The sequence below is a fragment of the Pseudomonas sp. MPFS genome, from assembly GCF_022537035.1.
GTDB lineage: Bacteria > Pseudomonadota > Gammaproteobacteria > Pseudomonadales > Pseudomonadaceae > Aquipseudomonas > Aquipseudomonas sessilinigenes.
Map to the genome: position 1 here is coordinate 2,599,724 of NZ_CP066123.1, position 114,590 is coordinate 2,714,313.

The window sequence follows — 114,590 nt, forward strand, 5'->3', positions numbered from 1 at the left end:
CTGGCCCATACCGCGCGTTTGGTGACCCTGGGCGAGCTGGCCTCGGGCATCGCCCACGAGATCAACCAGCCGCTGGCGGCGGTGGTCAACTACGCCAACGCCAGCCAGCGCTATTTACAGGCGCTGGACACCCAGCCCCAGGCTGCGCAGAAGGTGGCCCAGGGCCTGGAGCGCATCGCCGAGCAGGCGACCCACGCCGCCGAGGTGATCAAGCGCCTGCGGGCGTTCCTGCGCAAGGGCGGGCGGCGGCTCCAGGCCCTGGACAGCGCCGAGGTGGCCCGCGAAACCGTGCGCCTGTGCGCCTGGGAAGCCCAGGCGTGCCAGGTGGTGATCGAGCTGCGCCTGGCGGATAATCTGCCGCCGGTCTACGCCGACCGGGTGCTGCTGGAACAGGTGCTGCTCAACCTCTTGCGCAACGCCATCGAGGCCAATCGCGAGGTCCATGCGCAACAGGCCTCGCAGATCGTGCTCCAGGCCATGGCCGGCGCCGAGGGTGGGGTCTGCATCAGCGTCAGCGACCAGGGCCCCGGGGTTTCTACCCAGCAGCTGGCGCAGTTGTTCACCCCGTTCTACACCAGCAAGGCCAATGGCCTGGGGCTGGGGCTGTCCATGAGCCGCAGCATCGTCGAGGGTTTCGGTGGCGACTTGCAGGCCCGGCCCCAGGCCCGGGGCCTGCGCATGGACTGCCATCTGCCGGCCACGGCCCCGCTTGAGACCGATCCATCCATTTCCCCGAATACAGGAGCAACGCCATGACGAGTGCGACGCAGCAGTTGGTGTACGTGGTCGACGATGACCCGGCCATGCTCGACTCCACGGTCTGGCTGCTGGAGTCGGTGGGCCTGGCGGCCGTGCCCTTCACCAGTGGCCGCGAGTTCCTCGAGCATTGCGACCCGAGCCGCAACGCCTGTGTGCTGCTGGATGTGCGCATGCCCGGCATGGGCGGGTTGAATGTCCAGGAAGAGCTACGCCAGCGGGAAATCGACCTGCCGCTGATCTTCGTCAGTGGCCATGCCGATGTGCCCATCGTGGTCCGCGCGTTCAAGGCCGGGGCGGCGGACTTCATCGAGAAGCCCTACAACGAGCAACTGCTGCTCGATAGCGTGCAGCAGGCGTTGAACCGTGCCGGCAGCCGCCAGCGCCAGGGCGCCGGGCAGGCCCGGGTGCTGGAGCGCCTGGAGAGCCTGACGCCACGGGAAAAGGATGTGCTGCTGCCGCTGGTGCAGGGCTACACCAATCGCGAGATCGCCGAGCAGTTGGGGGTCAGCATCAAGACCATCGACCTGTACCGCTCGCGGGTGATGAAGCGCATGCAGGCCGAGCATCTGCCGGAACTGGTGGGCATGGCCATCGCCGCCGGCCTGGTGGACCCGCTGCAATTGCGCTGAGGCCTGGCCTCAGGCTACGGCGCTGTGGCTTGGGCCTGTGCCCACCAGGCGTTCGATGGCGCCGCTGAGCAGGTTCTCCAGCAAGGCTTCGCGCTCGCGCTCGCCCAGGGGTTGTTCCTGGAACCAGCTGGGGGCGGTATTGAGCAGGTTGGCCACCGCATGGGCGGTGGCCCGGCGCGCGGCTTCCCCTTGCCCGACCGGCGTGCCCAGCAATTGCAGCAATTGCTGTTCGTAGCCTGCGCGCAATTGCTCGACGCGCAACTGCTGGTCGGGGTTCAGGCAGCCGCTGTCGCGCTCCACCAGGCGAAAGTGCCGGGGCAGTTCCCGGTGCAGTTTCAGGTGGGCGCGGATCAGCGCCACCAGGCAGCCGTCCTGGAGCTTGCGCCGCTGCAGGCGCTTGAGGGTGCCTTGCAGCTCATCGAAGAACTCCTCGATCAGGTCCAGCAACAGGTGCTGCTTGCTCGGGTAATGGTGATACAGCGAACCCGGCGTCAGCCCCAGGTGGCTGGCCAGCTCGCGCATGCCGACCTGGCCGAAGCCCTTGCTGGCGAACAGCTCCAGGGCCTTGTCGCGGCTTTGCGCGAAGCGCGAGCAGCGTTCAGCCATAGGCATGGAAGCCACGCCCGGTCTTGCGGCCCAGGTAGCCGGCGGCAACCATTTCCTTGAGCAGCGGGGCGGGGCGGTACTTGCTGTCGTTGAAGCCGTCGTAGAAGGCTTCGAGGATCGCCAGCAGTGTATCCAGGCCGATCAGGTCGGCCAGGGCCAGCGGGCCGATCGGCTGGTTGCAGCCCAGGCGCATGCCGGCGTCGATGTCCTCGGCGCTGGCCAGGCCTTCCTGGAACACCAGGATCGCCTCGTTGATCATCGGCACCAGGATGCGGTTGACCACGAAGCCCGGGCGGTTGCCGGCGGTGATCGCGGTCTTGCCCAGGCGCTGGGCCATGTCGAGGGCCAGGGCGTGGGTCGCATCGCTGGTCTGCAGGCCGCGGATCACCTCGATCAGGCCCATCACCGGCACCGGGTTGAAGAAGTGCAGGCCGATGAAGCGCTCCGGGGCGCTGACGCTGGCCGCCAGCTGGGTGATGGACAGCGACGAGGTGTTGGAGGCGATCACGCACTCGGGGCCGACCTGGGCGGCGATCTGCTGCAGTACCTTGAGCTTGAGTTCGAGGTTCTCGGTGGCGGCCTCGATCACCAGCTGGACATCCTTGAGCGTGGCGTAGTCGGTGCTGATGCGGATGCGTTCCAGGGTCGCGAGCTTCTGCCCATCGCTCAACTCGCCCTTGGTCACCTGCCGGTCGAGGTTCTTGCCGATGGTGGCCAGGGCCTTTTCCAGGGCGGGCTGGGCGATGTCCAGCAGGGTCACGGCAAAGCCCGCCTGGGCGCAGACCTGGGCGATACCGTTGCCCATGGTGCCGGCGCCGATCACACCGATGTTCGCAAGATTCATCTTCAGCTCTTCCTTTGTTCGTTGCCTTCGCGGAGCATGGCGGCCATGCCTTGCACGGCCCATTGTCGAGCGCGAGTCTAGGGCCCCGCACAGGGGCGGACTATGCCGAAAGCGGTCAACCGTGCTGGCGTTTTTTGCCACAGCGTCCGTTCCGGGGGGACAGCCTTCACATGCGCGAAACCGATTCGGTCGCCGCCTATTACCTGCAGGTCATGACCCATGCCCTGCACCAGCGTCCGGCGCGCCTGGCGGCGGTGCTGGCCGAGGCCGGGATCGACCCTGCGCTGTTGCAGCAGCCTCGGGCGCGGGTCTCCGGCAGCGCCTTTGCGGCGCTGTGGCTGATCCAGATCCGCGAGCTGCAGGACGAATTTTTCCAGCTCGATTCCCATGGCCTGCCGCCCGGGGCCTTCGCCCTGATCTGCCGGGGGTTGATCCAGGAGCCGAACCTGGAGAAGGCCCTGCGCCAGTGCCTGAACAACTTCAGCCTGTTTTTGCGGGACGTTGGCGGCACTCTCAGTGTGCGTGGCAAGCGCGCGGTGATCAGCCTCGACAGCCGCTGCCAGGAGCCGGGGCGCGGCCACTATGGCGAGGAAACCCTGCTGGTGCTGATCATCAGCCTGTTGTGCTGGTTGGGCGGACGGCGGATTCCCATCGATCGCGCGGAGTTTCGCCATGCCCGCCTCAGCCTCGACGACGACGCGCTGCTGTGGGGCAGCAACCTGACCTGGAACGCCGGGCGCACCGAGATCGAATTCGCCAGCCGCTTGCTGCGCCTGCCGGTGGTCCAGGACCTGGCCTCGCTCAAGGTATTCCTGCGCAGCGCCCCGCAATGGCTGGTGATTCGTTTTCGCAACCAGCACGGCCTGACCACCCAGGTGCACCAGCGCCTGCGAAGCAGCCACTACAGCCAGTGGCCGACCCTGGAAGCCTTCGCCCAGGAGGTGCAGATGAGCCCCAGCACCCTGCGTCGGCGCCTGGAGCGCGAGGGGGGCTCCTACCAGGAGATCAAGGACGAGGTCCGCCGGAACGTCGCGGTGGACCTGTTGCGCCGCTCGGCGGCCAGCATCGGCGAGATCGCCGAATTGACCGGCTTCCAGGAGCCCAGCGCCTTCCACCGCGCTTTCAAGAAATGGACCGGCGAAAGCCCCGGGCGCTACCGCGCCCGTTTCAACCCAACCCTGTAGCCGCTGCCGCAGGCTGCGAAGGGCTGCGTAGCAGACGCGCGATCTTGAAGCCCAAGCAGGTCCGACGGGAGATCGCCAAGCAAGGCCCTGCGGGCCTTTGCGCAGCTTCGCGGGCTCAGCAGCGGCTACAGGGGTTATCCATTTGGGGCAGGGGAGCTTCTGCCGGGCATCTGGATGCCGTGTTGCTGCACCCGGCGATACAGGGTCGCGCGGGAGATGCCCAGGGCCTTGGCCGCCGCCAGGGGTTTCCAGCGGTGGCGCACCAGAGCGTCGAGCAGGGCCTGGCGCTCGGGGCTGGTATTGGTTTGTGGGGCGGGCAGGGGACCAGGGGTGGTGGCGTCGCGCAGTGGCTCGGGCAGGTCCTGTAGCTGGATCACCGGCCCTTCGCATACCGCGCAGGCATAGCGCAGTACGTGGCGCAGCTGGCGCACGTTGCCCGGCCAGCGATAGCCCAGCAGGCACTCCAGGGCGGCGTCGCCCAGTTGCAGGGGCGTGCCGCAACGCTGGGACTCTTCTTCAACGATCTTGGTGATCAACGCCAGGCGGTCGCTGCGCTCGCGCAAGGGCGGTAGCTGGAAGCGCGCGCCGCCCAGGCGGAAATACAGGTCCTCGCGAAAGCTGCCATCGGCCACCAGCGCTTCCAGGTCGCGGTGGGTGGCGCAGATCACCTGGATGTCCACCGCCTGGCGCCGCGCGGCGCCCAGCGGCGCCACCTCGCCCTCGGCCAGTACCCGCAGCAGGCGGGTCTGCAAGGCCAGGGGCATGTCGCCGATCTCATCCAGGAACAGGGTGCCGCCGTCGGCCTGTTGCAGCAGGCCCTGCATGCCCTTGCTGGAGGCTCCGGTGAAGGCCCCGGCGACATAACCGAACAGTTCGCTCTCGATCAGGTTTTCCGGAATCGCCGCGCAGTTCAGCGCCACGAACGGCCGCTCGCGACGCTGGCTGGCCTGGTGCAACTGGCGGGCGAAGACTTCCTTGCCACTGCCGGTCTCGCCCTGGACCAGCACCGGCAGGTGGCGATCCTTGACCCGCACCGCCAGGCGCAGGCTCTGCTCCACCCTGGGGTCCAGCGCCTGCCCGGCCAGTTGCAGCCGTGGCCGGCTGGCCGGCCTGCGCGGCGCTTGCAGGCGACCGTGCAGCTCGCCATCCAGGGGCCACAGCGCCTGGTCCCTGGCGCGCTGCAGCAACTGGGTGTCGAACACCTGGGCGATGTGCCGGGGCAGCTGGCCGTGGCGGCGCAGCAGGTAGGCCCGGGCGGCGGGGTTCAGCGCTTGCAGGCAACCGTCGTCGTCCCAGGCCAGCAGGAAGTCCGGCTGGCTGTCGACATAACCCGGGCTGGCGTGGGCCCGCAGGACCCAGTAGCCCTGGGCGCTGCTCATGAAGAACGCCTGCTCGATCGCCCGCGCGCTCTGTACCACCAACTGGCGGATCAGGTGCTGGGAACGGCGATCGTCCGGCGAGCGCACCGCCGAGACGTCCAGCACCCCCAGCAGCCCCCCCTGGGGGTCGAATACCGGGGCCGCGGAGCAGGTCAGGCCGATGAAGGCAGCGCGAAAGTGATCGCGCTTGTGCACCGTCACCGCGGCGCCGCTGGTGAGCACCGCGGCCACGCCGCAGGTGCCTTCCTCGCCCTCCGACCAGCAGGTGCCCAGGTACAGGCCGGCCTTGCGGCAATCGTTGCGGATGGCGGACTCGACCCGGTAGTCGATGGTGCGGCCCTGGGCGTCGGTGAGCAGCACGCAGTAGTCGGCATCGCGCACCTGGCCATGCAGGCGCGCCACTTCTTCGCTGGCGATGCGCAGGAACAGCTCCGAGCGCTCGCGGCACTGCTTGAGCAGGTCTTCGGAGAGGATGCGTGGCCCCTGCAGCGAGGCGGGGTCCAGGTGGTGCTGCTCCATGGAGCGGCGCCAGGAGTCGAGGATCAGGTTCGGCACCGGCGCCTGGGGCAGGTGCGCGGCGCTCTTCAAGACCCGGCTGACGCAGTCGACATGGGCGCGGGAATGGGCGGAAAGCATGACAGGCCTCCGGTTGCAGCTTCTTATCGTTGTGGGCGCATTAAGCGCCGATCCGCTTCTTCGGACAAGCACCGGCTGGCCCGGCGGCGAGGTTGAGACGCAACGTCTCAAGGTCTCGCCTCTGCCCCGTGCAACCTGACATGCAACGTCTCACCGGCACCGCCGGGCAAGGCGCCGAGGCCTGCGTGCCAGGCGCTCTGCGGCGGGCTTTTGCGCAAGGTTTTCGACAACTGGCACCGGCCTTGCTCTGGCTCTTGGCAACCCGCCGCAGGTTTCCCGCGGCGGCGGGCCCATCCAAGAACAAGAACGAGGTATGCCATGCACTGTCCTGGCCGTGAACTGCCTGTGGTGACCTTATGAGCCGCCGCCCGTTGAGTGTCGGCATCATCGCCAACCCGGCCTCGGGCCGCGATGTGCGCCGCCTGACCGCCAATGCCGGGCTGTTTTCCAGTACCGACAAGGTCTGGGTGATCCAGCGCCTGCTGGCGGCCTTCGGCGCCACGGGTATCGAGCGGGTGCTGATGCCCACCGACATGACCGGCATGGCCGCCGCGGTGCAGAAGAACAGCCGCAGCCGCCAGGCCCGCGAGCAGCACTGGCCGGAGCTGGAGTTCCTCGACCTGACCCTGCGCCAGAGCGTCGAGGACACCCGCCAGGCTGCACGGTGGATGGCCGAGCGCGAGGTGGCGCTGATCGCCGTGCTCGGTGGCGACGGCACCCACAAGGCGGTAGCCGCCGAGGTCGGCGATATCCCGCTGCTGACCCTGTCCACCGGCACCAACAACGCTTTTCCGGAACTGCGCGAAGCCACCAGCGCCGGCCTGGCCGGCGGGCTCTACGCCAGTGGCCGGGTGAGTGGCGAGATCGCCCTGCGGCGCAACAAGCGGCTGCTGGTGCGCGAGCCGGCCCGCGGCCTGTGCGAAGTGGCCCTGGTGGACGTGGCGGTGTCGCCCCTGGCCTTCATCGGGGCCCGGGCCATCAGCCGCGCCAGCGACCTGGCCGAGGTTTTCGTGACCTTCGCCGAGCCGCAGTCCATCGGTATTTCCGCGCTCTGCGGGTTGTGGCTGCCGGTGACCCGGCAACAGCCCCACGGCGCCTGGATGCGCCTGGCACCAGGCTCGCCCGAGGCGCTGCTGGTGCCCCTGGCCCCGGGGCTGTTGCAAGGCTGCGGGGTACTGGAGGCCGGCTACCTGCAACCCGGCCAGCCCCAGCCCCTGTGCCTGGGCGCCGGCACCCTGGCCCTGGATGGCGAGCGCGAGATCGAGTTCAACCCCGGTGACCGGCCCACGGTCACCCTGGATGCCGGCGGCCCGCTGAGCATCGACGTCAACGCGGTCCTGGAACACGCAGCGCGCCAGCGCCTGCTGGCCATCGACCGCAGTCACCGGCAACACCCCATGAACCTTCAGCCTGAAGACACCCCTGGAGAATAAAAATGTCGACACCCCTGAACGCTGACCAGCTGCTGCACGCCTACCGGGTGATGCGCACCATCCGCGCTTTCGAAGAGCGCCTGCATGTGGAGTTCGCCACGGGCGAGATCCCCGGTTTCGTCCACCTCTACGCCGGCGAGGAAGCCTCGGCCGCCGGGGTCATGGCCCACCTGCGCGATGACGATTGCATCGCCTCCAACCACCGCGGCCACGGTCATTGCATCGCCAAGGGCGTGGACGTCTACGGGATGATGGCCGAGATCTACGGCAAGAAGACCGGGGTCTGCCAGGGCAAGGGCGGCTCCATGCACATCGCCGATTTCGAGAAGGGCATGCTCGGTGCCAACGGCATCGTCGGTGCCGGGGCGCCGCTGGTGGTGGGCGCGGCCCTGGCGGCCCGGCTGCAAGGCAGCGACGGCGTGTCGGTGGTGTTCTTCGGCGACGGCGGCTCCAACGAGGGCGCGGTGTTCGAGGCCATGAACATGGCCTCGGTGTGGAACCTGCCGTGCCTGTTCATCGCCGAGAACAACGGCTATGCCGAGGCCACCGCTTCGAACTGGTCGGTGGCTTGCGACCATATCGCCGACCGCGCCGCGGGTTTCGGCATGCCCGGGGTGACGGTGGACGGCTTCGACTTCTTCGCCGTGCATGAAGCCGCCGGCGCCGCCGTGGAACGGGCCCGGGCCGGGGAGGGACCGTCGCTGATCGAGGTCAAGCTGACCCGCTACTACGGCCACTTCGAGGGCGATGCCCAGACCTACCGCGCCCCGGACGAGGTCAAGCATTACCGGGAGCACAACGACTGCCTGATGCAGTTTCGCCAGCGCACCACTCGCTCGGGCCTGGTACAGGCCAGCCAGCTGGACGGCATCGATGCCCAGGTGCAAGCGCTGATCGAAGACGCGGTGCGCAAGGCCAAGAGCGATCCCAAGCCGAGCCCGGCGGACCTGCTCAGCGACGTGTACGTCGCCTATCCCTAAGAACCTGCTCACGATCTGCTGCGCTTAGCTCATGCGGCGTTAAAAATGGCTGAGCGTCGCTCGCTAGATCGTGAACAGGTTCTAAAGCCATCTCCAAGAACAACAAGAGACCATCATCATGGCGAGAAAAATCAGTTACCAGCAAGCCATCAACGAAGCCCTGGCCCAGGAAATGCGCCGCGACCCCAGCGTGTTCATCATGGGCGAAGATGTGGCCGGCGGTGCCGGCGCCCCCGGTGACAACGATGCCTGGGGCGGCGTGCTGGGCGTCACCAAGGGCCTCTACCACCAGTTCCCTGGGCGGGTGCTGGATACCCCGTTGTCGGAAATCGGTTACGTCGGCGCCGCCGTGGGCGCGGCCACCCGGGGCGTGCGCCCGGTGTGCGAGCTGATGTTCGTCGACTTCGCCGGCTGCTGCCTGGACCAGATCCTCAACCAGGCGGCCAAGTTTCGCTACATGTTCGGCGGCAAGGCCCAGACCCCGCTGGTGATCCGCACCATGGTCGGCGCCGGCCTGCGCGCCGCGGCCCAGCATTCGCAGATGCTCACCTCGCTATGGACCCATATCCCCGGGTTGAAGGTGGTCTGCCCCTCGTCGCCCTACGACGCCAAGGGCTTGCTGATCCAGGCCATCCGCGACAACGACCCGGTGATCTTCTGCGAGCACAAGCTGCTCTACAGCCTGCAAGGCGAGGTGCCGGAGGAGTCCTATGCGATTCCCTTCGGCGAGGCCAACTTCCTGCGCGACGGCAAGGACGTGACCCTGGTGTCCTACGGGCGCACGGTGAACACCGCGCTGGACGCGGCCCGCAACCTGGCCGGGCGTGGCATCGATTGCGAGGTCATCGACCTGCGCACCACCAGCCCGCTGGACGAGGACAGCATCCTGGAAAGCGTGGAGAAGACCGGGCGCCTGGTGGTGATCGACGAAGCCAACCCGCGTTGCTCCATGGCCACCGACATCTCGGCGCTGGTGGCGCAAAAAGCCTTCGCCGCCCTCAAGGCGCCGATCGAGATGGTCACCGCGCCCCATACCCCGGTGCCGTTCTCCGACGCCCTGGAAGATCTGTACATCCCCGACGCGGCGAAGATCGAGCAGGCCGTGCTGAACCTGATCGAGTGGAGCCGCCGATGAGCCAGATCCATACCCTGACCATGCCCAAGTGGGGCCTGTCGATGACCGAGGGCCGGGTCGATGCCTGGCTCAAGGAAGAAGGCCAGAGCATCAGCAAGGGCGATGAAGTGCTGGACGTGGAGACCGACAAGATCTCCAGCAGTGTCGAGGCGCCGTTCTCCGGCATCCTGCGCCGCCAGGTGGCGCGCCAGGACCAGACCCTGGCGGTGGGCGCGCTGCTGGGCATCGTGGTGGAGGGCGAGGCCAGCGACACCGAGATCGACGCGGTGATCGAGCGTTTCCAGGCTAGCTTCGTGCCGGGTGACAGCGCCGCCGAAGACAGCGGCCCGGCGCCGCAGAAGATCGAGCTCGATGGCCGCCTGCTGCGCTATTTCGAGCGCGGGGAAGGCGGTACGCCGCTGGTGCTGGTGCACGGTTTCGGCGGCGACCTCAACAACTGGCTGTTCAACCATGAAGCCCTGGCCGCCGGGCGCCGGGTGATCGCCCTGGACCTGCCGGGCCACGGTGAGTCGGCCAAGGCCTTGCAGCGGGGTGACCTGGGCGAGCTGAGCGAAGTGCTGCTGGCGCTGCTGGATCACCTGGACATTGCCCAGGCGCACCTGGTGGGGCATTCCATGGGCGGTGCGGTGTGCCTCGACACCGCGCGCCTGGCGCCGCACCGAGTGCGCTCCCTGACGTTGATCGGCAGTGCCGGCCTGGGCCATGAGATCAATGGCGACTACCTGCAAGGCTTCGTCGAGGCGGGCAATCGCAATGCGCTCAAACCGCAGTTGGTGCAGCTGTTCTCCAACCCCGAGCTGGTGAACCGGCAGATGCTCGACGACATGCTCAAGTACAAGCGCCTGGAAGGGGTGCAGCAGGCCCTCGGGCAGCTGGCCGGCACGCTGTTTACCGACGGTCGCCAGCAGGCCGACCTGCGTTCGGTGGTGCAGGGCGGTGAGCAGCCGGTGCTGGTGATCTGGGGCAGCGACGACCGGATCATCCCGGTGAGCCACAGCGCCGATCTCAAGGCGCAGGTCGAGGTGCTGCCGGGGCAGGGGCACATGGCGCAGATGGAAAGCGCGGAACAGGTCAATCGCCTGATCCTCGACTTCATCCAGCAGCACTGAGGTTCGCTGCGCCGGCCAGGGGGCCGTCGCAGCTCTACGACAATCAGGAGAAGCCACGATGAGCGTTTCCCTCAAGCCTGTTGCCAGCATGCGCGCCGCGGTCTGGCACGGCCGCCACGATATCCGTGTCGAAGACGTGCCCCTGCCCGAGGCGCCGCCTGCCGGCTGGGTGCAGATCCGCGTCGACTGGTGCGGCATTTGCGGTTCCGACCTGCATGAATATGTGGCAGGTCCGGTGTTCATTCCGGTGCAGGCACCGCACCCGCTGACCGGGATCAAGGGCCAGTGCATCCTCGGCCACGAGTTCTGTGGCGAGATCGTCGCCCTCGGCGCCGGGGTCCAGGGCTTCAGTGTTGGCCAGCCCGTGGCGGCGGACGCCTGCCAGCACTGCGGTACCTGTTATTACTGCACCCACGGGCTGTACAACATCTGCGAGAACCTGGCCTTCACCGGGCTGATGAACAACGGCGCCTTCGCCGAACTGGTGAACGTGCCGGCCAACCTGTTGTACGCCTTGCCGGCCAACTTTCCCGCCGAGGCCGGGGCGTTGATCGAGCCGCTGGCGGTGGGTATGCACGCGGTGAAGAAGGCCGGCAGCCTGCTGGGGCAGAACGTGGTGGTGGTCGGCGCCGGCACCATCGGCCTGTGCACCATCATGTGCGCCAAGGCCGCCGGCGCGGCCCAGGTGATTGCCCTGGAAATGTCCGGGGCGCGCAAGGCCAAGGCCCTGGAGGTGGGCGCCAGCCTGGTGCTCGATCCCAAGGAGTGCGATGCCCTGGCCGAGGTCAAGCGCCTGACCGGTGGCCTGGGGGCCGATGTCAGCTTCGAGTGCATCGGCAACAAGCACACCGCCAAGCTGGCCATCGACCTGGTGCGCAAGGCTGGCAAGTGCGTGCTGGTGGGCATTTTCGAGGAGCCCAGCGAGTTCAACTTCTTCGAACTGGTGGCCACCGAGAAGCAGGTGCTCGGAGCCCTGGCCTACAACGGTGAGTTCGCCGATGTGATCGCCTTCATCGCCGATGGCCGCCTGGATATCACGCCGCTGGTGACCGGGCGCATCCAGCTGGAGGACATCGTCGGCCAGGGCTTCGAGGAACTGGTCAACAACAAGGAGCACAACGTCAAGATCATCGTTTCACCCAGTCGGCTCTAGCGCCCGACAGCGGGCGATTTGGCGATGGCCGGCCACGGCCATCGCACTTTTTTACAGTTTTGCGTTCTATGAGCAGGCCTGGCTGCGCCGATCCCCGCTGCAGCCCGTGAATTTTGACCCGGTGCCGATGGCCTACGCTCCCTCTTCTTGCATGATGCAAACCCCGTTTCCCACCTTGCTATTGGCAGGCCTGCTGATGTTGGGCGCCACTGGCTGCACCCAGCAGCAGGGGCGTGATATCGCCAACCAGTTTCGCAATGGCAAGGCCGACGAGTTCTTCCAGACCAGCGTCGATCGCATGGCCACCATCGGCATGCGCGACAACCTCCAGAGCCTGTACCTGCTGATGGGCAAGCTCTACCTGCGCAACCCCAGCCAGTGGCGCAAGTCCGGGTACCCCGATGGCACCACGGCGCAGCGGGCGATCCGCGATGCCATCGAACAGCGCCAGCCGCTGCCGGCCCTGGGCGATCGCCGGGACCTGGCAGCCTTGAGCTACTCCCTGAGCCCGGAGTTCCAGGGCGACCGGGTCGGCGCCTTCATCTACGCCATCGGCAGCATGCTGGTGACCGCCCATGGCGGGCGCACCGAGTTCTACATGACCGACACCCTGGACCCGCAATTCATCAGCAACGCCGCGCGCAATATCGAAAAAGCCACCTGGATGCTGGGCCAGCGCCAGGATGCCAGCGGGGTATTGCTGCTGTTCTCCAACGAGATCTCGGAGGAGGGCAGCAACCTGAGTTTCGCCGTGGAGTTCGGCAAGATCGTCGCGCGCCTGGACCTGCTGACGCAGATCCTCGACGAGCGCTATCGGCGGGTGGGGCTCAACTATGCGCAGAGCCTGTTGCTGATGAACTTCCTGCCGGTGCAGTAGCGCCGTGGATATCGCCCTGGCGGCCCGTGCCGGGACGTGCGCAGCCTGCGGCAGTGGCTCCACGAGGCGGGTTGATTGGCGGTGTGTAGCCGCTGCCAAGCGCAGCGCGCCTGCGTACGGGCGCGTAGCGGCCGCAAAATCAGAGGGCGCGGTGCGCCAGGGACTGCGCGGAGGCAGGTTTTGTGGGCCGTGCGCAGCCTCGCCAGCTCGACAGCGGCTACACGGCGGCTTTTACCACCGCCAGCTCGATCCGCCATCCCAGCATTCGCAATGCTTGTTCCACCTTCTCGATCTTCGAGCGGTGCAGCAGGTTCACCAGCCGGTCCACCTGGGGCCGGTTCACTCCCAGGCGCCTGGCCAGTTCCGCCTTGCTCACCCGCTGGTGGAGCATGGCGTTCCACAGCGCCACCTTGGCCACGCTCAGTGCGGGCAGGCGCACCAGCAGTTGTCCCGGTGTAGTGGGCGAGGGCAGGGGAATGGTCATGCGCTGCATGACATACAACGACAACGCCATTTCCAGGGTCACAACCGCATCGGCCAGCGCTTGTTCCAGCGTCTCGCCGACGCAGGCCATTCCTGGCACATCGATACAACTGACCCGAGTACTGCCATCTTCCAGGTGCAAGGTCACAGGATATGCGTACATGGCTGCTCATCCTTCTATAGGGCCGGACTTCATTCCTTAAAGAAGCAATTGCAAGGGCAGGTTTACCCACCCCATCGCACTATAAAAACGATGCCAAGCGCCGTACAACGAACCCTGGCCGGGCAATGTTTAAACATTTATGTCCAAGGCTCTAGGTCGAAGGCTCCGAGGCTGTGGCATGCAAACAACAGCCTAAAAAACTCAGCTGTCGACAGGGGCGTGCACGGTCGCCGCCCCGGGTTGGGCGAGTGTCAGGACATAGGCGCTGAACATGTCCGCCAGGCCGTCGGCGCGCTCGGTCATGGCGTTCTTCGTGTGGGGCTTGCCGGAGAAATCCTTGCCCACCGAACTCAGCGTGGAAAGGATCAGCTCGCAGGCCGCGGCGCGGGTCGCCTCGCTGGCATCGGGCAGCAGCTGGAGCATGAAGCCGGTGAAAATCTGTCGTCCCGCCGCACGGGCGGCGCCCGCTTCGGGGGCGTCGCGATACAGCGGCGCGGCCTCGTTCAAGGTACTGCGCAACGGCGCCTCCTCGCACTCCGAGCGGATGAAGGCATGCACCAGGCTGCGCAGGCGCGCCAGGGGCGGTTGTGCCGGGTCGTCGAGGATCCGGCTCAGCATCTGCCGGGTTTGCAGCCACTCATCGCTTTGCAGGCGGAACAGGATCGCCGCCTTGTTGGGAAAATACTGGTACAGCGAACCAATGCTCACCCCGGCCTTTTCCGCGACCCGCGCGGTGGTGAAGCGCTTGGCGCCCTGTTGGGTCAAAACCTGAATGGCGGCCTGCAGAATCGCTGCTACCAGCTCGGTGGAGCGCGCCTGTTGCGGCTGTTTGCGTGAGGAAATACGGGGGTTCTGGCGCTTGTTCATGGACAGTTCGGACGTGCCTGGAAATGCGAATAGCGGATGGGCCGAATCGCTCCCATCATGGTCGTGACTCAACATCTTAGCCCCATCCGATGGAAGACCAGCATGACGACCCTCACCAGCGAGCCCTTGGCGGGCTTGATCGAACGCCTCTACACCCTGGCCGATGCCGCCACCAGCCCGGCCCTCGATGACGTGCCCCGGGAAGAACGCGAACGGCTGATGCACAGCAAGACCGACTACCTGAAGCTCTACGGGCTGCTCAAGGACCTGTGGCTGCCGGTCTCGCGGGATACCGGCAAGTTGCTGTACCTGCTGGCGCGCAATGCCAAGGTCAGGCACATCGTCGAATTCGGCACCTCGTTCGGCCTGTCCACCCTGCACCTGGCGGCTGCCCTGCGCGACAACGGCGGCGGCCTATTGATCGGCAGCGAATTCGAAGCCTCGAAGGTCGCCATGGCCCGCGAGCACATGCTCGAGGCCGGCGTCGGCGACCTGGTGCAGATTCGCCAGGGCGACGCGCTGGTGACCTTGGCCGGCGACCTTCCGGAGGGCATCGACCTGCTCCTGCTCGATGGCGCCAAGGCGCTGTATGGGGAGGTCCTGGGGCTGGTGGAACCGCACCTGAAACCTGGCGCGCTGGTGGTGGCGGACAACACCGACTATTGCCCCGAGTACCTGGCGCACGTCCGGGCGCCGCAGAACGGCTACTTGTCGGTGCCGTTCGCCGATGATATCGAGTTGAGCATGCGCCTGGGTTGATTCACCGCGTTCCAGGGGCCACCGGTGGGCGGTGGCCCCTGCCAGGTATGCGGCCAGCGCCAACAATCATCGGCCTTCATGGACGCCGGGCGCTCGCCCACTGCACAATTGCGCCGCTTTGTGCATCAACCATCATCCTCTCGTCGTAGGTTGCCCAGCGACGAGTCCGCCAGGGAAGCCCCGATTCATGACCGTCTCCGAACTGCTTGTCGCCATTCGCAAGCCCTATGTTGAAACGCTGGCCCGCCAGATTGCACAAGGGGCCGCCTACGTCGAGCCCGCCTACCGCAACAGCGACGGCTCACTGGGCACCGAAGGGGTCATTGCCATGCCGTGCCGGGTCGACATGATCGCGCAGGAGGGTGCTGCGGCCGGGGAACCTGTCCAGGTCGATGCCGAGTCCGAATTGGCCTTCGAGCCCGTAGGTTTTGCGATCGGGCAGATGGCGGTGCGCATCTCGCCCTTTGGCTGGGACTGGCTGGCGCTGGAGGTCCGTGGCCTGGACCAGGAAGCGCTTGTGCAGGTCATGGGCCCCTGGTTTCTCGAGTGGTTCGATGTGGAAGATGAAAACCCGCCGACCGAAGACGGGCTGCAAGGGGTGGTGCACTTTATCTCCGATCCTGAGCCGACGGCCGAAGGCTTCCAGTTGAAGATCGACCTGGGGTCTACTCCGGCGCCGGCAGTGGAGGATCTTCTTTTTGCGTTGGCCGATGGCGGGGCCAGTGGGGTTGTGCTGGGGTAGCAGCCGGTTTGGGTGGTGACGCCAATCGAATCGCCGACGGGCGCTGCCAGCCGTCGTGGACAAGCGCCTCGGCTGGGCGATAGTGTCGCTGTTTTCGACTCGAGGACGGCTTGATGGATGACATTGTCGACTACTCCGACCCGCACCATCGCCTGGGCGTCATTGCGTTATGGGAGACGGTTTTCGGTTACGAAACCGCGCACAACACCCCGAGTCTGGCCATCGACAGGAAACGCGCCGTGGCCGACGGGCTGTTCTTTGTCGCGGTGCAGGGGGCGGCGGTGATAGGTACGGTGTTGGCGGGGTATGACGGTCATCGAGGCTGGTTGTACTCGGTGGCGGTGCATCCTGCGCATCGCCGGAAAGGCCTGGGCGTGAAGCTGGTGCAGCATGCCGAGCGTGCCTTGACCGCGCGTGGCTGTATGAAGATCAATCTGCAAATCGTCAGCAGCAATGAAAGCGTCAAGGCCTTCTACGAAGCCCTGGGTTATTCGACCGAGCCGCGCATCAGCATGGGCAAGAAGATTGATGTGAATATCGTGACGCCTGGCGAGCGGTCTTGAAGGGTGTTTTTGTGGCCGTTATCTAGCCCGCAAGGGGCTGCGCGCTTGAGTGGGGCATGTAGCCGCTGTCGAGCGCAGCAAGGCTGCGCACGAGGGCGTAGTCCTCGCTAAACCTGCTTACGCGATTTTGCGTACATATCCGTTGCTGCGGGTGTGGCCACTGGCGGTTCCGCTCTTACAGCGGGTCACTTTTGAAAATCCGGAATGCCGGCCCAGCCCAAAGTAACCAAAACGCTTCTGCCCCCTCACTCGGTGCCTCGCATAGCGAGGCATGCCCTCTCCCCGGTATTGCTCCGTGGGCCGCCGCCACCGGCCATCCATGGCCGGGGGCGGCTAACCCGGCGTCCTGCCGGGTTGCCCACGGCTCAATACCTGCGTTCGGCCATCGTGTTTAAAGGGGCGGGTGGATCAAGATCAAAAGCCAAAGCCAAAGCCAAAGCCGAATCGGGAGTTGGTTGGTCACAAGGAGGTAATCGGCGGTAGTTACTGTTGTGAACGGTGGCTTCTCTAAAAGAGTTGCACAGTTATCGACGGGAGCCGCGCTGAGCGTTCCTGGCGTTTAAAGGGCCAGTGTCAAGGAGGAGTTATGTCGCCGTCCTGGTGGTGGTGGGCATTTTGGCTGTTTACGCCATTGATACAGGCGGATGCCGCTTCTGGTATCTCATTCACTCCCCAGCAATGCTCTACGTTTCAATGGTCGAATTTGCCTGGCGTAAGTGAACGCGCCGCTGTGATAGTGCCTGTCACTATGGAAGGCAGGACGTACTATTTTCAACTGGATACAGGCTCGTATTTGACCTATTTGAAGGGAGATCTTGCTCAGCAAAATGGCTGGCTAAACGACTCTGATCATTCAGTATCGCTACCGCAGATGACATTTGCTGGAGCGGTGCTGCCACCAGGCAAAGCCGCCAACTTACCTAGTCAAAAATCGCGTAGGGGAACCTTGGGGTTGAGCAGCCTGATGGGTAGACGGCTGGTAATAGACTATCCCTTGCAGCGTGTCTGCCTGATTGAACCTGGACAATGGAACCCTGAAAACGATCAGTATTTTGAGTGGATCCCAGCAGCATTGGTAAAAGGCGGCCTGTCGATACCGGTGACATTGGGAGATGAAACGCTGTCGAGTGTGTTGGTTGATAGTGGTTCCAGCATGTTCTCGCTTCTGATCAGGTCGCCGGAGTGGAAGAAATACACAGGTATCGAAGATGAAGCGGGCGCGCCATTGAAGGTTGTTGGCGGTGCCTGGGGACACAAGATCGAGGTGCTTGGTGCCGCAGCTGAGGTCTCGCTCAAGTTTGGAAGCATTACGATTCAAAAGCCTGATGTTTACACCGTTCGCCCGCTTGCTGAAGAAGCACGAACATTTGGTGCCGGTGTTTTTCAAGGCGTACTGGGTAATGCGTTGTTCTGGGATAGGGTTGTTGTGATGAAGTTGGACGGTCCGGACTTTGCTCTGGGCGTTAGTAAGCTTGGTAAGTAATGAGGCTCCAGGGTGAGCCTTCAGAGTCCTTGGCCGATATATCGTCATCTGCTGTTTCAGGCTTTTCACCTGACCTCATGCGGTTTTGTGCACCTGTCCATGGTTGGGGTTCCGATCTTGGGCAGGCTGAGAAGCCTGTAGCCGCTGTCGAGCGCAGCGAGGCTGCCTACGAGGACGCAGTCCTCGCCAAACCTGCTCATGCTTTTCTCCTGGCTTTATGCGGTTCTGTGTACATATCCGTTGCAGCGGGTGCGGCCACTATCGGTTCCGCTCTTACAGCGGGTCACTTTGGAAAGAGCCCAAAGTAACCAAAGGCTCTTTGCCCCCTCACTCGGTGCCTCGCCTAGGCTCGGCATGCCCTCTCTCCGGTATTGCTCCGTGGGCCGCCGCAATGGGCCATCCATGGCCCAGCGCGGCTAACCCGGCGTCCTGCCGGGTTACCCACGGCTCAATACCTGCGTTCGGCCATCGTGTCTAAAGGGGCGGGTGGATCAAGATCAAAAGCCAAAGCCAAAGCCAAAGCCAAAGCCAAAGCCAAAGCCAAGGCCAAGGCCAAGGCCGGTGGAGCGGCTCCTGTCGTGCCTTGAACGCCCCACGCCTCAGACCATAAAAATTCACGCCAGCAAAATGGTTTTGTGACGAGGCTGGAACTATCGTGATGACAACGTGCAATTGCCTGTAGCCATCACCGTTTTGCCCAACCTTGCATCGGTGCCATGTCCCATTCCCTGGCGTCGATAGCGTGCAACCGCGAACCATCGAGCTTTCCATAAGAGAGATAACCAATGAACGTCAGGACAATGAATCTCGCGCCCAGGTCTGCCGTGTTTTTCTCACTCATTATCCTGGTGGTCTTCGCCCTGGGAGTGGTCGCGGTGTTGCAGATGGGCAAGCTGCGCGAGTCCGAGCAGGATGTGGAAAACAACTGGATGGCCAGCATCCGGGAAATCGGCAAGATGAAGGCCGGCACTCTGCGGCTGCGCCTGGAAAGCCTGCGCATTACCGTGACCACCGACGAGCAGCAGCGCCAGACCCGGATCGCCGCGTTGGGTGGTTATCGCAGTACCTTGCAGGGCACCCTGACCCAGTACGTGCCGCTGATCAGCGGCCCAGCAGAGCGTGAGTTGTACCAGGCGGTGGCTGGGGACGTGCAGGCCTACTTCAAGTTGCTGGACGAGTTGGAGCCGCTGCTGCGCAGTGGCGATAACGCCGCGGCCATCACCCTGATCAATACCCGCATCAGCCCCATGACCAATTCCCTGCAGGACAAGATGGACAAGCTCTCGGACTTCAATGAGGAGGGGGCCAAGGGCGCCGGGGTACGGGCGACCTCGATCTACAGCGGCGGCGTCAGCCTGGTGGTCGGCCTGCTGGCGGTCACCGTGCTGCTGACCGTTGCCCTGGCGGCGGTGCTGACTCGCAGCATCACCGCGCCGATTGGCGATGCCCTGGCGGTGGCCGAGCGCATCGCCGGCAGCGATCTGTCCCGGGACATCGGCGTAAGCGGCGGCGACGAAGCCGGCCGGCTGTTGGCCGCACTGGCGAAGATGCAGGCCAACCTGCGGGAGACCATCGCCCATATCGCCGACTCCTCGACCCAGCTGGCTTCGGCCTCGGAGGAAATGACCGCGGTGACCGAAGACGCCAGTCGTGGGCTGGTGCGGCAGAACGACGAGGTCAGCCTGGCCGCCACCGCCGTGACGCAGATGAGCGCTGCGGTGGATGAAGTGGCGCGCAACGCCGAGGCCGCCGCGCAGTCTTCCCGCGAGTCGTTGGAGTTCACCCGCTCCGGCATCGAGAACGTGGCCCAGACCCTCAAAGCCATCGAAGGCCTGGCCGGCAACGTCGCCAGCACTGGCGAGCAGGTCAAGGCCTTGTCCAGCAGGGCCCAGGACATCAGCAAGGTGGTGGAGGTGATTCGCGCCATCGCCGAGCAGACCAACCTGCTGGCCCTCAACGCCGCCATCGAGGCGGCGCGGGCTGGCGAGCAGGGCCGTGGCTTTGCGGTGGTGGCCGACGAGGTGCGGGCGCTGGCCCACCGGACCCAGCAGTCGACCCAGGAGATCGAACAGATGATCAGCGCGATCCAGGCCGACTCGACCCAGGCGGTGAGTGCCATGAACGTCAGCGCGGAAATGGCCAACAACTCGATCTCGGTGGCGCAGAACGCCGACCAGTCGCTCAAGCTGATCGCCCAGGCCATCACCCAGATCAACGAACGCAACCTGTTGATCGCCACTGCCTCGGAGGAGCAGGCGCAGGTGGCCCGCGAGGCCGACCAGAACCTGACCAGCATCCGTGAGCTGTCGGTCCAGAGTTCGGCGGGAGCCAGTCAGACGGCCAGTGCCTGTGGGGAGATGGCCAATCTGGCGACGGAGTTGAATCGGTTGGTGGCGCGGTTCAAGGTCTGAGTGTGGTGCTGCCTATGGGGAGCCGCCCCATTAGCCTGTAGTTGCTGTCGAGTGCAGCGAGGCTGCGTACGGGGACGCAGTCCTTGCTAAACCTGGCGATGCTTTTTGCCTGACTCCACGCGGTTCTGTGTGCATATCCGTTGCTGCGGGTGCGGCCACTATCGGTTCCGCTCTTACAGCGGGTCACTTTGGAAAAGCCCCAAAGTAACCAAAGGGCTTCTGCCCCCTCACTCGGTGCCTCGCATAGCTCGGCATGCCCTCTCTCCGGTATTGATCCGTGGGCCGCCGCCACCGGCCATCCATGGCCGGGGGCGGCTAACCCGGCATCCTTGCCGGGTTGCCCACGGCTCAATACCTGCATTCGGCCATCGTGTTTAAAGGGGCGGGTGGATCAAGATCAAAAGCCAGATCAAACGCCAAAACAACGCCAAGCGCGTTTTACGCGCTTGTTGAATGGGGTGGCGCTCAGCTCTCCAGCGCTGTGTGCCACTGAATCACCTCCAGCACCGCGCATCCCTCTCGGGTGAGCAGATGCACCTTTGGGGTGACCCGCCGGCGTAGTTCTTGCCGTTGCACAGTCGATGGCGATCCCGCCCTTAGAGCTTCATCCCCACCGCTAGCCGGTTGAAGGCGTTCATCAAGGACACGGCCAGGGTCAGGTCGGAGATTTCGACGTCGTTCAGGTGTGCTTTCAGTGGTTCGTACAGTTCGTCCGGTGCGCCTTTGTCGTGGACGTAGGTGAGGGTTTCGGCCCAGGCCAGGGCGGCGCGTTCGCGGTCGTTGAACAGTTCGCTGACGCGCCAGCCGGCGAGGCAGTCCAGTTTGTCTTGCGCCACTCCACTCTCGCGCAGGGTCTGCGAGTGTTTGCCCAGGCAGAACGAGCAGCCGTTGATCTGCGATACGCGTAAATACACCAGTTCCAGCAAGGGCAAGCCGAGCGGGCTGGCGGCGAGCGCGTTGTTGGTGGCGAGCAGGCCTTGATAGGCGGCAGGCGACAGGGTGGCAAAGGGCAGTCTGAGTTGGCTCATGCTGAAACTCCGGTAGGGAAAAAGTGATCAAGCATCCACAAGGGGGGTGAATAGGGGCTTGGAAAACAGTGCAGTGCGGGCTTCTTCGATGGTCTGCCGCACGGCGTCGTCCCCGAACACCAAGCCTTGGAGGTAGGTGAACTGCAGGTCGAACAGGCCGAGGGTGTTGAGCACGTGGCGCAGGTAGGGCGTCAGGAAGTCCGGTTGGCGTGCCCGCTTGCCCTGGTGAAAACCGCCGGAGCTCACCAGCACATGCACTGGGCGGTCCTTGAGCAGGCCGACCTTGCCCTCCGGGAGGGCGCTGAAGGTGCGGTGAATGCGCAGGACATAATCGACCCAGAGCTTGAGCGCGGCCGGCAGGGTGAAGTTGTGCATCGGCGTGGCAATGATCAGGGCGTCGCTACGCTCCAACTCACGAATCACCCCTTCGGACACCTCGAACAGCGGCGCGTCGAAGGGCGTGGGGGTGGTCAGGGCGTGGGCGTAGTCCGGGCCTAGCGGTGGCAGCGGTTGCGCCGCCAGGTCGCGTTCGACGAGTTCGAGGTGTGGATAGCGTTGGCCCAGGGTGCTCGCCAGTTCCAGGGCCAGCTGGTGCCCGTGGGAGCCCTGGCCGTGGGGGCTGGCGTTGATCAACAGCAGGTTGTTCATGCCCGCTCCTCACCACGCAGGCGCTGGGTGAAGTGCATGCCACGGGCCAGCAACCCCTGGCGAAAATAGAAGCGCTGGGCCAGGGGCATGTGCAGGCCGGTATCCAGCACAAAGTGCTCGCATTGACGTTGCACGGCCTCATCCCGCACGGCGCTCAACAGCCGGGCGCCCACGCCGCTGCGCTGGAGCTGTGGGCACACCACCAGGTCATCGACGTAGATGAAGTGCCCGTAGAGCAGGTTTTCCATTTCGCGGTAACCCGCCAGGCCGACGATGCGCTCAGCGTCCCACGCGGCGAGCAAGCGGTAGCCCTGCGCGGCCTGCCGAGCCAGTTGCGCGGTATAGGCCGCGGGGCTGGTGAGGTGTGGGCGCAGGACGCGCATCAAGTCGAAACTGGCGGCAAAGGCCTCTTCGCTGTCGAGGTGTTGAAGGGTGTAGGGCATGTCCGTCATCCGCTGAAAAGAGATGACCCACCTTAGAAGACCGATGGCTTAAGCTGTAGAGCCAAAAAGTGCATAAATGACTAGGCCATGATGCTTGCATTCGAACTGGATCGCAGCCAGACGGCGCCGATCTATCGCCAGCTTTATCAACGGTTTCGCGAGTCCATCGCCGATGGCCGCCTGCGTCCGGGAGACCGCGTACCGGCGGTGCGCGCCCTGGCGGCGGAACTGAACCTGGCGCGTGGCACCGTTGAAGCGGCCTACCAACTGCTGATGGGCGAGGGCTACCTGACGGCTCGCGGGGCCGCCGGGACCATTGTCACGCCGCAGCTGGCGCCGGTTGCCGCGCCCATGCCGCACACCCCGGTGGCGGCCACGGCCTACCAGGCCACCCACGCCGGCACGCCGCCGCTGGCGCTGCAAATGGGCCTGCCGGCGCTGGATGCCTTTCCGCGCAAGCTCTGGACCCGCCTCGCGGGCCGGCAACTGCGCCAGGCGGGCACCGAAGGCTTCATCTATCCGGACTCGCGAGGCTATGCGCCGTTGCGGGCGGCCATTGCGTCCTACCTGGGGATTTCCCGGGGCATCAGCTGCCAGCCGGAGCAGATTTTCGTCTGCGCCGGCTACCGCGCCTGCCTCGACCTGATCAGCCACACGCTGATGCATAAAGGGGCCACCTGCTGGCTGGAGGAGCCCGGCTACTTCATGGCCAGGAGCGCGCTGCTGGCGGCCGGCGCCCAGCTGGTGCCGGTGCCCGTGGACGATCAGGGCCTGGAGGTCGCCCAAGGCATCGCCCGCGCGCCAGAGGCCGATTTTGCCGTGGTCACCCCGACCCACCAGAGCCCGCTGGGGGTGTCGCTGTCTCTGCCGCGGCGCCTGGCCCTGCTGGACTGGGCCAACCGCCAGGGCAGCTGGATCATCGAGGACGACTACGACAGCGAATACCGCTACCAGGGCAAGCCCCTGCCGGCCCTCAAGAGCCTCGACCAGCAGGGCCGCGTGCTCTACACCGGCACCTTCAGCAAAGTGTTGTTTCCAGGGTTACGCCTGGCCTACCTGGTGGTGCCCGCCGAACAAGCCCAGGCGTTCGCCCGGCAGGCGGATCGCTTGCACAATCACTGCCCGCAGCTGCTGCAGGCGACGGTGGCGGCCTTTCTCAATGAGGGGCACTTTGCCCGGCACCTGAAGAAGATGCGTGGCCTGTATGCGCGTCGGCGGCAATGGCTGGTTGAGGCGTTGCACCAGCAATTGGCGGGGCGGTTGCAGATAGACCCGCAGGCCGGGGGCATGCATGTGGTGGCCGGCTTGGCGGAGGGGGACGATGTGCAGATTGCCCAGCGGGCCTGGGCGCAGGGCATTGCTGTGGAGCCGCTGTCGCAGTGGTACCTGGGGGAGGGGGTTAGGCAGGGGTTGGTGATGGGGTTTACCAATGTGGGCAGTGCGGAGCAGGCGGCGGGCGTGGCGGGGCGGTTGGGGCGGGTTGTTGGGTAAAAGGGCGGGCTGAGGTTGGAGCCTTTCCTGTGGTAGCCCCTCACTATTTGGCAGGCCCCCCTGTGGCGAGGGAGCTTGCTCCCGCTTGGTTGCGTAGCAACCACAACCGCTACGTCATCGCGGCGAGGATCAAGAGGTGCTGGCCATGTTGCAGCAAGTCCTCAATCAACCTGCGCATCGCTGGTCAGGTGCGACGCGCAGTTGGCAGCCCATCGGCGCCGTCACACTCAATTCAGAACGAAAGTAGCAGGCCCTGAAAACAGTGACATAACAATACGACTAACCTAATAACAAACTTGCAGCGCGCTGGTGGCGGGCGTAGAAGGTGGAAAAATTTCAGGAAGTGCGGAAGTATATTTAAAAAATAAATAGTAGATGGAGATGATGATGGCTGAAGGGAATCAGGCTATTGGGAGAGTGTGGGCGTTAGTTGTTGGTGGTAGTGGCGGGCGCGGAACTAATGATCGCCTTTTTTGCTCCAGTTTACTTGCCGATCAGCACGGCATGAGTGCTCTGTGTTACGCCCGTGTGTACAGGGTGGCGTATGCGTGAGTTCATCATATTCGATGCGGCGGAACCTGCTTTAGTTGCCCGTAGGCGCACCGCCCGTGCTTTGTGTTCCTCCATCAGCAATAACCCTGATGGTCGCGAGCCGCTTTATAAACTCCTGTTCGGATCAGTGGGTGAGGGGTTTGAACAGTGGGGCAATTTCTTTTGTGAGTTTGGTTCGAACATAAATATTGGTGACGGTGTCTTTATTAATGCCAATGGGGTGTTCCTCGATGCCTTTGAAATAAATATCGGGAACCGTGTGTTTATTGGGCCGCATGTCGGTATTTATACCTCTAACCATGCCAAGGATCTTGAGCAGCGACGTCGTTATATAGAATCGGGTGCACCTGTAGTCATTGAAGATGATGTATGGATTGGCGGCGGCGCAACAATCTTGCCGGGCGTCACAGTGGGTAAGGGGTCAATTATCGGTGCAGGTGCTGTCGTGGCAAAGTCGGTTCCGCCACACAGTAAAGTGCTGGGCGCTGGTTCTCAGGTTTATCCGATCTAATCAATAGAGGGCATAAAGGGATGTTTGTCTATCAGTCACGCGTGAAAGACCAAATTGTTGGCTCTGTTAAAGATGTCAGTGTTCATGCAGAGGGTGGCATCTACACGGATGCGATTTCGGGCATGTTTAACGTACCGTTCGGGTATTCGTGCGAGCCCATCAAGCAGCATATTTCCAAGACGTTGACGGATCTGCCTTTCCATCCCAAGGATCATTTCTATTCGTCCGAGCTGTTTGAAACTTCAGAGCTGCTGCTCAAACGCGCCAAGATGGAAGATGGCGGCTTGCTGTATGTCAACAGCGGCTCGGAAGCCATCGAGTCGTCGATTGCCATGGCCTTGGAATATCACCAGCGCAAAGGCAATACGTTCAAGAGGAAAGTGATCTGCCGCAAGCACTCCTATCACGGCGCCACCTTGGGGGCCCACAGTATTACCGGCAGGAACGATTTCAAGGACCTGCGTTGCAGCGGTTACGACACGATTCGGATCAACCCGCCATTCCCTGTCGTTCACGAAGGTCAGGCGTTGGAAATGCACAGCGTGGCAGATGTGGAGAATATTATTCTTCATTATGGTGCGGAGCAGATCGCTTGCATTATTTTCGAGCCGGTCAACCATTTGAAAGGGATGCGGCAAACTCCCCGCGAGTACCTGATCGGTATTCGTGAACTGTGTGACCGTTACGATATTGTGATGATTACCGATGAAATCGTGACCGGTGCCTCTCGAACCGGAGAGTTCTTGAATACCCATCAGTTTGGGGTTTCTGCCGATATCGTCGCGCTCGGGAAAGGCATCAGCGGTGGTTATTACCCAGCATCCGCTATGGCGACATCCCATAAAATCGCCTCGGTGTTTGACAAGCCAGAGCCGTGGATCCCGTTTTCCTATTCGCATACCTATGCAAGCAACCCGGTTTCGATCGCGGCCATCAATGCGTCGATGCGCGTGCTGGAACAGATAGAGGCCGCAGGGCAGCTACAAAAACTCATTACAAAGACTCAGGCGCTGTGTCAGGAAATCGCCGGGAATGAGCGGATCGCCCGAATTGAATCCCACGGCTTGCTGATCGGCATCACCCTGGACTCAAGCCTTGGGGAGCAGGCAGGCAAGAAATTGGGTGGGCTGTGCTTTGAAAGGAAGTTGATTATCCGAGGTGAGGAAGATTGGGCTTGCCTGGCGCCCGCCTACATCATGTCAGAAGAAACGCTAAGTGACGTGTTCGAGGTGTTGAATGAATCAATTAGTCAGTTATGACCTCGAGCCAGTTGCCAGCCTGTTGACGCCGTTATATGGCATTCGTCAAAGCGTGCATAAACGGAAGGCGTACCTGACGGCCGATGAGTATGTGCGTGCCAATGAGGAAGTTGAAGTCGGGATTGCCGAGTCGTCGAAGTGCCAGACGATCAACGAACTGTCGGTAGCCATCGCCAGACAATTTACGCCGTTCTATTCAGACGTAAGGGTCTGCCTGGAGCGGATTCATGAAATTGCCGGTTACGGAACCCTGGCATCTTGCCTGTCGTCACTGAACATTGCCGAAGCACTGTTTGCATTGGAATTCTGCAATGCGGCAGGGGTGGCCAATCAGGATCTGGTGATTGGCAGGGGGCATATTGCGCCATTGTTTTATGCTTATCGTCATGTGCTCAACGGTATGCCTTTGGCTTTTTTGGCTGCGGTTCACGACAAGATTCCGGCTGTTGTCAATAAACACTACGGTTTTGCCTACAGCATGCGACATAGCCTGGGCGAGGGAGTGGGCATTGCGTTGGGGCGGGCGAATACCAATCGTGATGCACGTGTTATCTGTGTGGCGGGTGACGGTGAGTTGAACGAAGGGGTGTCTTTCGAGGCGATTCGCCTGATTGGCGAACTTGAGGTCAAGAACCTGACGTTGATAGTGGACAACAATGGCAGAGGGATTGACCCACTTCCCGGGAAGTTGAGGCCGGAGTATTTGGCCGCCTACTTCTCTGATGTTTATGAAGTGGATGGACACGACACCCAGGCGATCAGTGAACACATTCGCCAGGCAGAGAAGGACCATCGGTCGGCCGCGATCATCTGTCATACCGAAAAAGGCGTTCACTCCTTCAAACGTGCCAGCCATCAGAGTTTGATGACCTCAACGGACGATCAGCAGAAGAATGATCTGAGGAAAGCTTCCAGTTGCAGTCGAACGGCCGACATTATCGAAGAAGTTCGGTCAGGGGCACCTGTCCATGTATTCACCGCGGATCTGGCCGCTCGGTTTGGCCTTAAGTCGTTGTCCGGTTATTGCAACACCGGCCTAGCCGAGTCAGCGTTGCTGACCTGCGCGATGGGGTGCCCGGATGATGAACTGAAGTTTGTCCTGACCGATGACAAGTATTACCTCAACGCGATAGATGTACTGCACTCTGCTTTGATTGCCTGTCGTAATTTGCATGTCATTGGCGCTCGGAAAAACGGTGTGTGGGGCGGCGCTACGTACGCCTCGACCGTATTCAGCTTGCTGACGGAAGAAACCGTATACGAACTGACAGACCCTCTCGATCTGTTGGTCTGTATTCATCGACAGAAAGCGCTGGGTGGAAACGGCCTGTACTTGATGTACGACCAGCCCATGGAAAGAGTGTGTGCGCTGAGGGAGAAGTACCGGAAACTGTCTGAAGATATCTATATTTTTCAGCCCGAGTTTGCCGCCGGTTCATTGATAGTGTCATCGGAGTCGATGGCGTACGAAGCCTTTCAGGTCGCCACGACAAAAAGATGCACGCATATCCGGTTCCTGTCCGTTCGGCCGGATCTTGAGCTGGTTAAAGAGATGCTGAGCCAATGTGCCGAAATTATTGTCGTAGAACATAACAGTGGTCGCTTCAACCTGGCTGAATACATTGAGTCCAGGTTGCTGGTTCGAGTTCGCAAGGTTTCCGGTGATGCCTATGAGTGGCCAACAATCGAGAGTTTCCAGGCCAATGTTGCACCTCAAGCATTGAGTGCATTGTTGGCTGATCCGCCGTGCGCATTAGTTAATTAGACTTCGCACGTTTAAATGCAGTTTCAACTACTTATTGGTTTTCTGAGCCCTGTATAGGGTTCGGCGAGCTTTCTATGGATTCAGGAGCAGTGGTTTATGACGCAGGGAAATAAAGCGCAAGGCAAGTTGTCCGGTAAAACCATGATCGTCGTGGGCGGTGCCAGAGGCATCGGCTCCGCGATTGTTCAAGTACTGGCCAAAGAAGGTGTTCATGTCTACATCTTTGATACCGACCGGACACCCACTGCAATCAACCATTATCAAACTCAGGATGTCAGTGGTTATCAGGCGGCTCGCACGCTGGCGGCGGATCTTGTGGAGCAAGGGCTTTCGGTAAAGGCCATTGCGGTCGACGCAACGTCTGAAGCCCAGGTCATAGAAGCCGTAGCGGGCGTTGTTCATGAGTCAGAGCACTTTTACGGCCTGGTCAACGCCATTGGCAGCAGCCATCTGATCAACACGGTTGAATCAGCGCTGAGCGAGTTTGAAGCGATCGTGCAAACCAACCTGACAGCTCCTTACCTGACCTCGCGCGAAGCTGCCCGCGCACTGATCCAGAGAGGCAAGGGCGGCGCGATCCTGAACATCAGCTCCATTGCCGCAAAAGTCGCCTTTCCCGGAATATCTTCCTACTGCGCCGCGAAAGCCGGGCTGCAGGGCTTCTCTGGCGCCTTGGCGCTGGAGTTGGCCACTCACAATATCCGGGTCAACTGCGTTTGCCCCGGCATCGTCAAAACCAATATGTGGAAGTACCTGGAGAACCGCCTCATCGAGCCCAACGAGTCGCTGGATGACTTGTGGGCTCGCATGGAGGGCCTGATCCCGTTGGGTCGCACGCAGATCCCGGAAAACATTGCCCGGTTCTGCCTGGCGGTGCTTGAGAACGAAGACATCACGGCTCAATCCCTGTCGGTCGATGGCGGAATGAACCTGTATGGATGACACCGTTGGCACTACGCCTCTTTTGTGCAAAGACCCGAACACCGTACTGAGGATCAGTGATCGTGTGTTCGGTGCCGAGCATTGCGCGCAGCTGCGTTATGTAGCGCCGGTTCTGAACATGCGAAGCGAACCCGGTAGCGATTCGTTCAATATTCCAGGGCTTCATACGGTGGACAGCTTGGGCACTTTGCTCACGTCCGTGACGGGAGAGTTTGCCCTTGGCGCTGACATCAAGTTATTCAGCCTGGCCAAGTTTGATGCTGCTGGGCTCTTTCTTCATGTCGGGCTGCACCAGCTGAAGTTCGGTGTTGAAGAGTACGGCAGTAGCAAGAAGATCGTATCGGTGCATTCATCGCCCTATAGCGATGAAGTCAATGGCATCGAGGTAAACGATGAGCCTGTGCGGCTGTTCATTTCGCGAAGTGGGGATGTGTTCTCGTGTTATCTGAGTAGCTCTGAGGGGGCCGTGGTGTTTCATCGGGCGTTCTATGTGAGCAACTGCCCGGATGAAGTGCGCGTCGGGTTTAGTGTGCAGTCGCCCTTTTCCGAGGGAGCGGTCGGGGAGTTTTCCCGGATTGAAATATCCTCACAGTCCATGGGACTCATCAGAGAGTGAGCAGGTATGACGAGCAAAGACACCTGGTTGATAGTTTCTGATTTTGACGAGACGTTCATGCCGGTCTTGTCGTCTCGAGAGGCGGATGCCGGGATAGACAAACTGGAAAGCTGTTTGAATCAACTGAAACGCAAGCACCACCTGTTATTTGGCTGGGCCACGGGAAACAGTCAAGCGGTGGTCCTGGACAAGATGAAGAGATACCCCGAATTTCCCTGGGACTTTGCACTGACCAGTCTGGGAACCGAGTTGTACTGGAATCACCCGGACAGTGTTCTGGAGGATGAGGGTTGGCCGTTACAAGGCGCTGGAACCTTTCCAGAGCGGGTCATCAGGCTGAGCACCCTGTTCGAGCAAGAGGGTATTGAGTTGACGTTGCAGTCGGAGGCGTTCCAGCAAAAACGCATTCGGGGTTATTACTTGAATGCCGATGGCAATGAAGCGACCGCCATCGAGCAGATCCATAGACTCTGTTTGCAGGTGGGTCTTGAGGCCTCGATTACCTACGCCAGTGCCGCCGCCGGCGATCCTGAGAATGTCTACGATGTAGCCATCATGCACCCGGGGTGCGGAAAGAAGCAGGGGGTCGATTTCATCGTCAAGAAACATGAGATTTCCCCCGCCAGGGTCATCTCGTTCGGGGACAGTTGTAATGACATCGAGATGTTGAAGGCCTGTTCACATGGTTACCTGGTGGGCAACGCTTCGCAGGAGGCCAGGCAGGCGTTTGATCGTGTTGTCGAGGGTTTTTATTGTCATGGCATCGTTGATGGTCTTCAACGGCATTTTTGAAATGGAATATGCATCTACATGGACAGTACAGTGCACACGGAACATCACAGTGATAAACAGATATTTGATATCTACTTCGGGTTTATCAATACCTACACCTTGTTTTTTGCCGATGAAGTAAAACTGTTTGATCTGCTTGAGGATAACGCGCTGAGGCTGGGTGAAATCGGCTCGGCATTGGAACTGGCACCTCGGGCCGCACAGGCGCTTGTGGCTATGTGCACCAGTCAGGGGCTGCTTGAGAAGAGTGGGGAGTGCTATGGGCTGACGTCTTTGGCGCAAGCGTTTCTGACCCGAAAGTCGCAGACCTCGTTCAGTGGGGTTCTGCAATCTGCACGCCACAAAGAAGATGCGTTCTCTTATGCATTCTTCAAAGAGTCGATGCTCAGCGGAGAGTCCGGGTTGTTCGGTGAGACGGATCTGTTTGAGAACAATGCGCAGGACCAGTTACACAGCGAAATTTTCACCAAGGCGATGCACAGTAAAAGCAAAGGACCGGCTCGGGCCTGGTCGGGTCGGATTGATCTGTCAGGGTATAGCTGTCTTCTGGATGTGGGCGGTGGTTCGGGGGTTCACTCTATTTGTGCGCTGGAGAAATGGCCTGAACTCAATGCCGTGATCTTTGATCTTCCCTATGTCTGCGATATTGCCGATACCTACGTCGAGCAATACCGGATGGCGGGGCGCATCACAACCCATAAAGGAGATATCTGGGCGTCTGAGTATCCAGCCGCCGATGTGCATCTTTACAGTGATATCTTTCATGATTGGCCGCTGGACAAGTGTCTGTTCCTGGCCAAAAAGAGTTTTGATGCACTGCCCAGCGGCGGCCGTATCATTGTTCATGAGATGTTTTTTAATCAAGACAAGACCGGCCCACATAATGTCGCGGCTTATAACGCGAACATGTTGCTGTGGACCCAGGGTCAGCAATTGTCAGAGACCGAGATAAGGGAGCTGCTGACGACCGCCGGTTTTCGCGACATTACAGTTTCCCGCACGCAATACGGTGACTGGAGCCTGGCAACCGGAATCAAGTACTAAGGTTGCTGACAACCAATGCCCTATGAGGGCCTTCTGATTGCACAGGGTGAACTCAAGGTCCGGCGCATTCGTCCCGGACTTCACTTGTGTCTTCTTGCGGGAGATTAAAGTGATCCCAGTACGTTACCGTATTCTTTGTATTTACTCCGGCATGCTGGCGTTGACCCAGTATGAGTGGATGCGCTTTGCACCTATCACGGATCAGGTGTCCACCCAGTACGGTATTACTTATGGGGAAGTCGGTTCACTGTCTTTGGCGGTGACGGCACTGGCATTACCGTTGGCACTTCCCAGCGGTGGCCTGATTGACCGGATATCGGTGCAAACAGCCTTGCGTATCACCGCCATTGCCATGTTGTTGGCGGCATTGATCCGGGTGTTACAACCCCATTATGAATACCTGCTTGCCGGCCAACTGTTGTTCGGGTTTGTTCAACCCTTGACCATGTCGCTGCTCGTCAAGTTGATGATCACCTGGTTTTCTGAAGATGAACATGTGCGGGTCACGACGCTGTTCAGTACGGTGATTTTCCTGGGTATAGGCTCCGCGTTCATGATTGTCCCGTTGACGGAGGAGGGGAACGTCAGCCGTTCGTTGTTGATTGACGTCGCGATCCTGGGGCTGATTGCGCTTTTGACCTTCATTTATGTCCCGCGAGATGGCCCTGTTGTGCAAACAACGTCCGCCCCGACCACGTCCGGCGGGCGTTTACTGGCGGAGGGTGTCGATTTATTGCGCACGGCGCCGTTCACGGCTGTTTTGCTGATGATTTTTTTAACCAATGGCTATTTCTCCGCCATTACGACATGGCTGGAGCCGATCCTGTTGCGTCAGGGGATCGATGCCCAGGTTTCAGGATTTATCGTTGTTCTGATGTTGGCCGGTGGTATCGCGGGTATGACGTTCATGCCTTTACTGGTGCGTAGCGGTGCAAGCGTGGGGGGCATTCTGTCCGGGGTTTCATTGTTGGCAGGGGGAGGCACGGTACTGCTTTTCACCTCGGGTTCCCCTTGGATATTGAGCCTGGCAGGGATCGTGATCGGTGCCGCGCTGTTATCTCCGCTGCCTCTTCTGCTGCAACTGATAGCCGACACTGCCGGACTCTCCAGGTCTGGGACGGCGACCTCAATTTTCTGGTTAGTCGGCAATATTGGCGCCACGATAATGATCGCGACGTTGGGGGTTATCGCCGACCACGGTGACTGGGGAATGGCAGCGGTATTGCTGTGCCTGGTTCTGGTCGTCCAGATAACGATTTCTCTCATGGGCTTTCGAATGGTCGGCGCTAGCACTACCTGACTAAGTATGGTCTGAAGTAGTCCGATGTTTTGGGCGCGACTTGCGCACCTGCCGTTTTTGAAAGCAGGGAGTCGATCTAAAACGACCAATTCACCCGCTCACTTCTGTGTTTTTAGCCGCCGCGAGCACCTCGCGGCGGCTACTACCTGCATCACAGGCACACATCTCCCGTATTCGTCAGCAAGTGCCGACGCCTCATCCGCAGGTTTGAAAGAGCGAATAGCAGTGACCAACTGACTTGGCTTCCTTCGTGCTCGGGCCGCTTCTCCACCTCCGTGTAGCCAGCATCGGCATGCACCGCCTTCTCTTTGCCATGCAGCAGTCGGTCGACTTGAGTGACGTCCGCCACGTTGGCCGCCGTGCCTACCACGCTAGGCGTTCTCGAAACAGTTGCCCGCGGTGACAGCACCGGGAATGTCGGGAATCTGAATGCCGGTGACGGTGTGTTCGTCGCCCCATTCGATGCAGAGGGGATAGTGCATGGGGATCTCCTCAATAGATGAAGGCTGAAGGGCTAGACCAGTCCAGCCAGTTTCCTGACGGCCCTGACCGTCGAAACCTGTAGCCGCTGTCGAGCGCAGCGAGGCTGCGTACGAGGACGCAGTCCTCGCCAAACCTGCCGATGCTTTTCAGATGACTGCATACGGTTCTGTGTACATATCCGTTGCTGCGGTCACGGCCACTATCGGTTCCGCTCTTACAGCGGGTCACTTTGGATGGAGCCCAAAGTAACCAAAGGCTCTTTGCCCCCGCATCCGGCGCCTCGCTAAGGCTCGGTGTTCCCTCTCTCCGGCATTGCTCCGGGGGCCCGCCGCCACAGGCCATCCATGGCCTGACGGCGGCTAGCTCGGCATCCATGCCGAGCTGCCCCCTACGCAACGCCTGCGTTCGGCCTCCTGAAGGGGCAGGTGGATCAAGATCAAAAGCCAAAGCCAGATCAAAGGCTGAAGCAAAACCGAGCACGTCTACGCGCTTTGTTTATTGAATTTAGTAATGCTTAGACCCACCCACCTTCGCGACCAAACGAGTGCCGCGCGATCCTCTCACGTGATAACTATCTTGAGTATTCCCGAGCACCGGCTTGTGTTTCATCCATTTGATTACTATTCAAAAATCTAAGCAGGCTCTCAGGGAATCGATTTGGAAGAGCGCCGTTTTGCTAGATGTTGTGATGGCGGGCTGTGGCCCCGTTTTTCTGGACATTATCACAAACTGGAAAGTGCTCTCTTTAATGGGGCGGTATAATCATTTCGTAAACGAATTAGTCCAGATTCAAGTGAGCGAGCTATCAATATGCAGCCAAGAGCAGTTTTTGAGTGTGCGTTCATGTAAGGGTTTCGATTTAAAGTATTTAAATAATTGTTCAGAAGCCTGCGGTAGTGTGTGGTGGTTCTACGAAAGCCTTAAATGTGGTAGGCGTAAATCTACCGTTCTATATGTTCTTGTGAGGGGTAATAAATATGAAGGCTCCAAAGTTTGTATTCTTTCTAATTGCATTTTTTTGGTTGGTTAATGGGGGTGTTGCGGTCGCAGACCCTGAAGGCTGTCCGTCAGGTAGTTACTCGGGCGTGCATTTGCGATATGTAGGGTATCGTGAAAGTGATGGTTATATTACATTTGCCGTTAAAGAAGACAATGGTCAGCTTAAGTCCAGTAAAGAGTACTGGTTGTCCAACTATAAAATGGATAATTCCTGGGCGAAAGCCGCATATTCTGGAGCTTTGACTGCACTCATGGCCGGTTCTTCGCTTTGGATTAATTGCTCTGGGAAAGCCTTGGATCAGCTTTATATATATGCATACTAGAATGTCTCGCGCCTAAGTGCAGGAGCTGGTCGACGTGGCACCAAGACGGTCCTGTAAAGACTTCTGGTTGTAAAGTAATTGGTGTATTGCTGTTGCGTTGGAAAGTGTATCACTACCGCGGTAGGGCTTAAGTATTCTCCATTAATGTGTGAGTGTCTTTATGTGAGTGAGTAGGTATGTGTAAAGTCCGATTTTTTGTCTTCCATTTACTGGTGTTTGTTTCATTTTTTTCGATGGCAGATAATCTCCCTAATGTCTATCGTGCGGTAGGCTTATTGGATACTCCTGCTGCTACAAAAAAAGCCGGGGGGTTTTTCCCAAAAGGGATGGATGGTTCTCGACCAAATCAGCCGCCGCCAAATATAAATTTGTGGAATCACACCAATGGCGCTGAAACAGGATTGGCCAGATATGATTCTGGATATGTGGCTACAACGACTTTAAGAGGTACTGCGCTGGATTGGCTAGGTACTCATTTGGGGAATAATGGGTATATATATCATATAAGGCCAACTCCTAATTTTATCGATGTTAACAATACGTTAAGAAGATATTCGCCACATCCTGCAGAGCATGAAGCTGCCTCATTGGGGATGATTCACTGGGATCAGATTGTAGGTTGGGAGCGGGTTGAATACGGTAGAGTTCATCCTTTTGAAAATAATCGAGACTACAACGCTCAGCGATACGGCGGAATAGTGCAGGGGATACCAAACGTTCAACCACAGCTTGCTGGATTTCCCGCTGGTCACATTGCATGGCAACAAGAACCCTGGGTTGCTTTTGCTAATTGCACATCGACGTCTAGCTCTGCCTATGCGTTAAGTGCTAGCTCTTCCTGCTCCCCTAAAGAGAGTGCCGAGAGTTATGGGGAAGAATTTTTTTACAAGCAAAATATTGGTCGATGGCTTCCTGCAGCTATTTCGCCCTTGCTTCTGGACGACTGATTGGTATGCCTTGGGGCTCAGCATCATGAATAGGTGGTCTGGAATTCATCGACCTGTAGCCGCTCTCAGCGCCCGAGCTTTTCCAGCGCGGCATCGGCCAGGAAAGACGACCGGCTCTTGATGTTGTGCTCACGGACAAAGCGGTCGATCTGCTGAATCACATAACCGGGCAGCGTCACGTTGACCTTCTCGGTCTTGCCCAGGTAGGGCGTGATGTCGATATCCAGCATGCCCCAGCCCATGCCCGCGAAATCAGGGTTGGCGCGGTGCTTGTGGGTGGGCGAGGGCAGGGGAATGGCTTGCCCGGCGCGGGCCAGTTCTTCGAGCATGACGTGGGCAATCTCGATGGCGGCGCTGTAGGCGCTCTCGAAGGTGTCGCCGGCGGTGACTGCACCGGGGATGTCGGGAATCTGGATGCCGGTGGCGGTGTGTTCGTCGCCCCATTCGATGCAGATGGGATATTGCATGGGGATCTCCTCAATAGGTGTGAAGGTGGCAGGCGCTATATCAGTCCGGCCAGTTTTCGGATGGCCCTGACCGTGCCCCGTGGCAGATCCTTCTTCGGGTGAGGCACCGGAACGGTGTTGGGTCTGTAAGGATGCTTGAACAGATGGTGGCTTCCGGTTATCCGATCCAGTATCCATCCTGCGGCTTCAAGCTCCTTGATTAGCTGTCTGCTTTGCACCTCCATCTCCTTGTCGGGGTGAGAGGTGCTTTATAACTCCAGGTGCATAGTAAATCGGCTGATTTTGTGTGTCTGGAGTTATGTATCATGCTTTGTCTAGTGTTCCAAGATGTACTCGAAACCTGTAGCCGCTGTCGAGCGCAGCGAGGCTGCGTACGAGGACGCAGTTCTCGCCAAACCTCACCTGGCCCATACGGTTCTGCGTACATATCCGTTGCTGCGGTCACGGCCACTATCGGTTCCGCTCTTACAGCGGGTCACTTTGGAAAGCCCGGAATGCCGGCCAACCCAAAGTAACCAAAGGCTCTTTGCCCCCTCACTCGGTGCCTCGCCTAGGCTCGGCATGCCCTCTCTCCGGTATTGCTCCGTGGGCCGCCGCAATGGGCCATCCATGGCCCAGCGCGGCTAACCCGGCGTCCTGCCGGGTTAACCACGGCTCAATACCTGCGTTCGGCCATCGTGTCTAAAGGGGCAGGTGGATCAAGATCAAAAGCCAGATCAAACGCTAAAGCAAAATCAAGCGCGTTGTACGCGCTTGTTGAATGGGATGGTGCTCAGCTCTCCAGCGCCGTGCGCCACTGAATCACCTCCAGTACCGCGCAACCCTCCCGGGTGAGCAGATGCACCCCTCGGGTGACCCGCGCCAGATCGCAGTCGGCAATGTCTTTCAGGTTAAGCGTGGACAGCGTGTCCATCAGATCCCGCACCACGGTGAAACGATGGGCCGCACTGCTGGCCAGATCGCTCAGGGAGGCTTGGGTGTCGAGGTAGAAAACGGCTTGGTTGGCGTCGTGGGTGTCGACGGCGGTAAAGCGCGAGAGTGGCTGGTCAATCATCGGTGCAGCTCCTGTGCAGGGAGCAATCACCTGAGTTGCCGACGACGAAGAAAATGACCGCTGTGCGCGCCAATGACGACCGGAGAACCAACGCGTACAGCCATCATCACATCCTGTCGCGGGCACCGGAAAGGCGACTGCAAAGGTGTTGTGAACGCTGATGCTGCGTTGTAATTCGACCGGCCAAGGTCGTCGCGGATGTTGCCGCGAGGGGCGAACTATAAGGGTAGAGTTTGCGCAGTACAACCATGTGCCGATGAGGATGTTTGAGGCGGTGTGTCATGACGATAGCAATGGTCACGGCAGGTATGTGATGAGGTTTTAATCACCCTCATCTTTTAAACCGCTACATGCCAGAAGTCAGTAGCCACCGGAGGAAATCGGTCAGAAGTAGACATTCATGCGTAGCTACTTCCGCCCCATAGCACCCCTCTTGTAGTGCCCCAACGGCGGCTATACTTGCGGGATTTTTATGACAGCGTTTTCGATCATGTCTTTTCCTGAGACTCGAGAGTGAAGGCTGAGATAAATGGCGACTGACGGCAGTAGAGCGGGTAGCTCGCTTCAGTTTATGTGCGCCGGCCATTGCTGGGGCGTTAAGCAAGAGCTGCAATAAGTCATCCTTAGAGGGCTACTCCCCAGGAGCCCTTTGATCATTCAGCCGCACAGTGAAGGTTGCCAAGTTGCGCCGGTTCAAAGGCAACTGGTCTCGACCGAAGCAAATCGATACTTAGCAGTTGAGCAGGGTGATCCGGGTCCGGACTTCGCTTGAGACGCTGTCATTGGTCTCACGTACAGTGCTCGATTCAGAGCTTCTGGTTGTGAATCCTCAATTGACCATCGCCGGCTGGGGCGGGAGTGCCGATGGACGACACTCGAAGGACTTGTAGGGCGTGCCCGCTCCGGGGCGGCTCTCGCAAGCCAAGCCTGGCCATGAATGGCCTGTCTTGGCTCTGCGGGCTTCGATCCTCACGCCTGCGCGCTCCGCTTCCCAGGCCCCAAGTGCCGATGAGCCACCTTCGCTTATCCAAGGACTACAGTTGAGAGTGCCGTTGCCCGAAGTTCAAGGTTGTTGATTCCCGTCCTGTCTGGCATGTCTGATGCCCCAGAGCTGAAGGGTCTAAAGACATCACATGTAAAAGCTATAGCTGACCTGTGGCTTCTCCGAGGTGGCCACGTATTTCATGATGTCCCCGACCTTGTTGGCGCACTCCAAAGTGATGGGTAGGCGTCCATCAAGCTGAGTGTTGTTCCAGTTCATCTTGGTCAGACCAAGGATCTCCTTGCACAGGTCTTCCAGGGATGAGTCGCTTTCGAACGTTTCCACGCGCAGCGGGCTTGGGATGTACATGCCTGGGTACGTCTTGTAGAAGTCGACAATCCCCTTCGTATAGAGCACGCCCTGAGTTTCCGACAGGCTCAGCAGTGTCCCCCGAGTTGGTGGGTAGTTCTTGTCGCTGAACAGCCGGATATCGGTGGATGTGATCGACACCAGGTCTTTTGTCCTGATCCCCTTGGCATCCAGCACCCTAGAAAACCCTGATACTTCGGTAGGCCTGAACCGGCTGGACTTGTGGATAACGACGCGAGCGGGCTTCTGCATCAGCGCTTTTTCATATTCCGCCAATGCGCTGTCGAGCAGCTCATAGGCCTGAGATTCGTCCATGTAAGGGCGCCTGTCCCGTTTGTCCAGGGACACTGGTGCACCGCGCAGAATGACCCCATGGCCGAACTCGTCGAACACTTGAGCCAGGCTGGTCGAGACGGTTTCGCCATCCCGGCTCTTGTAGAACCCAATCCCGATGTAGCAGGTCTTGGGCTTGAACTTGTCCTCGACCAACCGCCACGGCACAGTGCGGTTGCCCTTGTAGTAGAGGGCGGTGCAGAAATTCCAGGCCTTGGTGGCGAGATCTTGCTGATCGATCGAGGGTTTGACGGACAGGATGGTCTTCTCGCGAACGAGCTGCAGGGGAATGCCCAGGTGCATGCAGCGCGCTTTCAGAAGTCGGCGGAAGTTGTGTTCCAGGTAGGCTTCGAGCGACTCGGTGTCTTTCTCCCCAGTCGCCTTGGTCAGAGAGTCGAAGATGTCATTTGGGACAACACAGACGATTACGTCGATGGAGCGGTTCTCGGACAGAAATCGGATCTGCTCGTAGTAGAGCTCAACGCACTTCACAACACGGTCTTCACGGGCCGTGATCTGCGATATGTTGTTGATTTCTGATTTCTGCAGGGTACGTGTGTACTGGGGAGAGGACAGGATTTTGGTGTAGAACCCATGGTATTCATCCACGCCACCAAACCCCCTGAACAGATTAGGAAACTTGGTTTCTTCTTTTCCGACGATTCCGCGTTTGCATTTGTCCAGCCATTCATCCAGGAGATCAACACCTTCACCACGCCCGACGATGCCAATGCGTAACTCGCTACGTCGCAGCTCATCGCGTTTGTCATAAACTCCCAGGGTTTCAATTCCCGTCCTAGGGCATATGTGCGCGCCGTTTCCAAACTCCAGCATTGGCTCTTTGAGGATTTTAATCTTCAAGGGCTAACTCCTCATCAAATTCAGCGCCGACTTGTTCGCCGTCTACCAGCTTTTCTTCGCAAGTGATCTCTAATAACTCGCCGAAGAATTCTATTTCATCCGCTGATCTGTCTAGGGCAGGAGTCGAGGCGGAATTATTAGGCGAAGCGTTAGTAGTGGGATTATTGATTGAGCGTAAGTAGTAGGCCAAGAATCGAACGATGTTTCGTACGCTTTGGTTGAACTCAAGTCTTTTTTGTTTTGATAGCAAATCTTCATGGAAGCGAGACTTGCGATTTCCGTCATAGGTATAAAGCCAGCTTGGCACAACGAGTGCATACCACTGCTGCGCAATGCTAGTAAAGCTCAGTTCGAATGATAAATGAACATGATGAGCGAGCCGCGTGGGTTCTCGCTTGGACATCACCTTCTCATACACTCGACGGGTTGATTTCTTTTTTCCTATCCAGTCTTCTTTGCGGCCTTCATCGTCTGGGTTGTGGGGCTTGAAGAAATAGAACTTGTCTCGGCGGTCGTACACAATGTTGTGAGGCTTGACGATCTCACGTACATGATTATTCAAAAGTAGCTTGAAAATATTGACGTTGTCATCGATCTCAGACTCGGAGAGGTCTCGGGACTCAAGTGTTTCAATGGTGCCTACATCAACAATATGTCGGATGCTGGAGTTGTTGATTTCCTCGAAGGTGAAGATTCGATTCTCGAAAACCACCCAGTCATCCGTGCCAGATCCATTGAGTAGTAGAGCCATCTTTACAAGGCTTTGCCTGGAGCAGCTATTTTTTCGGAAGTTCAGGTGTTCGCGGGCTTGCTCAAGGATTGAGGCTTCATTCAGCAAGAGTTCGGCGACGTATATTGTTTCAGGCGGTGTTACCGCAATGAGGTTGGAAGTCAGTGTGTGAGATTGAAGGCCTTCCTCAGCATTGAAGTCCAGGTAGGCCCTGATGTCTCCCAAGATGATCTTGAAGTCATTCAACACCCGCTCCTGAGCGGGAATGCGAAGCCCGGACACCTTGGCCAGGATGTCGCCAAGATCAATGATGTGGTTCTTCGTCGAAAACTCGAATGCTCCATTTGTGATGGCGTCAATCGCGGACTGGCTGTAGGAAGCCTGCTTATTGGTCAGCATCAAAACATACAGTTCATCAAACGTGTTGTAGAACTGCTTGTCGACGAAGTGGGTCAAGGTCTTTTTGACCTTTTCCAGGGAAGTGGTGGCGGTAACCTGGAAGGCGACACGGTCATGGTCATCACCCAGATCGATGCCGGGGAAGTTTTTCTGCCGCCTATTGAGGTTGATCAGGTTGGGTAGGTTGTAGGCCGCTTTCAGGATCGGAATCAGCGCATCTTCCAGCGACAGGTTGATGTCAAGCCTGCCTTGTTTGGTTGATAGGTCAACCTGGTTAATGATTCTGCTGACGACATCCCTTAATTCATTCTCAATCTCTAACTGTCTCAATGCTAGACACTTCCCTATTGACCGAATCGATAGTGGTGCTGATACGAGAGCTGAGGCCGCTGGGCCTATTCCAGGCCGCAGGAAGTGGCATTGTACCACCATGGAATGAGCGTCTGTTCTGGGGGGATTGCCAACCCCTTTCTGCACGGCTGCACTTGGCAGGCAATTCAATGTTGGTCAGATGAGGTGATTACGCTGGTATCGGGTGCACAAGAGCTGAAAAACTAAATCAAGGCTCTCCATCGATTGTGCACAACCAGTGGCTCCTCAGCTGCCTTCAGCAGTGGGGCTCTCGGCGGACTCGGCCAAACTCAAGAGCTGCTTCCTCACATCGGGCTCACATTTGTGGCAGGCAAAGTATTTGATTCTTTCCATGTTACCTGTGACAAATTCATCGCACCTCTCACACGCGACCGCTCCCCAGCCACGGTCGAAGCACGATACGCAGCTCCACATGCCCTCGATGAAAAATACCGAGGGTTGAGGGTGCTGACACTTGTGGCAGGATGCGATGTGTACGTGGCCTTCCTCGCACCAGCCGTCTCCCTCGGGAAATTGTTTGGTGCAGAGGTCGATCAGGATCTCGGTGGTGATTTGATGGCCGCAGGCTAGGCAGGCATGCAGACCCTTTTGAAAAAATTTAAACGGAGCATTGCAGCTGGGGCAGGGTAATTCTGCCTTGCACTCTTCCACCGCAGTGTCATCAACCCCGCAAACCATGCAGGTGTAGTCGGTACCCCATGAATGGGTTTCGCCGACAATTGCGGCAGGTATATGGCAATGACCGCAGGGAACGATCTTGTTGCCTTTCTTTTCCTGGATTTCAATCTGAGGTTTGAGGATCTCGAATCGGGCTTTGATGAAGTCGCCCTGACGCATCATGCGTTGGTTGAGCACCTTGAGTTCCACTGAGTAGGGTTGGAATACCGCCTCCCAGGGGCCGGTCAATAGTGCATGGAGGTAGTGCCAGGATGCCCACGCTTCCACAATCACGCCGGCTTGCGTCTTACTCGGATTATCCATGCCTGAGTGGGCAAAATGGACGATCTGATTGCGGTGCTCGCCAAGGGCCTTGAAGTTGTCGGAAGCACCCTGGTCGATTTTCTCGCCAAGAATCGATTGGATTCGCTTCAGCGCGTCATCCAAGTAGACCGATAGAAAGTCTCCCACAGCCAGGCTTTGTAGGTCGCCGGTTTCGGGCTTCGCGAGCATGAGCGTCCAATGCTCTTTCATCAGTCGGGCTTTCAGGAACAGCTCGATCGCCGTGTACAGATCGACAATGGCACTCTTGGGTTTTTGCTGTAGGTGGTCGATGGAGGTATTGATGAAGCCTAAGGCGTTTCGCACTAAAGCATCGAAAAGCTCTTCCTTTGTTCGCCGTTCCTGCTTCAACCACTTGCGTGCCATAGCCCCTCACTGTGTCCGTTCTCCTGTGTAGCGCTATTGTAGAGTCGGCTGCATGCTGATGGTAGCGCCCTGATGGCCATGGCGGGTCTACACTCATGGGCTGACCCGTTGCAGCAAGTCGACGCGGCGAGGTGAGGCCATCGAACATGTCGGGTGCGAGGAGAAGCTCCAAGAGCTTGGCTACTTCCAGGGAGCACCTGTACCGATCAGCTGAGAATTTCCAGAGGGTTCTACCCCATCTCTACGGTCCGGCCAGATCCTATACGTCCAGGCCGTTAAATGTCCTGATGCTCATTCCCATAGCGAAGTTCAAGGACGGCGTGAGCGCTATGGAGCCTTCAAGGTAGACATTACCAAACCTATGCCATGTAATGGCCACTACATGTGGTCGTCGTGATCGAGAAGGAGCTTGTTTTGGTTGATGCTGTCTTAGTTAAGCGCGTCCTCTGCGTGGTTGATAGATGTCTGAAAGGGCAATTTCCTGACGATTACTACAAGCGATGCCTATACGCATCTTTCGGGGTGCACAGTCTCCTTCAGGCCATGGGGCATAAGCCCACAGTCGTGGGAGGGAATTTTCTGGCCTTTGTCGTTTCTCGGGATCAGCGTCAAGCGACCATGCAAGGGTATGGATCCGATTCGGGTGAGCACTCTCATTATTGGATCGAGCTAGATGGCGCGATCATTGATCCGGGGACGTACTACCTGCCCATAGGCTCAAGCTTCCAGGCATGTGAGATGCCGGCATTGTTTTGGGATATGGGTTATCGCATGCCCAAAGGGCTTAGATACGCTCCTGAAGCTCGTTATGCCTCGCCAGAGGTTGCTCAACTTCAGCCATATATCATCGAAAAGATGGTGCCATTCCTGGCAGCCTGCAACGCCCGAATGGCCCAACCTCTGGTTAAGCCCAGAATCAGTAAGTGGCTGGCAACATCGCCTTCTTCGATCAAGCAAGCGGCGATCAAAGGCGATTTGTGGGCGCGCGCTGTTATGAAATATGAATCGATGCCGGCTGAACCGCTGCCTTTCTAACGCGATACCGTCTCAATGAGGTTGCCTGAAGGGTGCCAGGTTAGCATCTCTGGCCAATCATTAACCTCCAACCAAAGCCCGTCTGGCCGCTGAGCCGCAAACAGGTCCCCACCACGATGCATTCCTATTTTGTCGGCCATGTCAACGCATCTGCTTTTCTCAACCCAGTTGCCAATCAATATGTGTTAGAGGTCTTGCCACGATGACTGAACTGTTCTCGCTTTCTCTTCTTCAGGCCATCAGCGACTGGCAGATTGGCGGTGCCCCAAAGGTTGCACGGCAACGTGGGCAGACTCTGGAGCGGGAATGCGCCAATCTGCCGATCGAGTTCAGATCCGTACCGTCAGCGTGCTTCCGGCGAATGGTTCTTGAAAAAGGCAGTATCTGGAGTCTTTTGAGTGAGCAGGCCCTTTCAGAGAAAACTTCGTCGTGGACGTTCGACCTCGCTGTTGCCAAGACTTTCAAGGAAGGCGTTCCTCCACTCGGCCAAGGCTTACAGGGCATTATCTTCGAACGGCTGCCCCGGCAGGACGAGATCATCGTCAACCTGTGGGCGCTGTTCCGTGATGCGGATTTCCAGGAAGCCATTGAGAAGCACAAGAATTCGATTAAGCATTTCGAGAAAGGGATGGGCAAATACCGAGATACCCAGTGCGAAATCGTCCTGAAGGTCGAAGCCCTTGCTCAGGAGCACATTTACTCTCTTGGGGGCCACAGCAGTTCTGCTGAAGAGATTCTCAATCAGGCCACTGAAAAAATTTATGGGAACCACGCCACGCCGGCGCAAAAAGACTTCCTAAGAAGGGCCATGGAGGTAGGCCCTGATGTCACCGGGCCGAGGTGGCTCACCCACGAGGCAACCCGAACCGTGTTGAGCCGAGTAGAACCCCAGATTCCACCACTGCGAGCCAGGAAGGTCGATCAGGCCGTTGGAGGCAGCGCCGGGGCTGGGAACTCATGACGTCTTAAGCTCTTGGCGCATAGCACAACACAGGAGTTGGTGTGTGTACGAATGAGCGTGACATGATCAATGCGCATACCCGCGTGATCCCGGTAGCTGGAAGCTAGAGCAGCACGATGATCAGCTATGGGTTGTGGGCCTTCAGCGCTTTGGGTTGGTTTTGTGGTTTAGGTTGTCGAGGAAGGTCGTATTAAGTGGCCCCAGCCAATCAATTGGCAAAAGTTGACCCCAGCTCAGTGCCTGGAGAATTATCACCATGCCCAAACCATACGCGTTGCCGGGGGCTGACTCTACGCACAGTGGCGCCCCGAACCTACAGTCGTAAAAGAGCGACGACTGTATACCGCCCGGGCCCATATACGCGGTTGGCGTCGCGATCTGATTACTCCCCAGGATCAGCAGATCTGGGGTGTGTGCTCCCCAAGCGTGATGAACCGAAACGTCAGGTGTGTATTTGTGAGCAAAAACTGCGCAGAGGGTTGATTCTTGAGGGGAGGGTAAGTCCGTGGCCAGTCTCTGACTCGCCCCTTGTAGATGGGCCTAACCGCCCAAGGCCGAGAAATGGTGGGCGCATGTAAAAGCCATTTCGGGTGTCCTCAGCGTGTGGGCCGCAATTCTGAAATTAATCTATCTCATCACGCATTGGTGAGATTGATCTCTCCATTACCTGTGCCCGTTGCAGGTGCCTATTCTGCGGCGGGTGCAGCGTCCGAAGGGAACTGCACTAGGCCATTGGAGTGCGACTAAGGTCTAGTGTGTGAGTGGTGGCACTTGGCTTGCTCATCTTGTTTGACCTCGCCATCATCTCTAGCTCGAGGTTCTCTGCGAGGTAGGGCTGGATGGAAATGACGTCTCTGCGGCTGCTTCATCGAAGCATGATTTCAATCGGTAGTGACATGCAGCAGTTCTTGGTGACAACGGGCGCCGCGAGCTTTGATTGCCTCTTCTCTACCCGCGACACTCCGTTTGTCCTGACACTCACCGCCCGTGGTGAAACACGGGGCTTCTTCCGCTTCGAAGTGCTCAACGGCTACAGAATCCGGGACTACCTGGGTGACATGTATGGCGACTTGGTCGCGGTGCTTCGGTCGGACGGAACGAGAGGTGAGCCGTTGAAGCCCAAAGATTTCTTGGCGCAACTGAACCAAGCCATTCCGACGCAAGCTACTGTGCGGGCCAACCCCAAGCCTTCCGAAATTGTACGTCTGCGTCCTGACATCATCGAGGAGCGCGAGAAGCCCTATTTCAACGCCTGGATTTACTGGAAGGAGGACAGCGGTCGACGTCCCAGCGAGGAAAACCAGCACAAGACGCTATTGCTGCTCGGGTCGGAGGCCGCGCGCCACAGCCGCGAGCGAAATGCCTCGTCGCGGTGGAGTGCTACCGATACAGGTGGGGTTTGGAACGTCTAGGCCCACCGTCGCGCGATTTAACGGTCAATTTGGGGGGCCATGAGTTTGTCTTAGTCGCAGTGGCAGGCAATGAGGGGCCGAACTGAACGGGCTCCTACAAAAACGCGGTTGATGGTCAGATCACCGATCTCTGGTTTTAGACGTTGCTCCAGGTGTTGCAGTGGTTGATCTTCTTTTTGCCCTGGCAGATTCCGGTGTTACTGCTGGGCTTGGGCAGAGGTCGAATTCGGTTGTTGACTGAATCAGATAAATAAACGCCACCTTTGAGATCCGTGCGCCCGCTTCGCAGTCGTTCGCAGCCTTCGGCAGCTCCTACAAGGAACGCGAACGGCGATTAAACAGGCCGGCCGGTAGGCCGCCGTCTGCTTTTGCTCTTGCCTTGACTTTTGATCTGCCTGCCCCCTTAAACACGATGGCCGAACGCAGGCATTGAGCCGTGGGTAACCCGGCAGGGATGCCGGGTTAGCCGCCCCAGGCCATGGATGGCCTGTGGCGGCGGCCCACGGATCAATGCCGGAGTGAGGGCATGCCGAGCCTAGGCGAGGCACCGAGTGGAGGGGCAGAGAGCCTTTGGTTACTTTGGGCTCTTTCCAAAGTGACCCGCTGTAAGAGCGGAACCCTAAGCCGCCGTGACCGCAGCAATGGATATGTACACTAAAAAGACCGCAACCTCAGGTTTTACGACCGCTGCGCGACCGAGCGGGAGCAAGCTCCCTCGCCACAGTAAGTTCGCGGAGCCCCTAGCTCAGTCTGGAACTCCAACCTGACTCGTTGCAGGACGCCGCCACACCCGCAGCAACGAACCTGCCCCCACCTCAATGCACAATCTGCGCAAGAAACGCCTTCGCCCGCTCACTCTTGGGCGCCGCAAAAAACGCCTCCGGCGGCGCATCTTCCACAATCCGCCCACCATCCAGAAACAACACCCGCTCCGCCACCTGCCGGGCAAACCCCATCTCATGGGTCACGCACAGCATGGTCATGCCGCTGTCGGCCAGTTTCACCATCACATCCAGCACTTCACTGACCATCTCCGGGTCCAGCGCCGAGGTGGGTTCGTCGAACAGCATGATCTTCGGTTCCATGCACAACGCCCGGGCGATGGCCACGCGTTGTTGCTGCCCCCCGGACAGTTGGCTGGGGTATTTGCCGGCCTGGCTTTCGATGCCGACCTTGGCCAGGAAGCTGCGGGCCAGTTCTTCGGCCTTTTTACGCGATAGGCCGCGCACGGTCATGGGGGCCAGGGTGCAGTTGTCCAGCACGCTCATGTGCGGGAACAGGTTGAAGTGCTGGAACACCATGCCCACCTGGCTGCGCACCTTGGCCGCTTCGCGGGTGTTTTGCGCAAGGTCGGTGCGGTCCACCAGGATCTGGCCCTTTTGGGCGATTTCCAGGCGGTTGATGCAGCGGATCAAGGTCGATTTGCCGGAGCCGGAAGGCCCGCAGAGGACGATGCGTTCGCCCTGGCGGACCTTGAGGTCGATGTCGTGCAGCACGTGGAAGGCGCCGTAGAACTTGTTCAGCCCGGCGATATCGATTACCACCTCGCGGCGGTCGATGGTGGTGCGGGCGGCGGGTTCGGGCACGGCGGACAGCGGGGCGGTCTGGGTCAGCATGGCAGGTCTCCGACGGTCAGTTGAAGCGCTCGGCGCGATAGGGGGCAGGGTCGGTGAAGGGTGTCTGGCCGGTCATCAGTTGCGCCAGCAGGCGACCGCTGACCGGGCCCAGGGTCAGGCCGTGGTGGGCGTGGCCGAAGTTGAACCACAGCCCCGGGTGGCGCGGCGCCGGGCCGATCACCGGGCACATGTCCGGCAGGCAGGGGCGGCGGCCCAGCCAGGGTTCGGCGTCGACGCGCTCGCCCAGGGGGTAGAACTGCCGGGCCAGGGTTTCGCAGCGGCGCAGTTGGATTTCGTTGATCGGCGCGTCCGGGTCGGCGAACTCGATGCCGGTGGTCAGGCGAATGCCGCCCACCATCGGCGCCAGCACGTAGCCACCCACCGGGTCGAGGATCGGGTGGCGCAGTTCGTTGCCGGGCAGGGCGGCGTAGTGCATGTGGTAGCCACGCTTGATCGCCAGCGGGATGCGGTAGCCCAGGGGCTCGAAGAGGCCTGCGGCTTGCGGGCCGAGGGCGACCACCACTTCCTGGGCGCTGATCGGGCCGTGTTCGCTGTGCACCTGCCAGCCGCCTTCGACCTGGGCCAGGCTCAGGGCATCGCCGATGACGAAGCGGCCGCCGCGCTGCTTGAACAGTTCGGCGTAGCCGCGGGTCAGGCCGCCGGGGTCGCTGACGGTCTTGGGATCGAGCCAGTGCAGGCCGCCCACCACGTCGCCGTGCAGGCCGGGTTCCAGGGCGTGGATCTGCTCGCGGTCCAGCACCCGGTAGTTGAGCTGGTACTGGGCCAGGTCCGCGGCGGCGGCCTGGGCGCTGTCGAAGGCTTGCTGGTCGTTGAAGGCTTCGAGCCAGCCGCCGTCGTGGATCAGCCCGAGCATGCCCGCCGGCTCTGCCAGGGCCAGGTGGTCGCTGACGCATTGTTCGATCAGCGGCAGCATGGCGCGGGTGGCGGCGGCCAGGCCCAGGGGCGAGGAGTGCCGCCAGTATTGCAGCAGCCAGGGGCCGGCCTTGGGCAGGTGGCGCAGGCTGTAGCGCACGTCCGATTGCTGGTTGAGACCGTAGCGCAAAAGCTTGGTCACTTCCCGGGGGAAGGCGTAGGGGATCACGCTGGCGCGTTCGATCAGCCCGGCGTTGCCGTGGCTGGTGCCGTTGCCCGGCGGCTGGCGGTCCAGCAGCACGACTTCGCGGCCACGGGCCTGCAAGTGCAGGGCGGTGCTGACGCCGACGATCCCGGCGCCCAAGACGATGGTCTGGCAATGCATGGTTCTATCCTTACTGCGGGGGGCCGTGCGCGGGCTCCCAAGGGTTCAGTTCAAGTGCCGGCCGAGACGGCCTTCCAGGTATTTCAGGCTGCGCCGCACCACTTCGACGATCACCAGGTACAGCACCGCGGCCCAGAGGTAGATCTGGAAGTCGAAGCTGCGGGAGAAGGCCAGCTTGGTCACGCCCATCAGGTCGTAGAGGGTCACCAGGGAGGCGATGGCGCTGGCCTTGATCATCAGGATCAGCTCGTTGCCCAAAGGCCCGACGGCCACCAGCAGCGACTGCGGCAAAATCACCTTGCGAAACGCCGTCCAGCGCGACAGGCCCAGGGCCTGGCAGGCTTCACGCTGCCCCTGGGCCACCGCCAGCAGGCTGCCGCGCAGGATCTCCGCCTGGTAGGCGGCGGTGTTCAGGGTGAAGGCCAGCAGGGTGCACAGCCACGCCTCGCGAAAGAACCACCACAGCCCCATGTCCTGCCAGAAGCCTTTGAACGAGCCCAGGCCGTAATACAGCATGAACAGCTGGGCCAGCAGCGGCGAGCCGCGGAAGAAGTACACATAGGCCCCGGTAAAGCGCCGCAGCAGCGGGTTGCCGGACAGCCGCCCAAGGGCGATCAGCAGGCCCAGCAGGGCGCCGAGGCTGAAGGAGATCGCCACCAGCTTGGCGGTCACCAGCAGGCCGTCGATAAAGCGCGGGCCGTAGCGCTCCAGCAGTTCCTGGTTGAGCACCAGGTTCAGCCATTGATCCAGGTTCATGGTTGCAGGCTCCGTTGATGGCGGCTGAAGCGCCGTTCGAGAAAGCCGAACAACTGCCCGGACAACGCCGAGAACAACAGGTAGCCCAGGCAGGCCACGGTGTAGAACAGCATCGGTTCCTTGGTCACGCTGACCGCCAGGTTGGTCTGGCGCATCAGGTCCACCAGGGAGATGGTCGATACCAGCGAGGTGTCCTTGAGCAGCGACAGCCAGTTGTTGGACAGGCCCGGCAGGGCGATGCGGGTCAGTTGCGGCAGCAGCACCTGGTTGAAGGTGGTGCGCCGCGACAGGCCCAGGGCGCTGGCGGCTTCGTACTGGCCCTTGGGCAGGGTCTTGAACGCCGCCAGCCAGATCTCGCTGGAGAAGGCGGCGAACACCAGGCTGAAGGCGATCATCGCGGCGACGAAGGTATTGATCGCCACCTCGCCGGGGTAGCCCAGGGCACCGAGGATCTTCTGCGCGGCGATCTGGCAGCCGTAGTAGATGATCAGCAGGGTCAACAGCTCCGGCAGGCCGCGAAACACCGTGGAGAAGCTGGTGGCCCAGGCCCGCGCCCAGCGGTTTTTCGAGCGGGCGGCCAGGGCCACGGCGAGCCCCAGGGGCAGGCCGATGGGCACGCAGGCCAGTGCCAGGGCGATGGTCACCAGGGCTCCGGCCAACAAGGCCGAGCCCCAGCCGCCGCTGGCCAGGGAAAGAAGAGACAGCTGTTCGAACATGCTCGGACCCTCTTGCGCAAAGCTTCGTGCAGCCAGGCGCCGCGCCAGGGCGGCGCGGCACCGTGGCGACGGATCAGTAGATGTCGAAGGCGAAGTAGCGGCTGGAGATCTTCTTGTAGGTGCCGTCGGCGACGATCTCGTCCAGGGCCTGGTTCAGGCGCTCGCGCAGGGCGTTGTCTTCCTTGCGCACGGCGATCGAGGCGTCGGCGGTGGTGCCGTTGACGTCACCGATGATCTTGCAGCAATCCTTGCCGGCGCTTTCAGCCCAGGCCAGCAGCGGGAACTTGTCGGCGATCACCCCGTCGATGCGCCCGGCGGCCAGGTCGCTGTTGGCTTCGTCCAGGGTCGGGTAGAACTTCACGTCGGCCCCGGCCGGGCCGTAGTGGTCCTCGGCGTAGATGGCCTGGGTCGAGGACGATTGCGCGCCCACGGTACGGCCCTTGAAGTCGGTCTGGGCATCGGTGATGTCCGAGTCCCTGGGCACCGCCACCGACAGCGGGGTGCGGTAGTAGTGGTTGGTGAAGGCTATCTTTTTCTTGCGTTCGTCGGTGGCGATCATCGAGGCCACCACGGCGTCGTACTTCTTGGCCATCAGCGCCGGGATGATGCCTTCCCAGTCCTGGGCGACGATCTGGCACTGCACCTTGAGCCGCTCGCACAGGGCGTTGGCGATGTCCACGTCGAAGCCGTGCAGCTGGTTGCTGGAGTCCACGTAGTTGAAGGGCGGGTAGGCGCCTTCGGTGGCGATCTTCAAGACCTCGGCCTGGGCCGCGGTAGCGGCGACGGCCATGACGCAGGCACTGGCGAAGCGAACGACGTTTTTCATGGAGCACCTCGATTATTTATTGTTTTGCTCGGGTGGAGGATGTGTAGCCAACGAACTCGTTATGCAGGGCGGCAGTGGCTTCCAGGCGCTTTTCCACCTCGGGCCCCAGGTGCTTGCACACCTGGTTGACCAGCAGGTGCACCAGCGACAGCATCGCCGCGGTGGACTCCCAGAACAGGTTGAACTCGGTGGGCACGCGAAACACCTCGTCGGCGTTCTGCTCGGCCCAGTCGCAGAAGGTATCGGTGACCAGGGTCACCGGAATCCCCGCCTCGCGGGCCTTGTGGCACAGGGCCAGGGCGTGGCGCGAGTAGCGCCGGGCTTCGAACACCACCAGCGCGCAGTCGGCGGGCGGGGCCAGCAGCACCTCGGCGAAGTGCCCGGCGGAACCGTCCACCAGCTGCACGCCGTCGCGCAGGTATTGCAGCAGATGGACCATGGAGGCGGCGATGCCGCGCTCGGTCTGGAAGCCGGCGACGAACACCCGCGGCCGGCTGGCCAGGCGTTGCACCACCTGGTCCCAGCCCGGGGTCAGGCTGTATTCATAGACCTTCATCAACGCCCCGACTTCCAGCTCGAAGCTGCGTGGCAGGCCCTGGCCGGTGGGGCTGGGCTGCTGGCGGAACTCCTGCAAGCGATCGCCCACCAGCCACGGCCCCTCGCCGAGGTCGTTCTTCAGGTCGTTCTTCAGATCCTTGAAATGGCTGTAGCCGATGGCGCGGCAGAAGCGCCCGACGCTGGACTCGCTGACGCCGAGTTTCTCGGCAATGTCGGCGGCAGTCTGGAACGGCAGCTCGTAGAGGTTGGCCAGCATGTAGCTGGCGATTGCCCGGCCTGAAGCGGTGGCGCTGGGCAGGCTGCTTTCAAGGCGTTGTTTGATGGATTGGCTCATGGTTTTTCATTGTTATTGGCCGTTGACAACGGAAAATGAATGTTTTCTGTCATTAAGTCAACATTTGACAGTTAACTGTCGTGACGCGATAGTCAGGCGCCTTCCAATAACAATTCCAATGGAGCCACCCATGTCCGACGCCCCCCTGGCGCAGGCCGCTAGCGAGTACCTCGACCTGCCGGCCTTGACCCATCTTCTGCAACGTATCTTCCTGCGCCACGGCACCAGCGCCGAGGTGGCCCGGGTCCTGGCGGACAACTGCGCCCGGGCCCAGCGCGATGGCTCCCACAGCCACGGGGTGTTCCGCATTCCCGGCTACCTGTCGTCCCTGGCCAGCGGCTGGGTCGATGGCCAGGCCGTGCCGCAAGTGGAGGATGTAGCCCCTGGCGTGGTGGCGGTGGATGCCGCAGGCGGTTTTGCCCAGCCGGCCCTGGCGGCGGCCCGCGAGGCGCTGGTGAGCAAGACCCGCAGCGCCGGGATCGCGGTGCTGGCGATCCGTAATTCCCATCACTTCGCCGCGCTCTGGCCGGATGTCGAGCCCTTCGCCGAAGAGGGCCTGGTGGCCCTGAGCCTGGTCAACAGCATGACCTGCGTGGTGCCCCACGGTGCCCAGCGGCCGTTGTTCGGCACCAATCCGATTGCCTTCGCCGCGCCCCGCGAAGGCGCCGAGCCCATCGTCTTCGACCTGGCCACCAGCGCCATTGCCCATGGCGACGTGCAGATCGCCAAGCGCCAGGGTGAGCAGCTGCCCGAGGGCATGGGGGTGGATCGTGACGGCCAGCCCACCTGCGATCCGGCGGCGATCCTCGACGGCGGCGCCTTGCTGCCCTTCGGCGGGCACAAGGGCTCGGCGCTGTCGATGATGGTGGAGCTGTTGGCGGCGGCGCTGACCGGAGGCAACTTCTCCTTCGAGTTCGACTGGTCCCGGCATCCCGGGGCACAGACGCCCTGGACCGGCCAGTTGCTGATCGTCATCGACCCCAGCCACTGCGGCGGTGGCCGCTTCGCCCAGCGCAGCCAGGAGCTGGTACAGCAGATGCAGGCCGTGGGCCTGGAGCGCCTGCCCGGTGACCGGCGCTACCGCACCCGGGCCAGATCCCTGCAAGAGGGCATTCCACTTACCACCGCCGAACTGGCGCGGCTGCGGGGCCTGGCGGGCGACGACTAAGGGCTTCATCCCTTCGCATCCGGGTCCATGAGCCCTTGGTGTTACTCCAGGTAGGGGGCCGGTAGCGGGGCTGGTCGTGGATCGAAACGGCCGCTCCCCTGCTGCCCCACCAAAGCACCGGCCACTTGCCTCCAAGGCAGCCTATGGGCGCTTGCGGCGCCTTTTGATAATCGCCTCCGACATCTCGTCCCCCGAATGCGGAGCGCGCCATGCACAACAATAAGAATCGCCAGCACCCTCTGTTCCCGGCCCTGATCGCCGGCCTGTCGACCCTCGGCCTGGGCAATGCCGCCCAGGCCCAGATCATGCTCTACGACAAGGACCAGACCACCTTTTCCACCGACGGCTACGTCAACGCCTTCTACGTCAACAGCAAGGTCGACCGTGCCGGCGAGCAGTACGACCGGCGCCAGGCGCGGGTGAAGATGGGCTTTTTGCCCAACTACCTGGGCTTCAACATGGGCAAGCAGGTGGACGACCTCAAGCTCGGCGCCCGGGCCTCGTTCTGGGTAACCATCAACGACAGCCAGGACAACGGCACCGACACCGCCATCGACGTGCGCCAGTTCTACGGCACCGTGGCCAACCCGGAGTGGGGCGAAGTGCTGATCGGCAAGGACTTCGGCCTGTTCGCCCGCTCCAACATCCTGCTCGACGAGATGCTCGCAGGCTATGGCCAGGTCAGCGACAGCCTGGGGCTGGTGGATGGCGGCGGGGTGTCGTTCGGCAATATCGGCAGCGGTTATCCCTATCCCTTTCCCACCTCGCAGATCACCTACCGCAGCCCGTTGATGGACGGCCTGCGGGTGGCGGTGGGCATCCTCGACCCGGTGGACACCAACGACAGCAGCACCCTGGGCAAGGCCTACCAGAAGAACCCGCGTACCGAGAGCGAGATCACCTACCAGTTCGACCTGGGCGGGGCCAAGTTCTACAGCTGGCTCAACGGCAGCTACCAGACCTCCGACAACACCGACCCCGAGGTGCGCTCGGTGACCTCCAAGGGCCTGGGCTACGGCCTGCAAGCCAAGCTGGGCGGGTTGTCCCTGACCGGCTCGGGGTTCCAGGCCAGGGGCATCAACCCGTTCTTCACCAACAACGCCGGCAAGGCCACCCTGCGCAATGTCGACAGCCGCGGCTACCTGCTGCAGGGCTCGTACAAGCTGGGCAAGAACCGCCTGGCGCTGTCCTACGGCAAGACCCGTGACGACGGCAACGGCGTGGTGGGCAGCGGCGCCGACTACCAGACGCGCGGCGTCGCGCTGTTCCATGACATCAACGACAACCTCAAGCTGGTGGCCGAGTACAACCAGTTCCAGATCGACGGCCATCGCGGCAGCGCCCAGAACGAAGACACCAACACCTTCGCCGTAGGCGCAGTGCTGACCTGGTAACGGCAGCGGCAAGCCGCAAGTTGCCAGCTGCAAGCCGTAAGTGGGTAGCCGCAAGCGGTGTGCGTCTGTTCTTGCGGCCGATTGTGAGAATCCTGTGGTGCGCAAGTGCGCTCGCGCTGGAAGGCGCAGCCTACGCCCATGGAACCGGCCACCCGCTACCCAAGTAGCATTCGTGCCCCGGGGCCGGCTTCGTACACTCATCCCTCAGACAATCCCGCGCCGGAGGCGACGATGCAGCAAGCCCAGAGCGAGGGCGTGGTCAGCGCCATGTCCCAGGCCGGCGATCCGCAGCAGGTGGCCCAGGACCTGGCCCGCCAGCTGCTGCATCCGCACCTGGGCTTCGTGCTGTTCTTCTGCTCCGCCGAGTACCCGCTGCAAGCCCTCGGCCAGGCCCTGCAGCAGGGCTTTGGCGGTATCCCCCTGGTGGGCTGCACCAGCGCCGGGGAAATCACGCCCCAGGGCTACGGGCGCAACTGCGTGACCGCCATCGGTTTCGACTATCGGCACTTTTCCATCGCCGCCGAGCTGATCGACCAGATGGAGCATTTCAGCCTGATCGACGCCCAGCGCATGGTCGAGCGCCTGGTGGGCGGCTGTCGCAGCAACACCCTGGCGCCGATCAAGGGCAACACTTTCGCCCTGACCCTGCTGGACGGCCTGTCGAGTCGTGAGGAAATGGTCCTGGCCGCCCTCAGCGCGGCCCTGGGCGATATCCCGCATTTCGGCGGTTCGGCCGGCGACGACAACTACCTGACCCACACCCACGTGTACTTCGGCGGTGAATTCCACAGCGGTGCAGCGGTGGTGGTGCTGGTCAATACCTGGCTGGATTTCGAGGTGTTCACCACCCACCACATCCAGCCCCGGACGGAAAAACTGGTGGTCACCGGCGTCGACAGCACCTTGCGCCGAGTCTACGAGCTGAACGCCGAGCCGGCCGCCGAGGAATACGCACGGCTGATCGGCGTGCCGCTGGCGCACCTCGATCACCGGGTGTTCGCCGCCCATCCGCTGGCGGTGCGGATCAACCAGCACTACTACGTGCGTGCGGTGCAGCAGGTGCACCCGGACCTGAGCCTGAGTTTCTACTGCGCGGTGGAGAACGGCATCGTCCTCACCGCCATGACCCCGGGGCCGTTGCTGCCCAACTTGCAAGCCTTGTTCGACGGCCTGCAACAGCGCCTGGGCAGTTTGCTGCTGACCATCGGCTGCGACTGCTTCCTGCGCCGCCTGGAACTGGAAGACCAGGGCGGCCTGGAGCGTATCGGCGCCTTCCTGCGCGAGCAGCGGGTGATGGGGTTCAACACCTACGGAGAACAGTTCAATGGCATGCACATCAACCAGACCTTCACCGGGGTCGCCATTGCTCGCAGCCGGGCTGCGGCCCGTCGCTGAACTGCAAGCCCGTATCGACTGCCTGCAACGGGAGAACCGCAAGCTGCGGCGGATCAACGACGCGCTGATCGAGCGGGTCGAGTCCGGCATCACCCGGGGCAACGATCCTTATGCGGCGTTCCAGCACTCGGTGGTGCTGGCCGAACAGGTGCGCGAACGCACCGACGCACTGAACCAGGCCATGGCCGAGCTCAAGGCCGGCAACCATTTGCTCAGCGAGGCGCGGATGCGGGCCGAGACCGCCCACCAGCACCTGATCGATGCCATCGAGAGCATTTCCGACGCCTTCGTGCTGTTCGACCAGGAGCAGCGCATCGTCCTGTTCAACAGTCGCTTTCGCGCCTTCTGGGCCCACAGCCGGGTGCGGATCATGGCCGGCATGCGCCTGGCCGAGGTCCGGCGGTTGCTGACCAGCACCGGGCTGTTCAGCGAAGAGCCGCGCAGCGGCGCTGACGAACACCTGTTGTATCGCCAGCACAACGGCCGCTGGCTGCAGGTCAGCGAACGGCCGACCCGCGAGGGTGGGCGGGTGATCCTGTTCACCGACATTACCGAGGTCAAGCACAGCGAGACCCAGCGCCGCGAGCAGGCGGTGGCGCAAAAATCCCACCTGTTGCAACGGGCGGTGGACAACCTGTCCCAGGGCGTGGCCATGGTCAACGCCCTGGGCGTGCTGGAGTTGTGGAACCGGCGCTTCCTGGAGCTCAGCGGGTTGGCACCGGTGGCCGCGCACCGCTTGTTTGCCGAGGTCATCGGTGACAGCGAACTGAGCCTGCTCAGCCCTGACAGCCGTGATGCCAATGGTCGGCCGATCCATGAGTGCGAGCAGCGCCTGAGCGATGGCCGGGTCCTGGAGATCCGCACTCATCCGCTGCCCACCGGTGGTTTCGTCAACACCTTCACCGACATCACCGAGCGCTACCAGCATGCCGAGGCCCTGAGCGAGAGCGAACGCTGGATCCGCCTGATCACCGACCAGGTGCCGGCGCTGATCGCCTACCTCAATGCCGACCTGGTGTACGAGTTCACCAACAAGGTCTACGAGCAGTGGTACTGCTGGCCCCGGGGCGTGATGCTCGGCCAGAGCCTGCGCGAGGTGCACAGCGAGCAGCACTACCAGCGCCTGGAGTCCTACATCGCCCGGGCGCTGGCGGGGGAGAGCGTGACCTTCGAGTTCCCCGAGACCAACATCAACCATCAAGAGCGCTACATGCTGCGCTCCTACGTGCCCAACCGCCTGGCCAACGGCGAGGTGGTGGGGATCTTCGTGCTGATCCGCGACATCACCGAGCGCCGGCGCACCGCCGAGGCCCTGCACCAGGCCTACCAGAACCTGGAGCTGCGGGTGCGCGAGCGCACCGCCGAATTGACCACCCTCAACCAGCAACTGCTGCGCGAGATCGAGGAGCGCAGCCGGGTCGAATCGCGCCTGCGCGAGGCCAAGGGCGAGGCCGAGCGGGCCAACCTGTCGAAGACCAAGTTCCTCGCCGCGGTCAGCCACGACCTGTTGCAACCCTTGAACGCCGCGCGCCTGTTCACCAGCGCCTTGCTCGAACGCCGCGATCCCGAGGCGAGCCAGGCGTTGGTGCGCAATGTCAGCAATTCCCTGGAGGACGTGGAAAACCTGCTGGGCACCCTGGTGGACATCTCCAAGCTGGACGCCGGGGTGATCAAGGCCGACGTCGCACCTTTCGCCCTGGGCGAGCTGCTGGACAACCTGGCCGCCGAATATGCCCAGGTGGCCCGCAGCGAGGGCCTGGAGCTGCACTTCGTGGCCTGCTCGGCGCTGGTGCGCAGCGACATCCAGCTGCTGGCGCGGGTCCTGCGCAACCTGTTGAGCAATGCCATCCGCTACACCCGCCAGGGCCGCGTGGTGCTGGGCTGCCGGCGCCAGGGCCGCTGGCTGTCGATCCAGGTCTGGGACAGTGGCCTGGGCATCGCCGCCGAGCGGCTGGAGGAGATCTTCCTGGAGTTCAAGCGCGGTGATGAACAGCGTCCCGACCAGGACCGGGGCTTGGGCCTGGGGCTGGCCATCGTCGAGAAAATCGCCGGGATCCTCGGCCACCGCATCGACGTGCGTTCCTGGCCGGGACGCGGTTCGGTGTTCAGCGTGCAAGTGCCGATCAGCGCCAGCGCGCCGCCACCGGCTCCGTACCTGGAAGGGCGGGCGGCGCCGCTGGAGCGTTTGCAGGGTGCGCGGATCTGGGTGCTGGATAACGATGCGGCGATCTGCGCCGGCATGCGCACCCTGCTCGAAGGCTGGGGCTGCCAGGTGGTCACGGCGTTGTCTGAGGAAGACCTGGCGCGCCAGGTGGACGACTACCCGGCCGAGGCCGACCTGCTGATCGCCGACTACCATCTGGACCAGCAGCGCAACGGCATCGACGCCGTGGCGCGGATCAACGCCCGGCGCGCCCTGGCGATCCCGGCGATGATGATCACCGCCAACTACAGCAACGACCTCAAGCAGCAACTGCGCGAACTGGGCCACACCCTGATGCACAAGCCGGTGCGCCCGATGAAACTCAAGACCGCTATCAGCCACCTCATGAAGCAGCGGCAAGCTTCAAGCTGTAAGCCCCGAGCTTGAGGCTTGCCGCTTGCCGCTTGCCGCTTGCCGCTAGCGGCGCAGGTAGGCGCCGAAATCGATGTCGCCGGCGCTGAGGATTGCTTGTACCCGGTTGTGTACGTTGAGCTTGCGCAGGATCGCCGAGACGTGGGCCTTCACCGTGGTCTCGGCGATGTCCAGGGTGTAGGCGATCTGCTTGTTGGATTCGCCCTTGGTCATGCGCTCCAGCACCAGCAGTTGCTTGCGGGTCAGGGCCTGCAACAGCTCCGGCGGGAAGCTCGGGGCTTCGCTGCTGCGCCGTCCTGGCGAGCTCTTCTGGGTGCGGATGATGTCCGGCGGCAGGTACACGTTGCCATTGAGGATCTGCTCGATGGCTTCGGTCATCTGCGAGCGCGGCGAGGACTTGGTGATGAACCCCACGGCACCATAAGTGATGGCCTGCAGCACGATCTGCTTGTCCTGCTCGGCGGAGACGATCACCACCGGGATGGTCGGTGCTTCGTTGCGCAGGGTGATCAGGCCATTGAGGCCGTGCATGCCGGGCATGTTCAGGTCCAGCAGGATCAAGTCCAGGTCGTCGTGGTCCTGGGTCAGGGCCAGGGCGCTGTCCAGGTCGGCGGTCTCCATCACCTCGCTGCCGGGGAAACCGTCGCTGATGACGTTGTGGATGGCTTCGCGAAACAGTGGGTGATCATCGGCTATCAGGATTCTGTACACGGCCTTTCACCTCGTTATTGTGGTTATGGGGACACTTGAGCCAGGCATCGTCAGGGCAGGGGCTCGGGCTGGGCCGCCACCACGGGCAGCCCGGCGGCTTCCCAGGCATCCAGCCCGTCGCGGTACCAGTAGATATTTTTATAGCCCAGGGCTGCGGCGCGTTTTACCGCGTTCCAGCTCAGCCAGCAATCGGCGCGGCAATAGAACACCAGCGCTCGCTGGCGGTCGCCCTGGCTCAGGCGCTGCAAATGCTGGCTGAAGTAGTCCTGCCACTGGGGCGTCAGCTCGCCGTCGCCGGTATTGGCCAGCCAGTGGCTGCCGGGCAGGTTGGCGTGGGGTTCGCTGTCGATGAAGCGGCCTTGCAGCCATTGCCGGCGATAGACATCGATCAGCAGCGGTGCCGGGTGCTCTTGCAGCAGGCCTTGCAAGGCCTGGGTGTCGACGATCTGCGCCGCCTCGATGTGCAGCGGGGTCGGGCTGCGATACAGGCCGGTGCGATAACCCTCGGCGGAAAACAGCGGGTCGGCGGCCTGGACGCTGCCCAGCGCCAGGCTCAGGCACAGCGTGGCCAGGGTTTGCAAGGCACGTGGCATATGGCTTTTATCCTTGTCGTTATGGGCCCATTACATGCCAGGGCCGGGTACTTGGGAATGCGACCATCGACAGCAAAAGCAGTACCAAAGTCGTAGGTCCTGGCTGGGCGACGTTCTTGCGCTTGTCGGTAGTCGCTGCTGCGGCTGTTCAGGTGACGCCAAGCCTGCTGGCACGCTCCGTCAGGGCCATCCACGGGGTTTCATGCGCGGCCAGGTGCCGGTTCTCGGAACCCTGGAAAGTCCTTCGGCCCTTTGCGCCGCCTCGCCCAGGGCTCGACAGCGGCTGCGGAGGTTTTTCATCAGCAGAACCTAGGCGGTGTTCTTGCGCAGGGCGGCGTGCTGCGGGTTGAAGGTGGCGACCGCGAGCAGCGCGAATACCAGGGTCAGGCCCAGGCACACCGCCAGGGCCAGGGGGTTGAACCGCAGGTACAGGGCAAAACGCACCAGTTCCACCGCGTGGGTGAAGGGATTGATGGCGCACAGCCAATACAGCCACTGGCTGGCCTCGAGCATCTTCCACAGCGGGTACAGCGCCGAAGACAGGAAGAACAGCGGGAAGATCACGAAATTCATCACCCCGGCGAAGTTCTCCAACTGGCGGATGGCGTTGGACAGCAGCAACCCGAGGGCGCTGAGCATCAGCGCCACCAGCAACAGTGCCGGTAGCGCCGCCAGCAGGCCCAGGGCCGGCGGCTGCACCCCGTAGAGCCAGGCGATGGCGAGAAAGGCATACACCTGCAACAGCGACACCAGGGCCGTGGCCAGCAGCTTGCTGGCCAAGAGGAACGGCCGGGGCAGGGGGCTGGTGAGCAGGAGGCGCATGCTGCCCATCTCGCGGTCGTAGACCATCGACAGCGATCCTTGCATGCCGTTGAACAGCAGGATCATGCAGGCCAGCCCGGGGATGATGTAGACCTCGTAGGGAATGTAGGTGTCGTAGGGCTCGATGATGGCGATGCCCAGGGCCGCGCGAAAGCCGGCGGCGAACACCAGCAGCCACAGCAACGGGCGCACCAGGGCGCTGAGAAAGCGCGTGCGCTGCAGGACGAAGCGCAGCCATTCGCGCAGCACGATGCCGCGCAGGCACTGCCAGTAGGCGCTTATGCCAGGTGTGTTCATGACCGGTGTGCTCATGCCGCGTGTCCTCCGGTTGCCAGCGAGTGGGTGGGCGTCGCCGAGGTCAGGCGGGCGAAGGCGCTGCCCAGGTCACCGCCGTGGGCCTGGCTCACCGCGCCAGCTTCGCCGCTGGCCACCAGGCGCCCCTGGTGCAGGACCAGCAACTGGTCGTCGGCCTGTACTTCATCCAGCAGGTGGGTGGTCCACAGCACGCTCAGCTGTTGCTCCTCACACAGCTGGCGGATATGCCGGCCCAGGGCCACGCGGCTGGCCGGGTCGAGGCCGCTGCTGGCTTCGTCGAGCAACAGCAGGCGCGGCTGGTGCAGCAGTGCGCGGGCGATCTCCACCCGGCGCCGGTGCCCGCCGTTGAGCTGGCGCACCGGCTCGCGGCGGCGTTCGTCCAGGCCCTGGCGTTGCAGCTCGGCCTCCACCCGCGCCTGGGCCTGGCGCCGGGACAGGCCATGCAGGGCGGCGTGGTAGCGCAGGTTCTGCTCGACGCTCAGGTCCAGGTCCAGGGTGCTTTGCTGGAACACCACCCCCAGCTGGCGCAGGGCCGCTCGTGCGGCGTTGCGCAGCGAGCAGCCGCCGACGCGGATGTCGCCCTGTTGCAGGTCGTAGAGCCGGGTGAGCAGGGCGATCAGTGTCGACTTGCCGGCGCCGTTGGGCCCCAGCAGCGCGGCGAAGCGCCCGGGAGCCAGGCTCAGGCTGACCTGGTCCAGGGCCCGGCGCGGGCCGTAGGCGAAGCTCAGCTGGCACACCTCCAGGGCCTTCATGGGGTCACCACCACGCCCCAGGGGTAACGCCCGACCTTCACCGACTTGAGCACCTTGCGCTGCTCCACGTCGATCACCGAGACGTCGCCGCTGACCCCATTGGTGGCCAGCAATTGGCGCTGGTCCGGGGTGAATGCCAATTGCCAGACCCGCCGTCCCACCAGCAGGTAGTCGAGGACCTCGAAGGTCTTGGCGTCGATCACCGCCACATGGTTGGCCGGGCCCAGGGCGACGAAGGCGTACCGGCCGTCGGCGCTGAGCTTGATCCCCACCGGCTGGACCTTGTCCGGGTGCACGCCCTTGATCTTGAACCCCAAGGTCTTGAGCACCTGGCGCGTGGCCACGTCGAGGATGGTCACCGTGCCGCCGATTTCCGCCGAGGCCCACAGGCGCGAACCGTCCGGGGAAAATTCGACGAAACGCGGGCGCTGGTCCACCAGGGTGTTGTCGGCCAGGGTCTGGGTGCTGGTGTCGATCCAGTGCAGCATGTTGGTGGTTTCGCTGGTGTTGACCGCCCACTTGCCGTCGGGGCTGACCGCCATGCCTTCGGGTTCGACACCGACGTCGATCTGCCCCAGGACCTTGGCGGTCTGGGTGTCGATCACCGTCACCAGCGCATCGTCTTCGTTGGATACGTACAGCCAGCGGTTGTTGGGGTGCAGGGCGAACTGCTCGGGGTCCTTGCCCGACGGCAGCTCCTTGACGATCTTGCGGGTGGCCACGTCCATCACCTGGACCCGGTCCGAATCGCTGGCGCAGATGTACAGCAGCCGGTTGTCGTGGGACAGCAACAAGCCCCGGGGCCGCTGGCCGACGGGCAGGGTGTCGGTGACCTCCAGGGTCTGCAGGTCGATCAGGCTCAGGCTGTTGTCCTTCTCGTTGGAGACCCAGGCCGTGGCGGCCAGGGCGTGCCCGGTGGCGAGCAGCAGGGCCGCGCAGAGCGTGGAGCGGCGAAGAAGAGGGCGGCGCATGGCGGATTCCTTATTGTTGTAGGGGGCGGCTCAGGGATAGCGGCAGGTCACTTCGGGACGGTCGTAGCCCAGGCTGTCCATTTCATTGAACGGATGCAGGAAACCCTCCTGGGGCGAGGTGCTGACCAGGGCCCGGGGCTGCACCAGGGCAATGGGTTGGCGCAGCTCGCCGTTCCATGGGCGGTAGCTGAGCTTGCGGCCCTTGAAGCCATCCAGCGGCAACTGGTCGCCCAGCAGCCGTTGTTGCAGGTCCCGGGGCTCGGCCTGGCGCAACGTGCGCACCGCGCTGGCGATGCTGCGCACGGCCATCCAGGCGGCGAAGTCACGGTCGTTCATCCAGCGCCCGGCCTGGGCTTCGAAGCGCTTTTGCAATTGCGCGGCGCCGAAGGTCTCCACGCTCTTGTGCCAGGCGGTAGGGGTCAGGCCCTGGGTGCCGGCCACCGGGCGCGGGTACCAGGTCTGGTAGGGCAGGTATTCGCCGAAGTCGCCGCGCTCGTCGGCCACCAGCACCACGTCGTACTCGGTGGTTTGGGTGAACAGCGGCATGTCGGCCTGGGCACTGCGGCGCTGGTCGTTGTCGAAGCTCCAGGCTTTTTCCGCGACGATCTGCAGGCCGAAGCGCTTCATGGCCCGGCGCAGGGCCTGGGCGTAGGCTCGGTCATCCTCGGTCTGGCCGACCACCAGCAAGGCCCGCTGCCATTTGCGCAGGGCCAGGAACTGCACCAGGGCGTCGGCCAGCATGGCCCGGCTCGGCAGGCTGTGCAGCACGTTGCCCAGGCACTGGTCGCTGCGCAGGCGGTCGTCGGGACTGCCGGCGTTGAACAGCAGGCTGTCGGGCAGGGCGGCGGACAAGGCGCGCAAGCTGGCCGCCGGGGCGTTCACCACGAACAGCCGCAGGCCCTGCTCGTGCTGGGCCCGGGCGGCTTGCAGCAGCGCCTCGGGGCTGTCGACGCTGGCGCTGACCAGCTCGAACCGCTGCTTGAGGAAGCGCCCGGTGCTGTTGTTGTCGACGATCGCCAGCTCGGCGCCTTGCAGGCCGGCATCGACGGGTTCGGGAATGATGTTCGAGAGCAGCGGACCAGCGTCGGGCCGATAGCCCAGGTAGCCGATGCGCACCTGCAGGCTGGGCTCGGCCACTTGCGTGGCCCGCGCGCATTGGACGCCGCCCAGGGCCATGGCAAGGGCCAGCAGGCAGGTCAGGGCAAGGGGGGCGGGCTGGCGCATCGGCGGCTCTCCACGGCAGGTGGCGCCAGCATAGAAAGAGCATCGCAGCGCAGGAATATGCAGAAAGTAGCGCCCGGCCTGTACCAAGGTAGTAGTCCGGCGCGGCGGTGGCGGTCTTAGCATGGCCAGCAGAGCCCCTGGCCACTGTGGAGCCAACGCCCATGCGCCTGATCAAACTGCTGCTATTGCCCCTGCTGCTGATCCTCAGCCTGATCGGCGTCGATCGCCCGCATGGCTCGCGCCCGCTGCCGGTGCCAGTGGTGCCGCTGGCGCCGGGGCACTAGGCATGTCAGCGCTGTGGCGGATCAACCTGTGGGTCAGCGGTTTTTTCGCCCTGGTGACCCTGGCTTGTGCCGGGTTGCTGTGGCACCAGGCCTTGGCCGATGTCGAGCGCGAGTTGCAGTCCGCCGAGGCCGTGGTGGCGTACCTGGGCGAGACCGCCGAGCGCGACCCGGCCAGCCTGCAAGCGCGCCTGACCCGCAGCCTGCGCCATGTGCGGGTGCATTGGCTGGAACCGGGCGCCAGTGCCCGCCTGCCCGAACAATCGGGCTGGGAAGCCTGGCTCGGCCGCCGCTTGTTCAGCGAGCGCCAGCATGCCAGCCGGCTGCTGGACTTGAGCGACGGACGCCGGGTGCTGATCGCCGTCGATGCCCGGGACGAGATCGACGAAGCCTGGGATTCCCTGCAACAACTCTTGGGCCTGTGCGCCCTGGCCCTGGCCCTGAGCCTGTTGGCCATTCGCTGGGCGGTGCGCCGTGGCATTGGCCTGCTCGATGACCTGCTGCGGGCCTTGGGCCAAGTGTCGGCCGGGCAACTGGCGGTGCGCCTGCCGGAAAGCGGCCTGCCCGAAGCGCTGCAACTGGCCGGGCACTTCAACCGCATGACCTCGGCCCTGGAGCAGACCCGGGCCGACAACGCGCAGCTGACCCGGGCGTTGCTGGCGGTGCAGGAGCGCGAACGGACCCAGCTGGCGCAGACCCTGCACGACGATCTCGGCCAGTACCTGGCCGGTATCCGCGCCCAGGCCTGCCTGCTGCGCCTGGTGGCTGGCGAGCCGGCCACGGTGGCGCAGACGGCCGAGCGGCTGGAGCACAACTGCCAGCATCTGCAACAAGGTTTTCGCAGCCTGGTGCAGGACCTGTATCCGGTCGTCCTGCAGCACGTGTCGCTGCCTGCCGCGGTGCAGATGCTGGTGAGCCAGTGGCAGGACACCCAGCGCATCGCCTGCCAGCTGAGGTTGAGCGAGGACCTGCCAACGCTGTCCATGGCGAGCAAGACCCACCTGTACCGATTGTTGCAGGAGGCCCTGACCAATATTGCCCGGCATGCCGACGCCAGCCAGGTGCGGGTACGCCTGCAACGCAGTGGTCGCGGCTTGCGCTTGTGGGTGCGGGACAACGGCCGCGGCGCCTGCCAGCCCCAGCGTCCCGGGGTCGGCCTGCATTCGATGGCCGAGCGCGCCCGCAGCCTGGGGGGCGAACTGCGCATCCTCAGTCGTCCCGGCGCCGGTTGGGCGCTGGCCCTGGACATTCCCCTGGAGGCCCGATGAACATCTTGTTGGTCGACGACCATGCCGTGGTCCGCCAGGGCTACGCCAGCCTGCTGCGGGCGGCGTTGCCGGCGATGCAGGTCCGCGAAGCGGCCAATGGCGAGGAGGCCCTGGCCCGGGTCCTGGAAGAGGTGCCGAACCTGGTGATCATGGACTTCGGCCTGCCCGGCATCAGTGGCCTGGAGACCACTCGGCGCCTGCGCCAGCGCTTGCCACAGCTGCGGGTGCTGTTCTTCAGCATGCACGACGAACTGCCCCTGGTGCGCCAGGCCCTGGAGGCGGGGGCCTCGGGCTACCTGACCAAGAGCTCGGCGCCCCAGGTGCTGATCGAAGCGGTACAGCGGGTGCTGGCGGGCCACGCCTACATCGAGCAAGCCCTGGCCACCCAGCTGGCCTGCACGCCCCAGGCCGGCGCCAGCGACCCGCGCTTGCAGAGCATGACCCAGCGTGAGCTGGAGATCTTCGTGATGCTGGCCCGCGGCACCCCGGCGCGGGAGATTGCCGAGCAGCTGTGCATCAGCACCAAGACCGTGTCCAACCACCTGACCCTGCTCAAGAGCAAGTTGCAGGTCAGTTCCCATGCGCAGCTGGTGCATCTGGGGATTGATATGGGGGTGGTGCGGGTGGCGGGATAGGCCTGTGGTGGTCTGGCTACATCTGCGGTTTGAACAGGTTCTTGGGCGATGAGTCCAGGCCGGTAACGTGCCGCCACCCCATGGAAGGTGGTTCGTGGCCGTGCATGGAGATATAAATTCAGTATTTTGGGGATTATCTGCTATTTTTATGTATAAGCTATGAATTTATAGAGTTATATGGCCTTTATAGGTGTATGGGGAACTCTATAATGACCAAGGTTAAGTGGGATTCCTGGCTATAAGGCTCGATATGATGGATTTAGCGTTTGTCAGGCCTGATGAAGTGGTCAAGCAGCTTTGCGCTCGCCTGCGCCAGGAACGCCTGTCCCAGCAAATGACTCAGGCCGAAGTCGCGGCGCGTGCAGGCGTTGGAGTCGGAACCTTGTCCAACCTGGAGGCTGGGCGCAGCGTGGCGTTCGACAGCGTGGTTCGGGTGGCCATGGTGCTGGGGCGCCTGCCTGAGCTGGAGCAGCTGTTCCTACCGCAACTGGACAGTCTCGACGACATCCTGCGTTATGAGCAGGGCGCCCAACGGCGGCGCGTGAAGAGGAAGGCTGGCGATGCTTGAACAGGTCGACATCTACTACGACGGTTGGGCGGAGCACTGGCGCTGGGGGTCTTTGGTGTCCACGACCGCGCTCACCGGCCGTCCGTTGATTGCCTTCGAGTACAGCGAGCAGGCCCTGGACCGGGGTCTGGAACTATCGGCCTTGCGCTTGCCGTTGAAGGGGCCGCGGCTGCGCAGGGACTTTCCCGTGCATCAGATGGGATTGCCCGGGCCAGTCTATGACTCGCTGCCTGATGGTTGGGGCATGCTGCTGATGGACCGTTTGTTCAAGCGTCGTGGCCTCAACCCCGCGCGGATCGGTCCTCTGGAGCGCTTGGCCTATATTGGCGACCATGCCATGGGCGCGATGTCATTCGAACCTGTGGCGCCAGACCTGCTCATGGCGCCTGAGGACATTTCCCTGGAGCGTTTGGCGGCAGAGGTCGAGCACGTGCTGCATGGCGAGGGTGGGGAGTTCTTGCAGCAACTGCTGTTGATGGGCGGTTCCCCCCATGGCGCACGCCCCAAGGCGTTGCTCTATCGCGATCCTGTGGATGGCCGCTTCAGTACAGTGGCCGGGCCTGGCCTGGATGCTTGGCTGATCAAGTTTCCGGGGACGGGTGAGCACCCTGAGGTCTGCGCCGTTGAGGCGGTCTACGCGCAGTGCTTGCGCGAATGTGCCATCGATACCTCGGACACCGAGCATTTCGCATTGCCCAATGGCCAGGCGGCTTTCGCCACCCGACGTTTTGATCGGCACAACGGAATGCGCGTGCCCATGCAAAGCCTCGCTGCCTTGACCGGTGCGGATTTCCGGGCGGCCGGCGCACTGGACTACACCGCTTTCCTGCGGGCCAGCCAATACTGTTGCAACGATGTGCGGGCAAAGGCGCTGGCCTTTGCACGGGTCGTGTTCAACGTGGCGTTCAACAACCGCGATGACCATCCCAAGAACTTCGCCTACCTCATGTCTCCAAGCGGCCACTGGCAGTTGGCGCCGGCTTATGACGTGACCTTCTGCGAAGGGCCGGGAGGCTATCACCAGATGGATGTACTGGGCGAGGCGCTAGACATCAGCCGCAAGCATCTGCTCAGGCTTGCGATGGAAGAAGCGGAGCTATCGAACGGTGTTGCCATCGACATCATCGAGCGCATCTGCCAGGTGGCCAGCGGTTTTACCCTCAGGGCCAGGGCTCTGTTTCCAGGGGACATCACCTCGGATACCCTGCGCACCATCCAGGCCCGCATCGACGCTAACCTCGCTCGGATCGGTTGACACCTGCAGCCGTAGAGCAGCGAGGCTGCGTCCGGGTGCGCAGTGCCCGTGAGGCCCGGCGACGCGGTCCATCAGGCTCGTCGCGTCTGGCGGTTTGGCGAGTGCTCAGGCCTGGCGAGGACTGCGTCCTCGTGCGCAGCCTCGCTGCGCTCGACAGCGGCTACAAGGCGGTGTCAGTTGCTCCAGCTGCCTGGGCAGCCTTGGCAGCCCTCCATATTGGCATCCTGGAAATTCCCATAATGCTGCCGCGCCCCGCGCAAATCGGCGCCTTCCAGATTGCTTTCGCCGAACTTGGCCTCCTGCAGGTTGGCATCGCGCAGGTCGGCGCCTTGCAGGTCGGCCTTGCTCAGCCAGGTCATCTCCAGGTCCGCCGCTTGCAGGTTGGCCCGCTGCAGCTTGGCTCCGGAGAGCCGGGCGAATTGCAGGTAGGCGGCGCTGAGGTTGGCGTTGGCGAGCTGTGCACCCTGGGCAAACAGGCCCCAGCCCTGGATCGCCATCAGCTTGGCGTCGGTAAAGTCCGCCAGCCGCAGGTTGCTCTGCTGCAGGCTGGCGCGGGTCAGGTTGGCGCCTTGCAGGCGGGCTTTTTCCAGGTTGGCCAGGTCCAGTTGGGCGTGGCGCAGGTCTGCATCGCGCAGATCGGCGCCGGCCAGGTTCATCTTGCGCAGGTCCTGGTTGGCCAGGTTGGCGCCCCGCAGGTTGGCCCCGGGGCACTGGCTGGATGCGGCGATCAGGCAGCCGTTGATGCTCAGCGGCACGTCGTTGCCGTCGTCGTCGACGTTCATTGCGAAGGCGGGGGAGAGGGTCAGCAGCAGGGCAAGGGGCAGGTAGTTCATGGGGCGGTTCTCCGGAAGCAGTGAAGGCGGGTGTGGCGAGGGAACAAGCGCCCTCGCCACAGGTCGATCAGCGCTGGGCGGTCTTGCTGTCCCAGCTGGGGATCTTGAACACCCAGAACGAGCCGCCCTGGGCCACCGGCTTGGTCAGCTCGGCCATGTCACCGCCCCACAGTGGCACGGCGCCGCCGTAGCCTACGGTCACGCCGATGTACTGCTCGCCATCCTGCTCCCAGGTGATGGGCGGGGAGACGATGCCGCTGCCGGTCTGGAATTTCCACAGTTCCTTGCCGGTCTTGGCGTCGAAGGCCTTGAAGAAGCCGTCGCCGGTGCCGGTGAACACCAGGTTGCCCTTGGTCGCCAGGACGCCGGCCCACAACGGCAGCGGCTCCTTGTGTTCCCAGACCAGCTTGCCGGTGGTGGGGTCCATGGCGCGCAGGGTGCCGACGTGGTCGTCGTACATGCGCTTGATGCGGAAACCCATCCCCAGGTAGGCCGAGCCCTTCTTGTAGTTCACCTCTTCGGTCCAGTACTCCTCCTTCCACTGGTTGCCGGGGATGTAGAACAGCCCGGTGTCCTGGCTGTAGGCCATGGGGTTCCAGTTCTTGCCCCCCAGGAATGGCGGCGAGACTTCCACCGGCTTGCCCTTGGTTTCACCGGGCAGCGGCTTGGCCGGACGCTGGCCTTCGTTCTCCACCGGACGCCCGGTCTTGAGGTCGATATGGCTGGCCCAGGTGATGTTGTCGACGAAGGGGAAGGCGTTCTGCAATTTGCCGTTGTTGCGGTCGACCACGTAGAAGAAACCGTTGCGGTCGGCGTGGCCGGTGGCCTTGACCAGCTTGCCGTCCTTGCCCTTGTAGTCGAACAGCACCAGCTCGTTGTTGCCGGAGAAGTCCCAGGCATCGTTGGGGGTGTGCTGGTAGAACCACTTGACCTCGCCGGTGCTCGGATCGACGCCGACCTGGCCCGAGGTATAGAGGCTGTCGAAGTCGTGGGGGTTGCCGTCCTTGGCGGTGCGCGCCCAGGTGTTCCAGGGGCCGGGGTTGCCGGCGCCGACGATGATGGTGTTGGTCTCAGGGTCAAAGCTGGCGCTCTGCCAAGGGGCGCCGCCGCCATGGCTCCAGGCTTCGACCTTGCCGGTCTCGGTGGTCTTGTCATCAGGCCAGGACGGCGCCTTGACGTCGCCGGTGGGGGTGCTGTCCTTGCCGTTCAGGCGGCCCATGTGGCCTTCGACAAAGGGCCGCATCCACACCTCTTCACCGGTGTCCGGGTCGCGGGCGAACAGCTGGCCGACCACACCGAACTCATCGCCGGAGCTGCCGTGGACCAGCAGTACCTTGCCGCTCTTCTGGTCCTTCACGATGGTGGGCGCGCCGGTCATGGTGTAGCCGGCGCTGTGGTCGCCGAACTTCTTGTTCCACACCACCTTGCCGCTGTTCTTGTCCAGGGCGATGACCCGGGCGTCGAGGGTGCCGAAATAGATCTTGTCGCCGTAGATCGCCGCGCCGCGGTTGACCACGTCGCAGCACGGGCGAATGTTGTCCGGCAGGCGGTGGTTGTAGGTCCACAGGCGCTTGCCGGTCTTGGCGTCGAGGGCGAACACCCGGGAGTAGGAACCGGTGACGTAGACCACGCCGTTGCTGACGATGGCCTGGGATTCCTGGCCGCGCTGCTTCTCGTCGCCGAAGGAGTAGGACCAGGCCGGGGTCAGCTTGAACACGTTCTGGTCGTTGACCTGGGCCAGCGGGCTCCAGCGCTGGGCGTTGGTGCCCATGCCGTACTGCAGCACGTCCTGGGTGGTCAGGTGGTCGTTGGCGATGTCTTCCCAGGTCACGTTCTTGCTGGCAGGTGCCGCCGGGGCGGTGGCCGCTGTGGCCGCCGCGCCCAGGGACAGGCTGCCGGCCAGCAGCAGGGCCTGGACGGCAAGGCTCAGGGGGGAGAGGGCGGGTAGCGATCTTATTGTCATGGTGGCAGTTCCCAATAAAGGTTTTTGGCCTGGTCAGAGTCCGCCGCGCACGGGTTTTCGGATACGGAAAAAGTCCCGCCCTTGCCGGGAATAGTTCCCGGGCGGCACCTGATTTAGGCCCGCGCCACAAGCCCTACTACCAAGGGAGGAGGACGCGGCCACCAAAGCAGCATACGGTCGCGTCCGGGCTGTTCCTAAGATGACGCCATGGCCTCTGTAGCGAGGTCTTGCGTGCAATCTTGAGGGCCTGACAATGACAACAAAACACAACGCCTTGCTCGTGGCAGGGCTGCTGGCCGGTGCCTTGGCCACCGGCGCTGCATGGGCCCATGGCAACGTGGTGCCCCAGGCGGTGGAAACCAAGGGCCTGACCCCGATCAAGGACGCCGGGGTGACGCTGGATGGCGATGGCTGGGCGACGGTCAATCCGTACCGCACCTCGCCCGAACACGACAAGGCGGTGGAGATCGGCGCCTCGGCCTACAACCAGAACTGCGCCGCCTGCCATGGCCTGGAAGCCAAGTCCGGAGGCATTGCGCCGGATCTGCGCATGCTGGATGCCGGCGAAGCCGGGGATGAATGGTTCGTCGAGCGGGTGCGCCACGGCGCGGTGCGCGATGGCCGGGTATACATGCCGAAGATGGCCGACTACCTGAGCCAGGAAGCCTTGTGGGCGGTGCGCACCTACCTGGACAGCGTGCGCATCGAGGAGTGATCGCCATGGGCCGCTTCGCCCTGTTCCTGGCTGGCCTGCTGCTGTGTGGCGCCACGGCCCAGGCCGGGGTGCGCAACTACGACACCATGATCGCCTCCGGTGAACTTAAGGTGGCGGTGTACCAGGATTTTGCCCCCTACAGCTTCCAGGACCAGGGCCAGCCCCGGGGCGTCGACGTCGAGCTGGCGCAAGCCCTGGCCCAGGCCCTGGGGGTGCGCTTGCAACTGATCTGGGCGCCGCCCGGGGAGAAGCTCGACGACGACTTGCGCGACTACATCTGGCGCGGCAGCCCGCTGCGCCACCAGCAGTTGGCCGACCTGATGATGCGCGTGCCCTACGACCACGACTACGCGCAAAAGCGCAACGAACTGGGCGAGCTGGCCAACGATCACGTAGTGATGTTCGGTCCCTATCAGGAGGAGCGCTGGCAGGTGGCATTCGACCGCCGCCGGCTGGATTCGGTGGCCAGTGTCGCGGTGTTCCAGCAACACCCCATTGGCGTCGAGGTAGACAGCGTGCCGTCGTTCTACCTGACCTCGGTGTTCAACGGCCTGCTCAGTGCCAAGACCCATCATTACCCCAGCGTGCAACAGGCGTTCGGGGCCTTGCGGGCCGGGCAGGTGGATGCGGTGATGGCCATGCGCGGCGAGATCGACTGGCAGTTGCACCAGGCCGCTGATCCGCAGTGGGCGCTCGCGCAAAACGCCTACCCGAACATGGGCAAGCAGGTGTGGGAGATCGGCATGGCGGTGCATGAAAGCAACCGCCAGCTGGCCTATGCCGTGGAAGAGGCCCTGGAGGGGCTGATCCGCGATGGTCGGCTCAAGGCGCTCTACGCCCGTTATGGCCTGCGTTACGAGGTCCCACAGATGTATCAATAGGAGCAAGGTTGATGAACTGGCGAGCGACCTGCCTGCTGGCGTGCTGGTTGCCCTGGGCGACCCCGGCGCTGGCTGCCGAGCCTGGTATGCACCGGCCACCGGGCGCGGACCCGGTGCCCTCGGTGATGTGGGCCTTCTACCACAAGCAATTGCTGGGCGATGCCGCGTTCGTCTTCGATGAGCGGGTCAAGCTGCTGGCGCCGCCCTTTGCCGAGGATGCGCGCCAGGTGCCGCTGGAGATCGATGCCCGGGCCTTCACCGGCGAGGTGGTGCGCATCCTGGCCTGGGCCGAGCTCAACCCCTTGCCGCGCATCGTCGATTTCGTGCCGGGGGAGCGGGTGCTGCCGTGGCTGTCGATCCGCATTCGCATCGAGCAGGCCACACCCCTGCGCGCCGCGGTGCAGACCCGCGATGGCCTGTGGCACGTGGGTTCGACCCTGATCGATGCCGCGGGCGGTGGTTGCACCGCGCCCAGCGTGGTGCGCACCCAGCCCGGCTGGGAAGAGCACATCGGCGAGGTGCTGGGCGGGCGCTATCCCCGGGGCGATGCCAGCCGCCTGCGCCTGCAAGTGTCCCATCCGATGGATAACGGCCTGGTCAGCGGCATCCCCGAGTTCTTCCTCAACCACGCCGAATTGCGCGACCAGAACGATCAGCGCCAGGCCCGCCTCGAGCTGTTCCCGGCGGTCAGCGAGAACCCCAACCTGGGTTTCGATATCCAGGGCCCGGGGCCGACCCGCCTGCTGATGCGGGACAACAGCGGCAACCAGTTCGAGGCCGCGTTGCCCTGAATCACCTGTGCTCACCGGAGGCCCCACCATGCGTTGGATCCTGTTGTTGCTGCTGTGCCTGAGCCTGCCGGCCCGGGCCGACCTGGACTATCGACTCACCCCCCGGCAGATCGCCGCGGACACCTGGCTGCTCGAAGGCAGCACCGACAATTTCGCCAAGGCCAACGGCGGCAACATCGTCAACACCGGGTTCATCGTCACCGACAGCGGGGTGCTGGTGATCGACAGCGGGCCGTCGAAACGCTACGGCGAGGCCCTGCGCCGGGCCATTGCCGCCGTTACCGACAAGCCGGTGATCGAGCTGTGGTTGACCCATCACCACCCGGACCATGTGCTGGGCAACCAGGCTTTCGCCGATGTGCCCATCGGTGCCCTGGCCGGCACCACGGACCTGCTGCGCCAGCAGGGCGAGGCCCTGGCGGAAAACATGTATCGCCTGGTGGGCGACTGGATGCGCGGCACCGAGGTGGTGCTGCCCACCCAGGTGCTGGAGCCCGGGGTGCGCGACATTGGCGGTCACCGCCTGCGCTTGCTGGGGCTGGGCGGACACACCGGCGCCGACCTGGCGATCCTCGATGAGACCACCGGGGTGCTGTTCGCCGGTGACCTGGTGTTCTACGAGCGCGCGCTGACCACCCCCAACAGCCCGGGGCTCGGGGTCTGGCTCAAGGACCTGGACACCTTGCAGGCGCTGCCGTGGAAGCTGATCGTTCCCGGCCATGGCCCGCTGGCCGCCGATGCCCGGCCCTTTGCCCAGATGCGCGACTACCTGGGCTGGCTCGATGGCCTGATGCGCGACGGCGCGGCACAAGGCGACGACATGGCGGAGATGATCCGCCGCCCGATCCCCGAGCGTTTTGCCGGCATCAGCCTGACCCGCTACGAGCTGATCCGCAGCGTCAGCCACCTCTATCCGCGCTACGAGCGCCAGCGCCTGCAACGCCTCGACGGCCACTGATCCCGTGGCGAGGGCGCTTGCTCCCGCTCGACCGCATAGCGGTCGCAAAACCTGAATTCGTGATCCGGGCAGGAACGGGGTGGCAGCCATGGGGGGCGGCTGCGCCACCCGGCGGGAGCACGCTCCCTTGCCACCTTCGCGGGAGGGCTGCTTGCTGCTTGTAGCTTGCTGCTGGCCGCTGCTCTTCTTCTACCAAGGAACTAGAAAACTCAGCACTGCGAGCAATTGTTGGCGGGCAGGCCGCGACCAAGAATTCCCGGCAGGCCGGGAAAATTTCCCGGGGACAACAATAACCGCAGAGGTAGCCGTCATGACCCAACCCCCACGCCGTCCCTTCTTCGCCGTGAGCCTGGTGCTCAGTGCCATGCTGCTGTCCGGCGCGGCGCTGGCCGCCGTCGACGACCAGGAGATCCTCCAGGACCCGAAGAATCCGCAGCAGATCGTCACCAACGGCCTGGGGGTACAGGGCCAGCGCTACAGCCCGCTGGACAGGCTCAACGTCGACAACGTCAAGGACCTGCGGCCGGTGTGGGCGTTCTCCTTCGGCGGCGAGAAGCAGCGTGGCCAGCAGGCCCAGCCGCTGATCAAGGATGGGGTGATGTACCTCACCGGTTCCTACTCGCGGGTGTTCGCCGTGGACGCCCGCACCGGCAAGAAACTCTGGCAGTACGATGCGCGCCTGCCCGATGACATCCGCCCCTGCTGCGATGTGATCAACCGGGGGGTGGCGCTGTACGGCGACCTGGTGTTCTTCGGCACCCTGGACGCCAAGCTCGTGGCGTTGAACAAGGACACCGGCAAGGTGGTGTGGAGCAAGAAGGTCGCCGACCACAAGGAAGGCTATTCCATCAGCGCCGCGCCCATGGTGGTCAACGGCAAGCTGATCACCGGGGTCGCCGGTGGCGAGTTCGGCGTGGTCGGCAAGATCCAGGCCTACGACCCGAAGAACGGCGAGCTGCTGTGGATGCGCCCCACCGTGGAAGGCCACATGGGCTATGTGTACAAGGACGGCAAGGCCATCGAGAACGGCATCTCCGGGGGGGAGGCGGGCAAGACCTGGCCGGGCGATTTGTGGAAGACCGGCGGTGCCGCGCCCTGGCTGGGCGGCTACTACGATCCGGAAACCAACCTGATCCTGTTCGGCACCGGCAACCCGGCGCCGTGGAACTCCCACCTGCGCCCCGGCGACAACCTGTATTCCTCCTCGCGCCTGGCCCTCAACCCGGACGACGGCAGCATCAAGTGGCACTTCCAGAGCACCCCCCACGACGGCTGGGACTTCGACGGGGTCAACGAGCTGATTTCCTTCAACTACAAGGAGGGCGGCAAGGAGATCAAGGCGGCTGCCACCGCCGACCGCAACGGCTTCTTCTACGTGCTGGACCGCACCAACGGCAAGTTCATCCGCGGCTTCCCCTTCGTCGACAAGATCACCTGGGCCACCGGCCTGGATAAGAACGGCCGGCCGATCTACAACGAGGCCAGCCGCCCTGGCGCGCCGGGCAGCGAGAGCAAGGGCAGCTCGGTGTTCGTCGCCCCGGCCTTCCTGGGGGCCAAGAACTGGATGCCTATGGCCTACAACCGCGACACCGGGCTGTTCTACGTGCCGTCCAACGAGTGGGGCATGGATATCTGGAACGAGGGCATCGCCTACAAGAAAGGCGCGGCGTTCCTTGGCGCGGGCTTCACCATCAAGCCGCTCAACGAGGACTACATCGGCGTGCTGCGGGCCATCGACCCCATCAGCGGCAAGGAAGTGTGGCGCCACAAGAACTTCGCGCCGCTGTGGGGCGGGGTGCTGACCACCAAGGGCAATCTGGTGTTCACCGGCACGCCGGAAGGCTTCCTCCAGGCGTTCAACGCCAAGACCGGCGAGAAGGTCTGGGAATTCCAGACCGGCTCCGGCGTCCTGGGGTCGCCGGTGACCTGGGAGATGGATGGCGAGCAGTATGTCTCGGTGGTCTCCGGCTGGGGCGGCGCGGTGCCGCTGTGGGGCGGCGAAGTGGCCAAGCGGGTCAAGGACTTCAACCAGGGCGGCATGCTCTGGACCTTCAAGCTGCCCAAGACCTAAAAGCAGCGGCGAGCTTTTAGCTGCAAGCGGCAAGCTTTCGATCTTGCCGCTTGAGGCTTAAGGCTTGCCGCTGCTGTTCTACGACCAAATGACGAGAGCCCTTGCTGCCAACGATGCATTCGTCTGGCACCAGGGGCTCTCTACCATCGAGCCATCGCCTGTCGTGGACAGGCATCGACCCGCAGAGGCCCAGCATGATCTACGCACAACCCGGAACCCCAGGCGCCATCGTGTCCTTCAAGCCGCGCTACGGCAATTTCATCGGTGGCCAGTTCGTGCCGCCGGTGGCCGGCCAGTACTTCACCAACACTTCGCCGGTCAATGGCCAGGTGATCGCCGAGTTCCCCCGTTCCACGGCCGAAGACATCGACAAGGCTTTGGACGCCGCCCATGCCGTGGCTGAGGCCTGGGGCAAGACCAGCGTCCAGGAACGCTCGCTGATCCTGCTGAAGATCGCCGATCGCATCGAGCAGAACCTGGAGCTGCTGGCGGTCAGCGAGACCTGGGACAACGGCAAGGCGGTGCGCGAGACTCTCAATGCCGACGTGCCCCTGGCCGCCGACCATTTCCGTTATTTCGCCGGCTGCATCCGTGCCCAGGAGGGCGGCGCCGCGGAAATCAACGAACTGACCACCGCCTACCACTTCCATGAACCGTTGGGCGTGGTCGGCCAGATCATCCCGTGGAACTTCCCGCTGCTGATGGCCGCCTGGAAGCTGGCCCCGGCCCTGGCCGCCGGCAACTGCGTGGTGCTCAAGCCCGCCGAGCAGACGCCGCTGTCGATCATGATCTTCGCCGAGCTGGTGGCCGACCTGCTGCCGGCCGGCGTGCTGAACATCGTCCAGGGTTTTGGTCGCGAGGCCGGCGAGGCCCTGGCCACCAGCCAGCGCATCGCCAAGATCGCCTTCACCGGCTCGACCCCGGTGGGCTCGCACATCATGAAATGCGCTGCCGAGAACATCATCCCGTCCACCGTGGAGCTGGGCGGCAAGTCGCCGAACATCTTCTTCGAAGACATCATGCAGGCCGAGCCCAAATTCATCGAGAAGGCCGCCGAGGGCCTGGTGCTGGCGTTCTTCAACCAGGGCGAGGTCTGCACCTGCCCATCCCGGGCCCTGGTGCAGGAGTCGATCTACGAGCCGTTCATGGCCGAGGTGTTGAAGAAGATCAAGCAGATCAAGCGCGGCAACCCGCTGGACACCGAAACCATGGTCGGCGCCCAGGCGTCCCGGCAGCAGTACGAGAAGATCCTCTCCTACCTGCAGATCGCCCAGGAGGAGGGCGCCCAGCTGTTGACCGGCGGCGCCATCGAACCCCTGGCGGGCGACCTGGCCAGCGGCTACTACATCCAGCCGACCCTGCTCAGGGGGCATAACCAGATGCGCGTGTTCCAGGAAGAGATCTTCGGCCCGGTGGTGGGGGTGACCACCTTCAAGGACGAAGCCGAGGCCCTGGCGATCGCCAACGACAGCGAGTTCGGCCTCGGGGCCGGGGTCTGGACCCGCGACATCAACCGCGCCTACCGCATGGGCCGGGCGATCAAGGCCGGTCGCGTGTGGACCAACTGCTATCACCTGTACCCGGCCCATGCGGCATTCGGTGGCTACAAAAAGTCCGGCGTGGGCCGCGAGACCCACAAGATGATGCTCGACCACTACCAGCAGACCAAGAACCTGCTGGTGAGCTACGACATCAATCCGCTGGGCTTCTTCTAGGCAGCGGCAAGCGGCAAGCTTCAAGCGACCCATGCGTGCCTTTGTCGCTCCTATCTTGCCGCCTGTAGCTTGTAACTCGTAGCTGCCCCTACCCCTACCAAGGCATCCGCCAACCGGTGCCAAAGTAGCATTCGGACCTGCCGAACACCGTGCATTAATGCGGTTACCGGAATCCCCCGGCACGACAAGAGGATCGACCCCATGTGGCATAAACCCGCCTACACCGACCTGCGTATCGGTTTCGAAGTGACCCTGTACTTCGCCAATCGCTGAGCCGTTCCGCTCCGGTCGCTACGGGTGGCGACCGGAGTCTTCTGTCTTCGGAGCACTCCATGCATATCCGCATCCTCGGTTCCGCAGCGGGCGGCGGTTTCCCGCAGTGGAACTGCAACTGCCGCAACTGCGCCGGTGTGCGCAATGCCAGCTTGCGGGCCCGGCCGCGCACGCAATCGTCCATCGCCCTGAGCGACAACGGCGTGGACTGGATCCTGTGCAACGCCTCGCCGGACATTCGCGTGCAACTGGCGTCTTTTCCTCCCTTGCAACCGGCGCGGCAACTGCGGGACTCGGCGCTGGCCGGGGTGATCCTGCTGGACAGCCAGATCGACCATTGCACTGGCCTGCTCAGCTTGCGCGAGGGCTGCCCGCATCAGGTCTGGTGTACCGAGATGGTGCACCAGGACCTGTGCAGCGGCTTCCCCCTGTTCAACATGCTCAGCCACTGGAACGGCGGCCTGGCCTGGCAGCCGATCCACCTCGATGGCCGCACCTTCAGCGTACCGGCCTGCCCGGACCTGCTGCTGCGGGCCATTGTCCTGCGCAGCAGTGCGCCGCCGTATTCGCCCCATCGCGGCAACCCCCATCCGGGGGACAACATCGGCCTGTTCGTCGAGGACCGGCGCAGCGGCGCCAGCCTGTTCTACGCCCCGGGCCTGGGCCAGGTGGACCAGGCCCTGCTGGAGTGGATGGGCCGCGCCGACTGCCTGCTGGTGGACGGCACCTTGTGGCGCGATGACGAGATGCGCCAGTGCGGGGTCGGCGACAAGCTCGGCAGCGAGATGGGCCACCTGGCGCAAAGCGGTCCGGGCGGGATGCTGCAGGTGCTGGAGGCGTTCCCAAGGGCGCGCAAGGTGCTGATCCACATCAACAACACCAACCCGATCCTCGACGAGGACTCGGCCGAACGCGCGGAACTGACCCGCCGTGGCATCGAGGTGGCCCACGACGGCATGGACCTGCACCTGTAGCCGCTGTCGAGCCTGCGAGGCTGCGACCGGGTGCGCAGCCCTGCGGCGGCCACACGAGGCGAGGGGCACCATGGTCGGATTGCATTCGCCCGGCGATGCTTTAGGCTGGCGTTCTTTCCAGAACAATAAGAAAACAGGCTTTTGCCATGGGCCAGAATCTCAGTCTGCTGCGCAAGTTCGTCTCCCCGGAAATCATCTTTGGCGCCGGTTGCCGGCATAACGTCGGCAACTATGCGAAGACCTTCGGGGCGCGCAAGGTCCTGGTGGTCAGCGACCCCGGGGTGATCGCCGCCGGCTGGGTCGCCGATGTCCTGGCCAGCCTCCAGGCCCAGGGCGTGGAGCACTGCCTGTACAGCGCGGTGTCGCCCAACCCGCGGGTGGAGGAGGTGATGCAGGGCGCCGAGGTCTACCGGGAGAATGCCTGCGACGTGATCGTCGCCGTCGGCGGCGGCAGCCCCATGGATTGCGGCAAGGGCATCGGCATCGTGGTGGCCCATGGGCGCAGCATCCTGGAGTTCGAGGGGGTGGACATGCTCCGCATGCCCAGCCCGCCATTGATCATGATTCCCACCACCGCCGGGACCTCGGCGGATGTCTCGCAGTTCGTCATCATCTCCAACCAGCAGGAACGGATGAAGTTCTCCATCGTCAGCAAGGCGGTGGTCCCCGATGTATCGCTGATCGATCCGCAAACCACCCAGGGCATGGACCCGTTCCTGTCCGCCTGCACCGGCATCGACGCCCTGGTGCATGCCATCGAGGCATTCGTCTCCACCGGCCACGGCCCGCTCACCGACCCCCATGCCCTGGAGGCCATGCGCCTGATCAACGGCAACCTGGTGCAGATGATCGCCAACCCGCAGGACATCGCCCTGCGCGAGAAGATCATGCTCGGCAGCATGCAGGCCGGGCTGGCGTTCTCCAATGCGATCCTCGGCGCGGTGCATGCCATGTCCCACAGCCTGGGCGGCTTCCTCGACCTGCCCCATGGGCTGTGCAATGCAGTGCTGGTGGAGCACGTGGTGGCGTTCAACTACAGCTCGGCACCGGAGCGTTTCAAGGTGATCGCCGAGACCTTCGGCATCGACTGTCGCGGCCTCAACCAGCAGCAGATCTGCCGGCGCCTGGTGGACCACCTGATCGCGCTCAAGCAGGCCATCGGCTTCCACGAGACCCTGGGCCTGCATGGGGTCAGCAGCAGCGATATCCCGTTCCTGTCGCGCCATGCGATGGACGACCCGTGCATCCTCACCAATCCCCGGGAGTCGAGCCAGCGCGATGTCGAGGTGGTCTATGGCGAGGCCCTCTGAGGAACAGCAACGGGCCCTGGCCGGGCTGCTGGGCCTGGGCAATCACTCGGCGCGCAAGAGTCACTACCCGGAGCTGGCCGCGCGCCTGGAAGACCTGGAAACCGAGCGCAACCGCTACAAGTGGCTGTTCGAGCACGCCGTGCACGGGATCTTCCAGGCCAGCCTGCAGGCCGGCATGCGCGCCGCCAACCCGGCCCTGGCGCGCATGCTGGGTTACCAGGACCCCCAGGAAGTGCTGTTTTCCCTGGCCGACCTGGCCGGCAACTTGTTCGTCGGCGGCGCCCAGGAGCTGGAGGCCATCGGCGAGCAGTTGCAACGCGAGCGCAGCTTGCTGGGCTACGAGACCCAACTGCGGCGCAAGGACGGCAGCAGTATCGACGTGCTGATGAACCTGCTGCTCAAGCCCGATGAAGCCGGGCTGGTGGAGGGTTTCGTCGCCGATATCACCGAGCGCAAGCTGGCCCAGCAACGCCTGGAGCAACTCAATGACCAGCTGGAACAACGGGTGACCGCGCGCACCGATGAACTGCTGGACGCCAACCGCGAGCTGCAACAGCAGATCCTGCGGCGCGAGCGTAGCGAACGGGAAGCGCGGGAGGCGCGGGATGCCGCCGAGGCTGCCAACCGCAGCAAGGACAAGTACCTGGCCGCCGCCAGCCACGACCTGCTGCAACCCTTGAATGCCGCGCGCTTGCTGATCTCCACCCTGCGCGAGCGCCAGTTGCCCAGTGCCGAGCAACTGCTGGTGGAGCGCACCCACCAGGCCCTGGAAGGCGCCGAGGACCTGCTCACCGATCTGCTGGATATTTCCCGCCTGGACCAGGCCGCGGTCAAGCCCGATCCGGCGACTTATCGCCTGGATGAAATCCTCGCGCCACTGGTGTCCGAGTTCCAATCGGTCGCCGAGGCCGCTGGCCTGGAGCTGCGGGGGCGCCTGGGGGACCATGCGCTGTTCACCGACCTGCGGTTGCTGACGCGGATCCTGCGCAATTTGTTGAGCAATGCCTGCCGCTACACCGAGCGCGGCAGCATCCTGCTGGCGGCGCGGCGCCGGGGCGAGCACCTGCGGCTGGAGATCTGGGACACCGGGCGCGGGATTGCCGCCGACCGCCTGGAGTCGATCTTCCTCGAGTTCAACCAGCTGGACGTGGGCCGTGCCGCCGACCGCAAGGGGGTCGGCCTGGGGCTGGCGATCGTCGAGCGCATCGCCCGCATCCTCGGTTACCCGGTGCAGGTGCATTCGCGCCCGGGCCGTGGTTCGCGGTTCAGCATCGAGGTGCCCCTGGCCGCCCGGGTGCCGCTGCCCATCGGCCAGCAAGCGCCGCAACCGAGCACCGGCAACCCGCTGCCCGGGCGCCGGCTACTGGTGCTGGACAATGAGCTGAGCATCCTGGACAGCATGGCCGCGTTGCTGGGGCAGTGGGGCTGTCAGGTCGTCACCGCCACTGACCAGGCGGCGGCCCTGGAGGCGTTGCAGGGCCAGGCGCCGGAGCTGATCCTGGCGGACTTCCACCTGGATCACGGCATCACCGGGTGCGAGGTGGTGCGCCAGTTGCGCGAGCACTTCGGCCAGCCGTTGCCGGCGGTGATCATCACCGCCGACCGCAGCGATCAATGCCGGCGGGCCTTGCAGCAACTGGGCGCGCCGCTGCTCAACAAACCGGTGAAGCCAGGCAAGCTGCGTGCTGCCTTGAGCCAATTGCTGGGGCAGGGCAGCGCCTAGGGGCCGGACTCCCGGCTAGTGGGGCGGCGGACTTGCAGCTAAGATGCCGCTCTTTTTTTCAAGGACGAAGCCGGCCCTGGGCTGGCCCTTACCCATCGATGAAGCCGTTGTCTTCGTACCACCCGTTGTTGTACTGGCTGCGCGTGCGCCAGAAGCGCCTGGCGCGCAGCCTGGCCTGGCGTTTTTCCGGCCGGCGATATGCGCGACCCGTAGCCGACAGCCCGCGCTTGCCCCATCGCTACATCAAGCACACCTCCAAGCTGATCCGCACCCTGGGCGACAGCGACCTGGCCCTGCAGCACAACAAGGTGATCAATCTCAGGCTGGCGGTGGCTTGCATCGATGGGGTGCGCATCGGCCCGGGGGAGTATTTTTCCTTCTGCCAGCTGGTGGGCCGGCCCAGTCGCGCGCGGGGGTTCGTCGAGGGCATGGAGCTGTCGTTCGGCGAGGCGCGCAGCGGTATCGGCGGGGGCATCTGCCAGCTGAGCAACCTGATCCACTGGATGGCGATCCACTCGCCGTTGCAGGTGGTGGAGCGGGCCAACCACAGCTTCGACCCGTTTCCCGACGAGGGCCGGGTGCTGCCTTTCGGCTCCGGCGCGGCGATCTTCTACAACTACATCGACCTGGTGCTGCACAACCCCGGGCCGCACGCCTTCCAGCTCAAGCTGCACGTCGGCGCGCACCAGCTCGAGGGCGAGCTGTTGTGCGAGCAACCACGCGGCTACCGCTACCACGTCTATCAGCGGGAGCACCGTTTCGTCCGCGAGGGTGGTCGGGTGTTTCGCGAGAACCAGATCTGGCGCGACATCCGCACCAAGGGCCAGGATTCCGAGCTGGTGCAGCAGGAGTGCCTGTATCGCAATCGAGTCGTGGTCAAGTATCCGGTGGCCGATGAGTGCCTGGAGCATTAAGGGCGAACGGTTAGGCAGTGGCCCGCGCCAGTGGCTAAACCAGCGCCAGGAGTGGCCTGTGTGTGTGAAATTTCCTACTTGAAATACAGATAATTCATCAATCCAGTTTTATTCAGAATCAGTCCTCGGACTTTCCCTGGCAGTTGCACTAGAATGCGAACCGTTCGCCCGGTGCAAGGGCTCTTTACCGGTGCAAGGATTGCCAAGGCCAGAGCACTGGGCGAACACCTCCTCCTGATCCGCGCCCTGCGCACATCGCTCCACCCCCTCTTATTCATCAGCGCTCCCCCCTCATCGAGGGTCGCCTTCTTGCGCGCCCCAGTCAGAGAATCACCGGGTACAACGCCACCTTGCGGGCCTGCAACTCGACCCATTGCGGGCCGTCTTGCGATGCGCCCTGCAACGACAGCAGGACGATGGACCCGCCGATAGCCAGTGCTGCGCCGCCATCGCTGTCCACCTGCAACAACTGCGCGTTGATCCGCAAGCCATCGGCGCTCCAGTCCATGCGGGGGGCGCTGCTGGGACTTGCGTGCAGGTTGTGGTCCCACTGGAAGCCATCCTCCAGGGCGAGCTCCACCTCGTGCTCGCTGGCCAGGGGCGGAAGCGGCCCCGACCACTGGCCGCGTCCGTTGCCCACGGCGCAACTGAAACCGACCCACGGGCCATCGGGCATTTCAGGGTGCAGGGCGGTCAGGGTGATACGCATGGGCAGGGTTTCCACGGGCCGGGAGATGAGTGGCGCCAAGGCTGCCGCAGCCGGGGCCGGCTGGCAAGCCGAGCGGTGGTTTTGCTTGCGTGGGCCGGGCCCGTTCAACAGAATGCGCCCCTTGCCCGAGCCCACGAGGGCCATGGACGCTATTGGAGATCCGGGATTGATCTGGTTGCAACGTTTGTTGATGTCGATCGGTGTGCTGGCGCTGGTGCTGCTTGGCCTGGTGCTGGCCAAGATGGAGTTCGCCCGGACGCCGCCCCTGCCCCTGGCCAACCACCCCGGGGCCCAATGGCAGGGCGCCGCCGATGGCGGTTACTTCGTCGAGATCACCCGCGCCGAGCCGCCGCTGTTCTTCGTCCAGGTGCGTCATGCCAGCGGCGATCTGTGGGATGAAGGCTGGGTGCGCTACGAAGACGGCGACGGCGGCCCGCTGACCGCCGACAAGGTGCTGGCTTTTGATGGCGATGCGGTGATCTACCTGCAACAGCGCAAGGTCCTGGCCTCGCAGAAGTCCATCGCCCGCTAGCGCGCCGAGGGTTTTGGGCCCGGGCGCTGCGGGGCGTAGGCATCCCACAGCTTGTTGCGGAACTTGTTGTGCGGATCGACCCGGGCCTTGAGGGCGAAGAACTCGTTGGCCCGGGGATAGGCCGCGTGGAACTGCTCAGGCGTGGCCAGGATCTGGTAGGGCAGGTAGTAGCTGCCGTCGTGGCGGATGGCGCTGTCCACCAGGGACCGGGTCCACTGGCGCACCTCATCGCGGGCGGCCGGGCGGGTGTCTTGCTGGTAGTACAACACCAGGGCGAACACGTCGGTCCGGGCCCAGGCCAGCAGCGTACCGGGATCGGCCTTGGCGTGGCGGATGGACAGGTTGATCACATTGACCTTGTGCCTGCGCAGGGTCTCGCCCATGTCCTCGACGAAGCCTTGCAACTGCCCAGGGGGCACGAAGTACTCCTGCAACACGTAGGTGCGCCTGGCCCGGGATGCTGGCTCCAGCTCACGCACGTCGAGGCTGGCCTCGTAGTTGCGCCAGACCACCTGCTGGCGCTTGAACACCAGCGGGTCGATGACCTCCTCGCGGATCGACTTGCCCATGGGCCATTGGCTCACCACCTTCATGGCCCGGCGTTCCTTCCAGTAGTTGCGGTCCAGGGGCGTGAGGCGTTCCTCGACCGTCACCGGCAGCTCGGTCTGGCTGTAGGACACCGCGCGCAGGTGCTGGTACTGGTTGGGGTAGAGCACGGCGTTGTGCAGGATCACCTTGGGATCATTGGCGATGTGCTGGAAGAAGTAGTCGTTGTAGCGCTCCAGGGGCATTTCTTCGAAGGTCCGCAGCAGACGCACGTTGTCGCTCAACTGCAAGGTGGCTTCGGCTATCACTCCCAGGCCGCCGTAGCCGCCGATGGCGCCGTAGAACAGCTCGGCATTATTTTGCGGGCTGGCCTCGATCACCTGGCCGTCGGCCAGCACCAGCTTGATCGACTTCACCGAGCCCACCAGTGGCCCGTAGCCGATGTAGCGGCCATGGGCGTTGACGCTCAGGGCGCCGCCGACGGTGAAGTTGGCGTAGCTCTGCATGATGCTCACGGACAGATCGTAAGGGTCGATGAAGGTTTGCAGGGCGCGCCAGGTGATACCGGCCTGGACCGTGATTTCCTTGCGCTCGCGGGAGAACGCCAGGACCTGGTCGAAGCGCCGCATGTCGATCTGCAGCGCGTGCTCGGTGGCGGTCTGCCCGCCCATGCTGTAGCGGCCGCCGCCGATGGCGATGGGCCCGGGGTGGCCGGCCACCAGCTGGACGATCTGCTCCAGGCGAGTGGGCTGCGCCACCTGGTCGACCACGATGGGATTGAGCTGGGTGATGTCGTTGACGATTTGTTCGCCGTGGCTGGCCGAGGCCAGGCCCAGTGCGGCGCAGAACAGAAGGCCGGTGCTGAATTTCATGGAACCATCCCTGGAAGACGCCACCGGCAGGTGGCGCAAATGGCGGCAGGATAGCCTTGCCGCCGTTTCCCGGCCATGGATTCTTGCGCTTACAGGGCGGGCAGGCCCAAAGCTTCGGCGCACTGCTCCAGGGAGCGCCGCTGGGTCTGGGCGTACAGCTGCAACTCATCGAGGGTCGACCGGCCCAGGGCCGTTTCGAATACCTGGCGGTTGGAGTGCCCGGCGTAATGGCTCTGGCTGTCGTCGCCAAGGTTGGACTGGAAGATCCCGGCGGCGCTGACCGGCAAAAAGTCTTCGTACACCAGGGGCTCGCAGCCCAGGTGCCCGGCGGCCAGCAGCGCTTGCACCGTGGTCGGGCGACCGGGCTCGGTGCGGGCGGCGAGCCCGGCTTCGCGGGTGAAATAGCGGAAATAGGCCAGGCCCTGTTGGCGCATGGCGTCGTGGCTGTCGGGAAACTCGGCGAAGTGTTGCTGCATCAACTGGTTGTAGCGCTGGGCATTGGCTTCGCTGGGGAAGTCACCGAGCTCGTCGCGGGCGGCATTCAACAGGCGGTCGTAGAGTGCCCGGCCTTTGGGCGTGAGGGCCGCGCCACGCTGTTCGATCTCGCCGAAGCGGGCGCTGTGGCTGCCCTGGTTGTGCGCCTGGTCGGTGAAGGCGACGCTTTCCTCCAGGGCCTTGAAGCTGGTCTGGCGCAACAGGATCGGGCAATCCCGGCGCGGCGGGCCCTCGATCACCGCCTTGGGGGTGATGCCATGCGCGGGCATCAACCGTTGCACTTCGTCGATGTCCAGGGTGCGTGGGGTCAGGTGGTTGATATGCGGGCCCTTGAACGCCACCACGTCGGCGATTAACCGGTGCTGGGCACTGAGGTTGGCGTACTGGGCGGCGCTGACCGTGGCGTGGTGGTGCCAGCGGAAGGTCTCCAGGGCTTGCTGGATGAACGCTTCGGCGGCGTCGGCGGTGAGGCCGCCCTGGTCCTCGGCCTGATGGATCAGCTCCAGCACCCGGGGGGTGAAGATCGAGCGCCGCGCCAGCACCTGCTCGGCGAATGCGCGCAGGTCGGGGTTGTCGATCAGCTCCAGGCGCAGCAGCGAGGTGAAGACCCGGAACGGGCTGACCTGCAGGGCCTGTTCATGCACCGCGCGAAACGCCGTGGAATGCACCGGCACCCCGGCGGGGGTGAGGTCGTAGTAGCCCACCGGTTGCATGCCCATTACGGCGAACAGGCGCGCCAGGGTCGCCAGCTCGGCGGCGGTGCCGACGCGGATCGCACCATGGCGCTCCAGGTCCAGGCGTTGCAATTCGCCGGTGTGTCGCAGGTGCTGGGCAATGGCCGGTTGTTGCTCCAGTACCTGGGCGTTGACCTGGGCCACCAGTTGCATCAGGTCGCCATACAGTGGCACCTCCTCGCGGTACATATCCGACATCGCCCGGGAAAATCCCTGGCGGATCAGGTCAGGACTGACGAAGCGCTGGTGGCTCATGGACAAGGTTCCCGTGGCAATGGATCGAGGCGTGAGAGGAGCGGGTCGGCCTCGATTCTGCGCAGCGCCGCCAGGGCTGACAAACGAAAGTTCCTCTGAACTTCATTCTGCAAACGACTGCATGGCCCCCGGCGACAGCCAGGGCCGGCAGCCACTTTGGCCATGGAGCTGGAGGCTACGGCCAGGGCTCCTGGAAAATTGGTTATCGAGGGCCTTGCGGTTATAGCCAAATATTCCCGAACAACCGCGCCGAGGCTGGTAAAACAGGCCTGTATGGATGATGGCGTTTTGAGTTCGCATCGATCGGCATGCACCGGTTGATTCCTATCCGCTCGTTGCATCTTTCCCAACGCTGGACGGAGGCGATTTGGCCCCTGAGCAGTACACCAGAGGGAAGGGATTGTCGTTGGCCAGGAGGCTCTACCGCTCGCGCACCCTGGGGCTGGCCCTGGGGTTCTTCTGCGTTGTCGAGGGCATGGCGCCCTTGCAGCCAGCGCCCTGGGTCTGGGGCTTCATGTTGTTCAACGCCTTCGCCTGGCCACACCTGGCCTACCAGTGGGCGCGCCTGGCCCGACAGCCGTTTCGCGCCGAATACCGCAACCTGCTGGTGGATTCGCTGCTGGGGGGCTTCTGGGTCGCGGCCATGCAGTTCAATCCGCTGCCGCTGGCCACCACCCTGGGCATGATGGCCATGAACAATATCGCCATGGGCGGGGTGCGGTTCTTTCTCGCTGGCTGCGTGGCCCAACTGTTGGGCATTGGCCTGGGCCTGGGGATCTTTGGTTTCGCCTTCGCTGCCCGCACCTCGCCCGAGCAGCTGTATGCCTGCCTGCCGATGTTGACCTTGTACCCGCTGGTCCTGGGATACATCTGCTACCAGCAGGCGGTGACCCTGGCCCGGCACAAGCGCGAGCTGTTGGCGTTGAGCCGTACCGACAGCCTGACCGGGTTGCTCAACCACGGCGCCTGGAAGGACCAGCTGGAGATCGAGTTCCAGCGCTGCAAGCGCCAGGACCATGGCGGCGCCATCGCCCTGATCGATATCGATCATTTCAAGGCCATCAACGACACCTACGGCCATGTGGCCGGCGATGTGGTGCTGCGCCAGTTGAGCAAGCTGCTGCGCCAGAACCTGCGCATCAGCGACCAGGCCGGCCGCTATGGCGGTGACGAGTTCTGCGTGATCCTGCCGGATGTCCCCCTGGAGCATGCCGCCGAGTTGATGGAGGCGCTGCGCGGGCGTTTCGGCGCCCTGGGCTACGAGCAGACCCCGGCCTTGCAGGTCAGCCTGAGCATCGGCCTGGCCGCCTTCGACTCCCGGCATGAAGAAGCCATGGGCTGGCTCCACGACGCCGACCAGGCGCTGTATGCGGCCAAGACCTGCGGGCGCAACAACGTCAGCTGCCACCCGCCACAACGGCACCTGCTCAACTCCCTGTAGCCGCAGCTGAGCCTGCGAAGCTGCGCCCAGGCCCGAAGGGGCTTGCGGCGATGGTGTCGCGCTCACGTTTTGCGTTCGTTGCGCGGCCGTGGGCAGCCTGCGGCGCAGGGCCGCTCTCGCTGTGCGTTCAATCCTGCGGCGGGTGCAGGCGCCGGGCCAGTTCCAGGGCGGTGCGGGCGCTGGCGATACCGGGGACCAGCTGGGTGAAGGGGATGTCGATCAGGCGTTGCTCGCGCACTGCCCGCAGCCGCGACAGCACCGGATCGCCCTGCAGCAGGCGGCGCTTGCGTGCGGCCGGCGACCACAGGGCATCGGCCAGCAGCATCACTTCCGGGTCATTGGCCAGCAGGGTCTCGCTGTCTACCACCAGGCGCGGGCGGTCGATGGCGGCGAAGCTGTTGCGGGCTCCGGCAGCTTGCAGCAACACCCCGACAAAACCCCGTCGGCCCTGGCTGGCCAGGCCGCTGACCTCGCTGTCCAGGTAGAACACCGAGGGCTGGGGTTGGTCCTGGTACAGGGCCCGGGCCGAGGCGAGGTCGCTATCCATCTGGGCGATCAACTGCTGGGCCCGTTCCTGCTTGCCCAACAACTGGCCCAGGGTCAGCAGGTCGCGGCGGATGTGCCCGAAGTAGTCCTCGTCATGCCCGGCGCAGGCCGACTCCAGCAGGTAGCTGCCGACACCGATGGCGCCCAGGCGCTCGCGGGAGCTGAAGTTGTCGGGGAAGGCCGAGGCGAAACCGCCCACCACCAGGTCGGGCTTGAGGCTGTACAGCACCTCGGCCGACGGGTATTGGCGGGCGATCACCGGCACCCCGTGGTATTGCCCCTGGGCCATGGCCTGGCCATCGTCGTCCAGGTAGGCGACGCCGATCAGCGCCGGCCCGGCGCCCAGGGCCAGCAGCAGGTCGGCGCTGTGCTGGTTGAGGGCGACGATGCGCTGCGGCGTGCCGGGGCTGGGCCAGCTCTTGCCGCAGTTTTCGTAGCTGCCGGCCAGGGCCGGCCCACTGGCCAGCCACAGCAGGATGGCCAGGCACCTGGCCCGGGCTGTCCTAGGCATCGGTGGGTACTCCATACGGTGCGGCAATCTGCAACTGGGCGACGGGCTCGCCGGCCAGCAGGTGCCTCTCCACCAGTTGCAGCACCTGGCTGTCGTTCTCGACCCGGTACCAGCAGCCATCCGGGTGCACGGTGAGCACCGGTCCCAGGTTGCAGGGGAACTGGCAGGCGGTGCGGGTCAGCAGCACGCCCCCGGGCTTCTCCATGAGATCAAGGCGCAGCAGCTCGCGACGCAGGGTCTTCCACAAGGGCAGGGCGCCGCGCCGGACACAGCGCGGGCCGGTGCAGAGCAATACCTGGCGGGCGTGGGGCGGCACCTGCGACCAGTCCGGATCGCTGGCCACCGGGTTGACCTGGTCGCATGGCAGGTGGCGTTCGCGCTGGGCGATGCTGGTCCAGGCCAGGGCCGCATCCAGCCCCCGGCGACCCAGGGCCTGGGCGGTGACCCACAGCCGTGGCGCCTGGGAGTGGGCACGGGCGCGGCGTCCCAGTTCATCGCGCAGCCAGTCCAGATAGGCGCTGTCGGAGCTGGGCTCCAGGTCCACCACCAGCAACGCCGCGCCAGCCTTGGCCAGCGTTTCGTCCAGGGCCGCCCAGAGGCTGTCGAAGCCATCCAGGGTATCGATCACCCGGGTCTCGACGCTGTCGTCGCGCAGGCCTTCGAGCTCGCGACAGAAGGCCTGGCCGAGGGTGCCACCCAGCAGGCCGGGACCGACGAACAACACCCGTTGATAGTGTTCATGCATGGCGGTCGGCCTCAGAAGCGGTAGGTGTAGCGCACTTCGGTGGTGAAGGGGCGCCCCAGGTTGTCCAGCGCCGGTCTATCGCTGGTCATGCTGGTGGTGTAGTCGCGGTCGAACAGGTTCTCCACCAGCAGGCTCAGGCGATGCTGCTGGGCCGTGTCGAGGTAGCGATAAGCGTCGGCATCCACCACCGAGTAATGGCCGTAGTCGAGCTTGCGTGGACTGTCGATCTGGCCGATATAGCGAATCGCGCCGCCCACGCCCCACAGGCGGTCCTGCGATTCGAAGCCCAGGCGCGAGCGGGCGAAGAACCCGGGGATGTTGCTCAGGGTCACGTTGCGTGACTCGACCAGGTTGCGGGTCATGTCGGCGGACAGGTTCCATTGCGGGCTGAACTGCCAGCGTCCGTCCACCTCGATGCCCCGGACCCTGACCTGGCTGTCACCGTTGACGAATTGTTTGTTGTCCAGGGCAATCAGGTCGTCGATCTTGCGCCGGTAGGCGGTGATGCTGGCATTGAATTCACCGGCCAGCAGGCTGCCCTTGTAGTCCAGGCCCAGTTCGGCGTTGACGCTCTTTTCCGGCTTGAGGTTGCGGTTGCCTTTTTCATTGGGCTCGTTGGCGAACAATTGCTCGGCGTTGGGCAGCTTGAAGGCATTGCCGTACTGGCCGCGCAATTGCCAGTTGGGCGTGAGGTCGTACAGCGAGGTGAGCATGCCCACCGTGGCGCTCTCGCCGCCGCTGATTTTCTCGTGGCGCACGCCAATGCTCGAGTGCCAGTCCGGCAGGGCTTCGAACACCGGGCGCAACTGGGTATACAGGGCGTTGGCCTGGGCCTTGTTGTCGTCGATCTTGAGTACGTCGTCCTGGCCCTTGAACCACTGGTTGTCGGTGCCGAACACCAGCACATGGCCGCCGTCCAGCTCGGCCTTGCCCTCGGCTTGCACGCCCCAGTCGGTGAAGCCCCAGTAGTCGTTGTGGTTGATGACCTTGATGCCGCCATCATCGTTGCTGTTGATACGGGTGTAGCGCGTGTCCCAATCGTTGACATGGCCCTTGACGAAGTAGCTGAAGCGCTCGCCCAGGCGTTGCTCGAAGGTGGCGGTGGCGATCTGCTGGACCCGGTCGTTGGTGGTCTTCTTGTTGTTCGCGGCGCGGGCAAAATCCAGGTTGGCGTCGGTGTACTGGTAGAACAGCTCCAGGCGCGAGTCGTCGCCGAACCCCTGGATCGCCTTGGCGCCGAAGGTGGTCACCTCATAGGAACGCTTCTTGTCACGGGTGCTGGTGTTGTAGGCGCTGTTGCGAAACGGCTGGTAGCCGTCGGAAACGTTGTGGCTGGCATAGGCCAGCAAGCCCAGGTCGCCCAGGCCGTTGCTGACGATGCGTTCCACCCGGGCATCGCCGCTCCTGCCCATGAAGCTGTCCAGGCCCAGGTTGACTTCGCCGGAGGCGTCGCGGGTCTGCGGGCTGCGGGTGACGATGTTGATCACCCCGGACACCGCCTGGGTGCCGAACAGCAGGCTCTGGCCGCCCTTGAGCACTTCGATGCGCTCGATGGCGTTGGCTGGCAGGGTATCCAGGTACAGGCCGCCGTACAGGCGGTTGTTCAGGCGCACGCCATCGAGCAGGATCAGCGTGTCATCGTTGCGCCCGCCCAGCAGCGAATAGGTGCCGTAGTCGAAGGGGCCGTTCTTGGGCGCCACGTAGAGGCCCGGCACGTACATCTGCAGGACCCGGGTGATGTCGCTGCTGGGGCCGGCGCGTTCGATCTGCTGGCGATCGATGATTTCCACCTTGCTGCCGTACTTGGCCATTTCGGCCACGGTGGTGGACTCCACCGACGGGGCGGACACGAACTGCTGGTCCAGCTTCAGGGAGGTGTCGTCCGCCAGCAGCCAGGGGCTGAACAGGCAGCCGAGCAGGGCGCCGCCCATGGAACGGCGCGGAGCTCGCCAGTCGCGCGCAAGGGAAGTGTCTGTTGTTGTCATTCTTGGTCTTCTCGAAAGTGTCTTCGGGAAGCACGCAGGGAGAAGGTGGCAGGCACGCGCACGCGCCCACACCGGCCCATGCCCGCCCACCGCAGGATTGCCAAACAGATGCTTCAGGCCGGTCTCCGGGCTTGCGAGGCTGGCTGCATTCGCCTTCCCATACCTTGGGTACAGTGGCGTGTTGAATGCAGCACTCGCTTACCGTTGCGGGGGCAGCACCGGACTTGCCCCTGGGGGCGCACCGGTTTCCCGTTTCACCTCACGCACGGCGGCGTGAGGCACCTGAAACAGGGCGGCATCTGAACATCCGTCCTGCCGTTCGTCAATCCTGTAGGCGCTGGCACCCATCATCCGCAGCCCTGTAGCCGCCGTCGAGCCTGCGAGGCTGCGCAAAGCCCCGCAGGGGCTTCAGCGCGGGGCCAAGCTTGCGCCTGCGGCAGTGGCTACACGGGCGGGGCCGGCGTTACCAGGCGGTGGCGGGGGAGGTGCGCACCTGGGTCTGGTTGCTGCTCTCGGAGAGGCAGGCCAGCAGCGGTACGGCGCGCACGGTATCGCCGGGCTGCAGTTGCAGGTGCTTGGCGGTCTGGCGGTCCACCAGCAGGCAACCGGCGACCAGGCGCCCGGGGGCTGCGGTGATGCGGCATGTTTCCAGGCGGCGGTTGTAGATCAGCCACAGCGGCGCCTGTTCGTCCAGGCTGCCCACCAGCAACGGCAGGGTCCGGCTTTCGCGGACGCTGCGGATGTTCATCACCTGGGCCTCGATCACCGGCCCGCCATCGAAGATGTCGATGCAGCCCTGGTGGTTGAAGCCTTCCTCGCGCAGGATGCCGACCGCTTGATCGGTGCTGGCGTGGGCCTGGCCAATGGCGGCCTGGGCGGTAGGGCTGAGCAGGCAGGTGTAGAGCGGCTGGCGCGGCATGAGTTCAGCGATGGAGGCCTTGCCCCCCTGGCTGGACAGGCGATTGGCCTGTTGGAAATCCATCTTGAAGAAATGCCGCCCCAGGCTGTCCCAGAATGGCGAGGCACCCTCGCTGTCGACCTGGCCACGCAGTTCGACCACCAGCTTGTCGCCGAACAGCGCCGGGTACTCGGCGACGAACAGCAAGCGTGCGGTGGACAACAAGCGTGCGGCATGGCCCTGGCGCTGGTCCTGGCGCAGGAACAACGAGCAGAGTTGGGATTGTCCGGTCATTTCGTTGCACAGGAACAGGGTCGGGATCTGCTTCTCGATCCCCAGCCCCGGGGCGCTGCCACGAGTGATGCCCACCCGGTAGTTGTAGCAGGGCTCGCGCAGGCCGATGGCACCGCTCAGGCCGCAGATACCGATTACCTGCTGGTCGTCATCTTCAAGCACGAACAAGTAGTCGGCATCGGCGCGTTCCACCTGGCTGGCGAATGTCCGCTGTGCCCAGCGGATCCTGTGGGCCAGGCGCTCGGGATCGCTGCTCAGGTCGTCCAGCTCACGGCAGCAGCCCTTGAGCAGGCTCAGCACTGCCGACAGGTCGTTGATGCGGATCGGGCGCACGATCATCGGCGAACTCCTTGCAGCGATTGAGGCACGTGTCGAAATCCAGCGCGGTTCATAAGGCCACGCCTCGCACAACTTCGCCGGGGACCAGGCGCAACGCCTGCAGCACGCTTGGGTCCAGGCCCACGATGTCGCCGGGGGCTTCGTCCAGGGGGGCGATCAGCGCCCGAAAATCCTCCAGCCGTTCGTTGCTCAGCAGCCATGGCCGGCCCTGGCCGCTTTGCGGTTGCGAGCAAGTGGCGGCGACCCGGCTCTGAATGATCGAGCGTAGCTCGTTATTGCGTGCCTGCAGGGTCGGCCCGGCGTCGAACAGGTCGACATACTGGGTGGGCGAGAAGCCTTCGTCGACCAGGATGTCACAGGCTTCCCGGGCAGCGGGATGGATCCGGCCGATGCAATCCTGGGCCGCCTGCGAAAGCATCGGGATATAGATCGGGTACTGGGGCATCAGCTCGGCCAGGAACCCACGGCCTTGCAGGGCGCACACGCGCTCGGCCTCGATATAGGGCAGGTCGAAGAAGTGTTGGCCCACCGCTTCCCAGAAGGGTGATTCGCCGGCCTCGCTGCTGTAGCCGATGATCTCGCTGATGCAGCTCTCGGCGAAGCGTTGCGGGTGGGCGGCGATGAACAGCAGGCGGGCCCTGGATGCCAGTTGGGCGATGGGCGTGCCGCTCAGGTGCGCATCCAGGTGGAAGCTGCGCAGCAGGGTCTGGCCGTTGAGGTCGTGGCACAGCGACAGGGTCGGTACGCCATGCTGGATGTTCAACTCGCGGGAGCTGCTGACGAAAGGCCGGTTGCGCAGGCTGTAGAAGGGTTCGCTGAAGCCGGTGGTGGCGAGGATGTCGGAACAGCCGTGCAGTTGCCCGGTGTCCAGGTCCTCGAGGACGAAGAAGTAGTTTTCCGGTCCGCGGCCGGCTTCCTGCCTGGCGAAGGACGCCTGCGAGTTGAGAATCTTCCTGCGCAGGCAGCTTTCGTCATCCACCAGCGATGTGGCGCCCAGCAGGCGTTCGCGGGTCAGGCGCCGCAGTTGGGGCAAATCGGATAACGCCACGGGACGCAAGGCCAGCATGGGGGTACTCCTGTATCAAGGGCCGCGCCTGTCGGTGCGGCCAGACATCACTGTCGATTACCACGCAGTTTCATGGCCGCTCTCGTGGCAGCCTGGCTGCGCACCGCAGTTGCCGGTGGTGCACAGTGGGTGCCGCACCCTGGGGGCGGCACCGGCGACACTACTGTTTGAGCGGATCGGGCAGGGCGGCACCGCTGCCCAGCCGGTTGAGCAAAAACAGATAGATCAATCCTGCGACCACCCAGATCGCGCCAAGTTTCTGCGCATCCACGCCCATGTTGTACATGATGGCGCAAACGATCACGAAACCGATCGACGGGCAGATCAGGTGGCGCACCACCTGACCGGACTTCTGCCGGCGCCAGTAGAAGTTGATCACCGTGATGTGCAGCAGCATGAAGCCGCTCAGGGCACCGAAGTTGACCAGCGAGGTCAGGGTGTCCACCGAGTTGATGAACAGGTAGCAGATCAGCAGCGACAACAGCGCCACCAGGTAGATGCTGATGTGCGGGGTGTTGTGCTTGGGGTGGACCTTGGCCAGCACCTTGGGCAGCTTGCCATCGCGGGCCATGCCGAACAGTAGGCGCGACACGGCGGCTTGCGAGGTGATGGCCACCGCCACGCCCCAGGCCAGCGCCGTGGCGACCCCGGTGACGGTCGCCAGCCAGCTGCCGGCAGCCAGCTCGGCGATCTCGTAGAACGCGGTATCGGCGGACTTGAAGCCCATGCCGGCGGCCAGGTCAGTGGCGATCCAGGTCTGCACCACGAAGATCGCGCCCATCACCACCAGGGTGATCAGCGCGGCGCGCCCGACGCTGCGGCCCGGGTCGCCCTTGACCTCTTCGGCCAGGGTCGAGATGGCGTCGAAACCCAGGAACGACAGCACCGCGATCGACACACCCTGCATCAGCATGCCGAAGTGGAAGTTTTCCGGGCTGTAGAGCGGCGCCAGGGTCAGTTGGCCGTGGCCGGTGCCGCCGTGCAGGGCGTTCCAGGCGTAGAACAGGAAGATCCCCAGGACCACCAGCTGCGCCAGCAGGAACAGGATGTTCATCCGCGCGGTGAAGGTGATGCCCCGCAGGTTGACGAAGGTGGCGCTGACCAGGAACGCCAGGATGAAGCCGACCTTGGGCACTTCCGGGTACAGGTGGTTGAGCGCCATGGCCGCGTAGACATAGAGCAATGGCGGGATCAGCAGGTAGTCCAGGAGCATCAGCCAGCCGGCGAGGAACCCCACGTGGGGGTTGAGGCCACGCTGGGCATAGGAGTACACCGAGCCGGCGATGGGAAAGGCGCGGGCCATGGCGCCGTAGCTCAGGGCGGTGAAGACCATCGCCACCATGCCGATGATGTAGGCCAGGGGCACCATGCCCGGGGCTTCCTGGTTGACGTAGCCGTAAACCCCGAATGGGGCGATGGGAATCATGAAAATCATCCCGTAGACCACCAGGTCGCGCAGGGTCAGCCCGCGCTTGAGTTCCTGTTTGTAGCCGAATTCTTCAATCTCCATGAAGCAGTTCTCCTTGTAGCCAATAGGGGGGCAAAGCCCGCGGCGAGCGTCGTCATTGACGCTTGGGGACGCGGGCCGGTGTTTGAACCTGGCAGGGTCAAAGGCACACCACAGCGGTTTTTCTGATTGTTATTGCAGTCCTGTTAACAGCGTTATGGGATGACCTGCGGTGCTCCCGAGGTACTACAGCAGCGGTGCCAGGCAATCGCTCCAGCGTTGTACCGCCTCTGGGGTACGCAGCAAGTCGTTGCGCACCTCGATCAGGATCGATTCCAGGCCCCGGGCATCGCCGTGCACCGGTACCGTCATATCGCTCAACGGGTCGATTTCATAAGGCTGGTTGCCCGCCACTTTCAATGGCAGGGCCCACAAGCCCTCCAGCACCCGGGCGGCATAGGCGGTGGCGCCGCCGTAGAGCACGCCGATTTCCAGCGTCCGCGGCTGGCCGTAGTACACCGGGGTAAAACTGTGGATACCCACCACGCGCACTTCACGCCCCTGGGCCAGGCGCCGGTCGATGATCCGTTGCAAGCGCTGGTGGAACGGGGTGAACAATTGCTGGCGCCGATACTCGCGGGTGGCTTCGTCCAGGTGCTGGTTGCCCGGGACCTGGTAGATCTCGCTTTGCAGCGGGATGCTGTCGGGAGCATGCCGTGGACGGTTGAGGTCCACCAGCAGGCGCGAGTAGTTGGCCGCGATCAGGGTCGCCCCCAGGGCCTGGGACAGGCTCTGGGCCAGTTCCAGGGCGCCCGGGTCCCAGGCGATGTGTTCGCGCGCCGCCACCGGGTCCAGCCCCAGGTCGTTCAGGGCGGGAGGAATATAGTGGCTGGCGTGCTCGCACACCAGAATCAGCGGATGCTCGGAGTCTTCCCGGAACAGGCGATAGGCCGGCTCGGTATACAACCCCAGCTCGGCAGATTTAGTACAGGCGTGCATAGTGCTCACAAAGTTGGGCAGCGTTCAGGTGTTCGGTCAGGGACACTTCCTTTTGTTTGACGGCGAAATAGGTATCCAGCAGCGATGGCGGCAGCAGTTGCCGCAGCTCGCGGTTCTCGCGCAGGCAATCCAGGGCCTGGGGCAGGGTGCCGGGCAGCGGCACAATGCCGCTGGCCAGGCGCTGTTCGGCGCTCAGTTCATCGGGGACCTTGTCGGTCACCGCGGTCAGCGCCAGTTGTTGCTCGATGCCCAGGCGCCCGGCCATCAGTACCACGGCCATGGCCAGGTGCGGCGAGGCGGTGGCGTCCAGGGCACGGAACTCCAGGTTGTACTGCGGCGCCGCGGCCTTGCCGCCGATGGTCACGGTGGGGCAGATCCGCAGCGAGGCTTCGCGGTTGCGCAGGCCCAGGCAGGCGTAGGAGGCGCTCCAGTGATGGGGCTGCAGGCGCGCATAGGAAATCGGCGTTGGCGCGGTGAAGGCGCACAGCGCCGGCAGGTGCTTGAGCACCCCGGCGGCCCAGTACTGGCCCAGGTTGGAGAGGTCGTCGCCGCTCACCGCTTGCGGGTCGTAGAGCAGCGGGGTGCCTTCCAGGTCCTGCAGGCTCAGGTGCAGGTGCACGCCGTTGCACACCGCGTTCTCGGCGGTCTTGGGGGCGAAGCTGACGTGATGTCCCAGCTGCCGGGCGATCTCGCGGGTGATCTCGCGCACGTTCACCGCCCGGTCGGCGGCGGCCAGGCCCTGGGTCGGGCGGCAGGTGATTTCGTATTGGTGCTTGCCGTACTCGGGCAGGAACATCTCCGGCTCGGCCCCGGCGCTGCGCAGGGCTGCCAGCAGCCAACCGCCGAAGTCCGCGCCCTGGCGCTGGGCCTGCAGGGAAAAGGCCAGGTGCTCGGCCTGCCCGCTACCGGTGTCGAGGTTGAATTCATGCTCGAACGCTGCGATGACCTGGATGCCCAGGGCCTGGTAGGCCGCCAGTTCGTTGCGCAACAGGGTGCGCGGGCAGGCGGCCCAGGGCTGGCCATCGGTCTCGCGGATATCGGCGTGGATGAAATCCAGCGGCGGTGCCGAGGCGTCGGGCCCGGCCCCGACGCTGACCCGGCTGTCCAGGTCAGGAATCAGTCGCAGGTCGCCATAGGCGCCCCAGGGGTTGTCCTCGGCGATCAGGTCCTGGGGTGTCAGTGCGCTGTTGGCCGGCACCCAGCCACAACCGCCGAGCCGATAGCGCTCCAGCTCATCGCTGGGAAACGAGCGTCCGCGGGTGACGCCGATCAGGTCGGTGGTGACGATGCTGGTCATCGCCACCGGGCTCAGGGCCTCGACGCCCTGGCCCCGGCTCACCCGCGGATCTCCCGCAGGCGGCCCAGCACCGTGGCGGTGTCGGTGATCCAGCAGTAGCCCTTGATCGCATTGAGGCAGGCCTGGTGCCGGGCATCGCTGTAGGTGGCGCAGGCGTCTTCCACCAGGGTCACCAGGTAGCCGCGGTCGGCGGCATCGCGCACGGCCATGTCCACGCACTGGTCGGTGACGATCCCGGCGACGATCAGGTGGCGAGTCTCCAGGTTGCGCAGCACGTAGTCGATGTTGGTGGAGTTGAAGACGCCGGACGACGTCTTGGGCAACACGATCTCGTTTTCTACCGGCTCGAGCTCAGCGATGATCGCCGCTTCCGGGCTGCCCTTGGGCAGGTGCATGTCCGACAGCTTGTGGTCCAGGGAGCGGTCGCGGCCATCGGCGGTGAGGCTCTCGATGATGGTGTGCAGCACGTTTTGCCGGGCCTCGCGCACGGCGGCCAACAGCTTCTGCTGGTTGGGGATCACCTGCTCCCGGGCGCGCTTGAGGAACGCCTCGCCCTCGGGGCCTTGCAGGTGCGGGTCGAACTGCGGCTCGAGCCAGGCCCGTTGCATGTCCACCAGCAGCAGGGCGGTGTGGTCGACGACGAAGGGCAGGTCCCGTGGCGAACGGTGGGGCAGGCTGAACATCCTTATTTCTCCTCCAGCACGTGTGTAGCGAATTCGGCCCGCAGGGCATCGATGCCCTCCAGGCGTTGGTCAAGATGGGTACTGCGCGGGGTCATGCAGGCAATGAGTGCCTCGACCTGGGCCAAGGCCGGCACCAGGGTGTCGAAGGGCGACAGCGACTCCACCGGGGCGCTGATGATCAGGTCCGCCAGTTCGCGCAGCGGCGATGCGTAGATATCGGTGAACAACACCACCCGGGCGTTGCGCGCCTTGACCGCGCTGGCCACCCGCAGGGCCTGGGACTGGTAGCGGCGGTAGTCGAACAGCAGCACCACGTCCTGGCGTTGCACATCGAACAGGCGGTCCGGCAGTTGGGCGTTGTCTTCGAGAAAGAAACAGCCCGGGCGCATCAGGCGCAGGTGATTGAGCAGGTACTGGGCGAGGAAGCTGCTGAAGCGCCCGCCGAAGCAGTGCACGCAGTGGCGGCTGTCCAGCAGCCAGTCCATGAGCACGCGGATGTCCTCGGGCTGGGTCAGCGCCTGGGTGTCCTGCAGGGCGCGCTGGCTGCCGGCCAGGTAGCGACCCCAGGTGTCGCCCTGGGCCACCTGGGCCCGGGGGTGCAACAGGGTGCTGGGGGAACGCAGGCGGTCATCCATGTCGCTGAGCAGGGCGTCCTGGAATTCGCCGTAGCCGCCGAAGCCGAGCTTTTTCACCAGGCGCACGATGGTCGGATCGCTGACCCCGGCATGTTCGGCCAGGCGCGACATGGGCCCCAGGCCGTTGCGTGGGTAGTGGTCGAGCAGGGCTCGCACCACCTTGCGCTCGGAGGGCGTCAGGTCGAGGGCAGGGTCGGTGATCAGGGTTCTGAGCGAAGGCATCGGCACGCCTTGAAGGTCGGGTGTAGTTTTTGTTTCATAAAAAGCAGAAAACGATAGTTATGTAATGAACGTTACATGTCCAGTGAATTTTTGGGTGATGGCAAAATGCTCTAGAACGGGGCTTCCGATCGCCCGGAAACTGTCATATATGAGAATCCATGGCGGGTAAAAAGCGGGTTTAAAGAAATAGTAGGAGCGAGGCTTGCCCGCGATGGCCTTCAGAGCCCCCGCGTTTATCCGGTAGACACCCGTTACCGTTAACCAGCATCGCGAGCAAGCTTCGCTCCTACAGGGGGCTCCAGCCTCCACCCAATGCCGTGAGCAGGCCGACGCTGGCTTGCAACTGGCGGGTCTGCAGGGCTTGCAGGCTGCGTTGGGCCTGCAGCGCGGCGGTTTGCGCGGTGACCACATCCAGGTAGCTCACGGCTCCCGCCTGGTAGCTGTTCATCGCCAGGGACTGGGTGTGCAGCGCCGCATTCACCGCCGCTTGCCGATCCAGCGCTTGTTGTTGCAGGTCGCGCAGTTGCCCCAGGTTGTCCTCCACCTCGCGCACCGCCCGCAGCACTTGGCCCCGGTAATGGGCCGCAGCCTCCTCGAATTCGGCATGGGCCTGGCGCTCGTTGGCACTGAGCCTGCCACCGTCGAAAAGCGGCAGGGTCATCAGCGGGCCCAGGGCCCAGTAGCGATTGCCCGCCGCCAGCAGGTTACCGCTGCCCTGGGTCTGGCCGCCGAGCAGGCCGGTGAGGCTGAAGTCCGGGTACCAGGCCGCTCGCGCCACGCCGATGCCGGCATTGGCGGCGAATACCCGGCGTTCGGCGGCGGCGATGTCCGGCCGGCGTTGCAGCAGGCTGCTGGGCAGTTGCCTGGGGACCTCCGGCAGGCCCAGCAGTTGTTCCGAGGGCGCCAGGCGGAACTGGCTGGCCGGTTCGCCCACCAGCTCGCCGATGGCGTGTTCCGTGAGGTTGCGCTGGGCCCGGACTTCGTCCAGGTCGGCCTCGGCATTGGCCAGCTGGCTCTGGGCCCGGGTCAGGTCCAGCTCCGAGGCGATCTGCCCCTGGTAGCGGTCACGGGTCAGTTGCAGGGCCTGGCCGTAGTCTTCCAGGGAGCGGCTGAGAATCCGGCTTTGCGCGTCCAGGCCGATCAGTTGCACATAGAGCAATGCCAGCTGGCGTTGCAGGCTCAGGCGCGCCGCCGCCAGGTCATCACCGGACGCCTGGGCCTGGGCATCGCCCGCCAGCGCCTGGTTGCGCAACCGGCCCCAGAGGTCGAGGTCGAAGTCCAGGCCAAAGCCGGCGCTGTTGCTGTTGTACACCGAGGGCTGGCTGCCGCCGCGTAGCGGTCGGCTGTCCGACTGGCGCTGGCGCAAGGGCTGGGCGCTGGCGCTGATCTGCGGGAACAGCCCGGCATGCAGCTGGCTGGCGTAGGCCTGGGCGCCGTCGTAGTGGGCCAGGGCCGCGGCGAGATCCGGGTTGGCCTGGAGCAGGCGCTGTTGCAGGTCGTCGAGTTGTGGGTCGTGGTAGAGCCGCCACCAGTGCGCGTCGAGAGCCTGGGGCGTGGCCGGGTGCCAGGGCCCGGCGGCGCTCTGTTCACGAAACTGCGCTGGCAACGCCACCTCCGGCGCCTGGTAATGCGGCGCCAGGGAGCAGCCGTGCAGCGCCAGCAGCACCAGCGCGGCGAAGGGCTTAAGCCTTGGGCGCATGGGCACCTCCGGCTTCGGCCAGTTGCACCAGGTCGCCTTCGCGCAAGGCGTCCGGCGGGTTGTCGATGACCTGATCCGAGGCTTGCAGGCCCTGGTCGATCACCAGGCGGTCGCCCAGGTCCAGGCCGATATGGATGCTGCGCAGGTGCACGTGTTTTGCGCTGTCGATGAGCGCCACCTGGGTGCCCTGGGCGCGGAAGATCAGGGCGCTGGCGGGGATGCTCAGGCCATGGGTGTCGGCCGCCAGCGCCAGGCTCGCTTCGGCGTAGTCGCCAGGATGCAGGGCGCCGTCGGGGTTGGCGGCGACGAACTGCGCCAGCAGCGTGCCGGAACGCGGATCGACGGCGCAGGAGTCGCCCACCAACTGGGCGCTGAACTGCTGGCCGGGATGCTCGGGCACCGTCAGCCGGGCCGTGAGGCCGGGGCGGATCACGCTGGCGTAGTTTTGCGGAATGGGTACGTACAGCCGCAGCTTGTGGGTATCGGACAGGTCGAACAGTTGCGGATCGCTGTCGCTGTCGGCCTTGACCAGCTGGCCGATGTCGGTATGGCGGGCCGTAACCACGCCGGCGAACGGTGCGCGGATGGTCTTGTAGTCCTCCAGGGCCGAGAGCCGTGCGTAGTCGGCGGCGGCCGCTGCGGCACTGGCCTGGGCGGCGGTGGCGTTGGCGCGTTTTTCGTCGGCTTCCTGGCGCGATACCGAGTGGCTGGCCACCAGGTTCTGCCAGCGTGCGGCGGTGGTCTGCGCTAGTCGCGCGGTGGCTTGCTGCTGGAGCATCCGTGCCCGGGCCTGGGCCACTTGCTGGTCCAGGTCGGGGCTGTCGATATGGGCCAGCACCTGGCCGGCGGCGACCTGGGTGCCGATGTCGGCGCTCCAGTCCTTGAGGTAGCCGCTGACCCGGGCGTGGATCGGCGCCTTGCTCCAGGCTTCCAGGTGGGCCGGCAGGCGCAGGCTGTCGCCCTGGGCGTTGGGTTGCGGTTGCACCGCCAGCACTTGGGGCACGGCGGCGGTTTCGGTCCAGGCGGCGACGGCCCGCTCATGCCGGGTGCGCGCGGCCAGGCCGCTGGCCACCAGCAGGGCGGCCAGGCTCAAGCCGCCGATGCCCAGCAGCATCAGGCGTTTGCGCGAAGGGGTGTGGTCAGGCGACATGGGTGGTTTCTCCAGCGACAGCGGGGTGGGAACGGCGACCGTGGACCAGGCTGAAGACCACGGGGACAAAGATCAGGGTGGCGACGGTGGCCAGCAGCAGGCCGCCGATCACCGCCCGGCCCAGGGGCGCGTTCTGCTCCTCGGACAGGGCCAGGGGCAGCATGCCGATGATCATCGCCAGGGCGGTCATGCACACCGGGCGAAAGCGCGTGTAGCCGGCTTCCAGGGCGGCCAGCAGGGCATCGCCGTGTTCCGCCAGGCGCTCGCGGCAGAAGCTCACCACCAGGATCGAGTTGGCGGTGGCCACGCCCATGCACAGGATGGCCCCGGTCAGCGCCGGCACCGACAGCGAGGTGCCGCTGAGGAACAGCATCCACACGATGCCGGCCAGGGCCGCCGGTAGCGCGCTGATGATCACCAGCGGGTCGAGCCAGGATTGGAAGTTGACCACGATCAGCAGGTAGATCAGCACCACAGCCCCCAGCAGCCCCAGGCTCAGGCCGCTGAAGGCCTGGTGCAGGGCATCGATCTGCCCGTGCAGGCTGACCGTGGCGCCCCTGGGCCGCAGGGCCGCGGCGTCGTCCAGTACCTGTTGCATGTCGTGGGCCACGGCGCCCAGGTCGCGGCCCTGGACGTTGGCGTACAGGTCCAGGGTCGGCTGGATGTTGTAGTGGCTGACCACCGCCGGGCTGTCAACGCGGGAGATGTCCGCCAGGCCACCGAGGATCTGCGCCTGGCCGTTGCTGCCGGTAACCGGCAAGGCCTCCAGGGCTGGCAGGCTGTCCAGGCGGTACTGCGGGGTGGCGGCGACGATGGAGTAGGACACGCCGTTCTTCGGGTTGAGCCAGAAGGTCGGCGCCACCTGGGAACTGCCGGCCAGGGAGGCGACCATGCTGTTGGTCACGTCGCGCTCGGTGATCCCCAGGCCGTTGGCCCGCAGGCGATCGACCTTGACCGCCAGCGACGGATAGCCGGTGGACTGCTGCAGGCGCAAGTCGGCGATGCCCGGCACGTGGCGCAGGCGCCGTTGCAGCTCCAGGGCATAGGCGCGGTTGGCCGCATCGTCAGGCCCGGAGATCTTCACGTCCAGCGGGGCCGGCGCGCCGAAATTGAGGATCTGGCTGCTGATGTCCGCCGGCAGGAAGGCGAACTGGCTACCGGGGAAACTCTCCGGCAGGGCCTCGCGCAAGCGCTTCACGTAATCGGCGGTGGGGGCGTGGCCGGGCTTGAGGGTGACCTGGATATCGCCATCCTGGGGGCCGATGGTGCCGCTGTTGCTGTAGGCCATGTCGATGCCGCTCAGGGGGATGCCGATGTTGTCGATCACGCTGTCCAGCTCCTCGGGCGGGATCACCTCGCGGATTCGCGCTTCGATGCGGTCGAAGGCCGCCGCGCTTTCCTCGATCCGCGTGCCCAGGGGCAGGCGCACATGCAAGGCCAGGGCCCCGGCATCGGTGGCGGGGAAGAAGTCCTGGCCCAGGCTCGGCAGCAGTGCGAAGGAGGCCAGTACACAGGCGAGGAAACCCAGGAGGAACGGCCGGCGCCTGGCCAAGGCCAGTCGCAGCAGGCCGTGGTAGGTGTCGCGCACATTGGAAAAACGCCGCTCGAAGCCTTGCTGGAACCCCAGCAGGGCGCGCACCAGGGCATGCCGGGGCGGGGCGTGCTGCTCGCCTTCGTGGTGGTTGATGAAGGCATCTTCCGGGTGATGGCCAGGCCCGGCCTCCGGTATGTGGGGCTTGAGCAGGTACAGGGCCAGGGTCGGCACCAGGGTCCGCGACAGCAGGAAAGAGCTGGCCATGGCGAAGATCACCGCCAGGGCCATGGGCCGGAACAGGTAGCCGGCGATGCCCTGCAGCAGGAACATCGGCACGAAGACGATGCAGATGCACAGCAGCGAGACGAACGCCGGGCCGACGATCTGTTTGGCGCCGTCGAGGATCGCGTCCTTCACCGTCTTGCCCTGTTCCAGGTGCCAGTTGATGTTCTCGATGGTCACCGTGGCGTCGTCCACCAGGATCCCCACCGCCAGGGCCAGGCCGCCCAGGGTCATGACGTTGAGGGTCTGGCCGCTGGCGGCCAGCAGGGCGATGGCGGCGAGCACCGCCAGGGGAATCGAGGCGGCGATGATCAGCGTCGAGCGCCAACTGCCGAGGAACAGCAGGATCATCGCGCTGGTCAGCAGGGCGGCGATGATGCCTTCCTGGGCCACGCTGCCCACCGACTGCTTGACGAACACCGAGGCATCGCCCAAGAGCGAAGTCTTCAGCGCTGGCGGCAGGGTCTCATCGATGCGCGGCAGCATCTGGCGGATGCCATCGACGATGGCCAGGGTCGAGATATTGCCGTTCTTCAGGGCCGGCATCAGCACCGCGCGGTGGCCGTCGACCCGCACGATGTTGGTCTGCGGCGGCGCGCCGTCACGCACGTGGGCCACCTGGCCGATGGTGATCAAGGCGCCGTCGACGGTCTTGATCGGCAGGTCATTGAGCTCGTCGATGGCACTCGGGCTGTTGTTCAGCAGCACCGTGTATTCATTGCCACCCAGCTTGGCGGTGCCCACCGGGATGATCTGGTTCTGCGCCGCCAGGGCGTTGCCCACGTCCTGGGCGGACAGGCCCTTGGCCGCCAGCGCCTGGGGATCGAGGTCGAGGGTGATTTGCCGCTGCTTGCCGCCCATGGGCGTGGGCATCGCCAGGCCCGGCAGGGCGCTCAGGGGCAGGCGGATATTGTTCTGCACCAGGTCGCGAATCTTCGCCTCGGACAGGGTCGGGCTGGAAAACGCCATCTGCAAAATCGGCACCGTCGAGGCGCTGTAGTTGAGGATCAGCGGCGGTGTGATGCCCGGCGGCATCTGCTTGAGCACCGTTTGCGACACCGCGGTGACCTGGGCGTTGGCGGTGCGGATGTCCACCCCCGGCTGGAAGAAGATCTTGACGATCCCCATGCCCGGCAGCGACTGCGACTCGATGTGCTCGATGTCGTTGACCGTGGTGCTCAGCGAGCGCTCGTAGGTGTAGATCACCCGGCCGGCCATGGCGTCCGGCGACAAGCCGTTGTACTGCCAGACCACCGCCACCACCGGGATGCCGATGTCCGGGAACACGTCGGTGGGCGTACGCAGGGCCGCCAGCGGCCCGATGATGCAGATGAAGATCGCCAGCACGATAAACGTGTAGGGCTTGAGCAGAGCGGTCTTGACCAGCCCGAGCATGGGTGGACCTCCGAGACGGAAACGAGGCTCTGCAGTCTCCGGCGACCCACCTAACACGCGGCTTTCAGCCAGGTGAAGGAAGTTTTAGGTTGGGCCTTAACTTTCCTTCATGGGGATTCATTTGTCCTCGTTGCCGGGCCTCGCCAAGCTGGATGGCAATCCGGCGCGGCTGGCGTTTGCGGTCGCACCCTGTGTTCCTTCTCACTGCCGAGGTACCTGCCATGAATGCCAAACCGCTGCTGCTGATTCCCGCCCTGAGCCTGGTGCTGGCGCTTTCCGCCTGCGCCGGCCCGATGCCCAAGGCCGACCCCAACGACGCTTGGATCAGCCTTGAAGAAGAAGCGCCCAGCGACCTGATGGCCGAACGCGTGGACGGCAAAAACGTCGACGACGGCCGCTACTTCCAGGTCCGCCCCGGCGCCCACCGCCTGGACGTGACCCTGTTTGAAGACAGCACCGGCGACTCCAACCAGCAAGATTGCAACGGGCATGTCAGCTACAGCGGCTTCAAGGCCGGCGAGCATTACAAACTGGTGGAATCGACCCTGGGCACCGAAGTGCGGGCGCGGCTGTATGATGGGCAGGGCAAGCAAGTGGCCAGTGCGAGTGGGTTCAGGTGTATGCCGGGGTGACGGCGCCTCTGGCACTGCGCAAACCAGGACATTTCGCTCAATAGAAAGAGAAGCGGCTGACTGCACGTTCAGGGAGGGAGGTCCAATGATGAGGACCTGAATCCTTCAAGCGGAGCCCTGTTTATGACTCAACCCGCCGGAGCCAAGCCGACTTCCACCGATGCGGCCTTCAGCGAAGTGGCGCAAATGATCGCCGCCGCGCGCCAACGCGCGGTGCGGGCGGTGAATACCGAGCTGCTGGAGTTGTATTGGCAGGTCGGTGCCTATATCAGTCGCAAGATCGAGACGGCGGAGTGGGGCGATGGGGTGGTGCCGCAACTGGCGGATTATCTGGCGCGGCAGCAGCCGGGGCTGCGAGGGTTTACCCGGCGCAACCTGTTCCGCATGCGTCAGTTCTATGAGGCTTATCGAGACGAGGAGAAAGTGTCAGCACTGCTGACACAATTATCCTGGACCCAGAACCTGATCATTCTTGCGCAAGGAAAACGCCCAGAAGAGCGCGAGTTTTATCTGCGCATGACAATCCAGGAACGGTGGTCAACCCGGGAACTGGAGCGCCAGATCAAATCAGCCCTCTTTGAACGCTCGCTGACCCGCCCGGCAAAAGTCTCGACAGCGTTGAGACAATTTCATCCCGAGGCGCTACAGGTGTTCAAGGATGCCTATGTGGTGGAGTTTCTCGACCTGGCCCAGGGGCATAACGAAGCCGACTTGCATCAAGGGCTGGTGCGGCAACTCAAAGACTTTCTGATCGAAATGGGGCGTGACTTCTGCTTTGTCGCCTCGCGCTATCCCCTGCAAGTCGGCGGGCGCGATTTCGTGCTGGATTTGCTGCTGTTCCACCGCGGACTGAATTGCCTGGTGGCCATTGAGCTCAAGGTCGGGCGTTTCGAACCTGAATACCTTGGCAAGCTGGATTTCTACCTCGAGGCCCTGGACCGCCAGGTGCGCAAACCCCATGAAAACCCGGCCCTGGGCGTGTTGCTCTGCGCCAGCAAGGACGATGAGGTGGTCGAGTACGCCCTCAACCGCTCACTCTCACCGGCCTTGATCGCCGAGTACCAGACCCAACTGCCGGACAAGAAGCTGCTGCAGGCCAAGCTGCATGAGTTTTATGCGCTGAATCCTCAGGTGGATTGAATCGCGTTATCGGCGCCCGAATTATTTTTCCGCCACCCCGTCACAAACCCCCCGGCTGGCCCGTCATGTCGGTGTATCCCTCAAATAACGGAGCCACCCCATGTCATCCAGCCACCCCACCCAAGCCGTCAACCTGCTGCAAACCATCCCCGAGATCTTCGACAGCCTGGGCCAGATCCACGGCCTGATCGACGCCCATGGCCTGGATCGCAAGCTGCATCACCTGGTGGTGCTGCGCGCCTCGCAGATCAACCAGTGCGGCTTCTGCGTGAAGATGCACACCCGCGAAGCCCGGGAAGACGGCGAAAGCAACGAGCGCCTGGACCGCCTGGTGGTCTGGCGCCACGTCAGCGACTTCAGCGCCGCTGAACGCGCCGCCCTGGCCTGGACCGAAGCCCTCACCGTGCTGCACGAAGGCACCGACTTCGGCCCGCTGCGCGCGGCCCTGCGCGAACATTTCAGCGACGCGCAGATCGCCGCCTTGACGGCCGATATCGGCATGATCAACCTGTGGAATCGCATGCAGGTGTCGAGGCACTGAGGATGGATCGAATCGATGACGCGACGGTGTTCGCAAGCCGTCGCAGCTTCCTGCTGGGCCTGGCCTACCGCCTCCTCGGCTCCCGCGCCGAAGCCGAAGACGTGGTGCAAGACCTGTTCATCAAATGGCTGGAGGCCGACCAAGCCTCCATCGCCAACCCCGCCGCCTGGCTGACCACCGCCTGCACCCGCCACTGCATCGACCTGCTGCGCTCCGCCCGCCGCGCCCGGGTTGACTACATCGGCACCTGGCTGCCGGAACCGATCCACACCCTGCACCACGAATCCCCCGAACAGAGCCATGAACTGGCCTCGTCGCTGTCCACCGCATTCCTGCTCTTGCTGGAACGCCTGACGCCCAAGGAGCGCGCTGCCTATCTGCTGTATGACATCTTCGACCTGGACTATCCCCAGGTCGCTGCGGCCCTGGATGTTCAGGAAGCCACCTGCCGCAAACTGGTGTCCCGCGCCAAAGCCAGCCTGGGTAATGCCCAGGTCCGCCACCAACCGGAACCGTCCCGTCAGCAGGAACTGCTGACTGCCTTTCATGCTGCCATCGCCAGTGGTTCGACCCAGGGGCTGGCGGCGTTGTTGTCCGAAGACGTCGAGCTGTGTGCGGATGGTGGCGGTAAGGCGAGTGCCATTCGCGAGACGCTGTATGGGCTGGAAGCGGTGTTGGCGTTTGTGGGGGAGTCGTTGAGTCGGTACTGGCGGGAGTATCAGTGGCAGGAGGTGGAGATCAATGGGGGGCGTGGGGTGGTGTTGCGGGGGGAGGGGGAGGAAGTGGTGGCGGCGGTGAGTTTTGGGTATGACGCGGGGGGAAGGGGGAATCGCGTCTTTATCATGCGCAATCCGGATAAGTTGGTGGGGTTGGGGAGTGGGGTGTTGGTGTGAGGCTCACATTGCGCAGCCCTGGGGCTGCGGGCCAATAAACCCGAGGCCACTAATGCCATTCAGTTAAGCGAAGGTGATCCACTGTAGGAGCAGCCGGTCGACGCTTGATTGCTTGCGGTGCTCTTACGCGTCATGACGACTGTGGAATGTCGACTGGTCTCAGCCAAAGCGACCAAGTAAATGACCAAGTAGCTAGCCTGCTGCACGTCTTGGATGGTGCGTTGACCTTAACCCAATGATTTTTATTACTTTTAACTCTGAACGCTGTCCCACTAGACTTCAGAATGACTTCAGTTTTCTCCTGTCACTGCTAGTGTGCCTGCATTAAACTGCGTCGCTGTATTTCAGTTGCTACGTAGTCATCGCCGTGGCCAATAGCTCCACTTTCGCCACGCTTGATATGGCCTGGCTCGAAATTCAAGTATTTGTCGTGCCAATTTTTTGGCGGCGTTACGGCACCCTCTGGGGCTAGACATCTCCCCAAAAGTAAACGACCAAAGTCGCCGTACGCGCTCATCAGTGATCTGGACAGTGGTAAACCATGAATGCAGTAGAAATTGAGTCCGCCATATCGGACCTGGCCCTTGAGCCCTATGACGCGGCGGAGTTTCCGTTCACTTTCCTAGCCGCATTCGGCAACAAAGAAACCGCGCTCAAGCGCCTGCGCGCCGGCAACAACAACGCCTCGGACGTACCCGGCGGTGTACTACTGCGCAGCAACATTCATATCGCCTCATGCGAGCCTGGCACCGTGGGCGAAACGCTCAAGGCCTTGCGCGCCAGCCCGGCCAGTACAAAAGCCAAAGCCAAGTTTATCCTTGCAACCGACGGGCAAACCCTGGAAGCCGAAGAACTGATCACGGGTGAAACCATCACCTGCAACTACCCGGACTTCCCCAACCACTTCGGTTTCCTTCTACCGCTGGCCGGCATTTCCACCATCAAGGAGATCAAGGACAACCCCATCGACGTGCGCGCCACCAGCCGCCTGAACAAGCTGTACATCGAGCTGCTGAACGAAAACCCGGACTGGGCAAAGGCCGAACGCCGCCATGACATGAACCACTTTATGGCGCGACTAATTTTCTGCTTTTTTGCCGAAGACACCGATATCTTTGATGGCAATAGCCTGTTCACACGCACCGTGGAACGTTGGAGCGAGCGCGACGGATCTAACACCAACCAGGTGCTGTCGGAAATCTTCCGTGCCATGAACATCAAGCAGGCTGAGCGCGTTAATACTCAGCCTCGTCTGCCCAGTTGGGCCAACACCTTCCCTTATGTGAACGGCGGTTTGTTCTCTGGTAGCACCGAGGTGCCACGCTTTACGCGGATGGCGCGCACTTACCTGCTGCACGCTGGCAACTTGAACTGGCAAAAGATTAACCCGGATATCTTCGGCAGCATGATCCAGGCGGTGGCCGATGATGAAGAGCGCGGTGCATTGGGCATGCACTACACCAGCGTGCCCAATATCCTCAAGGTGCTGAACCCGCTGTTTCTGGATGATCTGCGCGCGCAGTTGGACGCAGCCGGTGAGAACAGAGCCAAGCTGCTCAACCTACGCAAGCGCATGGCACATATCCGTGTGTTCGATCCGGCCTGCGGCTCCGGTAATTTCCTGGTCATCGCCTACAAGCAGATGCGTGAGATCGAGGCGGAGATCAATCGCCGTCGAGGTGAGCCACATCTGGGCAGTGAGATTCCTTTGACCAATTTCCGTGGTATCGAACTGCGTGACTTTCCGGCAGAGATTGCCCGGCTAGCACTGATCATCGCCGAGTTCCAATGCGATGTTCTGTATCGCGGTCAGATAGACGCGCTAGCGGAGTTTCTACCGCTGGATACGCAAAATTGGATTATCTGCGGTAATGCGTTATGGCTGGACTGGCTGAGCATCTGCCCTCCTACAGGCACGGGCGTAAAATTACTCGCAGAAGACTTATTTAGTACTCCACTCAATCAGACGGAGATAGAATTCGCGAACGAAGGTGGAGAAACATACATTTGCGGGAATCCACCATACGTTGGAACAAAGTACCAGACTAAAGAGCAAAAAGACGACATTGCGACGCTGTTTAAGAGTGAAGGCATAAGTTCCGGGAACTTAGACTACGTTGGCTGCTGGTTTCTAAAGGCAGCACAATACACCTCTAAAATTGAGAGATTCGCCTTCTCATTTGTGACGACCTCCAGTTTATTTCAAGGAGAGCAGGCTGAAATAATTCTTCATATTCTTTCATTCTATAGCCTGAAAATATACTGGTGCCACCCAAGCTTTATGTGGTCGAACAATGCAGCTAATAACGCAGGCGTTACATGCAGCATCGTAGGCTGTGCTCGGGACGGCGCTCGGTCCGAACGATATATATATGGCAGTGAGTCTAGGCGTAGTGTTGGAAACATTGGCCCATATCTTGTTCCAATGCCAGATATTGTTGTTTCAAAACGGCAGGCCCCATTATCAGAAATTTCTGTCATGAGCTATGGCAGCATGTCTAACGATAATGGTGAGTTCACATTTACCGATGACAGATACAGAGCTAGCATCAGAGCCAATCCAAAAAATAAGGATATCTTCAAAATTGCTGTAGGTGGTGTTGAGTTCATCAGGGGGATTGTGCGCAGGAATATATACATCGATGAAGCAACTACGCTATCAGACGCCCAGTGCAAAGAATTTTCAGGTGTATTTGATTGCGTGCAAGAATACCGCGCGGCAAGCAGTCGAGAGGCAACTCGCAAACTAAGCGCCACTCCAATGTATTTTGCCGAAAGAAGGCACGTATCGGCGAAGAAAATATTTATACCTCAAGTCCTATCTGAGCGAAGAGAGTATGTTACAGCAGGTTTGTTAGATAGTGATGCCCTCGTTATTGCCCCGCATATGCAAATTGTTGAAGGGCACAACTATGAGTTCGCTCTTATCAGCAGTAGAATTCATCATGTGTGGATTTCCACCGTCTGTGGAAAGCTGAAAACGGACATTCGTTACTCAAACTTACTTGGCTGGAACACTTTCCCCGTACCACTGCTCACCGAGCAGAACAAGATCGACCTTACAGCCTGCGCCGATGCCATTCTATTGGCTCGCGAAGCCCATTTTCCCGCAACCATCGCAGACCTCTATGACCCGGACATAATGCCGGATAACTTGCGCCGCGCGCATGAGCGCAACGATGAAGTACTGGAGCGGGTATATATCGGCCGCCGTTTCAAAAACGATACTGAGCGACTGGAAAAGCTATTTGATCTTTATAGCAAGATGGCGGCAAATACAGCGAAGGCCGTGCCGAAAAAACGCGAGGGAAGAAGGCATGAGTGACACTCCTTTTAGCCTCGCCATGCCACCCGAAGGCTACGGTGACTGGCTGGCCGACCTCAAAGATCGCATCTACAGCGCCGCGCTAGCGATACAGCTGTGCTGGCAGATCGGCAACAATATTTTGATCCGCCAGGCACAAAGAGGTTGGGGGGCCAAGGTGATCAAGCGGCTGGCACATGACTTACGCACCACCTTTCCTAATATGAAGGGATTTTCCCGCACCAACCTGATGTATATACGCGCCTTTACCGAGACTTGGTCGGATGCCGAAATTGTCCAACAGGCTGTTGGACAGTTGCCCTGGGGGTATAACCTGGTGCTGCTGACCCGACTGTCGGCCTTTTGCTCTGCAAGAGCAAAAACAAGATCGTGGCTGAATATGTGTTGGGTGATAAGACCCAGCCCATGGATATTGCCGAATACAAATTGCTCGAATCTCTGCCTGCCGAATTGCAAAGCAGCTTGTCCAGCATTGAGCAAATTGAACGGGAATTGGCAGGCGACGGCACCTTCATGGAGGATGAATCACAGTGACTAACACCACCAACCCAACCAACAGCTACACAGTGCCGTCGGTATCCATTGCTACAGCCCACACAGGGGCGTCCAGCAAGGCCAATGAGCTGGGCATGCGTACCATGCAGGAACGTGCCTACACCAAGCGCGGCGAACAGTACCTGCTGATAAAATCGCCTCCCGCATCGGGCAAGTCTCGCGCCCTGATGTTTATCGCGCTGGATAAGCTACATAACCAAGACTTACAGCAAGCCATCGTCGTGGTACCCGAACGCTCTATTGGAGGGAGCTTTGCCGATGAGCCGTTGAGCCAGCATGGATTTTACTGGGACTGGGTGGTGGCTCCCCAGTGGAACTTGTGTAATGCCCCAGGGATTGATGAGCCGCGCGTGGCTAAGTCCAAGGTAGACGCCGTGCGCACCTTCCTGGATAGCAGCGACAAGGCGCTGGTCTGCACCCATGCCACCTTCCGTTTTGCCGTGGAAGAGCTAGGCGTTGAAGCCTTCGACAACCGCCTGATTGCCATTGACGAGTTCCACCACGTTTCCGCCAACCCGGATAACAAGCTAGGCAGCCAACTGAGCGCGTTTATCAACCGTGACAAGGTGCACTTGGTCGCCATGACCGGCTCCTATTTCCGTGGTGACAGCGAGGCCGTGCTGGCCCCATCGGAAGAGAACAAGTTTGAGACGGTGACGTACACTTACTACGAGCAGCTCAACGGCTACCGTTGGCTCAAGTCGCTGGATATTGGCTACTTCTTCTACACCGGGAGGTATGTGGATGCAGTCGCCAAGGTGTTGGACCCGGCACTGAAAACCATCGTCCACATTCCAAACGTAAATGCCCGCGAGAGCCTCAAAGATAAGGAGCGCGAGGTCAACGAGATCATGAGCGCGCTTGGCGAATGGCAGGGGGTCGAACCGGCCACCGGCTTCCACCTCATCAAAACCAAGGACGGCCGCACGCTGAAAGTAGCTGACTTGGTGGATGACAGCGACCCAAGCAAACGCTCTAAAGTGCTCGGGGCACTGAAAGACCCGGCGCAGAAGAACAACCGCGACAACGTCGATGTGATCATCGCACTGGGTATGGCGAAAGAAGGCTTTGATTGGATCTGGTGCGAGCATGCGCTGACCATTGGCTACCGTTCGAGCCTGACTGAAATTGTGCAGATTATTGGCCGCGCTACGCGTGATGCAGAGGGCAAGGAGCGCTCGCGCTTCACCAACCTGATCGCTGAGCCTATGGCCGACCAAGCGGCTGTAGCTGAGGCGGTGAACAATATGCTCAAGGCCATTTCTGCCAGTCTACTGATGGAGCAGGTGTTGGCCCCACGCTATGAATTCACCCCGAAAGACACGGGCCCAAAAGAGGGTTTCAATTACGGGGCAGACGGTTATCAACCAGGCGGCATTAACCTGGGCGTCAATGAAGCCACA

Annotated in this window: 100 protein-coding genes, 3 pseudogenes and 1 riboswitch (2 of these 104 running past the window's edge); of the genes and pseudogenes, 57 read left to right on the forward strand and 46 right to left on the reverse strand. The window is 62.9% G+C overall.

Annotated features, from left to right (window positions below):
* Together I9018_RS12295 and I9018_RS12300 are read left to right on the forward strand one after the other, a co-directional pair.
* Positions 1-756, forward strand: partial view of a PAS domain S-box protein gene (locus I9018_RS12295; RefSeq protein WP_241110134.1) — the final stretch only. It extends 1,134 nt beyond the left edge of the window; only the last 756 of its 1,890 coding nucleotides appear in the window; its start codon lies off the left edge, out of view; the stop codon is at positions 754-756.
* Positions 753-1,388: a response regulator transcription factor gene (locus I9018_RS12300; protein WP_068584399.1), complete on the forward strand. Its 636-nt coding sequence runs from the start codon at positions 753-755 to the stop codon at positions 1,386-1,388. Before I9018_RS12295 ends, I9018_RS12300 begins: the two co-directional genes overlap by 4 nt.
* A 9-nt stretch (positions 1,389-1,397) precedes the next feature.
* Here I9018_RS12300 and I9018_RS12305 read toward each other — a convergent pair whose 3' ends face one another.
* Both I9018_RS12305 and I9018_RS12310 read right to left on the reverse strand, forming a co-directional pair.
* On the reverse strand, positions 1,398-1,994 hold the full coding sequence (locus I9018_RS12305; protein WP_241110135.1) for a TetR/AcrR family transcriptional regulator: 597 nt from the start codon (positions 1,992-1,994) through the stop codon (positions 1,398-1,400).
* On the reverse strand, positions 1,987-2,838 hold the full coding sequence (locus tag I9018_RS12310; protein WP_241109602.1) for a 3-hydroxybutyryl-CoA dehydrogenase: 852 nt from the start codon (positions 2,836-2,838) through the stop codon (positions 1,987-1,989). Before I9018_RS12310 ends, I9018_RS12305 begins: the two co-directional genes overlap by 8 nt.
* Before the next feature lie 170 nt (positions 2,839-3,008).
* Between I9018_RS12310 and I9018_RS12315 the strand changes: the two genes are divergently transcribed.
* Positions 3,009-4,022: an AraC family transcriptional regulator gene (locus I9018_RS12315; protein ID WP_241109603.1), complete on the forward strand. Its 1,014-nt coding sequence runs from the start codon at positions 3,009-3,011 to the stop codon at positions 4,020-4,022.
* A gap of 134 nt (positions 4,023-4,156) precedes the next feature.
* On the opposite strand, the gene I9018_RS12320 is transcribed toward I9018_RS12315, so the two are convergent.
* Positions 4,157-6,037: a sigma-54-dependent Fis family transcriptional regulator gene (locus I9018_RS12320; protein WP_241109604.1), complete on the reverse strand. Its 1,881-nt coding sequence runs from the start codon at positions 6,035-6,037 to the stop codon at positions 4,157-4,159.
* A 356-nt stretch (positions 6,038-6,393) separates the two neighbouring features.
* On the opposite strand from I9018_RS12320, the gene I9018_RS12325 reads away from it, so the two are divergent.
* The 6 genes from I9018_RS12325 to I9018_RS12350 all read left to right on the forward strand — a co-directional run bounded on the left by I9018_RS12325 (position 6,394) and on the right by I9018_RS12350 (position 12,724).
* Positions 6,394-7,470: an NAD(+)/NADH kinase gene (locus I9018_RS12325; RefSeq protein ID WP_022643585.1), complete on the forward strand. Its 1,077-nt coding sequence runs from the start codon at positions 6,394-6,396 to the stop codon at positions 7,468-7,470.
* A gap of 2 nt (positions 7,471-7,472) precedes the next feature.
* Positions 7,473-8,450 (forward strand): thiamine pyrophosphate-dependent dehydrogenase E1 component subunit alpha, encoded by a 978-nt coding sequence (locus tag I9018_RS12330; RefSeq protein ID WP_022643586.1) that lies wholly within the window; start codon positions 7,473-7,475, stop codon positions 8,448-8,450.
* 118 nt (positions 8,451-8,568) lie between these two features.
* On the forward strand, positions 8,569-9,585 hold the full coding sequence (locus tag I9018_RS12335; protein ID WP_022643587.1) for an alpha-ketoacid dehydrogenase subunit beta: 1,017 nt from the start codon (positions 8,569-8,571) through the stop codon (positions 9,583-9,585).
* Complete coding sequence (locus I9018_RS12340; protein WP_241109605.1) at positions 9,582-10,694, forward strand: acetoin dehydrogenase dihydrolipoyllysine-residue acetyltransferase subunit; 1,113 nt, start codon at positions 9,582-9,584, stop codon at positions 10,692-10,694. The genes I9018_RS12335 and I9018_RS12340 overlap by 4 nt, the downstream gene beginning before the upstream one ends.
* A gap of 88 nt (positions 10,695-10,782) precedes the next feature.
* Positions 10,783-11,847 (forward strand): 2,3-butanediol dehydrogenase, encoded by a 1,065-nt coding sequence (locus I9018_RS12345; protein WP_225926582.1) that lies wholly within the window; start codon positions 10,783-10,785, stop codon positions 11,845-11,847.
* A 154-nt stretch (positions 11,848-12,001) separates the two neighbouring features.
* The gene (locus I9018_RS12350) at positions 12,002-12,724 is read left to right on the forward strand and encodes a hypothetical protein (RefSeq protein WP_241110136.1); all 723 of its coding nucleotides are present in this window, start codon (positions 12,002-12,004) and stop codon (positions 12,722-12,724) included.
* Positions 12,725-12,941: 217 nt separating this feature from the next.
* On the opposite strand, the gene I9018_RS12355 is transcribed toward I9018_RS12350, so the two are convergent.
* Positions 12,942-13,370, reverse strand: a complete 429-nt coding sequence (locus tag I9018_RS12355) for a type II toxin-antitoxin system HicB family antitoxin (RefSeq protein WP_241109606.1) — start codon at positions 13,368-13,370, stop codon at positions 12,942-12,944.
* A 201-nt stretch (positions 13,371-13,571) separates the two neighbouring features.
* Positions 13,572-14,237 (reverse strand): TetR family transcriptional regulator, encoded by a 666-nt coding sequence (locus I9018_RS12360; protein ID WP_241109607.1) that lies wholly within the window; start codon positions 14,235-14,237, stop codon positions 13,572-13,574.
* Between the two features lie 102 nt (positions 14,238-14,339).
* On the opposite strand from I9018_RS12360, the gene I9018_RS12365 reads away from it, so the two are divergent.
* The 5 genes from I9018_RS12365 (at position 14,340) to I9018_RS12385 (ending at position 20,195) form a co-directional block, all read left to right on the forward strand.
* On the forward strand, positions 14,340-14,996 hold the full coding sequence (locus tag I9018_RS12365) for a class I SAM-dependent methyltransferase (protein WP_241109608.1): 657 nt from the start codon (positions 14,340-14,342) through the stop codon (positions 14,994-14,996).
* Between the two features lie 187 nt (positions 14,997-15,183).
* Positions 15,184-15,738, forward strand: coding sequence for a hypothetical protein (locus tag I9018_RS12370; protein WP_241109609.1), 555 nt, complete (start codon positions 15,184-15,186; stop codon positions 15,736-15,738).
* A gap of 113 nt (positions 15,739-15,851) precedes the next feature.
* Positions 15,852-16,301 carry a GNAT family acetyltransferase gene (locus I9018_RS12375; RefSeq protein WP_241109610.1) on the forward strand — a complete coding sequence of 150 codons (450 nt, stop codon included), beginning with the start codon at positions 15,852-15,854 and terminating at the stop codon, positions 16,299-16,301.
* Between the two features lie 586 nt (positions 16,302-16,887).
* A complete protein-coding gene (locus tag I9018_RS12380; protein WP_241109611.1) occupies positions 16,888-17,784 on the forward strand; it encodes a hypothetical protein in 897 nt (298 codons plus the stop codon).
* A gap of 785 nt (positions 17,785-18,569) precedes the next feature.
* On the forward strand, positions 18,570-20,195 hold the full coding sequence (locus tag I9018_RS12385; protein WP_241109612.1) for a methyl-accepting chemotaxis protein: 1,626 nt from the start codon (positions 18,570-18,572) through the stop codon (positions 20,193-20,195).
* Between the two features lie 596 nt (positions 20,196-20,791).
* On the opposite strand, the gene I9018_RS12390 is transcribed toward I9018_RS12385, so the two are convergent.
* Genes I9018_RS12390 through I9018_RS12400 form a run of 3 tightly spaced genes read right to left on the reverse strand, consistent with a single transcriptional unit; the run spans position 20,792 to position 22,314 of the window.
* The gene (locus tag I9018_RS12390) at positions 20,792-21,223 is read right to left on the reverse strand and encodes a carboxymuconolactone decarboxylase family protein (RefSeq protein ID WP_241109613.1); all 432 of its coding nucleotides are present in this window, start codon (positions 21,221-21,223) and stop codon (positions 20,792-20,794) included.
* A 27-nt stretch (positions 21,224-21,250) separates the two neighbouring features.
* Positions 21,251-21,871, reverse strand: coding sequence for an NAD(P)H-dependent oxidoreductase (locus I9018_RS12395; protein ID WP_241109614.1), 621 nt, complete (start codon positions 21,869-21,871; stop codon positions 21,251-21,253).
* Positions 21,868-22,314 (reverse strand): GNAT family N-acetyltransferase, encoded by a 447-nt coding sequence (locus I9018_RS12400; protein WP_241109615.1) that lies wholly within the window; start codon positions 22,312-22,314, stop codon positions 21,868-21,870. Before I9018_RS12400 ends, I9018_RS12395 begins: the two co-directional genes overlap by 4 nt.
* An 87-nt stretch (positions 22,315-22,401) precedes the next feature.
* Between I9018_RS12400 and I9018_RS12405 the strand changes: the two genes are divergently transcribed.
* From I9018_RS12405 to I9018_RS12445, 9 genes are all read left to right on the forward strand, one after another.
* Positions 22,402-23,805, forward strand: coding sequence for a PLP-dependent aminotransferase family protein (locus I9018_RS12405; protein WP_241109616.1), 1,404 nt, complete (start codon positions 22,402-22,404; stop codon positions 23,803-23,805).
* A gap of 544 nt (positions 23,806-24,349) precedes the next feature.
* The gene (locus I9018_RS12410; protein ID WP_241109617.1) at positions 24,350-24,868 is read left to right on the forward strand and encodes a sugar O-acetyltransferase; all 519 of its coding nucleotides are present in this window, start codon (positions 24,350-24,352) and stop codon (positions 24,866-24,868) included.
* A gap of 20 nt (positions 24,869-24,888) precedes the next feature.
* Positions 24,889-26,127, forward strand: a complete 1,239-nt coding sequence (locus I9018_RS12415; RefSeq protein WP_241109618.1) for an aminotransferase class III-fold pyridoxal phosphate-dependent enzyme — start codon at positions 24,889-24,891, stop codon at positions 26,125-26,127.
* Entirely contained in the window at positions 26,105-27,892 is a 1,788-nt protein-coding gene (locus I9018_RS12420) for a 1-deoxy-D-xylulose-5-phosphate synthase N-terminal domain-containing protein (RefSeq protein ID WP_241109619.1), read from the forward strand. The genes I9018_RS12415 and I9018_RS12420 overlap by 23 nt, the downstream gene beginning before the upstream one ends.
* A gap of 96 nt (positions 27,893-27,988) precedes the next feature.
* Positions 27,989-28,834, forward strand: a complete 846-nt coding sequence (locus I9018_RS12425) for an SDR family NAD(P)-dependent oxidoreductase (RefSeq protein WP_241109620.1) — start codon at positions 27,989-27,991, stop codon at positions 28,832-28,834.
* On the forward strand, positions 28,827-29,450 hold the full coding sequence (locus I9018_RS12430; protein ID WP_241109621.1) for a DUF1349 domain-containing protein: 624 nt from the start codon (positions 28,827-28,829) through the stop codon (positions 29,448-29,450). The genes I9018_RS12425 and I9018_RS12430 overlap by 8 nt, the downstream gene beginning before the upstream one ends.
* 6 nt (positions 29,451-29,456) lie before the next feature.
* Positions 29,457-30,242 carry an HAD-IIB family hydrolase gene (locus I9018_RS12435; protein WP_241109622.1) on the forward strand — a complete coding sequence of 262 codons (786 nt, stop codon included), beginning with the start codon at positions 29,457-29,459 and terminating at the stop codon, positions 30,240-30,242.
* Between the two features lie 18 nt (positions 30,243-30,260).
* Positions 30,261-31,286, forward strand: coding sequence for an acetylserotonin O-methyltransferase (locus tag I9018_RS12440; RefSeq protein ID WP_241109623.1), 1,026 nt, complete (start codon positions 30,261-30,263; stop codon positions 31,284-31,286).
* A gap of 109 nt (positions 31,287-31,395) precedes the next feature.
* Positions 31,396-32,586, forward strand: a complete 1,191-nt coding sequence (locus I9018_RS12445) for an MFS transporter (RefSeq protein WP_241109624.1) — start codon at positions 31,396-31,398, stop codon at positions 32,584-32,586.
* A 151-nt stretch (positions 32,587-32,737) separates the two neighbouring features.
* Here the strand turns inward: I9018_RS12445 and I9018_RS12450 are convergent.
* Together I9018_RS12450 and I9018_RS12455 are read right to left on the reverse strand one after the other, a co-directional pair.
* Positions 32,738-32,959 (reverse strand): annotated as a pseudogene (locus tag I9018_RS12450) (transposase); the annotation flags it as partial.
* Position 32,960: 1 nt separating this feature from the next.
* Positions 32,961-33,068 (reverse strand): annotated as a pseudogene (locus tag I9018_RS12455) (type II toxin-antitoxin system HicB family antitoxin); the annotation flags it as partial.
* A 978-nt stretch (positions 33,069-34,046) separates the two neighbouring features.
* On the opposite strand from I9018_RS12455, the gene I9018_RS12460 reads away from it, so the two are divergent.
* Together I9018_RS12460 and I9018_RS12465 are read left to right on the forward strand one after the other, a co-directional pair.
* Positions 34,047-34,391 carry a hypothetical protein gene (locus I9018_RS12460; RefSeq protein WP_241109625.1) on the forward strand — a complete coding sequence of 115 codons (345 nt, stop codon included), beginning with the start codon at positions 34,047-34,049 and terminating at the stop codon, positions 34,389-34,391.
* A 176-nt stretch (positions 34,392-34,567) separates the two neighbouring features.
* Positions 34,568-35,338, forward strand: coding sequence for an enterotoxin A family protein (locus I9018_RS12465; protein ID WP_241109626.1), 771 nt, complete (start codon positions 34,568-34,570; stop codon positions 35,336-35,338).
* 65 nt (positions 35,339-35,403) lie between these two features.
* On the opposite strand, the gene I9018_RS12470 is transcribed toward I9018_RS12465, so the two are convergent.
* The 6 genes from I9018_RS12470 to I9018_RS12495 form a co-directional block, all read right to left on the reverse strand.
* On the reverse strand, positions 35,404-35,805 hold the full coding sequence (locus tag I9018_RS12470) for a type II toxin-antitoxin system HicB family antitoxin (protein WP_241109627.1): 402 nt from the start codon (positions 35,803-35,805) through the stop codon (positions 35,404-35,406).
* A 35-nt stretch (positions 35,806-35,840) separates the two neighbouring features.
* Positions 35,841-36,023 carry a type II toxin-antitoxin system HicA family toxin gene (locus I9018_RS12475; protein WP_124346520.1) on the reverse strand — a complete coding sequence of 61 codons (183 nt, stop codon included), beginning with the start codon at positions 36,021-36,023 and terminating at the stop codon, positions 35,841-35,843.
* 554 nt (positions 36,024-36,577) lie between these two features.
* The gene (locus tag I9018_RS12480) at positions 36,578-36,859 is read right to left on the reverse strand and encodes a hypothetical protein (protein WP_241109628.1); all 282 of its coding nucleotides are present in this window, start codon (positions 36,857-36,859) and stop codon (positions 36,578-36,580) included.
* A gap of 1,129 nt (positions 36,860-37,988) precedes the next feature.
* Positions 37,989-39,404 (reverse strand): hypothetical protein, encoded by a 1,416-nt coding sequence (locus I9018_RS12485; RefSeq protein ID WP_241109629.1) that lies wholly within the window; start codon positions 39,402-39,404, stop codon positions 37,989-37,991.
* Positions 39,394-40,863, reverse strand: a complete 1,470-nt coding sequence (locus tag I9018_RS12490; protein ID WP_241109630.1) for an SMEK domain-containing protein — start codon at positions 40,861-40,863, stop codon at positions 39,394-39,396. Before I9018_RS12490 ends, I9018_RS12485 begins: the two co-directional genes overlap by 11 nt.
* Positions 40,864-41,130: 267 nt before the next feature.
* On the reverse strand, positions 41,131-42,270 hold the full coding sequence (locus I9018_RS12495) for a hypothetical protein (RefSeq protein WP_241109631.1): 1,140 nt from the start codon (positions 42,268-42,270) through the stop codon (positions 41,131-41,133).
* Positions 42,271-42,663: 393 nt separating this feature from the next.
* On the opposite strand from I9018_RS12495, the gene I9018_RS12500 reads away from it, so the two are divergent.
* The 3 genes from I9018_RS12500 to I9018_RS12510 all read left to right on the forward strand — a co-directional run bounded on the left by I9018_RS12500 (position 42,664) and on the right by I9018_RS12510 (position 45,678).
* Positions 42,664-43,305: a hypothetical protein gene (locus tag I9018_RS12500; RefSeq protein ID WP_241109632.1), complete on the forward strand. Its 642-nt coding sequence runs from the start codon at positions 42,664-42,666 to the stop codon at positions 43,303-43,305.
* 202 nt (positions 43,306-43,507) lie between these two features.
* Positions 43,508-44,266: a hypothetical protein gene (locus I9018_RS12505; protein ID WP_241109633.1), complete on the forward strand. Its 759-nt coding sequence runs from the start codon at positions 43,508-43,510 to the stop codon at positions 44,264-44,266.
* An 839-nt stretch (positions 44,267-45,105) separates the two neighbouring features.
* Positions 45,106-45,678, forward strand: a complete 573-nt coding sequence (locus I9018_RS12510; RefSeq protein WP_241109634.1) for a DUF6037 family protein — start codon at positions 45,106-45,108, stop codon at positions 45,676-45,678.
* A gap of 815 nt (positions 45,679-46,493) precedes the next feature.
* Here the strand turns inward: I9018_RS12510 and I9018_RS12515 are convergent.
* From I9018_RS12515 to I9018_RS12540, 6 genes are all read right to left on the reverse strand, one after another.
* On the reverse strand, positions 46,494-47,294 hold the full coding sequence (locus I9018_RS12515) for an amino acid ABC transporter ATP-binding protein (protein WP_241109635.1): 801 nt from the start codon (positions 47,292-47,294) through the stop codon (positions 46,494-46,496).
* Between the two features lie 16 nt (positions 47,295-47,310).
* On the reverse strand, positions 47,311-48,552 hold the full coding sequence (locus I9018_RS12520; RefSeq protein WP_241109636.1) for an FAD-binding oxidoreductase: 1,242 nt from the start codon (positions 48,550-48,552) through the stop codon (positions 47,311-47,313).
* Between the two features lie 45 nt (positions 48,553-48,597).
* Positions 48,598-49,308, reverse strand: a complete 711-nt coding sequence (locus tag I9018_RS12525; RefSeq protein WP_241109637.1) for an ABC transporter permease subunit — start codon at positions 49,306-49,308, stop codon at positions 48,598-48,600.
* Positions 49,305-50,024 (reverse strand): ABC transporter permease subunit, encoded by a 720-nt coding sequence (locus I9018_RS12530; RefSeq protein WP_022643620.1) that lies wholly within the window; start codon positions 50,022-50,024, stop codon positions 49,305-49,307. The genes I9018_RS12525 and I9018_RS12530 overlap by 4 nt, the downstream gene beginning before the upstream one ends.
* 73 nt (positions 50,025-50,097) lie before the next feature.
* Positions 50,098-50,850, reverse strand: a complete 753-nt coding sequence (locus I9018_RS12535) for a transporter substrate-binding domain-containing protein (RefSeq protein ID WP_085596458.1) — start codon at positions 50,848-50,850, stop codon at positions 50,098-50,100.
* A 16-nt stretch (positions 50,851-50,866) separates the two neighbouring features.
* Positions 50,867-51,742: a MurR/RpiR family transcriptional regulator gene (locus tag I9018_RS12540; RefSeq protein WP_241109638.1), complete on the reverse strand. Its 876-nt coding sequence runs from the start codon at positions 51,740-51,742 to the stop codon at positions 50,867-50,869.
* Positions 51,743-51,872: 130 nt separating this feature from the next.
* Here I9018_RS12540 and I9018_RS12545 point away from each other — a divergent pair, with 130 nt between their 5' ends.
* The 4 genes from I9018_RS12545 (at position 51,873) to nahK (ending at position 58,289) form a co-directional block, all read left to right on the forward strand.
* Positions 51,873-52,910: an Ldh family oxidoreductase gene (locus I9018_RS12545; RefSeq protein ID WP_241109639.1), complete on the forward strand. Its 1,038-nt coding sequence runs from the start codon at positions 51,873-51,875 to the stop codon at positions 52,908-52,910.
* Between the two features lie 209 nt (positions 52,911-53,119).
* Positions 53,120-54,304, forward strand: coding sequence for a porin (locus I9018_RS12550; RefSeq protein ID WP_068584353.1), 1,185 nt, complete (start codon positions 53,120-53,122; stop codon positions 54,302-54,304).
* A gap of 231 nt (positions 54,305-54,535) precedes the next feature.
* The gene (nosP, locus tag I9018_RS12555; RefSeq protein ID WP_241109640.1) at positions 54,536-55,699 is read left to right on the forward strand and encodes a nitric oxide-sensing protein NosP; all 1,164 of its coding nucleotides are present in this window, start codon (positions 54,536-54,538) and stop codon (positions 55,697-55,699) included.
* Complete coding sequence (nahK, locus tag I9018_RS12560; protein ID WP_241109641.1) at positions 55,629-58,289, forward strand: hybrid sensor histidine kinase/response regulator NahK/ErcS'; 2,661 nt, start codon at positions 55,629-55,631, stop codon at positions 58,287-58,289. Before nosP ends, nahK begins: the two co-directional genes overlap by 71 nt.
* A gap of 30 nt (positions 58,290-58,319) precedes the next feature.
* On the opposite strand, the gene I9018_RS12565 is transcribed toward nahK, so the two are convergent.
* From I9018_RS12565 to I9018_RS12590, 6 genes are all read right to left on the reverse strand, one after another.
* Positions 58,320-58,985, reverse strand: a complete 666-nt coding sequence (locus I9018_RS12565; RefSeq protein ID WP_022643626.1) for a response regulator transcription factor — start codon at positions 58,983-58,985, stop codon at positions 58,320-58,322.
* A gap of 50 nt (positions 58,986-59,035) precedes the next feature.
* On the reverse strand, positions 59,036-59,578 hold the full coding sequence (locus tag I9018_RS12570) for a PQQ-dependent catabolism-associated CXXCW motif protein (protein ID WP_185702018.1): 543 nt from the start codon (positions 59,576-59,578) through the stop codon (positions 59,036-59,038).
* 309 nt (positions 59,579-59,887) lie between these two features.
* Positions 59,888-60,682, reverse strand: a complete 795-nt coding sequence (locus tag I9018_RS12575; protein ID WP_185702034.1) for an ABC transporter permease — start codon at positions 60,680-60,682, stop codon at positions 59,888-59,890.
* Positions 60,683-60,708: 26 nt separating this feature from the next.
* Positions 60,709-61,467: an ABC transporter ATP-binding protein gene (locus tag I9018_RS12580; protein WP_241109642.1), complete on the reverse strand. Its 759-nt coding sequence runs from the start codon at positions 61,465-61,467 to the stop codon at positions 60,709-60,711.
* Positions 61,464-62,438, reverse strand: coding sequence for a YVTN family beta-propeller repeat protein (locus I9018_RS12585; RefSeq protein ID WP_241109643.1), 975 nt, complete (start codon positions 62,436-62,438; stop codon positions 61,464-61,466). The genes I9018_RS12580 and I9018_RS12585 overlap by 4 nt, the downstream gene beginning before the upstream one ends.
* Positions 62,439-62,468: 30 nt before the next feature.
* Positions 62,469-63,662 (reverse strand): ABC transporter substrate-binding protein, encoded by a 1,194-nt coding sequence (locus I9018_RS12590; protein WP_241109644.1) that lies wholly within the window; start codon positions 63,660-63,662, stop codon positions 62,469-62,471.
* A gap of 161 nt (positions 63,663-63,823) precedes the next feature.
* On the opposite strand from I9018_RS12590, the gene I9018_RS32725 reads away from it, so the two are divergent.
* The 5 genes from I9018_RS32725 to I9018_RS12610 all read left to right on the forward strand — a co-directional run bounded on the left by I9018_RS32725 (position 63,824) and on the right by I9018_RS12610 (position 67,669).
* On the forward strand, positions 63,824-63,946 hold the full coding sequence (locus I9018_RS32725) for a hypothetical protein (RefSeq protein ID WP_277398102.1): 123 nt from the start codon (positions 63,824-63,826) through the stop codon (positions 63,944-63,946).
* A gap of 2 nt (positions 63,947-63,948) precedes the next feature.
* Positions 63,949-65,211 (forward strand): HAMP domain-containing sensor histidine kinase, encoded by a 1,263-nt coding sequence (locus I9018_RS12595; protein ID WP_241109645.1) that lies wholly within the window; start codon positions 63,949-63,951, stop codon positions 65,209-65,211.
* Positions 65,208-65,846, forward strand: coding sequence for a response regulator transcription factor (locus tag I9018_RS12600; RefSeq protein ID WP_103326945.1), 639 nt, complete (start codon positions 65,208-65,210; stop codon positions 65,844-65,846). The genes I9018_RS12595 and I9018_RS12600 overlap by 4 nt, the downstream gene beginning before the upstream one ends.
* Before the next feature lie 250 nt (positions 65,847-66,096).
* Positions 66,097-66,414 (forward strand): helix-turn-helix transcriptional regulator, encoded by a 318-nt coding sequence (locus I9018_RS12605; RefSeq protein WP_241109646.1) that lies wholly within the window; start codon positions 66,097-66,099, stop codon positions 66,412-66,414.
* The gene (locus I9018_RS12610; protein ID WP_241109647.1) at positions 66,407-67,669 is read left to right on the forward strand and encodes a type II toxin-antitoxin system HipA family toxin; all 1,263 of its coding nucleotides are present in this window, start codon (positions 66,407-66,409) and stop codon (positions 67,667-67,669) included. Before I9018_RS12605 ends, I9018_RS12610 begins: the two co-directional genes overlap by 8 nt.
* A 173-nt stretch (positions 67,670-67,842) precedes the next feature.
* Here the strand turns inward: I9018_RS12610 and I9018_RS12615 are convergent, their stop codons facing one another.
* Both I9018_RS12615 and exaA read right to left on the reverse strand, forming a co-directional pair.
* A complete protein-coding gene (locus I9018_RS12615; protein WP_241109648.1) occupies positions 67,843-68,502 on the reverse strand; it encodes a pentapeptide repeat-containing protein in 660 nt (219 codons plus the stop codon).
* A gap of 67 nt (positions 68,503-68,569) precedes the next feature.
* On the reverse strand, positions 68,570-70,465 hold the full coding sequence (exaA, locus tag I9018_RS12620; RefSeq protein WP_241109649.1) for a quinoprotein ethanol dehydrogenase: 1,896 nt from the start codon (positions 70,463-70,465) through the stop codon (positions 68,570-68,572).
* A gap of 253 nt (positions 70,466-70,718) precedes the next feature.
* Here exaA and pedF point away from each other — a divergent pair, with 253 nt between their 5' ends.
* From pedF to I9018_RS12675, 11 genes are all read left to right on the forward strand, one after another.
* Positions 70,719-71,180 (forward strand): cytochrome c-550 PedF, encoded by a 462-nt coding sequence (pedF, locus tag I9018_RS12625; protein ID WP_241109650.1) that lies wholly within the window; start codon positions 70,719-70,721, stop codon positions 71,178-71,180.
* Positions 71,181-71,185: 5 nt separating this feature from the next.
* Positions 71,186-72,061, forward strand: a complete 876-nt coding sequence (locus tag I9018_RS12630) for a transporter substrate-binding domain-containing protein (protein ID WP_241109651.1) — start codon at positions 71,186-71,188, stop codon at positions 72,059-72,061.
* Positions 72,062-72,072: 11 nt separating this feature from the next.
* Positions 72,073-72,852, forward strand: coding sequence for a quinoprotein dehydrogenase-associated SoxYZ-like carrier (locus I9018_RS12635; RefSeq protein WP_241109652.1), 780 nt, complete (start codon positions 72,073-72,075; stop codon positions 72,850-72,852).
* Between the two features lie 28 nt (positions 72,853-72,880).
* The gene (locus I9018_RS12640; protein WP_241109653.1) at positions 72,881-73,810 is read left to right on the forward strand and encodes a quinoprotein relay system zinc metallohydrolase 1; all 930 of its coding nucleotides are present in this window, start codon (positions 72,881-72,883) and stop codon (positions 73,808-73,810) included.
* A 310-nt stretch (positions 73,811-74,120) separates the two neighbouring features.
* Positions 74,121-75,881 (forward strand): PQQ-dependent alcohol dehydrogenase PedH, encoded by a 1,761-nt coding sequence (gene pedH, locus I9018_RS12645; protein WP_185702031.1) that lies wholly within the window; start codon positions 74,121-74,123, stop codon positions 75,879-75,881.
* A gap of 194 nt (positions 75,882-76,075) precedes the next feature.
* The gene (locus I9018_RS12650; RefSeq protein ID WP_241109654.1) at positions 76,076-77,596 is read left to right on the forward strand and encodes an aldehyde dehydrogenase family protein; all 1,521 of its coding nucleotides are present in this window, start codon (positions 76,076-76,078) and stop codon (positions 77,594-77,596) included.
* Positions 77,597-77,797: 201 nt separating this feature from the next.
* A complete protein-coding gene (pqqA, locus tag I9018_RS12655) occupies positions 77,798-77,869 on the forward strand; it encodes a pyrroloquinoline quinone precursor peptide PqqA (RefSeq protein ID WP_083236097.1) in 72 nt (23 codons plus the stop codon).
* A 59-nt stretch (positions 77,870-77,928) separates the two neighbouring features.
* A complete protein-coding gene (gene pqqB, locus I9018_RS12660) occupies positions 77,929-78,843 on the forward strand; it encodes a pyrroloquinoline quinone biosynthesis protein PqqB (protein ID WP_241109655.1) in 915 nt (304 codons plus the stop codon).
* Between the two features lie 146 nt (positions 78,844-78,989).
* Positions 78,990-80,153, forward strand: a complete 1,164-nt coding sequence (ercA, locus tag I9018_RS12665) for an alcohol dehydrogenase-like regulatory protein ErcA (RefSeq protein WP_085596434.1) — start codon at positions 78,990-78,992, stop codon at positions 80,151-80,153.
* The gene (locus tag I9018_RS12670) at positions 80,137-81,876 is read left to right on the forward strand and encodes a NahK/ErcS family hybrid sensor histidine kinase/response regulator (protein ID WP_241109656.1); all 1,740 of its coding nucleotides are present in this window, start codon (positions 80,137-80,139) and stop codon (positions 81,874-81,876) included. Before ercA ends, I9018_RS12670 begins: the two co-directional genes overlap by 17 nt.
* 98 nt (positions 81,877-81,974) lie before the next feature.
* Positions 81,975-82,790 carry a VanW family protein gene (locus tag I9018_RS12675; protein ID WP_068586430.1) on the forward strand — a complete coding sequence of 272 codons (816 nt, stop codon included), beginning with the start codon at positions 81,975-81,977 and terminating at the stop codon, positions 82,788-82,790.
* 322 nt (positions 82,791-83,112) lie between these two features.
* On the opposite strand, the gene I9018_RS12680 is transcribed toward I9018_RS12675, so the two are convergent.
* Complete coding sequence (locus I9018_RS12680; protein ID WP_241109657.1) at positions 83,113-83,499, reverse strand: hypothetical protein; 387 nt, start codon at positions 83,497-83,499, stop codon at positions 83,113-83,115.
* Between the two features lie 142 nt (positions 83,500-83,641).
* Between I9018_RS12680 and I9018_RS12685 the strand changes: the two genes are divergently transcribed.
* On the forward strand, positions 83,642-84,031 hold the full coding sequence (locus tag I9018_RS12685; protein WP_225926574.1) for a hypothetical protein: 390 nt from the start codon (positions 83,642-83,644) through the stop codon (positions 84,029-84,031).
* On the opposite strand, the gene I9018_RS12690 is transcribed toward I9018_RS12685, so the two are convergent.
* Entirely contained in the window at positions 84,028-85,449 is a 1,422-nt protein-coding gene (locus tag I9018_RS12690) for an FAD-binding oxidoreductase (RefSeq protein ID WP_241109658.1), read from the reverse strand. The genes I9018_RS12685 and I9018_RS12690 overlap by 4 nt on opposite strands.
* 89 nt (positions 85,450-85,538) lie before the next feature.
* Entirely contained in the window at positions 85,539-86,933 is a 1,395-nt protein-coding gene (locus tag I9018_RS12695; protein WP_241109659.1) for a VOC family protein, read from the reverse strand.
* Positions 86,934-87,300: 367 nt separating this feature from the next.
* Between I9018_RS12695 and I9018_RS12700 the strand changes: the two genes are divergently transcribed.
* Positions 87,301-88,374 carry a diguanylate cyclase gene (locus tag I9018_RS12700; protein ID WP_241109660.1) on the forward strand — a complete coding sequence of 358 codons (1,074 nt, stop codon included), beginning with the start codon at positions 87,301-87,303 and terminating at the stop codon, positions 88,372-88,374.
* Between the two features lie 127 nt (positions 88,375-88,501).
* Here I9018_RS12700 and I9018_RS12705 read toward each other — a convergent pair whose 3' ends face one another.
* The 13 genes from I9018_RS12705 to I9018_RS12765 form a co-directional block, all read right to left on the reverse strand.
* Positions 88,502-89,431: an ABC transporter substrate-binding protein gene (locus I9018_RS12705; RefSeq protein WP_241109661.1), complete on the reverse strand. Its 930-nt coding sequence runs from the start codon at positions 89,429-89,431 to the stop codon at positions 88,502-88,504.
* Complete coding sequence (locus I9018_RS12710) at positions 89,424-90,176, reverse strand: (2Fe-2S) ferredoxin domain-containing protein (RefSeq protein ID WP_241109662.1); 753 nt, start codon at positions 90,174-90,176, stop codon at positions 89,424-89,426. The genes I9018_RS12705 and I9018_RS12710 overlap by 8 nt, the downstream gene beginning before the upstream one ends.
* 11 nt (positions 90,177-90,187) lie before the next feature.
* Positions 90,188-92,107 (reverse strand): TonB-dependent receptor, encoded by a 1,920-nt coding sequence (locus tag I9018_RS12715; protein WP_241110137.1) that lies wholly within the window; start codon positions 92,105-92,107, stop codon positions 90,188-90,190.
* Between the two features lie 152 nt (positions 92,108-92,259).
* Positions 92,260-92,462, reverse strand: a riboswitch (cobalamin riboswitch).
* Between the two features lie 162 nt (positions 92,463-92,624).
* Positions 92,625-93,692 (reverse strand): arginine N-succinyltransferase, encoded by a 1,068-nt coding sequence (locus I9018_RS12720; RefSeq protein ID WP_241109663.1) that lies wholly within the window; start codon positions 93,690-93,692, stop codon positions 92,625-92,627.
* 49 nt (positions 93,693-93,741) lie between these two features.
* Positions 93,742-94,758 (reverse strand): arginine N-succinyltransferase, encoded by a 1,017-nt coding sequence (locus I9018_RS12725; RefSeq protein WP_124346550.1) that lies wholly within the window; start codon positions 94,756-94,758, stop codon positions 93,742-93,744.
* A 160-nt stretch (positions 94,759-94,918) separates the two neighbouring features.
* Positions 94,919-96,268 carry an APC family permease gene (locus tag I9018_RS12730; RefSeq protein ID WP_068586400.1) on the reverse strand — a complete coding sequence of 450 codons (1,350 nt, stop codon included), beginning with the start codon at positions 96,266-96,268 and terminating at the stop codon, positions 94,919-94,921.
* A gap of 183 nt (positions 96,269-96,451) precedes the next feature.
* Positions 96,452-97,204 (reverse strand): N-formylglutamate amidohydrolase, encoded by a 753-nt coding sequence (locus I9018_RS12735; protein ID WP_068586397.1) that lies wholly within the window; start codon positions 97,202-97,204, stop codon positions 96,452-96,454.
* A complete protein-coding gene (locus I9018_RS12740; RefSeq protein ID WP_277398103.1) occupies positions 97,188-98,543 on the reverse strand; it encodes a glutamine synthetase family protein in 1,356 nt (451 codons plus the stop codon). Before I9018_RS12740 ends, I9018_RS12735 begins: the two co-directional genes overlap by 17 nt.
* Positions 98,540-99,184 carry an isochorismatase family cysteine hydrolase gene (locus tag I9018_RS12745; protein WP_022643667.1) on the reverse strand — a complete coding sequence of 215 codons (645 nt, stop codon included), beginning with the start codon at positions 99,182-99,184 and terminating at the stop codon, positions 98,540-98,542. Before I9018_RS12745 ends, I9018_RS12740 begins: the two co-directional genes overlap by 4 nt.
* Before the next feature lie 2 nt (positions 99,185-99,186).
* Complete coding sequence (locus tag I9018_RS12750) at positions 99,187-100,041, reverse strand: MurR/RpiR family transcriptional regulator (RefSeq protein WP_124346552.1); 855 nt, start codon at positions 100,039-100,041, stop codon at positions 99,187-99,189.
* Positions 100,042-100,327: 286 nt separating this feature from the next.
* Positions 100,328-101,740, reverse strand: a complete 1,413-nt coding sequence (locus I9018_RS12755; protein WP_241109664.1) for an efflux transporter outer membrane subunit — start codon at positions 101,738-101,740, stop codon at positions 100,328-100,330.
* Positions 101,724-102,890 (reverse strand): efflux RND transporter periplasmic adaptor subunit, encoded by a 1,167-nt coding sequence (locus tag I9018_RS12760; RefSeq protein ID WP_241109665.1) that lies wholly within the window; start codon positions 102,888-102,890, stop codon positions 101,724-101,726. Before I9018_RS12760 ends, I9018_RS12755 begins: the two co-directional genes overlap by 17 nt.
* The gene (locus tag I9018_RS12765; protein ID WP_241109666.1) at positions 102,880-106,101 is read right to left on the reverse strand and encodes an efflux RND transporter permease subunit; all 3,222 of its coding nucleotides are present in this window, start codon (positions 106,099-106,101) and stop codon (positions 102,880-102,882) included. Before I9018_RS12765 ends, I9018_RS12760 begins: the two co-directional genes overlap by 11 nt.
* Before the next feature lie 221 nt (positions 106,102-106,322).
* Here I9018_RS12765 and I9018_RS12770 point away from each other — a divergent pair, with 221 nt between their 5' ends.
* From I9018_RS12770 to I9018_RS12800, 7 genes and pseudogenes are all read left to right on the forward strand, one after another.
* Complete coding sequence (locus I9018_RS12770; RefSeq protein ID WP_152898092.1) at positions 106,323-106,733, forward strand: hypothetical protein; 411 nt, start codon at positions 106,323-106,325, stop codon at positions 106,731-106,733.
* 123 nt (positions 106,734-106,856) lie between these two features.
* Positions 106,857-107,873, forward strand: coding sequence for a PDDEXK nuclease domain-containing protein (locus I9018_RS12775; protein ID WP_085596365.1), 1,017 nt, complete (start codon positions 106,857-106,859; stop codon positions 107,871-107,873).
* Between the two features lie 100 nt (positions 107,874-107,973).
* Positions 107,974-108,414 carry a carboxymuconolactone decarboxylase family protein gene (locus I9018_RS12780; RefSeq protein ID WP_124346557.1) on the forward strand — a complete coding sequence of 147 codons (441 nt, stop codon included), beginning with the start codon at positions 107,974-107,976 and terminating at the stop codon, positions 108,412-108,414.
* Between the two features lie 2 nt (positions 108,415-108,416).
* Entirely contained in the window at positions 108,417-109,307 is an 891-nt protein-coding gene (gene sigJ / locus I9018_RS12785) for an RNA polymerase sigma factor SigJ (protein ID WP_241109667.1), read from the forward strand.
* Positions 109,308-109,848: 541 nt separating this feature from the next.
* On the forward strand, positions 109,849-112,632 hold the full coding sequence (locus I9018_RS12790) for a DNA methyltransferase (RefSeq protein WP_241109668.1): 2,784 nt from the start codon (positions 109,849-109,851) through the stop codon (positions 112,630-112,632).
* Positions 112,625-113,166, forward strand: a pseudogene (locus I9018_RS12795) (PDDEXK nuclease domain-containing protein). The gene I9018_RS12790 and the pseudogene I9018_RS12795 overlap by 8 nt, the downstream one beginning before the upstream one ends.
* Positions 113,163-114,590, forward strand: the 5' portion of a protein-coding gene (locus I9018_RS12800; RefSeq protein ID WP_241109669.1) for a DEAD/DEAH box helicase. Its footprint extends 684 nt past the window's final position; only the first 1,428 of its 2,112 coding nucleotides appear in the window; the start codon lies at positions 113,163-113,165; its stop codon lies beyond the right edge, outside the window. The pseudogene I9018_RS12795 and the gene I9018_RS12800 overlap by 4 nt, the downstream one beginning before the upstream one ends.

Coding starts and splice junctions, on each gene's coding strand:
- I9018_RS12300 (WP_068584399.1), top strand. CDS start 753: ATGACGAGTGCGACGCAGCAGTTGGTGTACGTGGTCGACGATGACCCG.
- I9018_RS12305 (WP_241110135.1), bottom strand. CDS start 1,994: ATGGCTGAACGCTGCTCGCGCTTCGCGCAAAGCCGCGACAAGGCCCTG.
- I9018_RS12310 (WP_241109602.1), bottom strand. CDS start 2,838: ATGAATCTTGCGAACATCGGTGTGATCGGCGCCGGCACCATGGGCAAC.
- I9018_RS12315 (WP_241109603.1), top strand. CDS start 3,009: ATGCGCGAAACCGATTCGGTCGCCGCCTATTACCTGCAGGTCATGACC.
- I9018_RS12320 (WP_241109604.1), bottom strand. CDS start 6,037: ATGCTTTCCGCCCATTCCCGCGCCCATGTCGACTGCGTCAGCCGGGTC.
- I9018_RS12325 (WP_022643585.1), top strand. CDS start 6,394: ATGAGCCGCCGCCCGTTGAGTGTCGGCATCATCGCCAACCCGGCCTCG.
- I9018_RS12330 (WP_022643586.1), top strand. CDS start 7,473: ATGTCGACACCCCTGAACGCTGACCAGCTGCTGCACGCCTACCGGGTG.
- I9018_RS12335 (WP_022643587.1), top strand. CDS start 8,569: ATGGCGAGAAAAATCAGTTACCAGCAAGCCATCAACGAAGCCCTGGCC.
- I9018_RS12340 (WP_241109605.1), top strand. CDS start 9,582: ATGAGCCAGATCCATACCCTGACCATGCCCAAGTGGGGCCTGTCGATG.
- I9018_RS12345 (WP_225926582.1), top strand. CDS start 10,783: ATGCGCGCCGCGGTCTGGCACGGCCGCCACGATATCCGTGTCGAAGAC.
- I9018_RS12350 (WP_241110136.1), top strand. CDS start 12,002: ATGCAAACCCCGTTTCCCACCTTGCTATTGGCAGGCCTGCTGATGTTG.
- I9018_RS12355 (WP_241109606.1), bottom strand. CDS start 13,370: ATGTACGCATATCCTGTGACCTTGCACCTGGAAGATGGCAGTACTCGG.
- I9018_RS12360 (WP_241109607.1), bottom strand. CDS start 14,237: ATGAACAAGCGCCAGAACCCCCGTATTTCCTCACGCAAACAGCCGCAA.
- I9018_RS12365 (WP_241109608.1), top strand. CDS start 14,340: ATGACGACCCTCACCAGCGAGCCCTTGGCGGGCTTGATCGAACGCCTC.
- I9018_RS12370 (WP_241109609.1), top strand. CDS start 15,184: ATGACCGTCTCCGAACTGCTTGTCGCCATTCGCAAGCCCTATGTTGAA.
- I9018_RS12375 (WP_241109610.1), top strand. CDS start 15,852: ATGGATGACATTGTCGACTACTCCGACCCGCACCATCGCCTGGGCGTC.
- I9018_RS12380 (WP_241109611.1), top strand. CDS start 16,888: ATGTCGCCGTCCTGGTGGTGGTGGGCATTTTGGCTGTTTACGCCATTG.
- I9018_RS12385 (WP_241109612.1), top strand. CDS start 18,570: ATGAACGTCAGGACAATGAATCTCGCGCCCAGGTCTGCCGTGTTTTTC.
- I9018_RS12390 (WP_241109613.1), bottom strand. CDS start 21,223: ATGAGCCAACTCAGACTGCCCTTTGCCACCCTGTCGCCTGCCGCCTAT.
- I9018_RS12395 (WP_241109614.1), bottom strand. CDS start 21,871: ATGAACAACCTGCTGTTGATCAACGCCAGCCCCCACGGCCAGGGCTCC.
- I9018_RS12400 (WP_241109615.1), bottom strand. CDS start 22,314: ATGCCCTACACCCTTCAACACCTCGACAGCGAAGAGGCCTTTGCCGCC.
- I9018_RS12405 (WP_241109616.1), top strand. CDS start 22,402: ATGATGCTTGCATTCGAACTGGATCGCAGCCAGACGGCGCCGATCTAT.
- I9018_RS12410 (WP_241109617.1), top strand. CDS start 24,350: ATGCGTGAGTTCATCATATTCGATGCGGCGGAACCTGCTTTAGTTGCC.
- I9018_RS12415 (WP_241109618.1), top strand. CDS start 24,889: ATGTTTGTCTATCAGTCACGCGTGAAAGACCAAATTGTTGGCTCTGTT.
- I9018_RS12420 (WP_241109619.1), top strand. CDS start 26,105: ATGAATCAATTAGTCAGTTATGACCTCGAGCCAGTTGCCAGCCTGTTG.
- I9018_RS12425 (WP_241109620.1), top strand. CDS start 27,989: ATGACGCAGGGAAATAAAGCGCAAGGCAAGTTGTCCGGTAAAACCATG.
- I9018_RS12430 (WP_241109621.1), top strand. CDS start 28,827: ATGGATGACACCGTTGGCACTACGCCTCTTTTGTGCAAAGACCCGAAC.
- I9018_RS12435 (WP_241109622.1), top strand. CDS start 29,457: ATGACGAGCAAAGACACCTGGTTGATAGTTTCTGATTTTGACGAGACG.
- I9018_RS12440 (WP_241109623.1), top strand. CDS start 30,261: ATGGACAGTACAGTGCACACGGAACATCACAGTGATAAACAGATATTT.
- I9018_RS12460 (WP_241109625.1), top strand. CDS start 34,047: ATGAAGGCTCCAAAGTTTGTATTCTTTCTAATTGCATTTTTTTGGTTG.
- I9018_RS12465 (WP_241109626.1), top strand. CDS start 34,568: ATGTGTAAAGTCCGATTTTTTGTCTTCCATTTACTGGTGTTTGTTTCA.
- I9018_RS12470 (WP_241109627.1), bottom strand. CDS start 35,805: ATGCAATATCCCATCTGCATCGAATGGGGCGACGAACACACCGCCACC.
- I9018_RS12480 (WP_241109628.1), bottom strand. CDS start 36,859: ATGATTGACCAGCCACTCTCGCGCTTTACCGCCGTCGACACCCACGAC.
- I9018_RS12495 (WP_241109631.1), bottom strand. CDS start 42,270: ATGGCACGCAAGTGGTTGAAGCAGGAACGGCGAACAAAGGAAGAGCTT.
- I9018_RS12505 (WP_241109633.1), top strand. CDS start 43,508: ATGACTGAACTGTTCTCGCTTTCTCTTCTTCAGGCCATCAGCGACTGG.
- I9018_RS12510 (WP_241109634.1), top strand. CDS start 45,106: ATGGAAATGACGTCTCTGCGGCTGCTTCATCGAAGCATGATTTCAATC.
- I9018_RS12515 (WP_241109635.1), bottom strand. CDS start 47,294: ATGCTGACCCAGACCGCCCCGCTGTCCGCCGTGCCCGAACCCGCCGCC.
- I9018_RS12520 (WP_241109636.1), bottom strand. CDS start 48,552: ATGCATTGCCAGACCATCGTCTTGGGCGCCGGGATCGTCGGCGTCAGC.
- I9018_RS12525 (WP_241109637.1), bottom strand. CDS start 49,308: ATGAACCTGGATCAATGGCTGAACCTGGTGCTCAACCAGGAACTGCTG.
- I9018_RS12530 (WP_022643620.1), bottom strand. CDS start 50,024: ATGTTCGAACAGCTGTCTCTTCTTTCCCTGGCCAGCGGCGGCTGGGGC.
- I9018_RS12535 (WP_085596458.1), bottom strand. CDS start 50,850: ATGAAAAACGTCGTTCGCTTCGCCAGTGCCTGCGTCATGGCCGTCGCC.
- I9018_RS12540 (WP_241109638.1), bottom strand. CDS start 51,742: ATGAGCCAATCCATCAAACAACGCCTTGAAAGCAGCCTGCCCAGCGCC.
- I9018_RS12545 (WP_241109639.1), top strand. CDS start 51,873: ATGTCCGACGCCCCCCTGGCGCAGGCCGCTAGCGAGTACCTCGACCTG.
- I9018_RS12550 (WP_068584353.1), top strand. CDS start 53,120: ATGCACAACAATAAGAATCGCCAGCACCCTCTGTTCCCGGCCCTGATC.
- nosP (WP_241109640.1), top strand. CDS start 54,536: ATGCAGCAAGCCCAGAGCGAGGGCGTGGTCAGCGCCATGTCCCAGGCC.
- nahK (WP_241109641.1), top strand. CDS start 55,629: ATGGCATGCACATCAACCAGACCTTCACCGGGGTCGCCATTGCTCGCA.
- I9018_RS12570 (WP_185702018.1), bottom strand. CDS start 59,578: ATGCCACGTGCCTTGCAAACCCTGGCCACGCTGTGCCTGAGCCTGGCG.
- I9018_RS12580 (WP_241109642.1), bottom strand. CDS start 61,467: ATGAAGGCCCTGGAGGTGTGCCAGCTGAGCTTCGCCTACGGCCCGCGC.
- I9018_RS12585 (WP_241109643.1), bottom strand. CDS start 62,438: ATGCGCCGCCCTCTTCTTCGCCGCTCCACGCTCTGCGCGGCCCTGCTG.
- I9018_RS12590 (WP_241109644.1), bottom strand. CDS start 63,662: ATGCGCCAGCCCGCCCCCCTTGCCCTGACCTGCCTGCTGGCCCTTGCC.
- I9018_RS32725 (WP_277398102.1), top strand. CDS start 63,824: ATGCGCCTGATCAAACTGCTGCTATTGCCCCTGCTGCTGATCCTCAGC.
- I9018_RS12595 (WP_241109645.1), top strand. CDS start 63,949: ATGTCAGCGCTGTGGCGGATCAACCTGTGGGTCAGCGGTTTTTTCGCC.
- I9018_RS12600 (WP_103326945.1), top strand. CDS start 65,208: ATGAACATCTTGTTGGTCGACGACCATGCCGTGGTCCGCCAGGGCTAC.
- I9018_RS12605 (WP_241109646.1), top strand. CDS start 66,097: ATGATGGATTTAGCGTTTGTCAGGCCTGATGAAGTGGTCAAGCAGCTT.
- I9018_RS12610 (WP_241109647.1), top strand. CDS start 66,407: ATGCTTGAACAGGTCGACATCTACTACGACGGTTGGGCGGAGCACTGG.
- I9018_RS12615 (WP_241109648.1), bottom strand. CDS start 68,502: ATGAACTACCTGCCCCTTGCCCTGCTGCTGACCCTCTCCCCCGCCTTC.
- exaA (WP_241109649.1), bottom strand. CDS start 70,465: ATGACAATAAGATCGCTACCCGCCCTCTCCCCCCTGAGCCTTGCCGTC.
- pedF (WP_241109650.1), top strand. CDS start 70,719: ATGACAACAAAACACAACGCCTTGCTCGTGGCAGGGCTGCTGGCCGGT.
- I9018_RS12630 (WP_241109651.1), top strand. CDS start 71,186: ATGGGCCGCTTCGCCCTGTTCCTGGCTGGCCTGCTGCTGTGTGGCGCC.
- I9018_RS12635 (WP_241109652.1), top strand. CDS start 72,073: ATGAACTGGCGAGCGACCTGCCTGCTGGCGTGCTGGTTGCCCTGGGCG.
- I9018_RS12640 (WP_241109653.1), top strand. CDS start 72,881: ATGCGTTGGATCCTGTTGTTGCTGCTGTGCCTGAGCCTGCCGGCCCGG.
- pedH (WP_185702031.1), top strand. CDS start 74,121: ATGACCCAACCCCCACGCCGTCCCTTCTTCGCCGTGAGCCTGGTGCTC.
- I9018_RS12650 (WP_241109654.1), top strand. CDS start 76,076: ATGATCTACGCACAACCCGGAACCCCAGGCGCCATCGTGTCCTTCAAG.
- pqqB (WP_241109655.1), top strand. CDS start 77,929: ATGCATATCCGCATCCTCGGTTCCGCAGCGGGCGGCGGTTTCCCGCAG.
- ercA (WP_085596434.1), top strand. CDS start 78,990: ATGGGCCAGAATCTCAGTCTGCTGCGCAAGTTCGTCTCCCCGGAAATC.
- I9018_RS12670 (WP_241109656.1), top strand. CDS start 80,137: ATGGCGAGGCCCTCTGAGGAACAGCAACGGGCCCTGGCCGGGCTGCTG.
- I9018_RS12675 (WP_068586430.1), top strand. CDS start 81,975: ATGAAGCCGTTGTCTTCGTACCACCCGTTGTTGTACTGGCTGCGCGTG.
- I9018_RS12680 (WP_241109657.1), bottom strand. CDS start 83,499: ATGCGTATCACCCTGACCGCCCTGCACCCTGAAATGCCCGATGGCCCG.
- I9018_RS12685 (WP_225926574.1), top strand. CDS start 83,642: ATGGACGCTATTGGAGATCCGGGATTGATCTGGTTGCAACGTTTGTTG.
- I9018_RS12690 (WP_241109658.1), bottom strand. CDS start 85,449: ATGAAATTCAGCACCGGCCTTCTGTTCTGCGCCGCACTGGGCCTGGCC.
- I9018_RS12695 (WP_241109659.1), bottom strand. CDS start 86,933: ATGAGCCACCAGCGCTTCGTCAGTCCTGACCTGATCCGCCAGGGATTT.
- I9018_RS12705 (WP_241109661.1), bottom strand. CDS start 89,431: ATGCCTAGGACAGCCCGGGCCAGGTGCCTGGCCATCCTGCTGTGGCTG.
- I9018_RS12710 (WP_241109662.1), bottom strand. CDS start 90,176: ATGCATGAACACTATCAACGGGTGTTGTTCGTCGGTCCCGGCCTGCTG.
- I9018_RS12715 (WP_241110137.1), bottom strand. CDS start 92,107: ATGGGCGGCGCCCTGCTCGGCTGCCTGTTCAGCCCCTGGCTGCTGGCG.
- I9018_RS12720 (WP_241109663.1), bottom strand. CDS start 93,692: ATGATCGTGCGCCCGATCCGCATCAACGACCTGTCGGCAGTGCTGAGC.
- I9018_RS12725 (WP_124346550.1), bottom strand. CDS start 94,758: ATGCTGGCCTTGCGTCCCGTGGCGTTATCCGATTTGCCCCAACTGCGG.
- I9018_RS12730 (WP_068586400.1), bottom strand. CDS start 96,268: ATGGAGATTGAAGAATTCGGCTACAAACAGGAACTCAAGCGCGGGCTG.
- I9018_RS12735 (WP_068586397.1), bottom strand. CDS start 97,204: ATGCACGCCTGTACTAAATCTGCCGAGCTGGGGTTGTATACCGAGCCG.
- I9018_RS12745 (WP_022643667.1), bottom strand. CDS start 99,184: ATGTTCAGCCTGCCCCACCGTTCGCCACGGGACCTGCCCTTCGTCGTC.
- I9018_RS12750 (WP_124346552.1), bottom strand. CDS start 100,041: ATGCCTTCGCTCAGAACCCTGATCACCGACCCTGCCCTCGACCTGACG.
- I9018_RS12755 (WP_241109664.1), bottom strand. CDS start 101,740: ATGCGCCCAAGGCTTAAGCCCTTCGCCGCGCTGGTGCTGCTGGCGCTG.
- I9018_RS12760 (WP_241109665.1), bottom strand. CDS start 102,890: ATGTCGCCTGACCACACCCCTTCGCGCAAACGCCTGATGCTGCTGGGC.
- I9018_RS12765 (WP_241109666.1), bottom strand. CDS start 106,101: ATGCTCGGGCTGGTCAAGACCGCTCTGCTCAAGCCCTACACGTTTATC.
- I9018_RS12770 (WP_152898092.1), top strand. CDS start 106,323: ATGAATGCCAAACCGCTGCTGCTGATTCCCGCCCTGAGCCTGGTGCTG.
- I9018_RS12775 (WP_085596365.1), top strand. CDS start 106,857: ATGACTCAACCCGCCGGAGCCAAGCCGACTTCCACCGATGCGGCCTTC.
- I9018_RS12780 (WP_124346557.1), top strand. CDS start 107,974: ATGTCATCCAGCCACCCCACCCAAGCCGTCAACCTGCTGCAAACCATC.
- sigJ (WP_241109667.1), top strand. CDS start 108,417: ATGGATCGAATCGATGACGCGACGGTGTTCGCAAGCCGTCGCAGCTTC.
- I9018_RS12790 (WP_241109668.1), top strand. CDS start 109,849: ATGAATGCAGTAGAAATTGAGTCCGCCATATCGGACCTGGCCCTTGAG.